Annotated in this window: 99 protein-coding genes, 1 tRNA gene, 1 other RNA gene and 1 pseudogene (1 of these 102 running past the window's edge); 51 read left to right on the top strand and 51 right to left on the bottom strand. The window is 71.1% G+C overall.

What is annotated here, in order from left to right; genetic code table 11:
• The 3 genes from urtB to ADL15_RS00500 form a co-directional block, all read right to left on the bottom strand.
• Positions 1-739, bottom strand: the 5' portion of a protein-coding gene (gene urtB / locus ADL15_RS00510; RefSeq protein ID WP_067683802.1) for an urea ABC transporter permease subunit UrtB. 149 nt of this gene lie to the left of the window's left edge; 739 of the gene's 888 nt are visible here — the first part of the coding sequence; the start codon lies at positions 737-739; its stop codon lies beyond the left edge, outside the window.
• Positions 740-793: 54 nt separating this feature from the next.
• Positions 794-2,050, bottom strand: coding sequence for an urea ABC transporter substrate-binding protein (gene urtA / locus ADL15_RS00505; protein ID WP_067683799.1), 1,257 nt, complete (start codon positions 2,048-2,050; stop codon positions 794-796).
• A gap of 274 nt (positions 2,051-2,324) precedes the next feature.
• On the bottom strand, positions 2,325-3,377 hold the full coding sequence (locus ADL15_RS00500; protein WP_232343825.1) for a substrate-binding domain-containing protein: 1,053 nt from the start codon (positions 3,375-3,377) through the stop codon (positions 2,325-2,327).
• A 61-nt stretch (positions 3,378-3,438) separates the two neighbouring features.
• Between ADL15_RS00500 and ADL15_RS00495 the strand changes: the two genes are divergently transcribed.
• From ADL15_RS00495 to ADL15_RS00480, 4 genes are all read left to right on the top strand, one after another.
• Positions 3,439-3,867, top strand: a complete 429-nt coding sequence (locus tag ADL15_RS00495; RefSeq protein WP_067684183.1) for a MarR family winged helix-turn-helix transcriptional regulator — start codon at positions 3,439-3,441, stop codon at positions 3,865-3,867.
• Between the two features lie 117 nt (positions 3,868-3,984).
• Positions 3,985-6,471, top strand: a complete 2,487-nt coding sequence (locus tag ADL15_RS00490) for a rhamnogalacturonan lyase family protein (protein WP_067683793.1) — start codon at positions 3,985-3,987, stop codon at positions 6,469-6,471.
• A 42-nt stretch (positions 6,472-6,513) separates the two neighbouring features.
• The gene (locus tag ADL15_RS00485) at positions 6,514-7,713 is read left to right on the top strand and encodes an extracellular solute-binding protein (protein WP_067683790.1); all 1,200 of its coding nucleotides are present in this window, start codon (positions 6,514-6,516) and stop codon (positions 7,711-7,713) included.
• Positions 7,710-8,051: a hypothetical protein gene (locus ADL15_RS00480; protein ID WP_067683787.1), complete on the top strand. Its 342-nt coding sequence runs from the start codon at positions 7,710-7,712 to the stop codon at positions 8,049-8,051. The genes ADL15_RS00485 and ADL15_RS00480 overlap by 4 nt, the downstream gene beginning before the upstream one ends.
• Here ADL15_RS00480 and ADL15_RS00475 read toward each other — a convergent pair.
• Positions 8,048-8,908, bottom strand: coding sequence for a hypothetical protein (locus ADL15_RS00475; protein WP_067683784.1), 861 nt, complete (start codon positions 8,906-8,908; stop codon positions 8,048-8,050). The two genes, ADL15_RS00480 and ADL15_RS00475, sit on opposite strands and share 4 nt — an antisense overlap.
• A gap of 21 nt (positions 8,909-8,929) precedes the next feature.
• The gene (locus ADL15_RS00470; protein ID WP_067683781.1) at positions 8,930-9,370 is read right to left on the bottom strand and encodes a protein-tyrosine phosphatase family protein; all 441 of its coding nucleotides are present in this window, start codon (positions 9,368-9,370) and stop codon (positions 8,930-8,932) included.
• Positions 9,371-9,407: 37 nt separating this feature from the next.
• Between ADL15_RS00470 and ADL15_RS00465 the strand changes: the two genes are divergently transcribed.
• From ADL15_RS00465 to ADL15_RS00455, 3 genes are all read left to right on the top strand, one after another.
• Positions 9,408-10,625, top strand: a complete 1,218-nt coding sequence (locus ADL15_RS00465) for an MFS transporter (RefSeq protein ID WP_157441086.1) — start codon at positions 9,408-9,410, stop codon at positions 10,623-10,625.
• Positions 10,626-10,784: 159 nt separating this feature from the next.
• Complete coding sequence (gene argS, locus ADL15_RS00460) at positions 10,785-12,428, top strand: arginine--tRNA ligase (protein WP_067684180.1); 1,644 nt, start codon at positions 10,785-10,787, stop codon at positions 12,426-12,428.
• 120 nt (positions 12,429-12,548) lie between these two features.
• Positions 12,549-14,351: a bifunctional metallophosphatase/5'-nucleotidase gene (locus ADL15_RS00455; protein ID WP_067683775.1), complete on the top strand. Its 1,803-nt coding sequence runs from the start codon at positions 12,549-12,551 to the stop codon at positions 14,349-14,351.
• Between the two features lie 21 nt (positions 14,352-14,372).
• On the opposite strand, the gene ADL15_RS00450 is transcribed toward ADL15_RS00455, so the two are convergent.
• The 4 genes from ADL15_RS00450 to ADL15_RS00435 form a co-directional block, all read right to left on the bottom strand.
• Positions 14,373-15,017, bottom strand: a complete 645-nt coding sequence (locus ADL15_RS00450; protein WP_067683772.1) for a hypothetical protein — start codon at positions 15,015-15,017, stop codon at positions 14,373-14,375.
• An 83-nt stretch (positions 15,018-15,100) separates the two neighbouring features.
• Entirely contained in the window at positions 15,101-15,961 is an 861-nt protein-coding gene (locus ADL15_RS00445; RefSeq protein ID WP_067683769.1) for a MerR family transcriptional regulator, read from the bottom strand.
• A 50-nt stretch (positions 15,962-16,011) separates the two neighbouring features.
• A complete protein-coding gene (locus ADL15_RS00440) occupies positions 16,012-17,448 on the bottom strand; it encodes a protein kinase domain-containing protein (RefSeq protein WP_067684177.1) in 1,437 nt (478 codons plus the stop codon).
• A gap of 207 nt (positions 17,449-17,655) precedes the next feature.
• On the bottom strand, positions 17,656-18,183 hold the full coding sequence (locus ADL15_RS00435) for a hypothetical protein (RefSeq protein WP_067683766.1): 528 nt from the start codon (positions 18,181-18,183) through the stop codon (positions 17,656-17,658).
• A 294-nt stretch (positions 18,184-18,477) separates the two neighbouring features.
• Between ADL15_RS00435 and ADL15_RS00430 the strand changes: the two genes are divergently transcribed.
• Positions 18,478-18,828, top strand: coding sequence for an STAS domain-containing protein (locus ADL15_RS00430; RefSeq protein ID WP_067683762.1), 351 nt, complete (start codon positions 18,478-18,480; stop codon positions 18,826-18,828).
• Positions 18,829-18,862: 34 nt separating this feature from the next.
• Here ADL15_RS00430 and surE read toward each other — a convergent pair whose 3' ends face one another.
• The 4 genes from surE to ADL15_RS00410 form a co-directional block, all read right to left on the bottom strand.
• On the bottom strand, positions 18,863-19,729 hold the full coding sequence (gene surE, locus ADL15_RS00425; protein WP_067683759.1) for a 5'/3'-nucleotidase SurE: 867 nt from the start codon (positions 19,727-19,729) through the stop codon (positions 18,863-18,865).
• On the bottom strand, positions 19,726-20,670 hold the full coding sequence (locus ADL15_RS00420) for a PfkB family carbohydrate kinase (protein WP_232343824.1): 945 nt from the start codon (positions 20,668-20,670) through the stop codon (positions 19,726-19,728). Before ADL15_RS00420 ends, surE begins: the two co-directional genes overlap by 4 nt.
• Before the next feature lie 383 nt (positions 20,671-21,053).
• Complete coding sequence (locus tag ADL15_RS00415) at positions 21,054-23,177, bottom strand: HelD family protein (protein WP_067683756.1); 2,124 nt, start codon at positions 23,175-23,177, stop codon at positions 21,054-21,056.
• Between the two features lie 166 nt (positions 23,178-23,343).
• On the bottom strand, positions 23,344-24,294 hold the full coding sequence (locus ADL15_RS00410; protein WP_067683753.1) for an alpha/beta fold hydrolase: 951 nt from the start codon (positions 24,292-24,294) through the stop codon (positions 23,344-23,346).
• Positions 24,295-24,463: 169 nt separating this feature from the next.
• Here ADL15_RS00410 and ADL15_RS00405 point away from each other — a divergent pair, with 169 nt between their 5' ends.
• The gene (locus tag ADL15_RS00405) at positions 24,464-25,078 is read left to right on the top strand and encodes a carbonic anhydrase (protein WP_067683750.1); all 615 of its coding nucleotides are present in this window, start codon (positions 24,464-24,466) and stop codon (positions 25,076-25,078) included.
• A 71-nt stretch (positions 25,079-25,149) separates the two neighbouring features.
• Here the strand turns inward: ADL15_RS00405 and ADL15_RS00400 are convergent, their stop codons facing one another.
• Positions 25,150-25,476: a hypothetical protein gene (locus ADL15_RS00400; RefSeq protein WP_067683747.1), complete on the bottom strand. Its 327-nt coding sequence runs from the start codon at positions 25,474-25,476 to the stop codon at positions 25,150-25,152.
• A 243-nt stretch (positions 25,477-25,719) separates the two neighbouring features.
• Between ADL15_RS00400 and ADL15_RS00395 the strand changes: the two genes are divergently transcribed.
• Both ADL15_RS00395 and ADL15_RS00390 read left to right on the top strand, forming a co-directional pair.
• Positions 25,720-26,211 carry a DUF3145 domain-containing protein gene (locus ADL15_RS00395; protein ID WP_067683744.1) on the top strand — a complete coding sequence of 164 codons (492 nt, stop codon included), beginning with the start codon at positions 25,720-25,722 and terminating at the stop codon, positions 26,209-26,211.
• A 37-nt stretch (positions 26,212-26,248) separates the two neighbouring features.
• A complete protein-coding gene (locus ADL15_RS00390) occupies positions 26,249-27,994 on the top strand; it encodes a glycoside hydrolase family 3 protein (RefSeq protein WP_067683741.1) in 1,746 nt (581 codons plus the stop codon).
• An 85-nt stretch (positions 27,995-28,079) separates the two neighbouring features.
• On the opposite strand, the gene fabF is transcribed toward ADL15_RS00390, so the two are convergent.
• The 5 genes from fabF to ADL15_RS00365 form a co-directional block, all read right to left on the bottom strand.
• Positions 28,080-29,306, bottom strand: a complete 1,227-nt coding sequence (gene fabF, locus ADL15_RS00385; protein ID WP_067683738.1) for a beta-ketoacyl-ACP synthase II — start codon at positions 29,304-29,306, stop codon at positions 28,080-28,082.
• 1 nt (position 29,307) lies between these two features.
• On the bottom strand, positions 29,308-29,550 hold the full coding sequence (locus tag ADL15_RS00380) for an acyl carrier protein (protein ID WP_014441425.1): 243 nt from the start codon (positions 29,548-29,550) through the stop codon (positions 29,308-29,310).
• A gap of 65 nt (positions 29,551-29,615) precedes the next feature.
• Entirely contained in the window at positions 29,616-30,566 is a 951-nt protein-coding gene (locus ADL15_RS00375) for a beta-ketoacyl-ACP synthase III (RefSeq protein WP_067683735.1), read from the bottom strand.
• A gap of 43 nt (positions 30,567-30,609) precedes the next feature.
• Entirely contained in the window at positions 30,610-31,539 is a 930-nt protein-coding gene (locus tag ADL15_RS00370) for an ACP S-malonyltransferase (protein WP_067683732.1), read from the bottom strand.
• A gap of 154 nt (positions 31,540-31,693) precedes the next feature.
• Complete coding sequence (locus tag ADL15_RS00365; RefSeq protein WP_269748300.1) at positions 31,694-32,902, bottom strand: PucR family transcriptional regulator; 1,209 nt, start codon at positions 32,900-32,902, stop codon at positions 31,694-31,696.
• Positions 32,903-33,477: 575 nt separating this feature from the next.
• On the opposite strand from ADL15_RS00365, the gene ADL15_RS00355 reads away from it, so the two are divergent.
• On the top strand, positions 33,478-34,083 hold the full coding sequence (locus tag ADL15_RS00355) for a TetR/AcrR family transcriptional regulator (RefSeq protein ID WP_067683726.1): 606 nt from the start codon (positions 33,478-33,480) through the stop codon (positions 34,081-34,083).
• 60 nt (positions 34,084-34,143) lie between these two features.
• On the opposite strand, the gene ADL15_RS00350 is transcribed toward ADL15_RS00355, so the two are convergent.
• The gene (locus tag ADL15_RS00350) at positions 34,144-34,764 is read right to left on the bottom strand and encodes a hypothetical protein (protein WP_232343823.1); all 621 of its coding nucleotides are present in this window, start codon (positions 34,762-34,764) and stop codon (positions 34,144-34,146) included.
• Positions 34,765-35,159: 395 nt separating this feature from the next.
• Entirely contained in the window at positions 35,160-36,569 is a 1,410-nt protein-coding gene (gltX, locus tag ADL15_RS00345; protein ID WP_083970784.1) for a glutamate--tRNA ligase, read from the bottom strand.
• Between the two features lie 108 nt (positions 36,570-36,677).
• Between gltX and ADL15_RS00340 the strand changes: the two genes are divergently transcribed.
• Positions 36,678-37,211 (top strand): dihydrofolate reductase family protein, encoded by a 534-nt coding sequence (locus ADL15_RS00340; RefSeq protein ID WP_067683716.1) that lies wholly within the window; start codon positions 36,678-36,680, stop codon positions 37,209-37,211.
• A 6-nt stretch (positions 37,212-37,217) separates the two neighbouring features.
• On the opposite strand, the gene ADL15_RS00335 is transcribed toward ADL15_RS00340, so the two are convergent.
• From ADL15_RS00335 to ADL15_RS00325, 3 genes are all read right to left on the bottom strand, one after another.
• Positions 37,218-39,332: a methyl-accepting chemotaxis protein gene (locus tag ADL15_RS00335; protein ID WP_067683713.1), complete on the bottom strand. Its 2,115-nt coding sequence runs from the start codon at positions 39,330-39,332 to the stop codon at positions 37,218-37,220.
• 67 nt (positions 39,333-39,399) lie between these two features.
• Positions 39,400-42,138: a pyruvate dehydrogenase (acetyl-transferring), homodimeric type gene (gene aceE, locus ADL15_RS00330; protein WP_067683710.1), complete on the bottom strand. Its 2,739-nt coding sequence runs from the start codon at positions 42,136-42,138 to the stop codon at positions 39,400-39,402.
• A gap of 174 nt (positions 42,139-42,312) precedes the next feature.
• Positions 42,313-42,726, bottom strand: a complete 414-nt coding sequence (locus ADL15_RS00325) for a YjbQ family protein (protein WP_067683707.1) — start codon at positions 42,724-42,726, stop codon at positions 42,313-42,315.
• A 209-nt stretch (positions 42,727-42,935) separates the two neighbouring features.
• On the opposite strand from ADL15_RS00325, the gene ADL15_RS00320 reads away from it, so the two are divergent.
• From ADL15_RS00320 to ADL15_RS00300, 5 genes are all read left to right on the top strand, one after another.
• On the top strand, positions 42,936-45,164 hold the full coding sequence (locus ADL15_RS00320) for a transketolase C-terminal domain-containing protein (RefSeq protein WP_067684168.1): 2,229 nt from the start codon (positions 42,936-42,938) through the stop codon (positions 45,162-45,164).
• Positions 45,165-45,262: 98 nt separating this feature from the next.
• On the top strand, positions 45,263-45,694 hold the full coding sequence (locus ADL15_RS00315) for a DUF3052 domain-containing protein (protein WP_067683704.1): 432 nt from the start codon (positions 45,263-45,265) through the stop codon (positions 45,692-45,694).
• Positions 45,695-45,766: 72 nt separating this feature from the next.
• On the top strand, positions 45,767-46,231 hold the full coding sequence (locus tag ADL15_RS00310; protein ID WP_067683701.1) for a peroxiredoxin: 465 nt from the start codon (positions 45,767-45,769) through the stop codon (positions 46,229-46,231).
• Between the two features lie 70 nt (positions 46,232-46,301).
• A tRNA-Val gene (locus tag ADL15_RS00305) sits at positions 46,302-46,376 on the top strand.
• Between the two features lie 36 nt (positions 46,377-46,412).
• The gene (locus ADL15_RS00300) at positions 46,413-47,144 is read left to right on the top strand and encodes a hypothetical protein (protein ID WP_157441072.1); all 732 of its coding nucleotides are present in this window, start codon (positions 46,413-46,415) and stop codon (positions 47,142-47,144) included.
• 142 nt (positions 47,145-47,286) lie between these two features.
• Here the strand turns inward: ADL15_RS00300 and ADL15_RS00295 are convergent, their stop codons facing one another.
• Together ADL15_RS00295 and ADL15_RS00290 are read right to left on the bottom strand one after the other, a co-directional pair.
• On the bottom strand, positions 47,287-47,793 hold the full coding sequence (locus ADL15_RS00295) for a hypothetical protein (protein WP_067683695.1): 507 nt from the start codon (positions 47,791-47,793) through the stop codon (positions 47,287-47,289).
• A 58-nt stretch (positions 47,794-47,851) separates the two neighbouring features.
• Positions 47,852-48,388: a DUF402 domain-containing protein gene (locus ADL15_RS00290; RefSeq protein WP_067683692.1), complete on the bottom strand. Its 537-nt coding sequence runs from the start codon at positions 48,386-48,388 to the stop codon at positions 47,852-47,854.
• 213 nt (positions 48,389-48,601) lie between these two features.
• On the opposite strand from ADL15_RS00290, the gene ADL15_RS00285 reads away from it, so the two are divergent.
• Complete coding sequence (locus ADL15_RS00285) at positions 48,602-49,441, top strand: hypothetical protein (RefSeq protein ID WP_067683689.1); 840 nt, start codon at positions 48,602-48,604, stop codon at positions 49,439-49,441.
• Between the two features lie 135 nt (positions 49,442-49,576).
• Here the strand turns inward: ADL15_RS00285 and ADL15_RS00280 are convergent, their stop codons facing one another.
• Positions 49,577-50,230 carry a bifunctional DNA primase/polymerase gene (locus ADL15_RS00280; protein ID WP_067683686.1) on the bottom strand — a complete coding sequence of 218 codons (654 nt, stop codon included), beginning with the start codon at positions 50,228-50,230 and terminating at the stop codon, positions 49,577-49,579.
• A 245-nt stretch (positions 50,231-50,475) separates the two neighbouring features.
• On the opposite strand from ADL15_RS00280, the gene ADL15_RS00275 reads away from it, so the two are divergent.
• From ADL15_RS00275 to ADL15_RS00250, 6 genes are all read left to right on the top strand, one after another.
• Positions 50,476-51,702: a helix-turn-helix domain-containing protein gene (locus tag ADL15_RS00275; protein WP_067683683.1), complete on the top strand. Its 1,227-nt coding sequence runs from the start codon at positions 50,476-50,478 to the stop codon at positions 51,700-51,702.
• A 49-nt stretch (positions 51,703-51,751) separates the two neighbouring features.
• A complete protein-coding gene (locus ADL15_RS00270) occupies positions 51,752-52,336 on the top strand; it encodes a flavoprotein (RefSeq protein ID WP_083970782.1) in 585 nt (194 codons plus the stop codon).
• A 19-nt stretch (positions 52,337-52,355) separates the two neighbouring features.
• A complete protein-coding gene (locus ADL15_RS00265; RefSeq protein ID WP_083970781.1) occupies positions 52,356-53,207 on the top strand; it encodes a Nif3-like dinuclear metal center hexameric protein in 852 nt (283 codons plus the stop codon).
• The gene (locus ADL15_RS00260; protein ID WP_067683673.1) at positions 53,204-53,938 is read left to right on the top strand and encodes a zinc ribbon domain-containing protein; all 735 of its coding nucleotides are present in this window, start codon (positions 53,204-53,206) and stop codon (positions 53,936-53,938) included. The genes ADL15_RS00265 and ADL15_RS00260 overlap by 4 nt, the downstream gene beginning before the upstream one ends.
• The gene (locus ADL15_RS00255) at positions 53,935-55,044 is read left to right on the top strand and encodes a bifunctional RNase H/acid phosphatase (protein WP_067683670.1); all 1,110 of its coding nucleotides are present in this window, start codon (positions 53,935-53,937) and stop codon (positions 55,042-55,044) included. Before ADL15_RS00260 ends, ADL15_RS00255 begins: the two co-directional genes overlap by 4 nt.
• Positions 55,045-55,123: 79 nt before the next feature.
• A complete protein-coding gene (locus ADL15_RS00250) occupies positions 55,124-56,407 on the top strand; it encodes a glycoside hydrolase family 18 protein (RefSeq protein WP_067683668.1) in 1,284 nt (427 codons plus the stop codon).
• A gap of 29 nt (positions 56,408-56,436) precedes the next feature.
• Here the strand turns inward: ADL15_RS00250 and ADL15_RS00245 are convergent, their stop codons facing one another.
• Positions 56,437-57,975: a sugar transferase gene (locus ADL15_RS00245; protein ID WP_232343822.1), complete on the bottom strand. Its 1,539-nt coding sequence runs from the start codon at positions 57,973-57,975 to the stop codon at positions 56,437-56,439.
• 266 nt (positions 57,976-58,241) lie between these two features.
• Here ADL15_RS00245 and ADL15_RS00240 point away from each other — a divergent pair, with 266 nt between their 5' ends.
• Positions 58,242-59,333: an LCP family protein gene (locus tag ADL15_RS00240; protein WP_067683666.1), complete on the top strand. Its 1,092-nt coding sequence runs from the start codon at positions 58,242-58,244 to the stop codon at positions 59,331-59,333.
• Between the two features lie 3 nt (positions 59,334-59,336).
• On the opposite strand, the gene ADL15_RS00235 is transcribed toward ADL15_RS00240, so the two are convergent.
• The 7 genes from ADL15_RS00235 to ADL15_RS00205 form a co-directional block, all read right to left on the bottom strand.
• Positions 59,337-60,533 (bottom strand): hypothetical protein, encoded by a 1,197-nt coding sequence (locus tag ADL15_RS00235; RefSeq protein WP_067684162.1) that lies wholly within the window; start codon positions 60,531-60,533, stop codon positions 59,337-59,339.
• A gap of 5 nt (positions 60,534-60,538) precedes the next feature.
• Complete coding sequence (locus ADL15_RS00230; protein WP_067683663.1) at positions 60,539-62,020, bottom strand: hypothetical protein; 1,482 nt, start codon at positions 62,018-62,020, stop codon at positions 60,539-60,541.
• Complete coding sequence (locus ADL15_RS00225) at positions 62,017-63,177, bottom strand: glycosyltransferase (protein WP_067683660.1); 1,161 nt, start codon at positions 63,175-63,177, stop codon at positions 62,017-62,019. The genes ADL15_RS00230 and ADL15_RS00225 overlap by 4 nt, the downstream gene beginning before the upstream one ends.
• Before the next feature lie 12 nt (positions 63,178-63,189).
• The gene (locus ADL15_RS00220) at positions 63,190-64,275 is read right to left on the bottom strand and encodes a glycosyltransferase (protein ID WP_232343821.1); all 1,086 of its coding nucleotides are present in this window, start codon (positions 64,273-64,275) and stop codon (positions 63,190-63,192) included.
• Positions 64,272-65,414 carry a glycosyltransferase gene (locus tag ADL15_RS00215; RefSeq protein ID WP_067683653.1) on the bottom strand — a complete coding sequence of 381 codons (1,143 nt, stop codon included), beginning with the start codon at positions 65,412-65,414 and terminating at the stop codon, positions 64,272-64,274. The genes ADL15_RS00220 and ADL15_RS00215 overlap by 4 nt, the downstream gene beginning before the upstream one ends.
• 142 nt (positions 65,415-65,556) lie before the next feature.
• Positions 65,557-66,990: a glycoside hydrolase family 55 protein gene (locus tag ADL15_RS00210; RefSeq protein ID WP_232343820.1), complete on the bottom strand. Its 1,434-nt coding sequence runs from the start codon at positions 66,988-66,990 to the stop codon at positions 65,557-65,559.
• A 30-nt stretch (positions 66,991-67,020) separates the two neighbouring features.
• A complete protein-coding gene (locus tag ADL15_RS00205; protein WP_067683650.1) occupies positions 67,021-68,139 on the bottom strand; it encodes a hypothetical protein in 1,119 nt (372 codons plus the stop codon).
• Between the two features lie 122 nt (positions 68,140-68,261).
• On the opposite strand from ADL15_RS00205, the gene ADL15_RS00200 reads away from it, so the two are divergent.
• From ADL15_RS00200 to ADL15_RS00185, 4 genes are all read left to right on the top strand, one after another.
• Positions 68,262-70,034, top strand: coding sequence for a hypothetical protein (locus ADL15_RS00200; RefSeq protein ID WP_067683647.1), 1,773 nt, complete (start codon positions 68,262-68,264; stop codon positions 70,032-70,034).
• Positions 70,035-70,143: 109 nt separating this feature from the next.
• Complete coding sequence (locus ADL15_RS00195; RefSeq protein ID WP_067683644.1) at positions 70,144-70,380, top strand: DUF3311 domain-containing protein; 237 nt, start codon at positions 70,144-70,146, stop codon at positions 70,378-70,380.
• Complete coding sequence (gene mctP / locus ADL15_RS00190) at positions 70,377-72,023, top strand: monocarboxylate uptake permease MctP (RefSeq protein WP_067683641.1); 1,647 nt, start codon at positions 70,377-70,379, stop codon at positions 72,021-72,023. The genes ADL15_RS00195 and mctP overlap by 4 nt, the downstream gene beginning before the upstream one ends.
• 241 nt (positions 72,024-72,264) lie before the next feature.
• Entirely contained in the window at positions 72,265-72,990 is a 726-nt protein-coding gene (locus ADL15_RS00185; protein ID WP_394326898.1) for a DUF2637 domain-containing protein, read from the top strand.
• Positions 72,991-73,240: 250 nt separating this feature from the next.
• Here the strand turns inward: ADL15_RS00185 and rnpB are convergent.
• Both rnpB and ADL15_RS00175 read right to left on the bottom strand, forming a co-directional pair.
• An RNA gene (gene rnpB / locus ADL15_RS00180) (RNase P RNA component class A) lies at positions 73,241-73,646 on the bottom strand.
• A 308-nt stretch (positions 73,647-73,954) separates the two neighbouring features.
• Positions 73,955-74,386 carry a toll/interleukin-1 receptor domain-containing protein gene (locus tag ADL15_RS00175; protein WP_157441069.1) on the bottom strand — a complete coding sequence of 144 codons (432 nt, stop codon included), beginning with the start codon at positions 74,384-74,386 and terminating at the stop codon, positions 73,955-73,957.
• A 174-nt stretch (positions 74,387-74,560) separates the two neighbouring features.
• Between ADL15_RS00175 and ADL15_RS00170 the strand changes: the two genes are divergently transcribed.
• From ADL15_RS00170 to ADL15_RS00155, 4 genes are read left to right on the top strand one after another with little or no spacing between them, the layout of a single operon-like run.
• Positions 74,561-75,619 carry a type I glyceraldehyde-3-phosphate dehydrogenase gene (locus ADL15_RS00170; RefSeq protein ID WP_067683632.1) on the top strand — a complete coding sequence of 353 codons (1,059 nt, stop codon included), beginning with the start codon at positions 74,561-74,563 and terminating at the stop codon, positions 75,617-75,619.
• A 10-nt stretch (positions 75,620-75,629) separates the two neighbouring features.
• A complete protein-coding gene (locus ADL15_RS00165) occupies positions 75,630-76,517 on the top strand; it encodes a threonine/serine dehydratase (protein WP_067683629.1) in 888 nt (295 codons plus the stop codon).
• Between the two features lie 40 nt (positions 76,518-76,557).
• On the top strand, positions 76,558-77,715 hold the full coding sequence (locus tag ADL15_RS00160) for an ABC transporter permease (protein WP_067683626.1): 1,158 nt from the start codon (positions 76,558-76,560) through the stop codon (positions 77,713-77,715).
• A 3-nt stretch (positions 77,716-77,718) separates the two neighbouring features.
• Positions 77,719-78,330 carry a M15 family metallopeptidase gene (locus tag ADL15_RS00155; protein WP_067683624.1) on the top strand — a complete coding sequence of 204 codons (612 nt, stop codon included), beginning with the start codon at positions 77,719-77,721 and terminating at the stop codon, positions 78,328-78,330.
• Between the two features lie 213 nt (positions 78,331-78,543).
• Here ADL15_RS00155 and ADL15_RS00150 read toward each other — a convergent pair whose 3' ends face one another.
• Positions 78,544-79,335 (bottom strand): class I SAM-dependent methyltransferase, encoded by a 792-nt coding sequence (locus ADL15_RS00150; RefSeq protein WP_067683622.1) that lies wholly within the window; start codon positions 79,333-79,335, stop codon positions 78,544-78,546.
• 102 nt (positions 79,336-79,437) lie between these two features.
• Between ADL15_RS00150 and ADL15_RS00145 the strand changes: the two genes are divergently transcribed.
• Complete coding sequence (locus ADL15_RS00145; protein ID WP_067683619.1) at positions 79,438-80,466, top strand: aspartate-semialdehyde dehydrogenase; 1,029 nt, start codon at positions 79,438-79,440, stop codon at positions 80,464-80,466.
• Positions 80,467-80,642: 176 nt separating this feature from the next.
• Here ADL15_RS00145 and ADL15_RS52490 read toward each other — a convergent pair whose 3' ends face one another.
• Positions 80,643-82,784, bottom strand: a complete 2,142-nt coding sequence (locus ADL15_RS52490; RefSeq protein ID WP_157441068.1) for a hypothetical protein — start codon at positions 82,782-82,784, stop codon at positions 80,643-80,645.
• On the opposite strand from ADL15_RS52490, the gene ADL15_RS52485 reads away from it, so the two are divergent.
• Together ADL15_RS52485 and ADL15_RS00120 are read left to right on the top strand one after the other, a co-directional pair.
• Positions 82,732-86,871 (top strand): hypothetical protein, encoded by a 4,140-nt coding sequence (locus ADL15_RS52485; protein WP_157441067.1) that lies wholly within the window; start codon positions 82,732-82,734, stop codon positions 86,869-86,871. The genes ADL15_RS52490 and ADL15_RS52485 overlap by 53 nt on opposite strands.
• 121 nt (positions 86,872-86,992) lie before the next feature.
• Entirely contained in the window at positions 86,993-88,417 is a 1,425-nt protein-coding gene (locus ADL15_RS00120) for an RNB domain-containing ribonuclease (protein WP_067683605.1), read from the top strand.
• A gap of 130 nt (positions 88,418-88,547) precedes the next feature.
• On the opposite strand, the gene panB is transcribed toward ADL15_RS00120, so the two are convergent.
• Together panB and ADL15_RS00110 are read right to left on the bottom strand one after the other, a co-directional pair.
• Positions 88,548-89,378, bottom strand: a complete 831-nt coding sequence (panB, locus tag ADL15_RS00115) for a 3-methyl-2-oxobutanoate hydroxymethyltransferase (protein ID WP_067683602.1) — start codon at positions 89,376-89,378, stop codon at positions 88,548-88,550.
• Positions 89,379-89,524: 146 nt separating this feature from the next.
• Positions 89,525-91,300, bottom strand: coding sequence for an NAD+ synthase (locus tag ADL15_RS00110; protein WP_067683599.1), 1,776 nt, complete (start codon positions 91,298-91,300; stop codon positions 89,525-89,527).
• 112 nt (positions 91,301-91,412) lie between these two features.
• On the opposite strand from ADL15_RS00110, the gene glnA reads away from it, so the two are divergent.
• Positions 91,413-92,765, top strand: a complete 1,353-nt coding sequence (gene glnA / locus ADL15_RS00105; protein WP_067683596.1) for a type I glutamate--ammonia ligase — start codon at positions 91,413-91,415, stop codon at positions 92,763-92,765.
• A 169-nt stretch (positions 92,766-92,934) separates the two neighbouring features.
• On the opposite strand, the gene ADL15_RS00100 is transcribed toward glnA, so the two are convergent.
• The gene (locus ADL15_RS00100) at positions 92,935-93,498 is read right to left on the bottom strand and encodes a hypothetical protein (protein ID WP_067683593.1); all 564 of its coding nucleotides are present in this window, start codon (positions 93,496-93,498) and stop codon (positions 92,935-92,937) included.
• A gap of 23 nt (positions 93,499-93,521) precedes the next feature.
• Positions 93,522-94,133 carry an RNA polymerase sigma factor gene (locus ADL15_RS00095; protein ID WP_067683590.1) on the bottom strand — a complete coding sequence of 204 codons (612 nt, stop codon included), beginning with the start codon at positions 94,131-94,133 and terminating at the stop codon, positions 93,522-93,524.
• A gap of 118 nt (positions 94,134-94,251) precedes the next feature.
• Between ADL15_RS00095 and ADL15_RS00090 the strand changes: the two genes are divergently transcribed.
• A complete protein-coding gene (locus ADL15_RS00090; RefSeq protein WP_067683587.1) occupies positions 94,252-94,677 on the top strand; it encodes a DUF350 domain-containing protein in 426 nt (141 codons plus the stop codon).
• A 77-nt stretch (positions 94,678-94,754) separates the two neighbouring features.
• Here the strand turns inward: ADL15_RS00090 and ADL15_RS00085 are convergent, their stop codons facing one another.
• Positions 94,755-95,897, bottom strand: coding sequence for a low temperature requirement protein A (locus ADL15_RS00085; RefSeq protein WP_067683584.1), 1,143 nt, complete (start codon positions 95,895-95,897; stop codon positions 94,755-94,757).
• Positions 95,898-95,907: 10 nt separating this feature from the next.
• On the bottom strand, positions 95,908-96,249 hold the full coding sequence (locus ADL15_RS00080; protein ID WP_067683581.1) for a GatB/YqeY domain-containing protein: 342 nt from the start codon (positions 96,247-96,249) through the stop codon (positions 95,908-95,910).
• A 29-nt stretch (positions 96,250-96,278) separates the two neighbouring features.
• Between ADL15_RS00080 and ADL15_RS00075 the strand changes: the two genes are divergently transcribed.
• Both ADL15_RS00075 and ADL15_RS00070 read left to right on the top strand, forming a co-directional pair.
• Positions 96,279-96,974 carry a helix-turn-helix transcriptional regulator gene (locus ADL15_RS00075; RefSeq protein WP_067683578.1) on the top strand — a complete coding sequence of 232 codons (696 nt, stop codon included), beginning with the start codon at positions 96,279-96,281 and terminating at the stop codon, positions 96,972-96,974.
• A gap of 42 nt (positions 96,975-97,016) precedes the next feature.
• Entirely contained in the window at positions 97,017-97,460 is a 444-nt protein-coding gene (locus tag ADL15_RS00070; protein WP_067683576.1) for a GNAT family N-acetyltransferase, read from the top strand.
• A 43-nt stretch (positions 97,461-97,503) separates the two neighbouring features.
• Here ADL15_RS00070 and ADL15_RS00065 read toward each other — a convergent pair whose 3' ends face one another.
• Complete coding sequence (locus ADL15_RS00065; RefSeq protein WP_067683574.1) at positions 97,504-97,884, bottom strand: VOC family protein; 381 nt, start codon at positions 97,882-97,884, stop codon at positions 97,504-97,506.
• Between the two features lie 105 nt (positions 97,885-97,989).
• Here ADL15_RS00065 and ADL15_RS00060 point away from each other — a divergent pair, with 105 nt between their 5' ends.
• Together ADL15_RS00060 and ADL15_RS00055 are read left to right on the top strand one after the other, a co-directional pair.
• Positions 97,990-98,760: a type 1 glutamine amidotransferase gene (locus ADL15_RS00060; RefSeq protein ID WP_067683571.1), complete on the top strand. Its 771-nt coding sequence runs from the start codon at positions 97,990-97,992 to the stop codon at positions 98,758-98,760.
• A gap of 1 nt (position 98,761) precedes the next feature.
• Positions 98,762-101,752, top strand: a complete 2,991-nt coding sequence (locus ADL15_RS00055; protein ID WP_067683568.1) for a bifunctional [glutamine synthetase] adenylyltransferase/[glutamine synthetase]-adenylyl-L-tyrosine phosphorylase — start codon at positions 98,762-98,764, stop codon at positions 101,750-101,752.
• A 9-nt stretch (positions 101,753-101,761) separates the two neighbouring features.
• On the opposite strand, the gene ADL15_RS00050 is transcribed toward ADL15_RS00055, so the two are convergent.
• A complete protein-coding gene (locus ADL15_RS00050) occupies positions 101,762-102,190 on the bottom strand; it encodes a MarR family winged helix-turn-helix transcriptional regulator (RefSeq protein WP_067683565.1) in 429 nt (142 codons plus the stop codon).
• Between the two features lie 84 nt (positions 102,191-102,274).
• Between ADL15_RS00050 and ADL15_RS00045 the strand changes: the two genes are divergently transcribed.
• Positions 102,275-102,493, top strand: a complete 219-nt coding sequence (locus ADL15_RS00045; protein ID WP_067683561.1) for a hypothetical protein — start codon at positions 102,275-102,277, stop codon at positions 102,491-102,493.
• 4 nt (positions 102,494-102,497) lie between these two features.
• Here ADL15_RS00045 and ADL15_RS00040 read toward each other — a convergent pair whose 3' ends face one another.
• A complete protein-coding gene (locus ADL15_RS00040) occupies positions 102,498-104,174 on the bottom strand; it encodes a hypothetical protein (RefSeq protein WP_067683558.1) in 1,677 nt (558 codons plus the stop codon).
• Between the two features lie 58 nt (positions 104,175-104,232).
• On the opposite strand from ADL15_RS00040, the gene mptB reads away from it, so the two are divergent.
• From mptB to ADL15_RS00015, 5 genes are all read left to right on the top strand, one after another.
• On the top strand, positions 104,233-105,621 hold the full coding sequence (gene mptB / locus ADL15_RS00035) for a polyprenol phosphomannose-dependent alpha 1,6 mannosyltransferase MptB (protein WP_067683555.1): 1,389 nt from the start codon (positions 104,233-104,235) through the stop codon (positions 105,619-105,621).
• Positions 105,548-106,705, top strand: a complete 1,158-nt coding sequence (locus tag ADL15_RS00030; protein ID WP_067683552.1) for a glycosyltransferase 87 family protein — start codon at positions 105,548-105,550, stop codon at positions 106,703-106,705. The genes mptB and ADL15_RS00030 overlap by 74 nt, the downstream gene beginning before the upstream one ends.
• A 9-nt stretch (positions 106,706-106,714) precedes the next feature.
• Positions 106,715-108,841 (top strand): esterase-like activity of phytase family protein, encoded by a 2,127-nt coding sequence (locus tag ADL15_RS00025; protein WP_067683549.1) that lies wholly within the window; start codon positions 106,715-106,717, stop codon positions 108,839-108,841.
• Between the two features lie 137 nt (positions 108,842-108,978).
• On the top strand, positions 108,979-109,635 hold the full coding sequence (locus ADL15_RS53870; protein ID WP_067683546.1) for a YdcF family protein: 657 nt from the start codon (positions 108,979-108,981) through the stop codon (positions 109,633-109,635).
• Positions 109,636-109,829: 194 nt separating this feature from the next.
• A complete protein-coding gene (locus ADL15_RS00015; protein ID WP_067683543.1) occupies positions 109,830-110,333 on the top strand; it encodes a hypothetical protein in 504 nt (167 codons plus the stop codon).
• Between the two features lie 55 nt (positions 110,334-110,388).
• Here the strand turns inward: ADL15_RS00015 and ADL15_RS00010 are convergent, their stop codons facing one another.
• Positions 110,389-111,126: a hypothetical protein gene (locus tag ADL15_RS00010; protein WP_067683540.1), complete on the bottom strand. Its 738-nt coding sequence runs from the start codon at positions 111,124-111,126 to the stop codon at positions 110,389-110,391.
• A 673-nt stretch (positions 111,127-111,799) separates the two neighbouring features.
• Here ADL15_RS00010 and ADL15_RS52480 point away from each other — a divergent pair.
• Positions 111,800-112,036: a hypothetical protein gene (locus ADL15_RS52480; protein ID WP_157441065.1), complete on the top strand. Its 237-nt coding sequence runs from the start codon at positions 111,800-111,802 to the stop codon at positions 112,034-112,036.
• A 200-nt stretch (positions 112,037-112,236) separates the two neighbouring features.
• Here ADL15_RS52480 and ADL15_RS56955 read toward each other — a convergent pair whose 3' ends face one another.
• Together ADL15_RS56955 and ADL15_RS50845 are read right to left on the bottom strand one after the other, a co-directional pair.
• Entirely contained in the window at positions 112,237-113,124 is an 888-nt protein-coding gene (locus ADL15_RS56955; protein ID WP_083970778.1) for a nuclease-related domain-containing protein, read from the bottom strand.
• Between the two features lie 726 nt (positions 113,125-113,850).
• Entirely contained in the window at positions 113,851-114,630 is a 780-nt protein-coding gene (locus tag ADL15_RS50845; RefSeq protein ID WP_083970777.1) for a GntR family transcriptional regulator, read from the bottom strand.
• Between the two features lie 192 nt (positions 114,631-114,822).
• Between ADL15_RS50845 and ADL15_RS00005 the strand changes: the two are divergent.
• Positions 114,823-115,343: pseudogene (locus ADL15_RS00005) on the top strand (hypothetical protein); the annotation flags it as partial.

Here is a 115,343-nt window from a genome sequence, read left to right as displayed (position 1 = left end):
CGATCACGGTGCCCTTGAGCTGGCCGATGCCGCCGACCACGACCACCAGGAACGCGTTCACGATGATGTTGGTGCCCATCGTCGGGCCGATCGGGCCGATCAGGGTGAGCGCGACCCCGGCGATGCCGGCCAGGCCGGAGCCGATGAAGAAGGTCAGCCGGTCGACCCGGCCGGTGGCCAGCCCGGAGACGGCGGCCAGGTCGCGGTTCTGCATCACGGCGCGGATCCGCCGGCCGAGCGGGGTGGTCTTCAGCACGACGGTCACCGCGGCGACCGCGATCAGGGCCAGGGCCAGGATGAACACCCGGCTGCTGGAGATCGCCAGGTCGTCGGTGAGGTGGATGCTGCCGGTCAGGGCGGACGGCGCGCGGGTCTGCACGTTCGGCGCGCCGAACAGGTCCCGGGCCGCCTGCTGGAGCAGCAGCGAGACACCCCAGGTGACCAGCAGGGTGTCCAGCGGCCGCGCGTAGAGCCGGCGGATCAGCAGGACCTCGATCAGGACGCCCATCAGGCCGGCCACCACGAACGCCACCGGCAGGGCCACCAGCAGCGAGAACCCGGCCCCGCCGATCACCTTCTGGAGCATGTAGACGGTGTAGGCGCCGGCCATGATGAGTTCGCCGTGGGCCATGTTGATCACGTTCATCTGGCCGAAGGTCAGCGACAGGCCGAGCGCGATGAGCAGCAGCACCGCGCCGATGCTGATGCCGGTGAAGAGTTGGCTGAGGACGAGAGTCACGGTGAACCCCTTCCAGCGGGCCGCCCCGAACGGAGCGGCCCGCCGTCGCGCAGGTCAGGAGAGGCCGGTCGCCCAGCTGTAGCCCTTGAGGTAGGGGTCCGGCTTGATCGGCTCGCCGGAGTTCCAGACCTCCTTGATCAGGCCGTCGTCGCCGATCTTGCCGATCCGGGCGGTCTTGTAGATGTGCTGCGTCGGGCCGTCCACGGTGACCTTGCCCTCGGGGGCGTCGTAGGTGATCCCGCCGGCCGCCGCGGCCGCCTTGACCTTCTCGACGTCGAACGAGCCGGCCTTCTCGACCATGGCCTTCCACAGGTAGACCGAGGTGTACGCGGCCTCCATCGGGTCACTGGTCGGCTTGTCCGCGCCGTACTTCGCCTTGTAGGCCTTGACGAACTTCTCGTTCGCCGCGCCCTCGGTGGTCTGGTAGTAGTTCCACGCGGTCAGCTGGCCGGCCAGGTACTGCGTACCGATGCTCTTGACCTCTTCCTCGGCGATCGAGACGGAGACCACCGGCATCTTCTCGGCGGTCAGCCCGGCCGACTTGTACTCCTTGAAGAACGCCACGTTGCTGTCGCCGTTGAGGGTGTTGAAGATCGCCGACGCGCCGGCCGCCTTCACCTTGTTGGCGATCGTGGAGAACTCGGTGGAGCCCAGCGGGGCGTAGTCCTCGCCGAGCACCTTCATGCCGTTGGCCTCGGCGTACGCCTTGATGATCTTGTTGGCGGTGCGCGGGAAGACGTAGTCCGAGCCGACCAGGTAGAGCGAGGTCTTGCCCTGCGCCTTCAGGTAGTCCAGGCCCGGCACGATCTGCTGGTTGGTGGTGGCGCCGGTGTAGAAGATGTACGGCGACTGCTCCAGGCCCTCGTACTGCACCGGGTAGAACAGCAGGGACTTGTTCTTCTCGAAGACCGGCTTGACCGCCTTGCGGGAGGCCGAGGTCCAGCAGCCGAAGACGGCCGCGACCTTGTCCTGGCTGATCAGCTTCTGGGACTTCTCGGCGAAGGTCGGCCAGTCCGACGCGCCGTCCTCGCTGACCGGCTCGATCTGCTTGCCGAGCACGCCCCCACCGGTGTTGATCTCCTCGATCGCCAGTTTGAGCGAGTCCCGGACGGTCACCTCGCTGATCGCCATGGTGCCGGAGAGCGAGTTGAGCAGACCGACCTTGATGGACGATCCGGAGGTGTCGATGGTCGCGCCGGCCGCCGAGGCCGAGCTGCTGTCGTCGGTCTTGGCGCCACAGGCGGTGAGAGCCGCGAGGGCCGCCACCGTCGCGACAATGGTCGCCGAACGGCGACCGCGAATCCTGAACATGAATCCTCCAAGGCCCTTTGCGGGCCGGAAATTGCATTGACGTCGCTGGAAGTCATGCCGCCGGGGTGTCCGGTCGTGCGCCGCTCTGGCTGGCCGCGATGCCGCTCAGTGCAGTGTCAGTCTTAAATCTTTCGATTTCCGTGCCGTTTCCCGGAACTTAATACGCGGTTTCTACGGGAACGGGCCGGTAAATAAAAAAAGCCCACCACAGAATGGTAGGCAAAGGGAACTTAGTTCCCGCTGGAAGTAACCTTGCCGCCCCCGGGCGACCCTGTCAAGGCAGCTCGGTCAATACGTCGAAGTCGACACCGCGGGCCTCGGCCAGATAGATCCGCTGGTTCACGTGCCGGCTCCGCAGCCGGAGCAGACCACGGGGGCCCTCGTAGGACACCGACTCGGCGTTCGCCCCGATCGCCCGGACGTCCAGCTCGCCGGTCTGCTCGACGAGCGCGGCGAGCAGCAGCACACCCTCGTAACAGGACTCGCCGAGACTGCCCAGCGGCGGGGCCTCCGGTCCGAACCGGGCCGCGTACCGGCCGTGGAACTCCAGGTTCTCCGGCGTGATCATGTTGGCGAAGAACCCGGCCGTGCTGAACAGGTCGCGGGTCGCCGGCGCGCCGCTGGCCAGCAGCATGTTCTCGTCCATCAGGGTGCTCAGCCGCAGGCAGCGGCCGGGCAGCCCGGAGCGGGCGAACGCCCGGTTGAACCGGACCGCGTCCATCCCGACCAGCAGCATCAGCACCGCGTCGGCGGAGGAGAGCTCGATCCGGCGCAGCGCCTCGGAGAAGTCGTCGGTGGCCAGCGGTACGTAGCTCTCGCCGACGATGTGCAGGCCGTTCGCGGCGGCGTAGCGGTGCGCGGCCCGGGCGGTGCGGCGGGGCCAGACGTAGTCGTTGCCGATCACGTACCAGCGGCGGGCGGTGCGCTCGCGGGCCAGCAGCCGCATCGCCGGGAACAGCTGCACGTCCGGGGTCTCGCTGGTCATGAAGACGCCCTCGGTGCGCTCGCCGCCCTCGTAGAGCGCGGTGTAGACGTACGGCACCCGGCCGGCGATCCGCGGCGCCACGGCCTGCCGGACCGAGGAGATGTGCCAGCCGGTCACGCCCTGCACCAGGCCCGCGTGCACCAGCGCGGCGACCTCGGCGGCCACCGCCTGCGGCGCGGCGCCGCCGTCCACCGGGATCAGGCGCAATTCCCGGCCGAGCACCCCGCCGGAACGGTTGACCTCCTCGGCGGCGAGCTGCGCGCAGAGCTCGGCGCTCGGCCCGAAGATGCCGGCCGGCCCGCGCAGCGGCACCACGAGAGCCACATCGAACGACCGGGACATGACCCTCATCGTCCTGGAAGCCGGACTGGATCTGAAGCACGGATTGGGTAACATCCCGACGATGCGGGGACCCACGGATCTTTTGTACCTGCTGACCCGGGCCGAGCGGCTGCTCGCCCGCCGGCTGTCCGCCATCCTCGACGCGGAGGACTGCTCGCTCGACGCGTGGCGGGTGATCGCGCTGCTCGCCGACGGCAAGGGCCGGTTCATGACCGAGCTCTCCGAGCGGGCCTTCCTGCCGCCGGGCAGCCTGACCCGGCTGGTCGACCACCTGGTCGAGGACAATCTGGTCTACCGTCGCGGCGACGACCTGGACCGGCGGCGGATCAAGGTGCATCTGACCGCCCGCGGCCGGCGTCTCTTCCAGCGGGTGGACGAGCGGATCCGGGCCGAGCTGACCGACGTGCCGCTCGGCGACAGCCTCGGCGCGCTGGTGGAGGCGCTGGAGTGTAGTCCGGGTCATACTCTTGCAGCGCGGCAAAGCCGCTAGCAGCCTGAACGGCACTGTTAACACGCATACCTTTAAATGTGCGCAAACGTCGATACACACTGATCTCCTACGGTCCGCCGCACGTCGATCTCCGGCGTACCGGATCTTGGAGTAACGATGAGACGTGCCCTCCTGGCGGCCGGGGCCGGCCTGGCCCTGACCGCAGGCCTGTTCGCCCCGCCGGCCTATGCCGGCGGTCGGCCGACCGGAACTGATCAGCCGAAACGCATTGTCGAGTCGCTCGACCGGGGCCTGGTCGCGGTCCCCGCTGAGAAGGGCGGGACGTTCCTGAGCTGGCGCCTGCTCGGCACCGAGTACGGCTCCGACATCGCCTTCGACGTCTACAAGGGATCACGGCGGCTCAACCAGCGGCCGATCACCAGGTCGACCACCTACACCGACAAGTCCCGGGGCGCGGGCGCCTACACCGTCCGGGCCGTGGTGCACGGCCGGGAGCAGGCGACGAGCCCGGCCGCGGTCACGCCCGGCGACATCCCGCTCGCCGACGCGCCCGGCTACTACGTGCAGCACGCCTGGCCGGGTGACCTGGACGGGGACGGTCGCTACGAGATCGTGGTGTCCCGGCTCTCCACCGACCTCGACAAGCCGAACTACCTCGAGGCGTACACCCTCGCGGGCGCGCAGCTGTGGCGGGTCGACCTGGGGCCGGCGTCCTGGACCCGGGCCGGTGGCACCGCCGCCAACGACCCGCCGCTCGCCGCGATCAGCGGGTACGGCGACGTCGCGGGTTACCGCAACGACGACAACGTGACCGTTTATGACCTGGACAGCGACGGTCGCGCCGAGGTCGTCGTCAAGACCGCCAACGGCACGACCTTCGCCGACGGCGCCACGGTCACCACGGGCAACCCGCTCGACCAGTTCGTCTCGGTGATCGACGGGTACTCCGGCGTCGAGCGCGAGCGCGTCCCGGTCGCCGTCGACTTCCTCGCCGACGGCCCGTCCGGCGGCCAGTACGGCGTCGGCTACCTGGACGGCGTGCACCCCAGCCTGATCACCAAGCAGGTCACCCGGATCGGCGCCAAGCGCGGCGACTTCCGGGTCCTCTTCGCGGCCTGGGACTTCGACGGCCGGGACCTGACCCGGCGCTGGACGTTCGTCCGGGGCGTCGACCAGGGCACCAGCTTCCACCAGCTGCGCGTGGTCGACGTCGACCAGGACGGCCGGGACGAGATCGCCGACGGCAACTACGTGGTCAACAGCGACGGCACGTTCCGCTACGTGGTGCCGGAGTCCGTGCACGGCGACCGCTTCCACATCGGTGACCTCGACCCGAACCGTCCCGGCCTGGAGGGTTACGCCATCCAGCAGACCGAGGGCGGCGTCTTCACCACCTTCCCCTGGTACTACTACGACGCGTCGACCGGTCAGCGGCTGATCACCGGCTCGCACCCGGACGTCCCGCAGGACGCCACCCTCTGGGACATCCCGCGCGGCACCACGGCGGACATCGACCCGACCCACCCCGGCTACGAGTTCTGGGCCGCGACCGCGAACGCCGACCTGCCCGGCGCCGGCGTCTGGAACGTCGACGGCACCAAGGTCTCGACCGCCACGCCGAGCGTGAACTTCCGCATCTGGTGGGACGGCGACACCGGCTCCGAGCTGCTGGACAAGACGTACGTCGAGAAGTGGGACTGGACGAAGCAGCAGAGCAACAAGATCTTCGAGCCGGCCGGTGTCGTCTCGTCCTGGCGCAACGCGGTCCCGTTCTACGGCGACATCCTCGGCGACTGGCGCGAGGAGTACCTGGCCGAGACGAGTGACCACACCGCGCTGCGGGTCTTCACCACGAACGTACCGACCAGCACCCGGCTCTACACGCTGGCGCACGACCCGGCCTACCGTCTGGGCTGGACGGTCCGCGGCTACCTGCAGTCCACGCTGACCGATTTCTACCTCGGGTTCGGCGGCCAGGCCCCGGCCCGGCCCAGGATCAAGACGACGGCGCAGGCGGGGAACGCCTGGCAGGTCGTCGCGCAGGACGATTTCCGCGGAGACACCGGCAAGTGGCAGGCCGAACTGCAGACCGGCGGGACCGTGGCCGCTGGCGACGGCGTGCTGGACATCGACGTCCCCGGCGGTGCGAGCGTCTGGTTCAAGCAGGAGCTCGAGGGCCCCTACGAGATCGAGTACACCGCCACCCCGGTCCAGAACGGTGGCCCGAACGACCACGTCACCGACCTGAACTCGTTCTGGAGCGCGCGCGACTCCCGCTCGCCGGACGACGTCTTCGCCACCGAGCGGCACGGCGCGCTCGCCGAGTACGACTACCTGAGGACCTACTACGTCGGGCAGGGCGCGAACCTCAACACCACCACCCGGTTCCGCCGCTACGTGGGTGAGGCCGGCAACCGCCCGCTGATCTACGACTACACGTCGCCGCTGATCCGGGCGAACGTGCCGATCCACGTACGGATCTCGGTGCTCGGCGACCGGATCCGCTACTACAGCGACGACCAGCTGATCTTCGACTGGACCGACCCGGACCCGTACGACAGCGGCTGGTTCGCGTTCCGCACCGTCGCCAGCCACTTCCACATCCAGGACTTCACCGTCTGGAAACCGCCCACGGTGGCGTGACGATGCGTCCACCCCGGGCGCACATCGAGTAACGTGAATCACATGCCGGACCTGTATTCGCGGCGCTCGTTCATCGCCGGGGTGATCACCGCCGGAATGCTCTCCACGGCCACCGGTTATCTCCTGACGCGGCGTACCCCGGTGACCCTCACCCTGGTCACCGGGGGCGACGCGACCGGCGGGCGGAGCCTGCTGATCAACCTGTGGAACCGGTTCAACCCGGACGTCCGGCTCGACGTGCTGACGGTCAACAGCTCCACCCGGGACCAGTACGACAAGTTCGCCGGCACCCGGGCCGACATCTACAACCTCGACGTCATCCACATCCCGCGGTTCGCGGCCCGGGGCCGGATCGCGCCGATCGACCCGCCGGACGGCATCACCCTGCTCGCGCCGGTGCAGCGGGTCAGCCAGGTCGAGGAGGGTTCGGCCCGGCTCTGGGCGGTCCCGCTCAACACCGACGTCGGCATGCTCTACCGCCGGATCACCGACAAGCGGGCCGCGGACGCCGAGCCGGAGATCGGCCGGCTGGTCGCCGACCGCACGCAGGTGCGGCAGCTCGCCGCCCAGCTGGCGACGGAGGGTTCGACCACCGACGAAGCGTTCGTGATCAACGTCCTGGAGCAGGCCCTGGCACAGGACCGGACGATCCTCGACGAGCGGGGCGTGGTCTCGACGAGCCTCGGCCAGTGGCAGCGGGCCCTCGCGCCGCTCGCCGGCGCGCTGCGCGACAACCGGATCGTGGCGGTGGCCGGCGAGGAGAAGACCAACGCGGCGTTCCAGGAGCGGAACCTGCGCTACATGCGGAACTGGCCGGTCTGGTTCCCGGCGATCGACCGCGAGGAGCGGGACAAGAAGCCCGGCACCGCGGCGATCCGGCTGGGCCGGCTCCCGATCGGGGTGCTGGGCGGCCAGGGTCTCGCGGTGGCCGAGGACACCGGGTACCGCGACGAGGCCGAGGCGGTGATCCACTTCCTGACCGGGATGCCGGCGCAGAAACTGCTGGCCACCTACGGGTTCGCGCCGACCGCGTCGGAGGCCTACAACGACCCCGAGGTGAAGGCCGCGATGCCGCACCTGGAGATCGTCCGGTCCGCGGTGGAGGACGCCCACCCGCGTCCGATGAGCGCCGGGTACGCGGACTTCGCCCAGGTGTTCCGCCAGCACACCTACGACTACCTCTACCGCGGTGTGCAGCTCACCGACGGTTTCGTCGAGGGGATGCAGGGAGCGTTGCGATGAGCGAGGAGACCGGTCTGCAGGCCTGGCTCGTCCCGGTCTTCGTGACCGCGGCGATCATCCTGGTCGAGGCCGCCGTCTGGCTGGTGACCAGCCGCCGCCGTCCGGCCCGCCCGGCCGGGAACCTGGCCGACCGGCGTGCGCAGACCATGGCGCTCGGCCTGCTGGTGCTGCTCGCCCTCGCGGTCGCCGGGATGGCCAGCCTGGGTCCGAACCTCGCCGATCAGCTGGCCAGCGTCGTGGCCGCGCTGCTCGGCGGCGTCTCGGCGTTCCTGACCTACCTGTCCTACAAGTCCACCCAGACCGCCCGCAAGGAGAACGGCGGCGACAAGGCCGATTAGCCGGCCCGGCGCAGGCGCACCACGAGGGCGCGGGCCCAGGCGGCCGTCCCGGCGATGACCAGGGCCGGGAACAGCACGTACGGCTCCCAGAGCGCTCCCGGCGGGTCCGGCGGGACCACCACGGCCGGGGCGAACAGCTCGCCGGTCACCGCGAGCGTCGGCAGGGCCAGCAGCGCCGACCCGATCCACGCCGACCGGCGCCACGGCCGGCGGCCGGACTGCCGGGCGGTGACCTTCAGCGCGGCCCAGCCGCCCAGCAGCAGGCCGAGCCCCCAGCCGAGCAGGGCCAGCGGCCGGACCAGGGCCGGTTCCGGGTGCCAGAAGACGATGCCGCTCTCCGCCACCCAGTGATCGTCCTGGTAGAAGCCCAGATCGTCGTGGTAGACGGCGATCTCCACGTCGTCGCGGCGGGCGGTCACGTAGGCCTCCGCTGCCACGCCGGCCAGGTCCCAGCGCCCGGAGTCCGGCAGGATCTGCCAGCCGGTGCGCTCCAGGGTGGCCCGGACCTCGGCGACGTCCGGCACGTCGACCGGCAGCAGCACCGAGCCGCCGGCGTACTCGTCGTCGCCGAGGAAGGCGCCGAGGAGCAGGGGCGCGTCGCCCGAGGAGTCCGAGCCGAAGATCGTGTCCCATCGTTCGATCCCGCCGACCCGGGCGCCGGGCAGCACCTCGCCGGCGATCGCGACCGCCCGCTGGTCGCTCGGCAGTGGACCGGCGTCCCGCCAGCCCAGCCACGCGCCGCACCCGGCCAGCACCGCCGCGACGGTGAGCGCCACCACGGCCACCGCGCACCAGCGCAGGATCCGGTGCCCGGCACGGTGCCCGGTGTGCTGCACATCGGTGGCGAGAATCGACATCCGCGAACCCTAGAACACCGGTCAGAGCGTGTGGAAGCGGTCGACGAAGCGCCGCTGCCACGGCGTCTCCACGGCACGGTGGTGGTAGTGCCCACGCACGAACCCGACCGCCTCGGCCGCCGGCAGCCCGTCCAGCACGGCCAGGCAGGCCAGCGCGGTTCCGGTCCGGCCCCGGCCGCCCCAGCAGGCGATCTCGACCCGCTCACGGTCCGCGCGGGTCCAGGCTTCGATCAACACCGCTTTCGCGTACGCAGGGTCAGCCGGCAGCCAGAAGTCCCGCCAGCGCACCCAGCGCGTCTCCCACCCGACCTCGGGCGGTTCCGCGCCGAGCAGGTACACGCCGAAGCGCGGCGGGTGCCCGGACGGCATCGCCGCACGCAGCCCGCGGCCCCGGACCAGTCGCCCGGACGGCAGTCGCAGCACCCCGGCCGCTCCCGGCTCCCAGCCGGCAAATTGGCTCACGCCGAGAAATGTTATTCCGTAAGGTGCGGTCCTGATGATCGCTCCTTTGGTCCGTACCGTGCTGCCCGCTCGTCTCGGTGTGGATTTCCGCTGGCTGGTGGGCTCGTCCTGGGCGACGAACCTCGGCGACGGCATCTCCGCGGCGGCCGGTCCGCTGCTCGTCGCCTCGCTCACCGACGACCCGTTCCGGATCTCGCTGGCCGCCCTGCTCTCCTGGGCCCCGCCGCTGGTCTGCGGCCTGTACGCCGGGGTGCTCTCGGACCGGCACGACCGCCGCCGGATCCTGCTGCTGGCCAACGCGGTCCGGGTGCTGGTGCTGCTCGCCCTGATCGGCACCCTGGCCGCCGGCCGGCTCTCGGTGGAGCTCGCCCTGCTCGGGCTGGGGCTGCTCAGCACGGCCGAGGTGTTCGCCGACAACACCACCGGCACGCTCGCGCCGATGCTCGTCGACCGGGCCGATCTGCCGCTGGCCAACGCCCGGCTGTCGGCCGGGTTCATCACGCTGAACCAGCTGGCCGGTCCGCCGCTGGGCGCCGCGCTGTTCGCCGCCGGCCGGGCCTGGCCGTTGGCCGGCGAGGTGCTGCTGCTGGTGGCCGGCACGCTGCTGGTCTCCCGGGTCCGCCTGCCGGCGCACGGCCGGCCCGCGACGGCCGGGGTGCGCCGGGACGTGGCCGAGGGGGTCCGCTGGGTGGTGCGCCACCCAGCGGTCCGGACCCTCTGCCTGATCGTGCTGATCTTCAATCTGGCGTTCGGGGCGTCCTGGTCGGTGCTGGTGCTCTACGTGAGCGAGCGGCTCGGGCTGGGCTCGATCGGTTTCGGCCTGGTCACCACGGTGATGGCGGCCGGCGGGATCCTCGCCACCGGCGCGTACGGCTGGCTCACCGCCCGGGTCAGCCTGGGCAACCTGATGCGGATCGGCCTGTTCATCGAGACCGGCACTCACGCGGTGCTCGGGTTCACCGCCTCGCCGTGGGTGGCGCTGCCGACCTTCTTCCTGTTCGGGGTGCACGAGTTCGTCTGGCGGACCACGGCGACCACGGTCCGGCAGCGGTCGGTGCCGGTGCACCTGCAGGGCCGGGTCGGCGCGGTGAGCGTCATCTGCATCTACGGCGGGCTGGTGGTCGGCGCGGCGGCCGGCGGCGTGCTGGCCTCGCGGTACGGCGTGGCCGCCCCGTTCCAGGTGGCGTTCGTCTGCGCGGCGATCTTCCTGGCCGTGCTGTGGCCGCAGATGAAGCACATCGCCCACGACGACTGAGCCGCTATAGTCGCGGCATGCACAGCACCTTCAGCGAGCGACGCCGGCGACTTCACGGCCGCCGCTGAACTGTGCTCTCCGCCGGCGGGTCGATCCCGCCGGTTGCTGACGTGTCACTCCGGTCGACCCGCTTCGTTCGTACGATGAATGGGGTTGATCGTGAATTTTGAATCTCTCCTGTCGGATCGGCTCGCGCCCGCGCTGGAAGCGGTCGCCGGCCATCCGGTCGATCCGGCGGTGCGGGCGTCGCCGCACGCCGACTTCCAGTCCGGTGCGCCGCTGGCCCTGGCCCGGGAGCTGGGCCGGGCGCCCCGGGAGATCGCCGCCGAGGTGGCCGCGCGTGCCGACCTGGCCGGGCTCGCCGAGATCACCGTCTCCGGTCCGGGGTTCCTGAACCTGACGATCGGCGACGACCTGCTCGCCGAGAGTTTGCGGCTGACCGGTGCTGATCAGCGGCTCGGTGTGCCCGCGACTGCCGCGCCGGAGCGGATCGTGATCGACTACTCCGGGCCGAACGTGGCCAAGGAGATGCACGTCGGGCACCTGCGCTCGACGATCATCGGGGACGCGCTGGCCCGGACGCTGGAGTGGCTGGGCCACGACGTGGTCCGGGTGAATCACCTGGGCGACTGGGGGACCCCGTTCGGGATGCTCGTCGAGCACCTGGTCGACCTGGGCGGCTCGGGTGATCACTCGATCCGGGATCTGACCGCGTTCTATCAGGACGCCCGGGCCAAGTTCGACACCGACGACGACTTCCGGACCCGGGCCCGGCTGCGGGTGGTGGCGCTGCAGTCCGGCGATCCGCTCTCCCGGGACCTGTGGCAGCGGCTGGTGGCCCAGTCCGAACGCTACTTCCTGGACGTCTACCAGCGGCTCGGCGTCACCCTCGGCCCGGACGACTTCGCCGGCGAGAGCCGCTATCAGGACGACCTTCCGGTGCTGGTGGCCGAGCTGCTGGCGCAGGGTCTGCTGACCGAGAGTGACGGCGCGCTGTGCGCGTTCCCGGACGGGTTCACCGGGCGGGACGGCGACGCGCTGCCGCTGATCGTGCGCAAGGCCGACGGCGGTTTCGGGTACGCCGCGACCGACCTGGCCGCGATCCGGCACCGGGTCGGCACGCTCGGCGCGGACCGGCTGCTCTACGTGGTCGGCGCACCGCAGCGCACCCACTTCGAGATGGTCTTCGCGGTGGCCCGGAAGGCCGGCTGGCTGCCCGGCGGGGTGACCGCCGAGCACCTCGGGTTCGGCTCGATCCTGGGCGCGGACGGCAAGATGCTGAAGACCCGGGCCGGCGACACGATCAAGCTGGCCGAGCTGCTGGACGAGGCGGTGGCCCGGGCGACCGCGCCGGCCATCGGGATCGGCGCGATCAAATATGCCGATCTCTCCGGTGACCGGCGGGGCGACTACGTCTTCGACTGGGACCGGATGCTGGCCAGCACCGGCAACACCGGTCCCTACCTGCAGTACGCCTACGCCCGGATCCGGTCGCTGTTCCGCAAGGCCGGCACCGGGCCGGGACCGGTCACGGTGACCGAACCGGCCGAGCGGGCCCTGGCCCTGACCCTGCTCGGTTTCGAGCCGGCGCTCCGGGCCGCCGCCGGGCAGGCCGAGCCGCACCGGCTGGCCGGATACCTGCACGACCTGGCCGTGGCCTTCTCGGTCTTCTACGAGCGGTGCCCGGTGCTGCGGGCCGCCGACGACGTGCGGGCCAGCCGGCTGGGGCTGGCCGAGCTGACCGCCCGCACCCTCCACACTGGAATGTTTCTGCTGGGTATCGAGACGCTCGAGGAGATTTGAGGAAAGTTGATCACCGCGCAACCTTCCGTTGATCGACCGATGACCTGATCCACCGTTAGGGTGCTTCTTTCGGCGCGCCCACGAGGCGCGCCGCTTGAACTCCCCTGCGAAAGGCTCGCAATGACGCTTCCCAACGGCGTATCGCGGCGTGGCGTGCTGGCGGTCTCGGCCGCCGCCGCTGCGGCACCGCTCGCCTTCCCCGGCTCGGCGCAGGCTGGCGGCAAGGGCGCCCCGAAGCCCCCGAAGACCCCCGAGACGTTCCAGCTGACCGTGCTGGGCACCTCGGACACGCACGGCAACGTGTACAACTGGGACTACTACAAGGACGCCGAGTACGACGACTCCGCGCACAACGACGTCGGTGTCGCCAAGCTGGCCGCGCTCGTGAACAAGCTGCGCGCCGAGGCGACCGGCGCCACGCTGGTGCTCGACGCCGGTGACACGATCCAGGGCACCCCGCTGGCGACCTACTACGCCAAGCAGGAGCCGATCACCGAGACCGGCGCGAAGCACCCGATGGCCAAGGCCATGAACGTGCTGCACTACGACGCGATCACGCTGGGCAACCACGAGTTCAACTACGGCCTGCCGCTGCTGAACCTGTGGATCCGGCAGCTCGGCTTCCCGGCCCTGGCCGCCAACGCGGTCAGCGCGAAGACCGGCAAGCCGGCGTTCACGCCGTACATCATCAAGAAGGTCTCGCTCGGCAAGCACGCGCCCACCCTGCGCGTCGGCATCCTGGGCCTGACCAACCCGGGCGTGGCGATCTGGGACAAGGGCAACGTCGAGGGCAAGCTCAGCTTCCTCGACATGGTGGCGACCGCCGCCAAGTGGGTGCCGATCATGCGGCGCAACGGCGCCGACGTCGTGATCATCTCGGCGCACGGTGGCGACAGTGGCACCTCCAGCTACGGCACCGAGCTGCCGAACGAGAACCCGTCCGCGCTGATCGCCGAGCAGGTCCCGGGGATCGACGCGATCCTGTTCGGGCACGCGCACAACGAGGTCGCGCAGCGCTTCGTCACGAACACCAAGACCGGCACGCAGGTGCTGCTCTCCGAGCCGTCGAAGTTCGGCCAGCGGCTCACCAAGATGGACTTCACGCTGGTGCGCGAGCACGGCTGCTGGAAGATCACCACGAAGGCGTCGGCCACGCTGAACACCAACACCGTCGAGGCCGACCCGAAGGTGCTGGCCGCGGTGAAGGGCCAGCACGAGAAGACCGTGGCGTACATCAACCAGGTCGTCGCGGCGTCGACCGCGGAGCTGTCCGCGGCCACCTCGCGGTACGAGGACACCCCGATCCTCGACTACATCAACAAGGTGCAGACCGACACGGTGGTGGCCGCGCTGGCCGGCACCGCGTACGCGGCTCTGCCGGTCCTCTCGATCGCCGCGCCGTTCAGCCGGACCGCGGTGTTCCCGAAGGGCGACGTCAAGATCAAGGACGTCGCGGGGCTGTACATCTACGACAACACCCTGGAAGCCGTCGTGCTGACCGGCGCCGAGGTGCGTGCCTACCTGGAGTACTCGGCGAAGTACTTCAACACGTACGCGGTCGGTGCCGTCGTCGACCCGGCGACCATCAACGTGAGCACGGTGCCGGACTACAACTACGACACCCTCTCCGGCGTCGAGTACGACATCGACATCAGCAAGCCGGTCGGCAGCCGGATCACCAAGCTGCAGCTCAACGGCGTCGACGTGGCCGCCGACGCGCAGTTCGTGATCGCGGTGAACAACTACCGGCGGTCCGGTGGCGGCGCGTTCCCGGGCATCGTGAAGACCCAGGTCTACAACGAGCAGAAGGAGATCCGTCAGCTCCTGATCGACTGGGCGCAGGCCAAGGGCAAGATCGACCCGGCCGACTTCTTCGTGAAGAACTGGCAGCTGGTCCGCGAGGGTGTGCCGGTCACGTTCTGACCAGCACTCACCGGCCGGCCGCTACTTGGTCGTCTCCCAGCTGCCGCGGGCGTCCGCCTCGATGGTCATCAAGGCGGACCGCCCGTCGGTCAGCAGGAACGTGCAGTCGTAACGGCGCAGCCCGTCCGCGCCACGGTCACCGACCGGCACACACGCGCCGGTCTTGACCGTGGTGCCGACGGCGGCCTCCACCCGGCCGTCGCCGAACACCTTCTCCTGCACCGCGTCGGTGGCCTTGTCCTCGACCTGGGTCCGGTGCAGCGGCAGCACCACGTCGACCGCGAGCGCCGTCCAGAACGCCCCGCCGGCCACCGCCGTCACCACGAACGCCACCCAGTACGGCGCGCGACGCCGGCCGTACGCCCGGGCCTTCCGCGACCGCTGCATTGCCGAGACCACGCCCAGCAGGCTGAACAGGAACGTCCAGGCCACCACCGGCCGCCAGGACGGGGCGTCCGGGCGGGCCGAGCCGGTCATCTCGTGCGGGAAGCGGACCAGCAACTGGCCGTGCTTGTTGCTGGGCGAGCCGTACGGCGGGACCACACCGCCGAACGGCAGCGGCTCCAGTTCCTCCGTCGCCGCCGCCTCGGCCGTGTCGATCCACGGCGGAGAGACCGGGTACGGCAGCGGCTCGTGCGGGGTCTGCGGGGTCTGAACGGTCGTCATCGGTGCGGCCCTTCCGGTAGCGGCCCGGGTGCAGTCTCCGTGCCACCCGCGATCATCGGCCGCTACCGGGCCCAGTTGAGGATTCAGCTCTTCTCGGTTGCATTTCCGGTGCCGTCCAGCGGCACCTGCATCTCGGTGAGCCACTTGTCGAGCTCGCCGTCCGGGCAGTGCAGGTACACCTCACGGGCAAAACCGGGCGGTACCGGCCGGAGCCCGTTGTCCTCGATCCAGGTGGCGATCCGCTCGCCGGTGCGGAACGCCTCCGACATCGGGCCCTCGTGCACTGAGGTGGCCGCGTCGATCGGCGGCAGCACCACCACGTCGAACCCGGCCGTGCCGACCTCGGCGTCACCGATCGGGAACGCCGCGTGCGCGGTGATCGTCTCGTCGCCGGGCCCGGTCGGCGCGGGCCGGTAGTACGCCAGCGACGAACCGGTGATCGCGACCCCGGCCTGCTCCAGCAGCTCCGCCAGGCGGGGGAAGAGCGGCGACAGGTTCTCGGTGATCGACGTGGGGTGGTCGTACCCCAGGGCGGTGGTGGACAGCTCCGCCACCCGCAGTGCCGGGATCCGCTTGAAGAGGACATCTCCGGTGTTCATGTGACCCTCCGTCTCGATCATGCGGAGACGCGCGTCGACCAGGGCCAGGCGGGCGTTGTCCCGCTCCACCTGCTCGGCCAGCTCGGCCCGCCGCAGTCGCAGCATCCCGCGCAGCTCACCGGTGTCGACCTTCTCCTCGATCATCACCTGCACCTGTTGCAGGCTGAAGCCGAGGTCCTTGAGGGCGAGGATCCGGTTGAGCCGCCGCAGCTGCTCCGCCGTGTAGTAGCGGTAGCCGCTGTGCGGGTCGACGTGGGCGGGGCGGAGCAGGCCGATGGCGTCGTAGTGGCGCAGCATGCGCACCGACACCCGGCTCAGACCGGCGAAGTCTCCGATACTCAACATGGTCGGTCCACCGTCCCGTCTGACACGGTGTGAGGGTCAACCCCGGGCTGTTACTGATCGGCAGCGGGGTCCGTCGTGGGTGTCGTGGGCGGGTCCGTCGTGGGATCCGGCTCCGGGTCCTTGGTGGGCGGCGTCGTGCTGGTGTCGGGGGTCGGCGACGACGACGGGGTGTCGCTCGGGGTCGGCGACGCGGAGGCCGACGCGCTCGGGGACGGCGACTTGCTCGGCTTGCGGGACGACGACGGTTTGCGCGAGGGGGTGTTGTCGTCGTCGCCGTTCGAGATCGGCGACTCGCTGAACTGGTCGGTCGCCTCCGGCGCGGGTGTCGTGGTGGTCACCACGGCGGGCGGGTTCTTCTTGTCGCCCGTGCCGGCCTCGACCGGGTCCTTGTCGTTGGACATCGCGAAGGCCACGCCGAGGCCGCCGGCCAGCACGAACAGCGCGATCACCGCGACCATCAGGCTGCGCTGCACCCGCGGCGCGGCGACCGGCTCGGGCGCGCGCATCGGCGGGGGAGCGGGCGACATCCGCGGGCGGGGCACCGGCTGGGTCATCGGGGCCGGGCTGATCGAGGCCGCGCTGATCGAGGCAGGCACGGTCGGTGCGCCGCTGGTCGGTGCGATCAGCGCGGTGCCGGTCAGCCGCTTCCAGTCCTGCGGGGTGCCGACCGCGGCATACGCCGCCTCGGCGAACTCGGCCGCAGTGGGGAACCGGTCGGCCGGCTGCTTGGCCATCGCCCGGATGATCAGCTCGCGCACCGCGAGCGGGACGTGGTCGGGCAGCGGGTCGGGCTCGTCCTCCAGGTGACGCAGCGCGACCTGGAGCGCGTTGTCCCCGTCGAACGGGGGCTGGCCGGCGATGCAGTGGTAGGCCACCGCGCCCAGCGCGTAGACGTCGGTGCCGGGGGTCAGATTGCCCTTGGCGACCTGCTCGGGCGCCATGTAGAGCGCGGTGCCGACGATCGAGTTCAGGCCGGTCATGCTGGTCAGCGCGTTGGAGCGGGCGACACCGAAGTCGACCAGGATCACCGCGCCGGTCGGCTTCACGATCAGGTTGCCGGGCTTCACGTCGCGGTGCACGATGCCGGCGTCGTGCGCGGCGTGCAGCGCGTCGGCCGCCTGCGCCACGATCGACATCGTCTCAGCGACCGGGATCGGGCCCTGCTTGACCCGGTTGGACAGCGGTTCGCCCTCGACGAACGCCATCACCAGATAGGCGACCTTCTCCGGGCCGCCGGAGTCGCCGGCCTCGGCGTAGTCGTAGACCTCGACCACGTTCGGGTGCCGGAACGCGGCCATCATCCGGGCCTCGCCATAGAACCGGGCGGCGAACTCGGGGTCGTCGAGCATCGCCGTGCGCAGCACCTTTACCGCTACGACACGACCCAGCACCACGTCGGTGCCACGCCACACGTCACCCATGCCACCGGTGGCGATCCGGTCGTCCAACCGGTAGCGGTTGTCCAGGAGATGTCCCGCACTGAGCACCAGGTGGACCTTTTCTGATCGGGCGGCCCCGAAGGCCGCGGTAACGAACTGATCGAGGGCAATGCCGGTCAACTGTACAGAGCCGGGCCGATCAACGGGAGATCAGCGGAGGTGCCCTTCGTCCCGTCGTGGACCGGCTCGGACATGCGAACAAGGGTATGGCGGCCCGGCCAGGCCGCCATACCCTTGTTCGGTCTCGTTGCGCCGCTACTGCTGCTTCTCCTCGTACGTGGGGGTGACCACGACAGCCGTTTCGGCCAGTTCCAGCTCTTCGTTCTCGGCCTGCCGCTCCAGCGCCGCGCGGGCGGTGGACGCGGCGACCCAGCCGGCCGCCAGCCCGAGCAGGCCGACCCCGGCGATCAGGCCCCACGGGCGGCCCGGCTTGTGGCCGGCCAGCGCGCCGGCCGCGGCGTTGGCCCGTGCCCAGGCCTCGTCGGCGGCGCCACCGGCCCGGCTGGCGAGCTCGTGGCTCTTCTTGTTGGCCTTGCCGGCCAGCTTGTGGCTCTTCTTGTCGACCCGGGTGGCCAGCTTGCGGCTGCGCCGGTTGGTCTTGTCCGCCAGGGTGCTGGTCCGGTCCGCCAGCGCACGGGTGCCCCGGCCGGCCCGGTCGGCAGCGTCTGCGGCCTGCTTGCCGGCGTCCCTGGCAGTCTCACCGGCGGCCGCCATGGCGGCTGACAGGTGATCCCACGCCTGGGCGGCGGTCCGTTCGGCCCGGCTCTTCCTCGTCGTGAACATCGTCGGTTACCCTCCTGCGCTCGCCCTTCACCGGGGTTCGTGCCCCGACAAGGGCGTCGGCAAACGTCCGGTATGGACGGCATCACATTTCCAAAACGATTTGACGTCCCGCAGTACTGTTGACCTCGCTCACACGGGCCACTCAGGTGTCTAACAGGTTCGGGGCCTAACCTTTCGGTCAGTTTCACCGAACCTTCCGTGGGTTGGTCCATCCGTCCTGCTCCAGGACGGTCTGACTGACCCGCGTCAAAGAGGAACAACGCCCGGCTCCCCGGGCGGGTGGAGGGAAGAGGCGTGACGCTGTCGATAATGACGTCGACGCTGGCTGACGGTGCTGTCGAGGTCTCGCCACGCGGCGAGATCGACGTCGAGAACGCGTACGAGATCCGTGAGGCCGTCGCGGCCCAGCTCGCCGAGGGCGCCCCGGCGCGCATCGAGCTCAACATGCAGCACGTGACCTTCATCGACTCCGTGGGGATCAGCGCACTCGTGGCGGCGTTCCAGCTCGCCGGGGTGAGCGGTGTCAAGGTGGTCGTGACCCAGCCGAGCCGGTTCGCTCACAAACAGCTCTGGGTGACCGGGCTGCTCGGCCTGTTCGGCAACCCTCAACCCCATCAGGACGACGCGGCGCTCTCCGGCGCCTGACGTCCGCGACTTCCGTGCGAGCCCGGCGTGCTGCTCAGTACGCCGGGCTCTGCACGTGCACGGCCTCTACGTTGATCCGGATGTCCGGATCCTCCATCGGTGCCCGGATCGCTGTGACCACCGCGAAGTTGTCGGCCAGGGCGGCCAGGTCGGTGCCCGGGTCGAGCTCCTCCTCGGCGGCCTGGACGGCGGTGCGGACATAACCGTCACCCGCCTCGGCGATGCTCATCTGCACCTGACCGAAACGGGCCAGCCCGGCCTGCTTGAGCCCCCGGATCCCGTCCACGTGCAGATCCGGCACGTTCAGGTTGAAGACCGTGCCGGGCGGGGTGTGCAGCAGCGAGGGGAGCAGGCGGACCGCCAGCTCGGCGGCGCTGGCCCAGTGATGCTGCTCGTCGTCGGCCGCGTGCAGGGCGGCGATGGCGGCGCCCCCGCTGGCCGCGGTGGCCGCCGCCGGGGTGAGCACGTCCAGCGACACGGCCAGGCCGCGCAGACCGGCGTGCGAGGCGGTCAGGGTGGCGCCGACGGTGCCCGAGTGGACCACCGCGGCGCCCGCGTTGGCACCCCGGTTGATCCCGGAGACCACCAGGTCCGGCGCCGGGCCGAAGGCCTCCCGCAGGGCGAGCAGCACGATGTACGCCGGGGAGGCGGCCACTCCGTACGCCGGGATCTGCTTGGCGCCGGCCAGCTCGCGCACCTCTGAGACGATTTTGCCGTCCTGCACCACCGCGGTCATCGAGGCGCTGCTGCCGCTCGACTCGCTCAGCGGCGCGGCGACCACCACGTCGTACTCGGCGTGTGCCAGCGCCCGGGCCAGCCAGCGGATGCCGGGCGCCTCGATGCCGTCGTCGTTGGTGATCAGGATCCGGAGGTGGCGATGGTTACCCGAATTCGCTGTCATGATGCCTTCTTGATCGGGGTCAGCCGGACTCGTTCGGTGAGCACCCGGACGGCGTCGACGTGCCCGGTGCCGAGGCCGTGGCGGGTGACGTTGAGGGCGCCCGCGGCGGCGCCGGTGCGCACCGCGTCGGTCATCGAGCCGCCGTTCGCCAGGGTGGCGGCGACGCCGGCGGTCATCGAGTCGCCGGCGCCACGGTGCTCGGCTGCGGTCAGCTTGGGCAGCGTGACGGTGTAGATCTCGTCGTCGATCAGGGCCAGGGCGCCCTCCCCGGCACGCGAGACCAGGACCGCGTCAGCGCCGTCGGTGTTCAGCTTGACCAGCGCGTTCATCAGCTCACGGGTGGAGCCGTCGGCGGCCGCGCCATCCTTGATCAGCTCTTCGTGGCTGATCTTGACGACCGTGCAGCCGGCCTCCATCACGGCGGCGAGGTACCGCCCGCACAGGTCGGCGATCACCCGGCAGCCGTTCGCCTTCAGGTCGGCGGAGAGCCGGCCGTAGACCTCCGGCTTGATCACCGAGGGGTGCGCCGGGCCGCTCAGGATCGCGATGCCGGCGGTCAGGCCCTCGGCCAGGGTGAGGTTGTAGAGCTCGTCCAGCTCGTGCCGGGAGAGCGGGGTGCCGGGGCGCTCGGCGATCTCCTCGCGGGTGCCGCTGCGGCGGTCGTGCACGTACCACCCGCTGCCGTGCTCGCGGTTCACCAGACGGAGTGTCACCCCGGGCAGGTCCGACATCAGCGGGACCAGCACCCGGCCGACCTCGCCCCCGGCGGCCGTGCAGAGCGTCACCTTGGCGCCCAGCGACGTGATCATGCGGGTCTGCCAGATGCCCTGGCCACCCGGATGCACATGCAGTTCGGGTTCGTCGTGGTGTTGTTCGATGGTCACCGTCAGCTGTGGGGCCGGCGCGAAGACCATGACCCGGCCGTCACTCATGATTCGCATTCTGATCGGTTCCCGCAGCCGCCGTGGCGGTTCGCAGAAAGAACAGAAGCGACGTTCTACAACTCGAGCCTCCCGGGGCTCACCACGCCGGCCACGGGGCCGGTGGGTGGCGCGGGACTGGTGTCGCACGCGCGCCGGCATGGCTCGATCGTGCGCCCTCGATGTGATGATCGCCAGACGAGGGGCGAGGTTCCCGGCTGGTGCTCAGGGGTGCCTCCGGGCCCCGGAGGCACCCCTGAGCACCAGCCGGCGTCTGACGGCGCGCGGCGGCCCGGAGCGGTCCCGGCCTCGCGCCGGTCCCCGCGTCGCGTCCCGCTGGTCCCCGCGTCGGGTCGTGCCGGTCCCGGTCCCGGTCCCGGGCGGGGCCGGGACCGGGGAGCGGGCTACGGGTGCCAGTCGGGGTTGGTGCCGACCGTGGTGAGGCGCTGGGTAGCGCGGGAGAGGGCGACGTAGAGCGTGCGGACCCCGGACTTGTCGACCGCGATCTGGCCCGGCTCGACCAGCACCACCGCGTCGTACTCCATGCCCTTGGCCTCCAGCGCGGTGACCACGTGGACACGTTCCGGCAGGCCGGTGACCCACGCGGCCATCTCGTCCCGGCGGGACACCGGGGCGATCACGCCGATCGTCCCGTCCACGTCGGCCAGCTGCTTCTCGGCCAGCTCGCGGACCGTGGCCGGCAGCGCGCCGGCCGTGGTCACCACGTCGACCGGGTCGACGCCGGTGGAGCGCACCGCCGAGGGCAGCGGCAGGTCCGGCAGGATCGCCCGGATCACCGAGGCGGCCACCGCGAAGATCTCCGACGAGTTCCGGTAGTTCGTGGTCAGCGAGTAGCTGTTGCGCTGGCGGGTGCCGAGAGCCTTCTCCCGGGACCGGTCCAGCTCGTCCGGGTCGCCGGACCAGGCGGTCTGCGCCGGGTCGCCGACGATCGTCCAGGACGCGTACGCCCCCCGCCGGCCGATCATCCGCCACTGCATCGGCGAGACGTCCTGCGACTCGTCGACCACCACGTGCGCGTAGTCGCGGTAGTCCTCCTCGCGCTCGACCTGCTGCGCGCGGGCCGCGGCCTGCCGGTCGGCGAACGTGCTGACCTCCTGGACGCCGTCCCGGACGTGGAACGGGTTGCGGGACTTCTTCTGCGCCTTCCGGGGGCGGCCCATCAGCTCGTCCAGCTCGTCGAGCAGCGCCACGTCGGAGATCGTCGGGCCGTGCTCGGCGAGGGCGTCGAAGGAGCCCTGCAGGGTCTCGATCTCGTCGCGGGAGAGCACGCCGTTCGCGTACGCCCGGAGCCGTTTCGGATCGGCCAGCCAGCGCAGTACCCGCAGCGGGGTGAACCGCGGCCACCACGCCTTCAGGAACTCCCGGAAGTCGGTGCGGTCGGCCAGCTCCGACTCGAACTCGCGCTTCTCCGGCAGCCCGCTCAGCTTCGCGTCCCGGGCCTGCGCCCAGAGCGCGTCGAAGACCCGGTCGAAGCCGGTGCCGCGGACCTCGTTGCGGCGCGCGCCACGCTGCAGCACCTTGCGCCGGATCTGCTCCAGCGCCTGGGCGTCCAGCCGGAGCAGGGCGCCCCGGTAGAGCAGGCGCAGCTCGGTCGGCGCGCCCGGCACGGCGTCGTGCGAGGCCCGCTCCAGCACCCGGCGGATCCGCAGCGAGCCCTTGATCGCGGCCACCTCGGTGGAGTCCACCCGGGTCGCGTCCCAGCCCGGCACCAGCGAGCCCAGCGAGCGCAGCGTCGCGGTCTCCTCGCCGAGCGAGGGCAGCACGGTGGCGATGTAGTTGACGAACACCCCGGACGGGCCGACCACCAGGATGCCGCCGCCGGCGAACCGGCTGCGGTCGGAGTAGAGCAGGTACGCCGCGCGGTGCAGGGCGACAGCGGTCTTGCCGGTGCCCGGGCCGCCGGTCACGATCGTCACCCCGCCGGCGGGGGAGCGGATCGCCTCGTCCTGCTCGCGCTGGATGGTGGCGACGATGTCGCGCATCCCGGTGCCGGTCGCCTTGGCCAGGCTGGCCAGCAGCGCGCCGTCGCCGACCACGGTCATCCCGGGCGGCGCGGCATCCGGGTCGAGCAGGTCGTCCTCGATGCCGGTGACCCGCTCACGGGTGGACTGGATCATCCGGCGCCGGATCACGCCCAGCGGTTCGGCCGGGGTGGCCTGGTAGAACGCCGCGGCGGCCGGCGCCCGCCAGTCGACGACCAGCGGTCGTGAGGCGTCGTCGCGGATACCCATCCGGCCGACGTAGTGGGTGGCTCCGGTCAGCAGGTCGAGGCGGCCGAAGACCAGGCCCTCGTGCTCGGTGTCCAGGGTCTGCCGCCGGCGGGCCGCGTGGTACACCATCGCGTCGCGCTCGACCAGCGCGCCGAACGTGCCCACGCCGGCCTGGCGGTAGCCCTCTTTCTCGGCTCGGGATGCGTCCTGGCGCAGCTCGGCGAGCCGGGTGTAGACCCGGTCGACGTGCTGCTGCTCGATCGCGATCTCCTGCTGCAGGACGGTGGCGTCGCTCAAGTCGGTCGTTCTCCCTTTCATGCGCACCGCCAGCGCTCGCGCGAAGGGGGCAATCGAACTTACTCCCGCCCCGCAATCCGCGACCAAGCGGCCCCTGGCCGGCCCTGGCGCTCACCGCATCGTTCGAACCTCTCACAAACGAGCGGGAGTGTGCGGATGTTCCGGCTCAGGCGGCCCGGCGTCGCAGTGGAACGCTCGTCGCCCGCAGATTCTTCCGAGTGGCGCAGTTCACCCGGCGGACCACGGTGAGTAGCGCCTCGGTGACCTCCTCCGGGCGTTCCAGCGGCAGCATGTGGCCCGCGCCGGGGCAGACGGTCAGCTGGGCGTGCGGCAGCGCGGCCGCGATCGACTCGGCGCAGGCCGGCGGGGTGAGACGGTCCCGGTCGCCGACCAGCACGGCGGCCGGCACGGCGGCGAAGGCCGCCAGGGTGGCCAGCCGCTGCTGCGAGCCGATCGAGGCGCGGAACCCGCCGATCGACTGCAGCGGGGCCCGGCCGACGCTGCGCAGGGCCAGGCCCAGGTCGTCGGAGGCGCACCGGTCCCCGAAGAGCAGCCAACGCATCACGGGCGCCAGGACGGGCAGCACGGCCCGATGCGGTCGCCAGGCACCGGACCGGGCCAACAGGCCCGCTCCGAGCGTCTCACCGGCCCGCAGCAGGGTCGCCAGGTGGTCCGGTAGGCCGTACCGGGTGTGGGTGTGTCCCTCGGCGGTGGTGGAGACCAGGACCAGCCCGGCCACCCGGTCGGTGAACTCGGCGAGATGGCGGTGGGCGTACTCCATGATCGTCATGCCGCCCATCGAGTGGCCGACGAGCACCACGGGGCCGGTCGGGGCCAGCCGGCGCAGCACCTCGGCCAAGTCGTCGCCGAGCTGGTCCAGGGTGGCGCCGTGGCGGCCGGTGGCCGACGAGCGGCCGTGCCCGCGGGTGTCGTAGGCGATCACCCGGGGTGTGCGGCGGCCCATCCCGCTGAGCGCGTCCACCTGATGCCGCCAGGTCCGGCGGTCCAGGCACCAGCCGTGCAGCAGCACCACGGTGACCGGGGCGTCGGCCGGGCCGGTGATCTCGGCGTGCAGGCGTACTCCGTCGGCCAGGGTGATCTCGGTCCGCTCGGACATGGGCACCTCCGCGTCATCCACGCCCCCGCGTGTACCCACGGGTAATAAGCATCACGCGTGATCGGGACGATTGCCACTGGCGCTCCGGACAGGTCCTGTCGCCCTTTAGTGACCGTGAGCTGCCTCGCAATTACTTTCGCTTGGCGTCCGGACAGCGAGAATCATCGGCATGACAGCCATTCGCGCTGCCCAGGCCATCACGCCCGGCACAGCTCTGGGCATGCTCACCACGGGCAACAAGCGTTTCGTCTACGGCAAGCCGCACTACGGGCACAACGTCACCCAGGCCGCGGCGACGGCCGGTGGCCAGCAGCCGCACTCGGTCGTGCTGGGGTGCATCGACTCCCGGGTGCCGCTCGAGGCGATCTTCGACCAGTCGTTCGGCTCGATCTGCGTGGCCCGCTCCGGCGCGCACGTGCTGGACCGGTCGATGGTCGGCTCGGTGGAGTTCGCGGTGTCGTCGCTCGGCGTCTCGCTGGCCCTGGTGGTGGGGCACAAGCGGTGCGGCGCGGTGACCGCCACGGTCGACGCGGTGCGCTCCGGCGAGATGCCGGGCGGTGACGTCGGATACCTGGTGGAGGAGATCTCCCCGGCGGTGGACGGGCTGGATCTGGACGATCCGTCGGCGACCGAGCAGGCGATCCGGGCGCACGTGATCCGTACCGTGGAGCGGTTGCGCCGCAGCGACGGCCTGGCGCCGGCGATCGCGGCGGGCCGGATCGACGTGGTCGGCGCGATCTACGACCTGGACACCGGCTGGGTGGAGTTCCTGGAAAACGCTTGATCTTCATCAACCGCGAAAAGGCACCTCCCGGTACGAGACCGGAAGGTGCCTTTTTCCGTGCGTGGGGCTGCTCAGCCCTCGAAGACGCCGGCGTCGACGAGACGCTTCTCGGCGCCGTCCCAGCCGTGCTCCGGGTTGGTGCTGTGCAGGGCCTGCAGTTCGGCGCGGACCTTGGCGCCGTGCCCGGCGGCGGCCAGCACGCGGATCTCCTCGACGAACGCGTCCGAGGTGGTCTGCAGGTGCGTGGTCTTGCCGTTGGTCAGGTTGCGCACGTACGCGAAGCGGCCGTTGGCGAGCGGGATGAGGTACTTGTACTCACCGAGCACGCTGAGGGCGCCACCGGTGCTCTGGCCGGCGCGGACTGATGCGCGGGCGGTCTTCGAGGTGTTGCTCGCCACGGCGGTACTCCTTGGAGGTATTGCATGAGCAGAGAAAAGGCCGTGGCAACGATACACGACGGGCGGTGAACCGTGCCGTCGGAGCAGGTACACGCGTTGGACTCGGTGTGCCACTACGGCTGGTCCCACAGTCGATGTTGCGGATTCTCTGGCGCACCATCCGTAGCAACCGGCATCATGGGACACGATCAACCGCGGTCGAGGTCGTAGGGGAAGACGCACCTCGGTCTCCGGGAGGTCACCGTGCCAACGTGTGGCGTCGTATACGTCCACTCAACCCCGCTCGCCGTGTGCCAACACGTCGAATGGGCGATAGCGCGCGTCCTGACCGCGCCGGTCAATCTGCAATGGACCGTGCAGCCGGTCGATCCGAGCATGCGCCGAGCCGAGTGCAGCTGGACCGGGCGGGCGGGAACGGGCGCCGAGCTGGCTGCTGCCCTACGGCAGTGGTCCATGATCCGTTTTGAGGTGACCGAGGAACCGAGTCCCGGGCTCGACGGCGAGCGGTTCATGCACGTGCCCGGCCGTGGGTTGTTCCACGGCACGATGGGCGCGTCCGGCGACATCCAGGTCGGCGAGGACCGGCTACGCGCCATCATGGCGCAGGCCAGGGCTCCCGAGGCGCTGGCGCACGCCCTGGAGAAGGCGCTCGGCACGGCGTGGGACGCCGAGCTGGAGCCGTACCGGTACGCCGGCGACGGCGCACCGGTCACGCTGCTCACTCGTGTCGGGTAGGGGGATCGCGTGGCGGGAGTTTCCGCGACCTGATTCGATGACGGGCGTGAAAAAAGTGTCCCGTGTCGCCTTTGTCGCTCCGCTCCTCCTCGTCCTAGGAGCGTGCGGGGACGACGCCACGCCGCAGGGCGCTCCACCGAGTGCCGGCCCGGCCTCCGCGTCGGTGCCCGCGCCCGCGCCGGAGTCCGCGTCCGCCGCCGCGCCACCGGCCGACCCGGCCGCGCGGGCGGCGGAGACCGTCGCCCGGCTCAGCGACGAGGACCTGGCCGGTCAGGTGCTGATCCCGTACGCCTACGGGGGCTCGGCCACCCAGGTGGACGCCGGCGCGATCGCCGGCAACCGGTCGCTCGCGGGCGTGGACACCCCGGCCCAGATGATCGCCAAGTACCGGCTGGGCGGCCTGATCCTGGTCTCCTTCACCCAGCAGGACCCGACCGGCAAGACCAACCCGACGTCGAACGTGGAGGACCCTAAACAGGTCCGGGCGCTCACCGCCGGCCTGCAGGAGGCGGCACGGCAGCTGCCCGCCGCCGCGCCGCTGATGATCGGTACCGACCAGGAGTACGGCATCGTGACCCGGATCACCGACGGCGTCACGCTGCTGCCGTCGGCGATCGCGGTCGGCGCCGCTGCCCAGCCGGTGCTGACCGAGGCGGCCTGGCACGCGGCCGGCCGGGAGCTGGCCGCGATGGGCATCACCGTCGACTTCGCGCCGGTCGCCGACACCCTCGGGGTGGCCGGCAGCTCGGTGATCGGGTCCCGGTCGTACGGCACCGACGCCAAGGCCAACGCCGGCCAGGTCGGCGCGGCTGTCCGGGGCCTGCAGGCGGCCGGGGTCTCGGCCGCCCTGAAGCACTTCCCCGGGCACGGGCACACCACCGGTGACAGCCACGAGGAGCTGCCCGCGATCAAGCAGAGCCTGGCCGCCTGGAAGGCGCAGGACCTGCCGCCGTTCCAGTCCGGGGTGCAGGCCGGCGCGGGCGTGGTGATGTCCGGCCACCTGGACCTGCAGGCGGTGGACAAGGGCACGGCGGCCACGTTCTCCCACAAGATCATGACGGACGTGCTGCGCGGCCAGCTCAAGTTCACCGGGGTGGCGATCACCGACGCGATGAACATGGCGCCGGCCAAGAAGTGGCCGGCCGGTGAGGCCGCGGTCCGGGCCCTGAACGCGGGCAACGACATGCTGCTGATGCCGCCGGACATCGGCGCGGCCCGGGACGGCATCCTGGCCGGGCTGAAGAGCGGCAGCCTGAAGCGGGAGCGGCTGGTCGAGGCGGTCACCCGGATCCTGACCCTGAAGTTCCGCACCGCGGCCACCCCGCAGCCGGAGCTGTCGGTGGTCGGCTCGGCGGAGAACCAGCAGGCCGTCGCGGCGCTGGACGCCGCCTCGATCACGGTGCTCCGCGGGCGCTGCTCCGGTCCGCTGGTCACCGGGCCGGTCACGGTGACCGCCCCGTCGTCGCGCGGGCTGGCCCGGGCCACGCTGGTCAAGGCGCTGCAGGACGCCGGGGTGGCGGTGCAGGCGGCGGGCGGCGCGGAGATCCGGCTGGTCGGGTACGGCGACAAACCCGTCGACCTGTCCCCGGACGCCGCGGTGACCGTGATGATGGACCTGCCGGGGCTGCTGGCCTACGCGAAGTCGCCGACGCTGCTGGCGACGTACTCGTCGAGCAAGCTGTCGCTGACCGCGCTGGCGGCGGTGATCGCCGGCAAGGCCACCGCGCCGGGCAAGTCACCGATCGCGGTCGCCGGGCTGCCCCGGAGCGCCTGCGCCAAGTGAGCCGGGCCGTGTGAGTCGTGCCACATGAAGAGAGCCGCTCCCCGGCCGGGGAGCGGCTCTCTTCATGTGCGCGTGCGCGTGCCCGTCAGGGACGGGTGAAGATCAGCGCCACGTTGTGTCCGCCGAAGCCGAACGAGTTGTTCAGCGCCGCCGGGATGTCCAGCTGACGGGCCTTGTGCGCGGCCACGTCGAGGTCCAGGCGGTCGTCCGGGTCGTCCAGGTTGATGGTGGGGGGAACCACGCTGTCGCGGATCGCCAGGATGGTGGCGATCGACTCCAGCGCGCCGGCGGCACCGAGCAGGTGACCGGTCATCGACTTGGTCGAGGTGATCACCGAGTGGTCACCGATGGCGGCCCGGATGCCCTTGATCTCGCCCATGTCGCCGGCCGGGGTCGAGGTCGCGTGGGCGTTCACGTGCTTGATGTCGGCACCGGTCAGACCGGCGTCGCGCAGTGCCATCCGCATGGCGCGGATACCGCCCGCACAATCCGGATCCGGCTGGACGATGTCGTAGCCGTCCGAGGTCACGCCGGCGCCGGCGAGCCGGGCGTACACCCGGGCCCCACGGGCCGCCGCGTGGTCGGCGCGCTCCAGGATGATCGCCCCGGAACCCTCACCGAGGACGAAACCGTCCCGGTTCTTGTCCCACGGCCGGGACGCCCGCTCCGGGTCGTCGTTGCGCGTCGACATGGCGCGCATCGAGGCGAAACCGGCGATCGGCAGCGGGTGGATGACGGCCTCGGTGCTGCCGGCCACCACCACGTCGGCCCGGCCGAGCCGGATCAGGTCCAGACCCAGGGCGATCGCCTCGGCGCCGGTGGCGCACGCGCTGGCCATCGCCCGGACACCGGCCTTGGCACCGAACTCCAGGCCCACGTACGCGGCCGGGCCGTTCGGCATCAGCATCGGCACGGTGTGCGGGCTGACCCGCCGCGGACCGGACTGCTCCAGGATGTCGTCCTGATCGAGCAGCGTGATCGCGCCACCGATGCCGCTGCCGAAGCTGACCGCGAGACGCTCCGGGTCGACCCCGGCGCTCTCCAGCCCGGCGTCCGCCCAGGCCTGCTTCGCGGCGATGATGGCCATCGCCTCGCTGCGGTCCAGACGGCGCATCCGCACCCGTTCGATGATCTCGGACGGGTCGACCGCGACGCGGGCGCCGATACGTACGGGGAGCTGCGCGGCCCACTCCTCGGTGAGCGAACCCACCCCGGAGCGGCCGGCGAGCATGGCGTCCCAGGTGGACGCGACGTCCCCGCCCAGCGGGGTCGTCGCGCCGAGCCCGGTGACGACGACGTCGACAGTGCTCATGTCAGTGGTTCGCCTCGATGTAGGTGACCGCGTCACCGACGGTCTTCAGGTTCTGCACCTCGTTGTCCGGGATCTTGACGCCGAACTTCTCCTCGGCGGCCACCACGACCTCGACCATCGACAGCGAGTCGACGTCCAGGTCGTCGGTGAAGGACTTGCCCTCGGCGACGTCGTCCGGGTTCACCCCGGCGACCTCCTCGAGGATCTCGGCGAGGCCAGAGGTGATCTCTTCGCGAGTAGCCATGTTGTTTGTTTTTCCTCTCGAAACTGACGGGTAGAACGATGGAACAGAAGACGGACGGGTCGCCGCTACGGGCAGCGGACGACCTGGCCGGCGTAGGTGAGGCCACCGCCGAAGCCGAACAGCAGCACCGGCGCCCCGGAGGGCACCTCGCGCCGCTCGACCAGCTTGGACAGGGCCAGCGGCACGCTCGCCGCGGAGGTGTTGCCGGACTCGACCAGGTCCTTCGCGATGATCACGTCGGGGCCGAGGCCCAGCCGCTTCACGATGCCGTCGATGATCCGGGTGTTCGCCTGGTGCGGCACGAACGCGGCCAGCTCGGACGGCTCGATACCGGCCCGCTTGCAGGCCTCGAGCGCGAACGGGGCGAGCGCGGTGGTCGCCCAGCGGAAGACCGACTGGCCGTCCTGCTTGATGTACGGGTGCCAGCCCTCGATCCGCAGCACGTCGCCCCGCTCCGGCGCCGAGCCCCAGAGCACCGGGCCGACGCCGGCCTGCTCGCCGTCGGGCACCGCGGAGACCACTGCGGCGCCCGCGCCGTCACCGAAGAGCACCGCGGTGGTGCGGTCCGACCAGTCGGTGATGTCGGAGAGCTTCTCCGCGCCGATCACCAGGGCGTGGCGGCTGGCGCCGGCCCGGATCGCGTGGTCGGCGCTGCCGAGCGCGTAGGAGAAGCCGGAGCAGGCGGTGTTCAGGTCGTACGCGGCCGGCGCGGCGATGCCGAGCTTGCTGGCGACCCGGGTGGCGACGTTCGGGCAGCGGTCGATCGACGAGCAGGTCGCGACGACCACCAGGTCGATGTCGGCGGCCGTCAGTCCGGAGGTGGCGAGCGCCTTCTCGGCCGCGTAGGTGGCCATGTCGGCGACCGACTCACCGTCGGCGACGCGCCGCTCGGCGATGCCCACCCGGCTGCGGATCCACTCGTCGTTGGTGTCCAGATTCCGGGTCAGGTCTTCGTTGGTGACAACGCGCGAGGGCTGGTAGTGGCCCATCGCGACGATGCGGGAACCCGCGGTCATGCTGTTCCTCCTTGGGTCGCGACGGGGGTCGCGACGGCGCGCGTCAGAGCTGGGTCGTGCTGTGCCGGGCGATCAGATCGCGCGCGGCGGGCAGGTCGTCCGGGGTGTTCAGGGTGACGATCTCGGGTGCGCCGTCGCCCTTCAACTCCCGCTTGAGCAGGCCGGCCAGGGTGCCGGCCGGCGGCAGCTCGACGACCCCGGTGACACCGAGGTCCTTGAGTGTGCGCATGCACAGGTCCCACCGGACCGGCGCGGTGACCTGGCGGACCAGGCGGCCCACCATGGCCCGTCCGTCGGTCACCGCGGTCCCGTCCAGGTTCGACAACAGGATCCGGGCCGGGTCGGTCACGGCCACCCGCTCGGCAACCGCGGCCAGCGCGGTCTCGGCGGGCGCCATGAACGGCGTGTGGAACGCGCCGGCCACCGCCAGGGCGATCACCCGGGCCTTGGCCGGCGGTGCGGCCGCGAACTCGGCCAGCGCGCCGAGCGCACCGGCCGCGACGATCTGGCCCGCGCCGTTGCGGTTGGCCGCGTACAGCCCGTGCTTCTCGATGACGGCGACCACCTCGTCCGGGTCACCGCCGAGCACGGCGGACATCCCGGTCGGCTCGAGCGCGCAGGCCGCGGCCATCTCCCGGCCGCGGACCCCGGCCAGCGTGATGGCGTCCTCGGCGGTCAGCACCCCGGCCGCGGCGGCGGCGCCCAGCTCACCCACGCTGTGGCCGGCGATCACACCGGCCGCGTCGAGTGGCAGCTGCTCGGCGGCGAGCAGGGCGGCGGCGACCAGCAGCGGCTGGGTCCGGGCGGTGTCCTTGATCTCCTCGGCTCCGGCGACGGTGCCGAGGTGCACGAGATCGACCCCGGCGAGCGCGGACCACGCGGTGAGGCGGGCCTGGGCGCCGGGGAGTTCGAGCCAAGGGGTGAGGAAGCCGGGCTTCTGGGAACCCTGGCCGGGGGAGAGAACGGCGAGCACGTCTTCGACTCTTCCGGATCGGGGGGTGTTCTGCGGGTGCTGGCCCCAACCAAACCCTACGACGAGCCTTGTAGGAACCCTACAAAACAGGGGGGAACTTGTCCGGGTTGCGCACTATTTCGGGGTCTGGTCGTTAGTTCCGGACTGCTGTGATTCAGGTCGCAGGATCGAGTCTGCCGATACTCAGCGCCATCCGCAGGGCGAAGGCGTCCCGCCCGTCCAGCGGGGTCATCCCGGTGACCTCGGCCACCCGCCGCAGCCGGTAGCGGACGGTGTTCGGGTGCACGTAGAGCTCGCGGGCCGCACTCTCCAGGACCCCGCCGGCCGCGAAGAACGCGTCGAGGGTCTCCAGTAGCCCGCTGCCCGCCCGGGCCAGCGCGGCGTACACGTCGTTGCGGAGTTTGCGGCGGGCGTCCAGGTCGCCGGCCAGGGCCCGTTCCGGCAGCAGGTCGTCCGCCGCGACCGGGGTGGGCGCGCCCGGCCAGGCCGGCGCGGCGCGGAAGCCGGCCAGTGCGGCCCGGGCCGACTCGGTGGCCTGCTCCAGGGTCGGCACGGACGGACCGACCACGATCGGCCCGTCGCCGAAGCTCGAGCTCAGCGCGGCCGCGGCGGCCACCGGGTCGGTCGCGCCGCCGACCACCGCGACCAGCCGGTCGCCGTGCACCCCGCCGATCACCTCGAGCCGGGCCCGGCGGGCGGCCCGGTAGACCGCGTGCAGCACGGCGGTGATGTCGCCGCCGGGGGAGCGGCCCACCACCACCACGACCGGCGGGGAGTCCACCCAGCCCAGCGCGGCCGCCCGGCTGGCCAGCACGTCCGAGGAGTCGCCGCGCAGCAGGGCGTCGACCAGCAGCGCCTGCAGCCGGGCGTCCCAGGCGCCGCGGGACTCGGCAGCCCGCGCGTAGACCCGGGCGGCGGAGAACGCGATCTCCCGGGAGAACCGCAGGATGGCCTGCAGCAGCAGGTCGCCCTCGCCCTTCGCGGCGAAGCCGGGCACCTCGGCCTCGGCCACGTCGATGGTCACCTTGATCAACTGCACGGTCTGGGTCAGCGTGATCGCCCGGGCCAGGGCGCGGGGCGCGGCCGCGAACACCTCGTCGGAGATCTCCTGGGTGCTGGCTGCCACGGTGGCGCCGGACCGCAGCCACTCCACGAGTGATCGGACACCGGCCTGTGCGACGAGCATCACCCAGGACCGCTGATCGGCCGGAAGTGCCCGGAACCACGGCAGCGTTTCGTCCATCCGGGCCACCGCGGAGCTCGCAAGCGCGCCGGCGTGCTTCTCGATCCGGCGCAACGTCGCAGGTTGAAGCGGGTTTGCCGGGGCCTCCGGCGAGGATTCGAGGATTCGGCTGTCCGCCACGCGCCCAGAGTGACACGCCGTCTTCGGCGGCTGCCAGCCGTGTCTGCTTTAGGACGTTTTATAACATTTGTGACATGTAGCGGTGCGCCCTCGCCACGATTCCGGTCGGTGACCTGGCATCGTGTCGGACTAGTGCGGCCCGCCCGGCCTTCAACCCGGGCCCGGGCGTGCCGATGAAGAGACGGTGCCGAACAACCGATCGACAGCCGAACCCGCGGATCGAGGAGGCGAGATGATGGACCGGGACGATGTGACACGTACCGAGATCGATGCCGTCCTTGAGGACCTGCCATCGGCGTCCGAAGAAGAACCGATCGTCGTGTCGGAGGAGCCGGGCCGTGTCGGCTGCCGTACCGAGCTGCGCGGCTGGGCCGGTGCTCACCTGCACGGTGCGGTGCGCCCGCGCCGCCGGGCCGCCGGTCGTGGCCGCCCTCCGGGCCGCTGGTGCTGACCGGCGCTCCGCGCGATTTTCTGGTACGACGGGAAAGCCCACGCACACCTCGAACGGGTGAGTGGGAGGGGCGCCCCGGGCGCGTTTCGCGAGCCGGGGCGGTCCGAGTGACCACGGTGAACGGGTGGACGACAAGAGACGGCTGATCCTGGACCAGGCGCTCGCCCTCGTGGACGAGCGCGGTCTGGCCGCCATGTCGATGCGGGCGGTCGCCGAGCGGGTCGGGCTCACCTCGATGGCGCTGTATCCGTACGTCGGAGGCAAGGACGCCTTGCTCGACGGTCTGGTGGATCTGCTGCACCTGGAGTTGGGCACCGCGGTCGGTGACGATCTCGCGGACATCGAGTGGCCGGAGCGTCTGCGGGCCCTGGGCCGCGCGGTCCGGGCGCTCGCGCACGCCCATCCCAGCGCGTTCCCGCTGCTGCTGAACCGTTCCGCGGCGGCGGCCTCGGCCTCCTGGGTGACCGCCGCCCTGCGCGGCATCCTGCACGACGCCGGGGTGGGTGACCGCGACGTGCCGCGGCTGGCCCGGATGATCTGTGCCTTCCTGCTCGGCTACACCACCGGTGAGGTCACCGGTGGCCTGCCGGTCGTGCGGTCACCCGGCGGGGGTGAGCCGGTCGGCGAGCCGTGGGAGCGCGACGGCGATCCGGCGGCCGGTCAGGCCGAGTTCGACGCCGACCTCGAGGACCTGGTGGGCCTGGTCGGGCGGACGGTGCGCGCCCGGTGAGACGCCGACCGCCCCGGTCCCGGCGAGGCCGGTCACGGGGCGGTGCGGTGGTGCGGAGTCTCAGACCCGGCGACGGATCAGGAACGCCATGCCGGCCAGGCCGGTCAGGATGACCAGCAGGACCGCGCCGTTCAGCAGGATCAGTCGGCGCATCTGGCCGAACAGCTCGGGCACCCCGGTGGCCGGGTCGAGCTGGTCGGCGCTCAGGTTCTCGCCGACACCGCCGCCGATGCCGCCGTTGACCACGTCCGGCTTCGCCTTCAGCGGCACGCCGGACAGGCGCAGCGACTCGGACATCGAGAGCCGGCCGTAGAACCAGCCGTCCACCTTCTTGCTGCCCGGCCGGTGTGCCCGCGGACCGCCGACGGCCAGCGGATACAGCTCGTACGTCTGGTTGACGGTCTCTTTGACCAGCAGCTTCACGGTGTACTTCGGGCCCAGCTTGGCGGCCTTCGGTGTCGTGGTCTGCGGTGTCGCCGAGGCCAGCCAGCCGACCTCGTCCATCAGCATCCGGAACAGTTTCGGATCCTCGGACTGCAGGACGGTGATGCCCTCGGCCGCCACGTTCTGCCCGGTGATCTGGACCGTGGTCGGCTGCGGTTTCGGCTTCGGCTTGACCGTCGGCCTCGTCGCCGACGCCGTGCCGATGCCGGTCTGCCCGGCGGGCGTGGCATGTGCCACCGCCGGAGTCGTGCCGAGTGCCAAAACCGCCGCGATCGCGCATGCGCCGGCCGCCGTAGACACCCGTTTCATAGCTCGTCGAACCACCATCCGACCTCCCCCGCCCGTGGATGACATGGTTGCGTGAACCGCTGCTCGTGCCCGGCGACGACCGGGACACGGCGGCGCCTCCAGCCTTCCCGAGCACCGGCCCGGCCGCATCTCGCAGCAGGGTGAATTGGAGCCATGTGGGGGGACGTGCGCGGAGGGCGACAGCCGCCGTTGATCAGCGGCCGAATATTAACGTGTCCCCGCAATCCGTGGGGGCGGCGGCCACCCATGTAGCGGACGGTCTCACCGCATTCGACGACCTGCTATGGCGGCAGGCCGTCGAATGCGGTAAAAGGGGTCGTACGTTACGAAAGGCGTGCGCGGGCCGCGGCGATCCGGGCCAGCGTGCGGTCCCGGCCGAGCACCTCGATCGACTCGAAGAGCGGCAGGCCGATCGTCCGGCCGGTGACCGCGACGCGGACCGGCGCCTGGGTCTTGCCCAGCTTCAGCCCGCGCGCCTCGCCGACCTGCTCGAGCGCGGCCTTGAGCGCGTCGGCGCTCCACTCGGTGAGCTCGCCGAAGGCGGCCGCGGCGCCGTCCAGGATGTCGGCCGCGCCCTCCTTCATCGCCTTCGCCCAGGACGCGTCGTCCTTGACCGGCTCGTCGAGGAAGAAGAAGTCGACGTACTCCACGATCTCGGAGAGCACCGCGATCCGGGTCTGTGCCAGCGGGGCGATCGTGGCGAAGACCTCGGAGTCGAACTTCTCCGGGTCCCACGGCGGGGTCGCGATGGTCTCGGTCCCGGACAGCCACGGCGCGCAGACCTGGGTGAACTCCGTCGAGGAGAGCGCCCGGATGTACTCGCCGTTGAACGCGCGCAGCTTCTTCACGTCGAAGAACGCCGGTGCGTGGTTCACCTCTTCGATCTTGTACTCCGCCTCGACCACCGACCACGGGACGATCTCCCGGTCGCCGGTGGGCGCCCAGCCGAGCAGCATCAGGTAGTTGCGCATCGCAGCGGCGAGATAACCCTCGTCCCGGTACGACTCGAGGGCGACCTTGTCGCGCCGCTTCGACAGCTTCTGCCGCTTCTCGTTCACGATCACCGGGACGTGGCCCCAGACCGGCGGGGTGACGCCGAGCGCCTCCCAGAGCAGCTGCTGCTTCGGCGTGTTCGGCAGGTGCTCCTCGGCGCGGATCACGTGGGTGATCCCCATGCTCATGTCGTCGACCACGTTGGCCAGCAGGAACACCGCCGAGCCGTCACTGCGGGCGATGACGAAGTCCTCGAGCAGCTTGTTCTCGAAGGTGGGCTTGCCGCGGACCAGGTCGACGACCACCGTCTCGCCCTCGTCCGGCGTGCGGAAGCGCAGCGCGCGTCCCTCGCCCGGGCCGAGTGCGCGCTCGCGGCAGAAGCCGTCGTAGCCGATGTGCGTGTTGCCGGTGCGGGCGATCACGTCCTCGCGCTTGCAGTCGCAGTGGTAGGCGCGGCCTTCGCCGTACAGCCGGGTGGCGGCGGCGGTGTGGTCGGCGGCGTAGGACGACTGGAAGTGCGGTCCCTCGTACGTCCCGCGTTCGATGCCGATCCAGTCCAGGGCCGAGATGATGCCCTCGGTCCACTCGGGCCGGTTGCGGGCCGCGTCGGTGTCCTCGATCCGGAGCACGAAGACACCCCCGTGCTGCTGGGCGTAGATCCAGTTCTGCAGCGCCGAGCGGGCGCCGCCGACGTGGAACATGCCGGTGGGTGAGGGTGCGAAACGTACGCGAACAGTCACGCCCCCAGCCTACCGAGGTCCGCGATGGGTATTTGACATGGCGGGGCGAAGGGGCATACTTTACCAACCAGTTAATTAACGCATCGGTTAAATAAGGAGCTGACGGGTATGGGCAAGGTTGTCGCGGTGGAATATGTGACCCTCGATGGCGTCTTCGAGGAGCCGTCCTGGAGCGGGCCGTACTTCAACGAGGAGCTCAGCGGCTGGCAGGCGGAGAACCTGCGCGAGGCCGGCGCGCTGCTGCTCGGCCGGCGCACCTACGAGGGCTTCAAGGCCGCCTGGCCGCAGATGGAGGCGGAGACCGGTGACTTCGGGGCGAAGATGAACGCGATGCCCAAGCACGTGGCGACCACCACGCTGAGCACCCCGGAGTGGAACGCGAGTTTCCTGGCGGGCGAGCCGGCCGAGGCGGTGGCCAAGCTGAAGACCGAGCCGGGGAACCTGCTGATCAACGGCAGCGCCACCCTGGTCAACTACCTGACCCGGCACAACCTGATCGACGAGTACCGGATCATGATCTTCCCGGTGGTGCAGGGCGAGGGCCGCAAGCTCTGGGACGACGGCACCAAGATCGCGCTGTCGCTGACCGGTTCCTGGAAGACCGCGACCGGCGTCCAGGTCGTCACGTACGTCCCGGCCTGAGCCCGGTCAGACCGTGAACCGGCCGACCAGCCCGGTCAGCCGCTGCGCGGTGGCGTGCAGCTCGTCCGCGGCCCGGTGCGCGACCGTCACCGACTCCCGGGTGCCGTCCACCGCGCCGCTGACCGAGCCGATCCCGTCCGCGATCTCCCGGCTCCCGCCGGCCGCCTCGGCGATGTTGCGGGCCATCTCGGCGGTCGTCGCGGCCTGCTCCTCGACCGCCGCGGCGATCGCCGTCTGATAGTCGTTGACCTGGGCGATCCGGGCCGCGATCGCGTCGATCGAGCTGACCGCGCGGGCGGTGTCGGTCTCGATCGCGGCGACCCGGGCGGTGACGTCCTCGGTCGCCCGGGCGGTCTCCTGGGCCAGCTCCTTGACCTCGCCGGCGACCACCGCGAAGCCCTTGCCGGTCTCGCCGGCCCGGGCCGCCTCGATCGTCGCGTTCAGCGCCAGCAGGTTGGTCTGCTCGGCGATGGTGGCGATCAGCCGGACCACGTCGGTGATCTTCGTGGTGGACTCCCGCAGCTCGGCGACCACGCCGGCCGCCGCCGAGGTCAGACCCACGCCGTCCCGCCCGGCCTGGGCGGCCTCCTGCGCGTTGTGCGAGATCTCGCTGATCGACGTGCCCATCTCCTCCGCGCCGGCGGCCACCGTCTGCACCACGTGCGACACGGTGGTGGCCGAGTCGGTCACCTGCCCGGCCCGGGCGGCCGCGGTCTCGGCGGCCGAGGAGAGCTCGGCGCCGGTGCCGGCGACCCGCTCGGCGGTGCCGGCCACCTCGGCCGAGGCGCTCGTCACCTCGGACATCACGGTGCGCAGCTCGGCGGCCGCGGTGTTCAGCGCGCGAGCCGCCTGCCCGATCTCGTCACCGCCCCGGTCCGGCACGGCCACCGTGAGATCCCGGCCGGCGAGCCGGGTCAGCGCGCCGGTCAGCCCGGTCAGCCGGCCGGAGATCCGGTGCGCCTGCAGGTACGCGGCGGCCGCACCGAGCAGCGCCAGCAGCACCGCCGCGATCATGAACGCGGTGAGCATGGTGCGCCGCCCGTCCTGCACCGCGGTGACCGCGCCGGCGCCGTCCGCGTCGTACCCGCCGACCGCGATGGCCCACTGGTACGGCTGGTAGTACGCCACCGTCGTGGTGGTGTTCCCGGCCGCCGCGCCGCCCGCGCCGGGCAGCCGGTAGGTGGTCCGCCAGGTGGCCCCTCCGGTCAGCTCCGGCGCCTTGCCGACGATCTCCGCGACGTACGTCGTACCGGCCGCGTCGGTGGCGCTGAGGTCGCCGGCCGGGTCCTTGAGGCTGGACGCGACCACCCGGCCCCGGTCGGCGGCCGCCGTGCTGAACACGGTGACCCAGCCGTTCTCCCGGACCTGCGCGGCGGCGATCGCCTCGGTCAGGTTGGCCAGCGCCTCGGTCTGCGGCACCCCGACGAAGAGCGCGCCGATCACCTTCCCGGTGGCGTCCTTGATCGGGTCGTACGCGGCGATGTACGGCGTGTCCACCACCAGCGCCACCCCGCGGTACGGCTTGCCCGCCCCGATCGCCGCCGCCACCGCGTTCGGCTTCCCGTCCGCGCCGGTCGCCGGGATGTACGTGCCGATCGCCCGGTTCCCGGTCTTCGCCTTGACCGTGGTGGCCACCCGCAGCAGGTCACCGGCGGCGTTCATCCGCTGGAACACGGTGACCGCCCCGCCGACCAGGTTCCCGGTGTCGTCGACGAACGCGGTGGCCCGCTGCGGGTCGGTGTTCTGCCCGAGCCAGTCGCCGTCCACCGTGACCCGGGGCAGCGACACGGTCCGCTTGGCCTGACTGACCTGGTTCGTCACCGCCCAGGTGACGCGCCGGCCGGACACCCGTAACCCGCCGTGCATGCTGAGCAGCCCGTCGGCGCTGTGCATGCCCAGGTTCACCCCGCGCTGCACCTCGTCGCCGACCGAGGAGACCAGGGTGCTCACGTCCCGGGTGGCCCGGCCCAGCTCGGCGTCGTTCTGCCGGACCACCGCCCGTTCGGTGCTGCTCGCGAACCGGCCGCTCTGCCACGCGCCGACGAGCACCAGGACCAGAGCGGTGCCGAGCACGCTGCCGAGTCCGAGGATCAGAAGTTTGTGACTGATACGCAGGCCCACACCGGCATTCTCGGACAAAAAGACGGGGCCCGTCGCGAAAAGCGACGGGCCCCGGTAAATCAGGCGATCAGCTGTCGCCGCCGGTCTCGCCGACCGGCGCCGCAGTGACGTCGTCGATCGCGTACTTCTTGGCGGCCTCGCCCGGCACGTGCATCGGGATCTTGCCGCGCAACGCGAGCTCGCGCAGCGTGGCGACGGTGACCGACTCGGCGTCCACGTGGAAGTGGCGGCGCAGCGCGTGCCGGGTGTCGCTCATGCCGAACCCGTCGGTGCCCAGCGAGGTGTAGCCGTTCGGCACCCAGCGCGCGATCAGGTCGGGCACTGCCCGCATCCAGTCGCTGACCGCCACCGACGGTCCCTCGGTGCCTTCCAGCTTCTGCTGGATGTACGGCTTGCGCGGCTGGTCGCTCGGGTGGAGCAGGTTGTGCTCCTCCGCCTCGATGGCGTCGCGGCGCAGCTCGCTCCACGAGGTGACCGACCACACGTCGGCGCTCACGCCCCAGTCCTGTGCGAGCAGGTCCTGCGCCTTGAGTGCCCAGCGCATGCCGGTGCCGGACGCCAGCAGCTGCGCCTTCGGCCCCGTCGTGGCCGGGGCCTCGGCGTACCGGTAGATGCCCTTGAGCAGGCCCTCCACGTCCACGTTCTCGGGCTCGGCGGGCTGCAGCGCCGGCTCGTTGTAGATCGTGAGGTAGTAGAAGATGTTCTCCTGATGCTCGCCGTACATGCGGTGCAGGCCGTTCTCCATGATGTACGCGATCTCGAACGCGAACGCCGGGTCGTACGCCACCACGGCCGGGTTCGTCGCCGCGATCAGCAGCGAGTGCCCGTCCTCGTGCTGCAGGCCCTCACCGTTGAGCGTGGTGCGCCCGGCGGTGGCGCCGAGCAGGAAGCCGCGGGTCATCTGGTCGGCGGCCGCCCAGAGCTCGTCGGCGGTCCGCTGGAACCCGAACATCGAGTAGAAGATGTACAGCGGGATCATCGGCTCGTCGTGCGTCGCGTACGACGTGCCGGCCGCGATGAAGCTCGCGGTCGACCCGGCCTCGTTGATCCCCTCGTGCAGGATCTGGCCGTTCGTCGCCTCCTTGTAGGACAGGAAGAGCTCCCGGTCCACCGAGGTGTACGTCTGGCCGTGCGGCGAGTAGATCTTCTTGGTCGGGAAGAGCGAGTCCATGCCGAACGTGCGGGCCTCGTCCGGGATGATCGGCACCCACCGGGCGCCGAAGTCCTTGTCCCGCATCAGGTCCTTGAGCAGGCGGACGAACGCCATCGTGGTGGCGATCTTCTGCTTGCCGCTGCCCCGCTTGATGTCGCCGAAGACCTTCGACTCCGGGATCTTCAGCGACTTGGCCTTGGTGCGCCGGGACGGGATCGAGCCGCCCAGGTCACGCCGCCGCTCCATCATGTACTGGTACTCGTCGGACTTCTCGCCCGGGTGGAAGTACGGCGGGAGGTAGGGGTTCTCCTCCAGCTGCTTGTCGCTGATCTCCAGGTAGAGCCGGTCCCGGAAGCCCTTGAGGTCGGGCAGCGTCAGCTTCTTCATCTGGTGCGTGGCGTTGCGCGCCTCGAAGTGCGAGCCGAGCGTCCAGCCCTTGATGGTCTTGGCGAGGATCACCGTCGGCTGGCCGGTGTGCTCGGTCGCCGCCTTGTAGGCCGCGTAGAGCTTGCGGTAGTCGTGCCCGCCGCGCTTGAGGTTCCAGACCTCGTCGTCGGACATGCTCTCGACCAGCTTGCGGGTGCGCGGGTCCCGGCCGAAGAAGTGCTCCCGGACATATGCCCCGGACTCGCCCTTGTAGGTCTGGTAGTCACCGTCGGGCGTCGCGTTCATCAGGTTGACCAGCGCGCCGTCGGTGTCCGCGGCGAGCAGCGAGTCCCACTCGCGGCCCCAGACGACCTTGATGACGTTCCACCCGGCGCCGCGGAAGAAGGACTCCAGCTCCTGGATGACCTTGCCGTTGCCGCGGACCGGACCGTCCAGGCGCTGCAGGTTGCAGTTGACCACGAAGGTGAGGTTGTCCAGCTCCTCGCGGGCGGCCACGCCGATCGCGCCGAGCGACTCGACCTCGTCCATCTCGCCGTCGCCGAGGAACGCCCAGACGTGCTGCTGGCTGGTGTCCTTGATGCCGCGGTTCTGCAGGTAGCGGTTGTACCGCGCCTGGTAGATCGCGTTCATCGGGCCCAGGCCCATGCTGACCGTCGGGAATTCCCAGAAGTTCGGCATCAGCCGGGGGTGCGGGTACGACGGCAGGCCGCCGCCCGGGTGGCTCAGCTCCTGGCGGAAGCCGTCCAGCTGGTCGGTGCTGAGCCGGCCCTCGAGGTACGCCCGGGCGTACATGCCGGGGGAGGCGTGACCCTGGTAGAAGATCTGGTCGCCACCGCCCGGGTGGTCCTTGCCCTTGAAGAAGTGGTTCATGCCGACCTCGTAGAGGCTGGCACTGGACGCGTACGACGAGATGTGGCCTCCGACGCCGATCTCGGGACGCTGCGCGCGGTGCACCAGCATGGCGGCGTTCCATCGGACGTACGCCCGGATCCGCCGCTCGACGAACTCGTCGCCCGGGAACCACGGCTCGCGCTCCGGCGGGATGGTGTTGATGTAATCCGTGGACGTCAGTGGCGGAACGCCCACCTGTCGTTCGCGAGCGCGCTCCAGTAGGCGCAACATCACGTAACGGGCTCGTTTGGCGCCGCGTTCATCGATGACTCCGTCGAGGGACTCGATCCATTCGTTTGTTTCCGAAGGGTCGATGTCCGGAAGCTGGCTCGGCAGGCCATCGCTGATCACCGGGCGCTTGCGCTCCGTGGCCACAGGCAATCCTCTTGGTGTGAGTGTCGGAACCGGTGCGATCAAGGTGGCGTATCGCCCGGAGGTCTCCATCCTGCCTCTTAACGGTGGGCGTCGTCACGCCTAACGGTCGGCGTAGCGATCCGCGACACATGTACTGATCAGTAACTTTGCGCATTACCCGATTCGGGGCGGAAGTCACCCGGCCAGGAACGAGAAACGGACCTGGCGCACCGGGTTGTCGCCGTTCGGGTCGACCAGGCAGATGGACTGCCAGGTGCCGAGCGCGATCCGGCCGCCGAGCACCGGCAGGCTGGCATACGGCGGGATCCAGGCGGGCAGCACGTGATCACGGCCGTGCCCGTGCGAGCCGTGCCGGTGCCGCCAGGTGTCCTCGGCCGGCAGCAGCGCGTCGATCGCGGTCAGCAGGTCGTCGTCGGAGCCCGCGCCGGTCTCGATGATCGCCAGCCCGGCCGTCGCGTGCGGCACGAACACGTGCAGCAGGCCGTCCTTCTCGGACGCCACCGCGTCCAGGAACCGCTCGGCCTCCCGGGTCACGTCGACGACGACGGGGGCGTTCCCGGTCCGTACGGTGATCACTTCGGTACGCATCCGGCGAGCCTATGTGTACAGATCGAGCAGCAGGAACACGGTCGCGGCGAAGGTCAGCCAGGCAGCGCAGAGTGCCAGCCGGAGCGCCGCGCACCACATGATCATCCAGGTATCACACCACCGCGCCGGCCGGCCCCGCCTGAAGATCGAGATGCGTGATCGGAATCCGGCGGGTGGCAGCACTCGCCCGGGTCCGTAATGCTGGCCTGGTGACCACCCCGCAAAGCCTCGACGAGCGGTTCCGCGAAGCGGTCTCGGCCCTGCGACCACCGGAGCGCCCGCGGGCGCCCGGCGACCCGGTCCGGGACGGCGTGACACTGACCGGCGCCCGTGCCCTGGAACTGTTCGACGCTCAGCTCACCGCCCGCCACCTCGATCTCGCCGCGCGCTGGCTGCGCAGCTTCAACGAGGGTTTCCACACCGTCGCCTCGGCCGGTCACGAGGGCAACGCGGCGGTCGCCGCGGCGCTGCGCGGCGACGATCCGGCCCTGCCGCACGACCGGGCCGCGGCGTTCTACTGCGTCCGGGCGGCGTACCGCGCGGATCCGCCCGGCATCGATCCGGCCAAGCGGATGGAGGACGCCGCCCGGGACGTCCTGCGGGGCGTGGTGGCGTCGGTGCGGGACCCGATCAGCGGCGGTCGCGACAAGGTCTTCGGCAACGCCGAACTGCATCTGGTCCCGGTGGTCTCCGCGCCGGCGGGTCACCTGCCGCGCGCGGTCGGCCTGGCGTACGCCCTGGGCCGCTCACCCGACCCGCGCTGGCCCGCCGACGCCATCGTGACGGCCACCTTCGGCGACGACGGGGTCGACCGGCCCGGTGCGGCCTCGGCCCTGCACGCGGCCGGCTGGCACGACCGGGCCGGCCAGCCGATCCCGCTGCTGCTGGTCTGCGAGGACGACGCACCCGGCGGCCCCGCCCCGGACGGCTGGGTGGCGACGGTGCTGCGCGGGCGGCCCGGGGTGCGGTACTCCTACGCCGACGGCGGTGACCTGGCCGCCGTGTTCGACGCCGCGGCCGAGGCCGCCGAGTACGTCCGCCGCGAGCGCCGCCCCGCGGTGCTGCACCTCGGCACGGTGCTGCTGCTGGGCCGCCCCGGCGACCCGGAGCCCGGCGCCGACCTGGACCGCGACCCGCTGGTCGGCACGGCCCGGCTGCTGGTCGGGGCCGGCCTGCTCGGCCCGGACGACGTGATCACCCGGTACGACGAGGTCGGCTGGCAGGTCCGCAAGGCCGCCGAGGAGGTGCTCGGCGAGCCCAAGCTGGCCACCGTCGGCGAGATCGTCGCCTCCCTCGCGCCGCGCCGCCCGCTGCGGGTCGCGCACGCCATCGCCGACGCCGCCAGCCGGGCCACCGGCGCGGGCGGGGCGAACCGGGGCCGGGTCTTCGGCGGGCGGCTGCCCGAGCAGGCCGGGCCGATGACCCTGGCGCAGACCATCAACGCCACCCTCACCGACGCCCTGGCGGCCCGGCCGGGTCTGCTGGTCTTCGGGCCCGGCACCACCCGGGGCGGGCGCCACGGTGTCACCGCGGGGCTGCGCGAGCGGGGCGGCGAGCGGGTCTTCGACACCCCGCCGGACGCCACCAGCGTGATCGGGCTCGCCCTGGGCGCCGGGCTGGCCGGTCTGCTCCCGGTGCCCGAGTTGCCGGATCTGGCCGGTCTGCACAGCGGCGAGGACCAGATCCGGGCCGAGGCGGCCACCATGTCGTTCCTCTCCGCGGGCGCCTATCGCAACCCGCTGGTGCTGCGCGTCCCGACGCTGGCCGACCCGTACGGGCTCGGTGGTCACCTGGCCAACGACAACTCGGTCGCGGTGCTGCGGGACGTGCCCGGGCTGGTCGTCGCGGCGCCGTCGAGGGCCGAGGACGCCGCGCCGATGCTGCGCACCTGCCTGGCCGCCGCCGAGGTGGACGGGAGCGTCTGCGTGTTCCTGGAGCCCGCGTCGCTGTATCAGACGAGGGACCTCTATCAGCAAGGCGACAACGAGTGGCTGGCGCCCTATCCGGGCCCCGATCAGTGGGCCGGTGAGCACGCTCCGATCGGCCGGGCACGCATCTACACCCTGGGCACGGCGCAGGACCTCACCATCGTCACGTACGGTGGCGGGGTGCGGATGTCCCTGCGAGTGGCGGCCCGATTGGCCGCCGACGGCTACGGCACCCGGGTTGTCGATCTTCGGTGGCTGAACCCGCTGCCCGTCGCTGACCTGGTGCGCGAGTCTCTGGCGACCGGCCGGGTGCTGATCGTCGACGAGACCCGCCGCTCCGGCGGGGTCGGCGAGGGCGTGCTCGCGGCGCTCGTCGACGGGGCGTTCGTCGGATCCGCCCGCCGGGTGGCCGCGGCTGACGCTCCGGTTCCGTTGGGCCCGGCGGCACAGCACGTGCTGGTGGGAGAGGATGCCATCACTCAGGGTGCCCATGCTCTGCTGGCGCGGTAAATTGCCACACACCCGGTGCGCCACTTGCGCCCCGGCCCCGGAGTGTGTGGACTACCCCCAGGTTTTCAGTGGATTTTACGGCTAGGAGGATTTGGACAGTGAGCGCGACCGCGGGTCAGGCCGACGGCGTACGCAGCCTGGCGGACCGGTTCGGCTTCGAGCCGAGCATGGTGGTCATGGAGATGGGTTACGACGACGATGTCGACGAGGATCTCCGTGAAGCCCTGACCGAACGCGTTGGTGATCTGGTCGACGAGGACACCGATGAGGTCGTCGACGCGGTGCTGTTGTGGTACCGCGATGGCGATGGTGACCTGTTCGAGCTGCTCACCGACGCTCTTGGCCCTCTGGCCGACAATGGCGTGGTGTGGTTGCTGACGCCCAAGGCCGGCCGTGACGGACATGTCGAACCGAGTGAGGTGAGCGAGTCGGCGCCTACCGCCGGCCTGCAGCAGACCTCGACGGTGAATGCCGGCAAGGACTGGACCGGGGCACGGCTGGTCTCTCCGCGAGGCGCCAAGAAGAAGTAGCTCGCTGTCCGCCCGCCCAGGTCGGCGTCCCCTACCGGACGCCGACCTCATCGGCGCGGTTAGGCTGGGCAGATGCCGATCGAAGTGGGCCGGCCGGCGCCGGATTTCCTGCTCAAGGACCAGAACAACCAGGACGTGCGCCTTGCCGGCTTTCGCGGCCGCAAGGCGGTGTTGCTGGTGTTCTATCCGCTCGCGTTCAGCCGGCGTTGCCACGGCGAGCTGACCGAGATCCAGGAACACCTGCCGGAGTTTGCGAACGAGCACGTGCAGGTGCTCACGCTCAGCGTGGACTCGGTCTACAGCCACAAGGTCTGGGCGGAGCAGGAGAGCTTCACCTTCCCGCTGCTGGCTGATTTCTGGCCGCACGGCGAGGTGGCCCGGGCGTGGGGGGTCTTCAACGAGGAGACCGGCTTCGCCAACCGGGGCACGTTCCTGGTGGACCGGGACGGTGTGGTCAGGTTCGCCGAGATGACCGGCCCGGGCGAGTCCCGTGACCAGTCGGCTTGGCGGCAGGCCCTCACCGCCCTGACCGCCTGACGGCGCCCCGCGGCTCTTCCGGAAGCCGATCCGCGGCAGGGTAGGATGACCTCCGCGGCGCAGCCGTGCCGGGCGCGTAGCTCAGTGGGAGAGCACCCGCCTTACAAGCGGGGGGTCGTAGGTTCGAAACCTACCGCGCCCACCAGTGTGAGCAGGACCGGAGCGGTCACCGATCGGATCGGTGACCGCTCCGGTCTCATTTCTGGTCTCAGCTGTTCCGCCGGAACAGGATATGGGCGTGATGAGGACAGCGGGCCGAACCGACCAGTGGCTGAACACTGATCAGGACGTCGACAGCCGGGTTGCACGCGACACTGCCATCGCCCTGCGGGTCCGGAATCTCCGACGTAACGAATTCCGGCTCCGCGCTCGCCACGGCGATCGGCCGCTGGAGATCAGCGCGAACTATCTGCCCCTGCTAGAGCGAACGACCTGCTCGGATCGTGACGGCAGCGAGGCGGACATCATCTGCTGGAACGGCAGCCCCGGCGAGGTCTGGGTGTGGAAAGTCGCACACGACGACCCTTCGGGGCGCAGGCTGGGCGCTGCGGCCCTCGACAGGCACATCGACGCGGTCCGGGCCGACCCGCGGGCGGCCGGCAAACGGGTTGTCCACGGGCCGGCGAGTGCCTTCGTCCCGGCTACCGACGTCGGCCAGCAGATCGGATCGCCGCGCAATGCCGTCAAGGTCGACACCCTGGAAGCCGGTGTCGAGGTCTACCAGGTCCGCCGCTACCGGAGCCGGCTCGCTGTCCCGCGCGCCAACCGTGAGGTGCTGGAGGAAGCCATAGAACTCATGGAGGAGGTGGAGGACTGGGAACGCGACCATGAGCGGCGCCTGTGCGGCCTGCCCCATGTCCACCACCTACCCCTGGACTGGCCGGGTCGTCCTCCCCGGCCCATCCCGCGCTGACCGGGCCGGAGCCCAGGCCCGGGGCGTACATCAACACCACTGACATGCCCGCCTGCCGATCCTTCCTCTGCGGGCGTCTCGGCCGGGCCGGAGCGTGCCCTGGCCGGTGGGCCGGGTGCCGGGCCGGCCCACCGTCGCCGGGTCAGGTGGCCGTCGCCGGGCCGGGTGCCGCCGGATCGGGCGGGGCCGGGCGCCAGCGGCCGCCGGGTGGGATCTCGCCGAGGTGCTCCAGCCGGGACCGGATGCCGCCGGCGGTGCGGCCGAACTCGGCGGCGAGCTCGGCCTGGCCGGCGCCCTGCCGATAGCGCGAGCGGAGCCGCTCGTCGTCGGCCGGTGCCCAGCGGGCGCCCCGGTTGGGGGCCCGGCCCCGCTGGACCGGGACCCGGGCCGGGCCGGGGGCGGAGCGGCCGGTCATCGCGACCAGGCCGGCCAGGGTGGTGGTGAGCACCTCGGTGAGTGCGGCCAGGTCGTCGGGCGCGAGGATGCCGCTCATCTCGCTCACCACCTGGCCGTCGCCGTCGCTGCTCACGATGCAGAGGTCGAGCCGCTGGTCCTCGGCCGGGAAGACGGTGACCTGGTAGTCGGTCTCGCCCAGCAGGAGACGGCGATCGAGGGTGATCGGGGCGTCGCGGAGTGCTGTGTCGGTCATGGTGTGACGGTAGGGCTACCCTCTGACAATTTCCGGGGTGCGCCGGCCGGGCGGCCGGTCAGCGGAAGCGGCGCCACCGGCGTGCCGGTGCGGCGGCCCGGGCGAGCCATCCGCGGTAGTGCCCGGCGAACGGCTCGGCGCCGCCGGTCAGCGCCGCGTGCAGCTCGGCGGTCGCGGCGGTGGCCGCGGTCACCACGTCGTCCGGGTAGCCGAAGCGGACCCGGTGCTCGGCGAACTCGTCCTCGTCGTCGATCACCACCCGGCCGTCGCGCAGGCGGATCAGGTCGAGGTCCAGGTCGACCAGGGTGAACTCGCCCGGAGCGGTGCGCCGGGCCGGCGTGGTCACGTCGCAGTAGATCTCCGAGCGGCTCGGCGCGGCCGTGAACGTCGCCATCCACCAGCTGTCCCGCGGGACCAGCCGGACCGCGTCGGAGCGGGTCCACGAGATCCGGCGCAGGCCGTAGCTGTAGCGCACCGTGGTGCCGCGCGGGGTGCCGATCCAGGTGCCGAACTCGTCCTCGCCGAGCAGCCGCCCGGTGACCCGGCGGTGCGGCCGGCCGTCGTACTTGCGCAACACCAGATCGACCGTGTCCACGACCGCGACGATAGCCCGCCGTCCGGCAACCGGACGGATCCGGAACGCAACGGGGGTGCACCCGGGCGCGGCTCATGTCCGGGGGCCGGCCACCGATTGCTGTTGTTACCTGCGGGAACGACCGCGGTGGGCGGGTCCGGCCGGTTCCCCCCGGCGAGTCGGGCCCGCCCGGCGGCTGCGCATCGGGCACTTTGATCACGACGGAGGCCGGCGATGAGCGTGGACCTGCACATCGGCGCGGACACCGAGAAGGTCGTGATCTCGGCGACCCGGGTACGGACCCGGGCCGGACGGGCGCGCTCACGTCGTACCGGATCGATGGTCGAAGCCGTGCCCCGGCCGCCTGCCCTGCGCACCCGCGAGGTTCGCATCGCGCGGACCGCGCGCCTCGCCCTGCCGCTGTTGTTCGCCTCGGCCCTGCTGTCCGCCACCGGGCTCACCTGGTGGCTGCCGGCGACCGTGAGCGCGGCCCTGGTCGTCTGGTTCTGGCGGTGGCAGGCCCGCGCCGCACAGATCGCCGCGTTCGCGGCACCGCGCGACCCGGAGTCCCGGGTGCTGTGGACCGAGCCGGAGCGCGCGGCGTTCGAGCGGGCCGTCACGGTCTCGCACCGGGTGCGCCGGACCTGGCCCGCGCTCGGCGACATGATCGACCCGGGGCTCGCCGACCACGCGCTCACCCGGGCCCTCGACGAACTGGCCGGACTGCTGGCCCAGCGGCAGGAGCTGCGCCGGGTCCGGGCCGGCCTGGACGCGACCCGGGACGCCGACATCCCGGCGGACAGCCCGGCCCGGTTCGCCGCGGACGCGCAGTGGGAGCGGGCCGACGAGCTCTGGCGGGAGACCGGCGCGGCGGCCAACCGCATCCTGCGTGCGATCGACAGCGCGGCCCGGGCCGGTGAGAGCTTCATCCGGGAACAGCAGGTGGCCGCGACCGCCCGGCACGCCGAGCGGGCGCTCGCCCGGGTCAGCGGGGTGCCGGCCGCGGCGAGCGGGCCGGAGCTGGCCGACCGCACCGATGCCGTGATCGCCGCCTACCGCGAGCTGGCCGCCTGAATTTTCACTCATCTGTTCACTCGTGTGGGTGACTCGCACCACGTCGGGGTGTGGGATACCTTGTCGGGTGACATGTGTACCCGTGCCCACACCCGGCACCCGGCCGCCGACAGCGACACTGTGGCGGCCGGTGGGTCAGGCCGCCCGGCGCAGGCTGGACAGCTGACGGGGGATGACCGGCCTGCGGGGCGCCCGGGTGGCGCTCTCGGCGAGCATCTCCTGCACCCGTTCCGGGTCGGGCAGGATCCAGTCCACCGCCGACGGCGGGACCTCCCAGCGGACCGGTCCCTCCACCATCCGGCTCGGTGGCGCCGGGATCCACGAGTTCTGCGCGTGGTGCACCACGTCCATGCGCAGGTCCAGTTCGGACCGGAGCGGACTGCCGGGCCGGACCAGGAACATCCAGCGCCCGGCCGCGGTGACCGCGACCGGACCGGCATCGCCGGCGTGCCGGTCGACGGCCGGGCGGCCCAGCATCGCCGGCACCTCCAGCACGTCGAAGGTGTCGCCGGTGGTGAGCAGCACGTTGTGCGGCCGGCGCCGCCACCACCCGGCCACCCGGGTGGGATCGACGGTGGCCGACTCGGCGAGCGAGTCGACGGCCGGATGACAACCCGTGATCGGGCACCCGGGGCGTCCACAGTCGAACCGGCGACCGGTCAGATAGGAGCCGGGCGCCACTGCCCAGCCGTGTTCGGCGTAAGCCAGCGCGGCCCGGCGCAGGCGCACCCGGTCAAGTCGATCGAGAAGCGACGGTCGGACGAACGGCTGACGGTTGGTCCACTGCATAGCCCAATTCCTCCCGGATCCGGGTCTGCTGCCGTCGTGTCGGGCGTTCCAGCCGTATCCCAGCGAGACGAACGTCGTTGGGCCGATCAGATCCACCCTTTGCAAGTTGCATAAAAAACTACGAGCATCGGTGAGCAGGCGATCACACACGTTGTGCGATCTGTACATACGTGAGCGGTCCACACTGCAGATCACTGGATGACTCACCGGCGGGAATGAGTCGCCGGGTGAGTGGGGGAGGCACCGTGGACGAGCTGCCGATCGGCCGCCGCGTCGCCTACTGGCGGGGCAGGCGCAAGATGTCCCAGCAGGTCTTTGCGGACCGGCTGGGCAAGAGTAAGAGCTGGGTCGACAAGGTGGAGCGGGGGGTTCGCCGACTCGACAAGTTCTCCGTGGTCTACGACATCGCGGATGTGCTCCAGGTCGATGTCCAGCTGTTGCTGGGCAAAGAGGTGGAGCGCAAGCCGGAGACGCAGAACTGCATCGACCAGGTGGAGGTCGAGGAGATTCGTGCGGCTCTGGAGCGTTATGACCAGATGAGTGCGTTCTTCCAAGCTGTGCCGCAATCGCCACCGCTGGCAGAGATGCACAAAGCGGTCAGCCACGCCTGGCTGACGTACCAGCACGCGAAGTACGGCGTCCTGGCCCGGGCGCTGCCCAAGCTGCTGCGCGACGCCCAGGCGGCGGACAGCGCGCACGCCAACAGCGAACAGGCGTCGAAAGCCGCGCACCTGCTCGGGCAGGTCTACCAGATCGCCTCGTCGGCACTGCGGAAAGTGGGCGAGCACGAGCTCTCCTGGCTGGCCGCGGACCGATCGATCGCGGTCTCCCAACGGGCCGGCGACCAGTTGCTGGCCGGCCTGGCCAGCTATCGGGTGGGCAGCGCGCTGCTCGCGCTCGGCCGGGTCCGCCCGGCGCTGGAAGTCAACGTCAACATCGCCAACCGGCTCGCGCCGGGACCGGACCGGCCCGAGGCCGACCAGCTCTCGGTGTACGGGATGTTGCTGCTCAACGGCGCGATGGCGGCGTCCCGGATCGGGGACAGCGCGACCGTGCGCGACCTGCTGAGCGGCGCCGAGCAGGCGTCCCTGCAGCTCGGTGGCGACTTCAACCACTACTGGACCTGTTTCGGTCCGACGAACGTGAAGCTGCACCGCTGTGCCACCGCCGTCGAGCTCGGTGACGGCCGGACCGCGGTGGAGACCCACGAGAACATGGACTTGGCGGGCTTCAACGCCATGCTCCCGGAACGACGGGCGCACCACTTCCTGGACATCGCCCGCGGCTACACCCAGATCGGCGACGTGGAGAAGGCCGGCGAGATGCTGCTGGAGGGCGACCGGCTCGCCCCCTCGGAGATCCGCTGCCGCCCGCTCGCCGCGGAAGTCCTTTCCGACGTGCTACGGCGGACACGGGGCACGCCGCCGGCTCCGATCGCGGAGCTGGCCGAACAGATGGGAGTCGGCGTATGAGGGGAGCCGTTAGTCCGTTTCCGGACGGCGGGTGGGGGGTCCGCGGGTAATGATGGGCAACCCCTCACCCGGTGTGCTGTACGTCCTCGTGTGCGGATCGCCGATGGCCCGCGACGTCGGGCTCCTCGTCGGCATGGCCCAGCGTGACGGCTGGGAGGTCTGCGTGATCACGACACCGGACGGTCGCAAGTTCGTCGACGTGACGGCCTTGCAGGCGCAGACCGGACATCCGGTGCGTACGTACTACAAGAGTCCCGGCGACCCGGACGTGCTGCCACCGGCCGACGCGATGATCGTCGCACCGGCCACCGTCAACACGGTCAACAAGTGGGCCGCCGGGATCACCGACACGCTGGTGCTCGGACTGCTGGTGGAGGGGTACGGGTATGGCGTGCCGACCGCCGTCGTCCCGTACACCAACAAGGTCATGGCGCTGCACCCGGCGCTGCACGACAGCCTGGCCAAACTCCGCGACTGGGGTGTGCACGTGCTCTACGGCGAGGACGTGTGCCGGCTCGGTGGCCCCGGCCAGACCGACCGGTTCCGCGGCCAGTTCCCGTGGCGGCGTGCCCTCCAGGCGGTCAGCAGCCCGGTCACGGCGTCGAGCCGAGTCGAGCCGGGAGCGGTTTCCTAGCCGTATAGAGTTTGCGCTCGTGACGGAGCCTGCCGCTGTACCGACGGTTCGCCAGGTGGTTGATGCCTTGGACGGACGTTATCCGCGGAACTGGGCGGAATCCTGGGACCGGGTCGGTCTGGTGCTCGGCGAGTTCGAACACGCCGTCGCCCGGGTCCTCTGCGTCGTGGACTGTGTGCCGGAAACCGTCGACCAGGCTCTCGAGGTCGGCGCCGACCTGATCGTGGCGCATCACCCGTTGCTGCTCAAGCCGGTGTCCTCGATCGCCCCGGACACCTTCAAGGGGCGGATCGTGCACCGGCTGATCCGTGCCGAGGTGGCGCTGTTCACCGCGCACACCAATGCCGACGTCGCCAACCCGGGCGTCTCCGACGCGCTCGCTGCCCGGCTCGGCCTGACCGGGTTGCGCCCGCTGGCGCCGGCCGAGGGTGCGGCTGCCGGTGGTGGTCGTGGCGCGGGCCGGATCGGCGAGCTGGCCGAGCCGCTCACCCTGGCCGAGCTGACCGCTCTCGCGGCCGCGCGGTTGCCGGCCACGGCGGGCGGGGTGCGCGCCGCTGGGGATCCGGGGCGGGTGATCCGTACGATGGCGGTCTGCGGTGGCGCCGGCGACTCTTTCCTGACCGAAGCGGCCCGGGCCGGGGTCGACGCGTATCTTTGCGCGGACCTGCGGCATCACCCGGCCGGCGAGCATCTCGCGAACGACGGCCCGGCGCTGCTCGACGCCGCGCACTGGGCGACGGAGCGACCCTGGCTCGACGACGTGGCCGCCTGGCTGCGCGCGGAATTCCCCGTCGATGTGGTGGTGTCCGACCTGGACACGGATCCCTGGACCGTTCATACCGCCTCTGCGCATAAGGAGACCCACCCGTGAAGGCCGCCCCAGAAGCCCAGCGTCGCCTGCTCGACCTGCAGGCTGTCGACACCGCCCTGGCTCAGCTGGCGCACCGCCGCAAGAGCCTGCCCGAGCTCGCCGAGATCGAGGCGGCGTCCCGGGAGATCTCCGCGCTGGAGGACGAACGGGTCCGCGCCCAGGTCACCGTCGACGACCTGGACCGGGACATCTCCCGGTTCGAGAAGGACATCGAGCAGGTGCGGCTGCGCAAGGACAAGGACCAGAAGCGGCTCGACTCCGGCGCCGCGATGCGTGAGATCGACGGCCTGCAGCACGAGCTGGCCACGCTGAAGCGGCGGCAGTCCGAGCTGGAGGACGCCGAGCTGGAGCTGATGGAGCAGCGCGAGGCCGGTGTCGCCGGGCTGGCCGACGTGCAGGCCCGGATCGCCGCGGCGGTGCAGCGGCGCAACGACGCCGAGAAGCGGCGCGACAGCACGCTCGACGAGATCACCAAGGAGCAGGAGTTCAAGTCGGGGGCCCGCGGCCCGCTCGCCGGTGACCTGCCGGCCGACCTGGTCACCCTGTACGACAAGATCCGTGCCGACTCCGGGATGGGTGCCGCGCTGGTCTACGCCGGGCGCTGCGGCGCGTGCCGGATCGAGCTGTACGGCGCCGACCTGAACCGGGTGAAGACCGCACCGGCCGACGAGGTGGTGCGCTGTGAGGAGTGTCGCCGGATCATGGTGCGCACGTCGGAGTCCGGGCTGTGAGCGGTGACCTGCGGGTCGTCGTCGAGGCCGACGGTGGTTCCCGGGGCAACCCGGGCCCGTCCGGGTACGGCGCGGTGGTCAAGGACGCGGTGACCGGCGAGGTGCTGCTGGAGCGGTACGCCGCCCTCGGCACCGCCACCAACAACGTCGCGGAGTACTCCGGCCTGATCGCCGGTCTGCGCGCCGCCGCCGAGCTGAACGCCACCCGGGTCGACGTCCGGATGGACTCCAAGCTGGTGATCGAGCAGATGGCCGGCCGCTGGCAGATCAAGAACTCCGGGCTGCGTCCGCTCGCCGCCGAGGCGGCCGGTCTGGTCGCCAAGTTCGACGAGGTCACCTACGGCTGGATCCCGCGCGAGCGGAACAAGGACGCCGACGCCCTGGCCAACCGGGCGATGGACGAGGCGGCCGGCAAGACGACGCCGGAGCGGGTGGAGCGCGAGCTCACCGTCCCGAAGCCGCGGTCCTGGGCGCCGCCGTCGCTGGAGAACGCCACCCGCCTGATCCTGGTGCGGCACGGCGAGACCGCGATGACGTCGCAGGGCCGGTACTCGGGCCGTGGCGACGTGCCGCTCACCGACGCGGGCGAGGCGCAGGCGATGGCCGCCGGTGGGCGGGTGGCCGGGCTGTCCCGGGACGTCGGCGCGGTGCTGGCCTCGCCGCTGGTCCGGTGTGTGCGTACCGCCGAGCTGATCGCGGCCGAGACCGGTGGCCTGCCGGTGACGGTGATGGACGACCTGATCGAGTGCGACTTCGGGCTCTGGGAGGGCAAGACCTTCGCCGAGGTGCAGGAGGGCTGGCCGCGGGAGATGACGGCCTGGCTGGAGTCGACGAGTGTGGCGCCGCCGCAGGGTGAGTCGTTCCAGACGGTGGCCAAGCGGGTCCGTGGCGCGCTGGCGAAGATCATTGAGGCGTACCCGGGTCAGACCGTCGTGGTGGTCTCGCACGTCTCGCCGATCAAGCTGATCCTGCGGGACGCGCTGGCCGCCGGTGACGCGTTCCTGCACCGGTTGTTCCTGGACGCGGCCGGGGTGTCCACCATGGACGTCTGGCCGGACGGCAACATCGCGGTCCGCTCGGTCAACGAGACGGCCCATCTTCGATAGAAGTTGTTGACCCTCCAGGGTGAGACGTTTAGTTTCCTCGATTAGGAAACTTTCTTCACCGTTTCGCCCTGGAGGGCTCATGAACGGTTTCACCCGTCGTCTCATCGCCGTGACAGCGGCCGCCACGGCCGTCGTGGCCACGGCGCCGGTGCCGGCGCAGGCCCATAGCAGCTCGTACGTCAAGGTCGGCTACTTCACGCAGTGGGGCATCTACGGCCGCGACTTCCAGCTGGCCAAGGTGCAGAAGTCCGGTGCCGCCGCCCGGCTCACCCACCTCAACTACGCGTTCGGCCCGGTGACCGCGGACGGCGTCTGCGCCTCCGCCGACCCGTGGGCCGACTGGCAGACCCCGTTCTCCGACGCGAACAGCGTGGACGGTGCCGGTGACGTGGCCGGCCAGCCGATCGCCGGGAACCTCAACCAGCTCGCCGAGCTCAAGAAGAAGAACCCCAAGCTGCGGGTGCTGATCTCGCTGGGCGGCTGGAGCGGCTCGGCGTACTTCTCGGACGCGGCCCTGACCGACGCCTCCCGCAAGAAGCTCGTCTCGTCCTGCGTGGACCTCTGGGTCAAGGGCAACCTGACCGGTCTCCCCGACGGCGTGGGCGCCGGCATCTTCGACGGCATCGACCTGGACTGGGAGTGGCCCGGCTCGTCCGGCAACGACGGCAACGTCATCCGGCCCGAGGACAAGCAGAACTTCACCCTGCTGGCCGCGGAGTTCCGGGCCGAGCTGGACAAGCTCGGCAAGGCGAACCGCCGGCACTACGACCTGACCGCGTTCCTGCCGGCCGCGCTCGCGAAGATCGACGCCGGCTTCGAGGTCGCCAAGATCTTCAAGTATCTGGACTTCGGCACCCTGCAGGGCTACGACTACCACGGCACGTGGGAGGCGAAGACCAACCAGCAGTCCGCGCTGCGGGTGCCGGCCGGTGCGCCGGACAACCCGGACTTCTCGGTCGAGAACACGGTCAACGCCTGGCTCGCCGGTGGCGCGCCGAAGCGCAAGCTGGTGCTCGGCCTGCCGTACTACGGCCAGGGCTGGACCGGGGTGACCGGTAGCGGCAACGGGCTGTTCCAGCCGGCCGCCGGCCCGGCGCCGGGCGTCTTCGCCGCCGGCACCGAGGACTTCAAGACGCTCAAGCAGCTGCCGGCGCAGGGTTACACCGTGCACCGCGATCTGCGCAACGGTCACGCCTGGCTGTTCGACGGCAAGACCTTCTGGACGTACGACGACCCGGCCGTGCTGCTGCAGAAGACCCTCTACATCCGGTCCCGGGGCCTGGGTGGCGCGATGATGTGGTCGCTCGACGGTGACGACGACAAGGCCACCCTCACCAAGACGGTGTCGCTGGGCCTGATCTGAACCGCCCGGGGGACGCCGGCCGTCCGCGGTCAGCGTCCCCCGGCGCGCAGCACCTCGGCCATCGTCCGCAGCACCACCTTGACGTCCAGCCAGAGCGACCAGTTCTCGATGTAGTAGTTGTCGAACCGCGCCCGGTCGGAGATCGGGGTGTCCCCGCGCAGGCCGCTCACCTGGGCCAGCCCGGTCAGGCCGACCGGTACCCGGTGGCGCATCGCGTACTCCGGGTAGTCGTGCGAGAACCTGTCGACGAAGTACGGCCGCTCCGGCCGCGGGCCGACGATGCTCATGTCGCCGCGCAGCACGTTCCACAGCTGGGGCAGCTCGTCCAGCGAGGTGCGCCGCAGGATCCGCCCGATCGGGCCGACCCGCGGGTCGTGCTGGATGTTCCAGTTGGTCTGCGACTCCTGGTCGTCCACCGGGCGCATCGACCGGAACTTGAGCAGGTCGAACGGCGCGCCGTACCGCCCGATCCGCTGCTGGCGGAAGATGATCCCGGGGCCGCCCTCGAGGCGTACGGCCAGCGCGCAGAGCAGCATCACCGGGCTGAGCAGCAGCAGGGCCGCCGTCGCGACGAGCAGGTCGGAGGTCCGTTTCACCGCCCACTTCGGACCGTCGAGCGTCGGACGGCGCAGCCGCACCACCGGGATGGCGCCGATGTGGTCCGGCGCGCCGAGGCCCTGGGAGAACTCGCGCAGCCGGGGCACCATCCAGAGGTCGCAGTCCCGCAGCCCGGGGGAGAGCACGATGGTCAGCAGCCGGCTCTCCGGGCACTCCACGTCCGCGATGATCACCACGTCGCAGTCGGTCTGCTGGACCAGTTTCTCCAGGTCGTCGAGCTTGCCGACCAGGGGCATGCTCTCCCGGCGGTCGTGGCCGGTGCTGGCGACGTCGACGAAGCCGCCGAAGCGCAGGCCGTACTGCGGGTAGCGGCGCAGCAGCCGGGCCAGCTCGACGGCGACCGGGCCGCCGCCCACGATGATCGCGCTGTGCTCGACCCAGCGGCGGCGGCGGGCCATCAGCACCACCAGCCGGCTGGCCAGCCGGCCGGGCAGCAGCAGGACCGCGGAGATCGCGGTGAGCCGCAGGAAGCCGTCCACGTTGTCGATCGAGTCGTGCCGGATCGCGACGGCCATCGCCACCGCGGCGGCGCCGGTCAGCATCCGCAGGTACAGGCCGGGCAGCTCGTCCAGGACGCTGAGGTGGCGGCGGGCCCGGTACAGGCCGCCGACGGCGAACAGCCCGACGGTGACGGCCGCGGCCGAGACGGTGGCCTTCCAGTACTGCTGGCTCCAGGCGATCGGGGCGACCAGGGCCAGCACGTCGGCCGGCAGGGTGGTCATCCAGGCGCGCAGCGGCCGGGTCCGTTTCGCGGCGAGCGACGCCACGTACGGCAGCACCACGGTGGAACCGAGGTCGGTGGGCTCCTCGGTGCGCTGCGCCGGGATCCGGGTGCTGTGCCGGGACGGCGTCCACCAGCCGAACGCGCCGCCCTGATCCGGCTCGCCCGATTCCGTGGTGGTGGGCCCCGGTGGCTGGTGCCCCGGTAGCGCCGGACCGAAGTGCTGCATGGTTGAGGCCCCTGTGCGCCGAACACGGATCACTCCCGTGATTCGAGGCGGATCGTAAGGGTTTGGATCGGTCGATGCCACCCCGGCTCGGGGCATTTGCTGGCTATGTCGTGTTCAGTTCCGGGCTGACAGGGTGCCCGGCGGTGTGACCTTCGCCATTGATGGCGGGTGAAGTGTAGGCATTTGGGTAACGCCACCCGGCGATCACTGTGTACCGGTCACGCGGCGCCCCGTGCCGGGTTGCGAGGATCAGTACCATCTTCGCCATGCCGACCCGAGAGCCGATGTTCGACTCCGACGCCACTGTGATCACGGAGCCGACCGATGCCCCGGACCTGGGCGCGCCCGCGAAGCACAAGAGGCCGCGGAAGAAGTGGAAGATCGTACTGATCGTTCTGCTGGTGCCCGTGGTCCTGGCGAGCATCGGTCTGCTCGGCGGGGTCTGGTACCTCAAATCGGTCGAGGGTGACGTGGTCCGGGTGGACGCGTTCGCCCAGGTGCCGGAGGCCACCCGCCCGCAGAAGGAGGCGGCGGCCGGTGAGGCCACGAACTTCCTGCTGCTCGGCAGCGACTCCCGCGACCCGGAGAACGACGGCGGCTCGCGCAGCGACACGATGATCGTGATGCACATCAACAAGGAGCGGTCCGCCGCCCAGCTGATCTCGATCCCGCGCGACACCTGGGTGCACATCCCCAAGTCGGCGGACGGTCAGCACGGCAACACCAACGCCAAGATCAATGCGGCGTTCGCCTGGGGCGGGGTGCCGCTGATGGTCCAGACCGTCGAGGAGTACACCAGCGTCCGGATCGACCACGTCGCACTGGTGGACTTCTCCGGCTTCAAGGAGATCGTCGACGCGCTCGGTGGCGTCGACATCGACGTGGAGACCGCGTTCACCTCGACCCACTCGCTGAACGCCAACAGCATCCGCAAGTTCGAGAAGGGCCCGCAGACGATGGACGGTGCCGCGGCGCTGGACTACGCCCGCGAGCGGTACTCGTTCAAGGACGGCGACTTCGCCCGGATCCGGCACCAGCAGCAGGTCATCAAGGCGATCCTGAACAAGGCGGTCTCCGGTGGGGTGGCCACCAACCCGAGCCGGCTCAACGCGTTCCTGAAGGCGACCACCAACACGGTGAGCGTCGACAAGGACATGAACCTGGTGACCATGGCGATGGACCTGCGGCACCTGCGCAGCGAGAACCTGGCGTTCTTCACCAGCCCCACCAAGGGCACCGGCACGATCGGCGACCAGAGCGTGGTGCTGGCCGACAAGGCGAAGGCGAAGGCGCTGTTCGCCGCGGTCCGCAAGGACGACACCGCGGCCCTCACGGCCATCGTCGCGCAGAACAAGTAGAGGTCAGGCGGCGGCGGGCAGCTGGTCCGCCGCCGGGACCGGCGTGCGCGGCGTCCGGGAGATCCGGTACGCGAACCACGCGACCACCAGCGCCTCGCTGATCAGCAGCGAGAGCAGCAGATCCGGCACCCGGTGCACCCAGGTCACCGACGCGGCCAGGGCACCGAGGGCGATCATCCGGGAGCCGACCCCGGAGACCAGGTACCGGCGGGGCGCCGCCCAGATCATGTGCCGTACCGACATCCAGGTCGCGAACATCAGCAGACCCTTGTACGCGCAGAACGTCGCGACCGTGATCAGGGCCAGGTCGCGCAGGTCCGTGGCGAGCAGCCCGCGCACCCACGGGCTGGCCGTCACCACCACCGACACCGCGACCCAGCCCGCGACGGTGAGCAGCCGGAGCGGGTTGACCAGGCGACTGCGCCGGCCGAGCACCACGTCCTCCCGGGTGGTGGCGGACAGCAGCACGTGGAACGGCCCGAACGCCAGCTCCAGCGCGCGCAGCACGACGACCGCGGCCGGCCCGGCCAGGGCGCCCGCGACCGACGGCAGCGCCACCGAGTAGGCCAGGTCGACCGAGGCCGTGACGAAGTAGGTGGCGCCGGCCCTGAGGCTCGCGACGTAGCCGGGGCGTACCGTGCCGGCCGCCACCCGGCGGTGCAGCAGCAACCAGGCCAGCACCGCGAGCTGTCCCGGCACCGACGCGACGTCCACCCGGATCCCGGCCAGGGCGAAGGCGCCGCCGCAGACCATGGTCCCGATCGCGACGAGCTGCGGGATGAGGTTGGCCCGGGACGTCGAGCGGGTGCGGGCCTGCGCCCAGAACATCGCCTCCAGCGGCAGCTGGAGCAGGACCGGGGTGAGCATCAGCAGCCGGTCGCCCCAGCTCGCCGCGGGCAGCGCGACCGTCGCGGAGACCCCGGCGATCACCGCGACCGGGATCAGGGTGGCCGCCGAGGCCCGCCGGGCCCAGGACTCCACGTCCCAGGTCGCGGGCAGCAGCCCGGCCGAGATCGGCCGGCCGATCAGCGACTCCATCAGCGTGAACGGCAACGCCAGCAGGATGCCCTGCAGGGCGACCAGCGGCAGGCGTGCGGTGTCCGTCCAGGAGGCGAGCAGGAACAGCACCACACTGGAGAGCCGGGACAACGCCTGCACCGACAGCTGAGAGTGCTGGAGCTTGGTCAGCAGGCGGATCATCGCCGTCACCTGCCGGATTCGGCCTGCTGCGCGGGTTGGTCCTGGTCCTGGTCCTGCCGGGGCCGGGGGATGACCGGTGTCACGACCGCGGCCACCTCCGCCTCGTCAGCGGCCGCCGCGGTCTTCGCGGTGTACGCCCAGAAGACCACCAAGCACATCATCGCGGCCGCGTACTCCCAGGTCTCGACCATGAGGCTGGCCAGCGCCAGCCCGGCGAGCAGCGCCAGGTGCACGGCGAGGTACGGCCGTCGCTCCGAGCCCCGGGAGAGCCGGAACAGCGCCCAGCCGACCAGCGCCACCACCGCGATCAGGATCGGGATGCCCAGCTGCAGCGAGATGCTGACGAAGTAGTTGTCGACGAAGACCAGGGTGGCGGAGCTGGACACCCGGGAGCCGGTGGCCGCGCCGACCCCGCCGACACCGAGGCCGTACCAGGGTGCGCCGGAGGCCAGCAGGTTGCCCCAGACCTGGAACCGCTCGAAGGTGCTGCTGGAACCGGTCGCGCCGATCGCGACGAAGCCCAGCGCCACCGCCACCATCGTGCCGAAGCCGATGAACCGGGCCCGCTTGCGCATCGCCGCGCCACCGCCACGGTTCAGCACCACGGCGCTGAGCAGGCCGCCGGCCAGCAGCAGCGCGCCGGTCCGGTTGGTGCTCAGCGCCAGGGCGACGGCTGCCGCGCCCGCGGCCACATGCCACAGCCGCCGGCGCGGACGCAGGTCGCGGACCAGCCACAGGGCGGCGTACCCGAGCAGGAACCCGCCGGCCAGCAGCCCGAGCTCCGCGTTGACCTCGGTGAGCCCGGGCGCGCGGAAGGTGTCACCGATCAGCCGGACCCCGCGCTCGGGCTCGAAGCCGAGCGCGACGAGTTCGGCCGGGCCGATGATGTACTCCACCACCGCGGCGACCGCGTTGGCGATCACCATCCCGGCCAGCACCGAGACCAGCAGGGTGATCTCCCGGACGGTCAGCGCGCCGACCAGGACGAACAGGATCAGCGGCAGGGTGGTGAGCCGGTCGCCGACCAGGGTCTGGGTGATCCCGTGGTCGGCGAAACCGATCAGGCTCCACACCCCGAGGACGACGATCACGACGGCGCCGGCCAGCAGCGCCCGGCCGCGCGGCGGGCGGCGCAGCAGGGTGACCGCGAGCAGCGAGCACGCGACGACCGCGGAGGACAGGCTGAGCGCGTAGTCCCGGCCGCCGAACGCGTGGCCGAACAACGCCTGCACGCCGGTCATCCACAGGCCCAGCGGCATGCAGAAGACCGCGGCCAGGTAGATCAGGCCGGGGAACGGACGGACCGCCACCACCAGCAGGAAGAGGGCGACCGGGGGCAGCGCGGGTGACGCGCCGGCGAGCAGGCAGACCGGGATGCCGGCCACCAGCACCGCCGCCACACCGATCAGGATCGCGCGCCGGGCACCCGGTCGCAGCTCACGCCACCACCGCAGAAGTGATGGTGCCTGGAGGAAGTCGACGATCACCGCACCACAGCTTCCGGCCTCGGGGACGCCGCCGCGAGATAGGCGGCGAGGACAGCGTCCACATGCTTGTCCCACGCCAGTCGTTCGCCGTCACCCAGCGCCGAGGCGGTGAGGGCGGCGTACTCGGCGTCGGGCAGGGACGCGGCCTGCTCGAGCCGGTGACGCAACTCGCCCGGCCCGTCGAAGAGCAGTCGTGACCCGGGGGACGCCATGACCGGCTCGGCGATCTTACTTGCCACGATGGGCCGGCCCGCGACCAGTGCCTCGGCGCAGACCAGACCGTACGTCTCCGGCCAGGTGCTCGGGAACAGCAGCCAGCCGGCCCGCCGGAACGCGGCCTGTTTGCCGGATTCGCCGAGGTAACCGAGGTAGTGGACGGAGGGGAACGCGGCGGCCGCGGCCTCGGCGTCGGCGCGCAGCGGGCCGTCCCCGCCGAGCAGCAGCGTGCCGTGCTCCCGCAGCGGGCTCGTCGTCCAGGACCGCAGCAGGTCGCCGACGCCTTTGTGCTCGGCGAGCGCGCCCAGGTAGAGGAAGGTGGCCCGGTCGCCCGGCGGCAGCGCGCGCCGTCCGGCCGGCACCGGCAGCGAGAGCAGCACGACGCGCTGGTCCAGGTCGCGGGTGGCCGGCACGTGCCGGAGCATCACGTCCCGGGTGCGTTCCGAGCCGTAGAGCAGCGTGACGTTGCGCAGGGCGCGGGCCACCCGGGCGGCGCGGACCGCGAGCAGCCGGTCGAGCGCCGGCGAGCGACCGATGTTGCCCAGCGCGTTGCCGGGGTCGGCGATCGCGAAGTCGTGCACGGTGTGCACGGTCGGGTACCGCTGCGCGATCCGGGCGATCGGCCGGATGCCCAGACCCTGCCAGTTGTGCACGTGCACTGCGTCCGGTGCGAATCCGGCCAGATCGCGCGGGTGCAGGCCGGTCGCGTCGGCCACGTCACCGAGGTGGACGAAGCCCTTGCGCAGCGGACCGGCCCGGTCGGCGAGCCGATCGGCCAGGCGGGTGCGGACCGCCTGGTCGGCCGGCTCGGCGTGCGGCGAGGGACGGCTGAAGACCTGGACCTGATGACCGCGTTCGATCAGAGCGCCGCTGAGGTCACGGACGTAGGTCTCGGCGCCACCGCGCACCGCGAACGAGGAGTGCACCATGGCGATCCGCATGTCCCCGCCGTCCTAGAGCCGGGCCGCGACGGCCGGCGCGCCGCCGCTGAGCAGGGCGTGCAGGTGTGCGGTGGCGGCACGCCAGGACCGGCCGCCCGGCTCGGCCGCGGTGACCGGCGGCCGGTCGGTCAGCTGCCGCAGCGCGTCGACCAGCGCCGCGCCGGACCAGGTCGTCATCCGGGCCGCCGCGCCGCCGGTGGCCTCCAGCAGCGCCGGGTCGGGGGAGATCACCGTCGGGGTGCCGAGCCGCAGCGCCTCGGCGGCGGGCAGGCCGTACCCCTCGAAGTGGCTGGGCATCACGAACGCGGCGGCGCCGGCCACGGTGGCCGCGTACTCGGCGTCGGAGAGACGATCGAGGAAGATCACCCGGTCGGCGGCCGGTGACGCGGCCGCCGCGCGCAGGAAGGCGTCCACCGGACGGCCGCCGGTGAGCACCACGAGGTGGTGGCCGGGCAGGTCGGCGAGTGCCTCGACGGCGAGTTCGACACCCTTGTGGGCGGCGTGCCCGGGCACCACGAGGTAGCGCCCGCCCCGGTCGTGCACGGCGGCCACCGGTCCGGGCAGGACACCCGGCGTCACGGCGAGGTCGCTGCCCGGGTGCCAGACCGTCGTTTTCTCGTACGGCACTCCGTAGAGCCCCAGCAGGTCGTGCCGGGTGCGCGCGCTCACGCAGAGCAGCCGCTCGGAGCGGCCGATCGCGGTGCTGTAGCTGAGTTTGCGGTACTGCCGTACGGATGCCGAAAGACCGTCGGGCCAGAGCCGGAACGCCAGGTCGTGCACGATCGTGGTGACCGGGAGCCGGCTGCCCCGCACGGCCAGCGACGGGCTCAGCGACAGCACCCGGGTCCCCGGCCCGGCGTCACCGCCGGTGACCTCGCGCAGCGTCCGGGTCGCCTCGGCGATCGTGCCGATCCGGCCGTCGCGCTGGGTGCCGGCCACGGTCACCTCGGCGGCGGTGTCCGCGGGCGGCTGCCAGCCCGCCGGGGCGGCCACGATCCGCATCCGCTCGCCGGCCGGCCAGCACCGCACCACCTCGGTGAGCACCCGGGTGATGCCGCCCGGGCCGACACCGCTCGCGTCGACGACGGTGCTCGTCACCAGGTGCCTCCGGCCAGGTCGTCGATCCAGTGGGTCATCCGCTCGGCGAACCGGTCGGACGAGAACGCGGCGGCGTGCGCCCGGATCGGCTCCGGTGACAGCTCGCCGGCCCGGTGGACCGCGTCCGCGTACCGGCCCGGGTCGAGGGAGTCGACCAGGAAACCGGTCACGCCGTCGCGGACCGTCTCCAACAGCCCGCCACGTGCCAGCCCGACGACCGGGGTGCCGCAGGCCTGCGCTTCGACCGGGATCATGCCAAAGTCCTCGTGCGCGGGGAAGAGCAGCGCACGGGCGCCCCAGTACAGCTCGCGCAGCCGCTCGCGGTCCGGTCGTACCTCGAAGGTGACCTCGACCCGGGCGGCGGCGGCGAGCCGCCGCAGCCGCTCCTCCTCCGGCCCGGAACCGGCCAGCACCAGCGGCAGGTTCGCGGCGTCGGCGATCGCGATGATCAGATCGAAGTTCTTGTACGGGATCCAGCGCCCGATCCCCAGCAGGTAGTCCCGGGACTGGTGCCGCTGGCTCTCCGGCGCGGCACCGAAGTAGTCCACGTCCACCGGCGGGTTGATCACCTCGGCGTCGCGTTTCCAGAACCGTTTGATCCGGCTCTGCACCTCGCGCGAGTTCGCCGCGTACGCGTGCACGTGCCGGCTCAGCCGCAGGTCGGCCTGCTGCAGCACCCGGCGCGGCACGGTGAGCAGCGGGTGCGAGCCGCGGCCGTCGAAGTCCGGGCTCCAGACGTAGCGGGCCGGGGAGTGGATGTAACTGAGGTGCCGGGTCCGTTTCGGATCACCGAGCTTGACGGTGTGCGCGAACGCGTGGCTGGACGAGACCACCACGTCGAACTTCTCGCTGGTCAGCGTCCGCCAGACCAGCGGCATGGCCGGCAGCGAGAGGGCCTTGCTCTGCTTGAGCGGGGTCCGGGCCAGCCAGGACTGCCGCAGGCGCAGCTCGTCGGCGGGCACCCCCTCGTCGGTCCAGAGCACCAGCCGCTGGGCCTGCGGCAGCAGGTCGGCGATGGCCAGGAAGACCGCCTCCGAGCCGCCGGTCGCACCGAACCACTCGTGCACCACGGCGACCCGGCGGCCGCCGAGCAGCGCCGGCTGGAGGGCGCCCCGGCCGGCGGAGCTGTTGACGGTCATGGTTCTCCCAGGTGCTCGGGTGGCGGATGCCGTTCTCGCGCAGGTACGTCACGCTCTGCCGGCTGGGGAAGTCGGCGGTGACGGAGTGAGCGATCCGCCGAGCGATCTTACGGTGCTGTCCACGGCCCGGCTGTCCCGTCGGTCACTCCGAGCCGAGCACCCGGACCGTGCCGTCGGGGAATTGCGCGCAGAGCTGGGTGCGGCCGCCGGCGACCCGGACGAAGACCCGTACCGAATCGGCCTGCGGCAGGCCGCGGACGGTCTGCGCCCGCATCTCGAACGCCGGGCTGACCACCAGGCTCTTGGCCGGATCGGTCAGGCCCTCGAGGATCTCGATCCGGCAGGTGCGGTTCGGTGTGCCGATCCACGGCTTGCCGGTGCCGGCCACGTACGCCCCGTCGGTGTGCACGCCCGGCTGGGTGAGCGAGGCGCGGACCGTCGATCTGTTGCCGAAGCCGTTGCCGAAGTCCACGGCCGCCGTCGCACAGTTCATGATCTTGGTGTCGATCACGCAGCCGGCCGGTTCGCCGTCGACGGGTCCCGGTACGAACTGGATGCCGATCTCACGGCGGTCGCCGGTGTGGTTGCCGCCGATCACGAAACCGCCCCACCAGCGGCAGTCGTTGCGGGAGATCCGTACGCCGATCCCGCCGTTGAAATCCGCGTAGCAGTTCACGCAGCCGATCGCGAGCGCGGCCAGGTCGAACGAGACGGGCTGCGCGATGCCCCAGCCGTGACAGTTCACCATCGACGTGGCGTGCGCCTCGCCGGCCAGCCGGAAGCCGATGCCCTCGTTCTCGAAGGCCAGGCAGTTGACGAACATCGAGTCGTGCGGCCCGTTGAAGTTGAATCCCGAGCCGCCGTTGTGGTGCGAGCGGACCGCGGTGAGCCGGGCCTCCATCTGGTGCGACAGTCCGGGCAGCCCGGCCGTGCCGCTCCACTCGCTGTAGACGCCGTCCTGCCGGCAGTTGAAGACGATCAGCTCGGACAGCTCGTACTGGCAGCCGTAGATCCGCAGACCGAAACCGCCGTCCGGGTTCTCGCCCTTGTTGCCGTCCAGGGCCAGGTCACGGATGCTGAAGCCGAGGATGCCGCCGGCGTCGTCGGTGCCGGAGAGCCGCGCGAAACCGTCCGACTCCAGGATCGCGCTGTTGGCGCCCGGGTGCAGCCGTAGCACCGTGGTGTCACCGCCGGCCCCGCGCAGGTGCACGTTCGACCCCAGCACCAGCCGCCGGGTGAGGTAGACCCCGGCCGGCAGGAAGACCAGGCCCGCACCGGCCGCGGCGGCGTCGAGCGCCTTCTGCAGCGCCCGGGTGTCGTCGGTCTTGCCGTCACCGGCCGCGCCGAACTGCCGGACGTCCAGAAAGGACGTCCCGGAGGTGTCCGCGGCCGACATGTACCGGCCGACCACCGCGCCGGTGACTCCCGCGCCGACGGCCACCGCGCCACCGCCGGTGAGCAGGGCTCGGCGCGACGGCGACGGCAGACCGCCAGCCATGGCGGGCAGCTGGTCGTCGCGCCAGCGCTGCCACCACATCCGGACGGTGTTGCCGATCGCGGTCGTCCATGGAGTCACGGCGGGAAGGCTAACCGACGCGAAGACGTCTCAGCTGTGACGCTGCCAGAGATCACGCAGCACGGCCCAGTTGCCGCCGAGGTCCGCCTCGCAGGACGCCTCGAGCATCAGGGCGGCCAGCTGGTCCTCGTCGCGCTCCCAGGACATGCCGCACAGCGCCACACCGCTCTGCTGCCGGAACGCGTACTCGACGATCTTGCCGGGTGCCTGGGTGACGCCGCCGTTGGTCCGCTGCGGATCCTGCACCCCCGGCGCGACCTCGTCGGCGTTGAGGTTCAACTGCAGACGGTACGACCGTGCCGCGTTCTTCTGCGCTGCCGCCTTGTAGACCACGAAGTGCACCCACGCGTCGCCGTACCGGCAGGTCACGTGCCGGCTCTCGTCGGGGCCGAGCGCCGGGGCGCCCTTCTCGGTGTTGGCGATGCAGTTGCCGAGCGAGGTGATCCACGGGCCGGCCAGCCCGGCCAGGTCGCCGCCGAGCTTCTCCCGGTTGGTCGCCGTCAGCCGGGCCTCGAACAGCGGCACCGACGGCGCCGGGTCGGAGGTCGGGTTGTCCGAACCGCCGCCGGAGTCCCCGGCGGAGCCGATGAAGTAGCCACCGGCGCCGAAGGCGATCGCGGCCACCAGGATGCCGCCGATCCAGCCGGCCAGCCAGCCACCCGACCTCGCCGGTTTCGCGGGCGGCGCCGGACGCAGCGGCGGCACCGGTGCCGGCGGGCTCGACTGCTGCTGCGCGGTGTTCCAGGAGTTCTCGGTGGACGTCTCGTTCCACGAGGCGATCGCGGGTGGAGCGCTGTTCGGCTCGGGGAAGGACTGCCACGGCGGTGCGCTGTGCGGCTCGGGCGAGTTCTGCCACTGCGGCGCGGGGGCCGGTGCGGGCGCCGTCTGCCAGGGCAGGGTCGGCGGGCCGGGCTGCGGCGGCTGCGGCGGTGCGACCGGGTCGGGCGAACTCTGCCACGGCGGGGCGCTGTTGGGCTGCTGCGGCGCGGTGGTCGGCAGGGGCGGCGTCTGCCACGGCAGGGTCGGCGGCCCGGGCTGCCGCGGCGCGGGCGGGCCGTCCCAGGCGGGCGCCTTCGGTTGCCGGTTCGCGGGGGCGGTTTCGCCGTTCGCGCCGGGTTCCGTCGGGGGGTGCGTCGCCTCTTCGTTCACGGCCCGCAGGGTAGCAGCAGCCGGTCAACCTGCGTGTCGCGCCGCCGATCTTCGCCACCGTATGATCCCGCGCATCGACGGGGGCGGCTGCGCACGCGCGCGGCCGCGACAGCAGGGAAGCGATGGATCAGGTGAGCGACCAGAGCGGTGTGGAACGGGTGCTGGAGCGGCCGTCCGCCGGACCGGCCGGAACCGGGGCGCCCGCGGGGCCGCGCTCCCGGCCGCGGGTGGTGCGCCTGCTCCGGCACGAGTGGTTCCTGGCCGCGGCCGGATCCGTGCTGCTCGCGGTGCTGATGACCTGGCCGCTGATGCGGGACCCGGCACACACCTTCGCCTCCGACTTCTGGGACCCGTCGCTGCAGGCCTGGCAACTGTCCTGGATGGGCTGGGCCCTGCTGCACAGCCCGGGGCAGTTCTGGGACACCAACGCGCACTTCGGCGAGAGCTGGTCGTTCGCCTACTCCGACACGCTGCTGGGCTACCTGCCGTTCGGCCTGATCGGCTCGGGCAGCGAGGCCGCCGTGCTGCGCTACAACCTGCTCTTCCTGCTGGCGTTCGCGGGCGCGTCGTTCGGCGCGTACGTCCTGGCCCGCCAGCTCGGCGCGAACCGGGCCGGCAGCCTGGTGGCCGGCCTGATCTTCGCCTACGCGCCGTGGCGGTACGCGCACATGTCGCACCTCAACATCCTGTCCATCGGCGGGATCGCGCTCAGCCTCGCGATGCTGGCCCGCGGGCACGGCTACTCGCTGCGGCACGGGTACCGCCCGGCGCAAGCCCGGCCGGCCTGGGCGCTCGGCGGGTGGCTGGTCGCCGCCTGGCAGATCACCCTCGGCTTCGGGCTGGGGCTTCCCTTCGGGTACGTCCTCGGCGCGCTCACCGCCGCGTCCGTGCTGTTCTGGCTGGTCAAGCGGCCGCCGTTCGGCAAGCGGCTGTTCCGCGCCGACCTGGCCGGCGTGCTGATCTTCCTGGCCGCGGTCGGCCTGATGGCGATCCCGTACCTGAGGATGCAGCAGGCCTACCCCGGCAGCGCGCGCACGCTCGCCGAGATCAATTCGTTCTCCGGCGACGTCCGGCAGTTCGTCACCGCGCCCGGCTTCGAGTGGCTGTGGGGCCGTGACAACCAGGAGCTGCGCGACGCGCTGATCCCGCAGGGCGGCGGCGAGGTGTGGAACCTGCCCGGGTTCTTCGCGATCGGCCTGGCCGGGCTGGGCCTGGTGGTCTCGGCGTGGTCGCGGCGGCACCGGGTGCTGATGCTGCTCGCGGCGTTCGCCTTCGCCTGGGTCGGGATGGGCATGCGCGCGCCGTGGAACTACGGCTACCAGATGCTGCACCACTGGCTGCCCGGCTGGGACGCGATCCGTACGCCGGGCCGGCTGATCCTCTGGGTGACCCTGCTGCTCGGCCTGCTCGCGGCCGGCCTGATCACCGCGCTCGCCGAGCAACTTACCGGCCGGGTGGCACGGCCGGTGCTGGCCGTGTTGCTGCTGCTCCCCGCCGGGCTGGTCGTTCTGGAAGGCGTGCAGATCACGCCGTTCCGCGACGTGCCGAAGGCGCCGGTGGCACTCGGCTCGCTGGCCCAGCCGGTGCTGGTGCTGCCCACCGACAAGCTCGCCGACCTGCTGGTCATGCTGTGGTCGACGGACGGCTTCCCGACCGTCGCGAACGGCTCCAGCGGGTACATCCCGCCCCGGCTCGAACAGCTGCGGGCCACCGTCGCGTCGTTCCCCGACGCGGCGAGCGTGCGATACCTGCGCGACCGCGGCATCCGTACGGTCGTGGTGCCCCGCCGGTCGTACTCGGATCCGGTCCCGCCGGCGACGTTCACCAAGCCGGTCGACGGTCTCGGGATCACCCGCGAGGAGCGCGGCGACGCTGTCGTCTTCGGCCTCGGCTGACCTGCCGTTCGGCGCACCGCCTCGCCCGTTCGGCGCACTTTGATCGCCAATGATCATCCTGTCTCGTTAGCGTGACGTAACCCATACACGCTGTAGAGGGAGGCGGATCATGGCGGAGCCGGAATCCCCGCATGCCGATACCAAGCCACGTACCGATAGCAGTCCCTGGAACTGGTTGCTGCTGGTGCCGATCGTGGTGCCGTTGCTGACCCCGCTCTTCAACCACGACGAGCCACGGCTCGCCGGTTTTCCGCTCTTCTACTGGCTGCAGTTCGCGTTCATCCTGCTCGGCGTCGTCACCACGACGCTGGTGTACCGGATGACGAGGGGCCGGGGCCGATCATGAGCGCGCATCTGACCGAGATCATCGTCTTCAGCGTCCTGTTCCTGCTGGTCAGCGGGATGGGCTTCGTGGCGGCCAAGTGGCGCGCCCCGACCGACATGGCGCACCTGGACGAGTGGGGGCTGGGCGGGCGCAGCTTCGGCGGCTGGATCACCTGGTTCCTGGTCGGCGGGGACCTGTACACGGCGTACACGTTCGTCGCCGTGCCCGCGCTGATCTTCGGGGCCGGGGCCGCCGGGTTCTTCGCCGTGCCGTACACGGTGGTGATCTACCCGCTGTTCTTCCTGATCCTGGTAAGGCTCTGGTCGGTGTCGCACCGGCACGGGTTCGTCACGCCTGCCGACTTCGTCCGCACCCGGTACGACTCGCCGACCCTGGCGCTGCTGATCGCGATCACCGGGATCGTGGCGACCATGCCGTACATCGCGTTGCAGCTGATCGGCATCGAGGCGGTGCTCAAGACGATGGGCGTGACCGGGGACAGCGCGATCGCCCGGCACCTGCCGATCATCATCGCGTTCGCGATCCTGGCGGCGTACACGTACCAGTCCGGGCTGCGGGCGCCGGCGCTGATCGCGTTCGTCAAGGACACCCTGATCTACATCGTGATCATCGTGGCGGTGATCTACCTGCCGTACAAGCTGGGCGGCTGGGGCGCGATCTTCGAGGCGGCGGACAAGAAGTTCCAGGCGTCACCGGCGCCCGGCGACGGGATCATCCTGAACGCCAACAACCAGGTGCAGTACTTCACCCTGGCGCTCGGCTCGGCGCTCGCGCTGTTCCTCTACCCGCACAGCATCACCGGGGTGCTGGCCAGCCGGAACCGGGACGTGATCAAGCGGAACATGTCGGCGCTGCCGGCGTACAGCTTCCTGCTCGGCCTGATCGCGCTGCTCGGCTACATGGCGATCGCGGCCGGGGTGAAGCCGCTGCCCGGCGCCAAGCCCGGCAGCGTGGACAGCAACACGGTGGTGCCGCTGCTGTTCGACCTGCATTTCCCGCCCTGGTTCGCCGGGGTGGCGTTCGCCGCCATCGGCATCGGTGCGCTGGTGCCCGCCGCGATCATGTCGATCGCCGCGGCCAACCTGTTCACCCGCAACATCTACAAGGAGTACCTGCGCAAGGACGCCACCCCGGCGCAGGAGGCCGGCGTCGCCAAGATCACCTCGCTGGTGGTCAAGATCGGGGCGGTCGCCTTCATCGTCTTCCTGGACCCGCAGTTCTCCATCGACCTGCAGCTGATCGGTGGCGTGATCATCCTGCAGACCGGTCCGTCGGTGATCCTCGGCCTGTACAGCCGCTGGCTGCACCGGGGCGCGCTGATCGCGGGCTGGGCGGCCGGGATGGGGCTGGCGTTCTGGATGCTCTGGCAGATCCCGAACGCGGCCACCGGGCGCAAGCACTTCGGCGGGTCGGCGTTCGCGCTGTCCGAGTTCGGCTTCGACACCCCGAAGACGATCTACGTGGGGTTCGTGGCGGTGCTGGTGAACCTGGCGGTGGCGGTGCTCGTGACGTTCCTGCTGCGGGCGCTCAAGACGCCGGAGGGGGTCGACGGCACCGCGAAGGACGACTACTTCGCCGACGAGGGTGACCCGCGGATCGCGCGGCGGCTGCCCGGCACGGTCGAAAAGGTGTCGTCCACCTGACCGATTCTGATCTGCTGCTTCACGCGCGCCGTGCCCCGTTCCCCGGGGTGCGGCGCGCTGTATTTCGGACCCGGCGGTCCCGTTCACGTCGTACGTACCCGGTTCGACCGACTCGCCGCAGGCGGCCGGTTTGCTCCGGTAGCGTCTGATCCCGGCGCCGCGTTTCGCCCTTTCCCGCGGGTGCCGCTTCACGCCAGGCCGTCCGCTCGAGGCCCGTCGCTCCGTGCCGAGGAGGTTCGCGTTGCCGGCGCAGATGACGCTGACGCAGCAGTTCGCCGCGGAATACGCCAAGGGCGCGGTGCCCGGGATGCTCAAGGCGATCCGGACCATCAAACGCGCCAACAACGGGATCCTGGCCGGCGCGCTCGCGGCCAGCTACCTGCACCAGGGGCACTATCTGGTGAGCCTGGGCGCCGGTCTGTTCGCGTGGATCGTGCCGGCCGTTTTTGATCTGGCCATGCTCTCCATGCTGACGATCAGTCAGACCGCCGGGATGGCCGCCGACGCCAAACGCGCCGCGCTCAAGGTCCTCGCCCTGGTGGTCACCATCTCGGCCGCGGTCAACTTCGCGGCGCCCGGCCCGATCGGCCTGCGGATCATCTTCGCGCTGGTGGTCGGCCTGGTCGCCGGCGTCGAGTGGGTCGCCGCCAAGATCCGTCCGGACTTCGCCGCGATCGAGGCCCGCGAGGTGGAGGCGACCGCTGACGTGCGCCCGGCCCGCCGCCTGGACCCGGAGGTGGCCCGGGCACGCGCGGCCAAGGCGGCGGCCACCCGTCGCGCCAATCAGGCGGCCAGGGCCGCCGAGGACACCGTCCGCACCAGGTCCGCCGATCCCACCAGGTCGCGGACGGTCAAGGCCGCGGAGAGAGCTCGGGTACGGGCTACCCAGGACGTCCTGGAGCAGGCCGAGCTGCAGAACTTCTTCGCCGCCCAGCCCTTGGCGCAACCGGACCGTTCCCGGGCGTGATCCCCAGCCGGTCCAGCGCCTCCTGCCGCACGTACCAGGCGGGGGAGCACCCGAAGGTCCCGTCCGGGTACTGCACGCGCGGCTGGCTGACCATCACCTCACCGGGCCGGAACGGATTCCAGTCGATGCCCCAGCTCCGCAGTCACATCGGCCAGGCGCTCTTGTAGTCGCGATACCGCTCGTCGCGCCGTCCCCACACCACGAGAACCCAGCCGGCCATATCCATGCCGGCAGATTACCGAAAGGGCGACGGACGAGTCGGCCTGTACGCCGGATTCTGTGGCCGGTGACTTGCGTCGCCGGTGGCGGCCATCCATCTCGGCCTGCCGTTGCCGACAGGCTCTTGCGGCCTACCCGCAGGATCGGGCGAGCAGCCCTCAAACCCTGCGCCGGCCACGACCTCGCGGCCGCGACCTTGCTTGGCCTTGCTCCGGGTGGGGTTTACCTAGCCGCCCCGGTCACCCGGGGCGCTGGTGAGCTCTTACCTCACCGTTTCACCCTTACCGCCGATGCTTCAGGCACCGGAGGCGGTCTGTTCTCTGTGGCACTGTCCCGCGGGTCACCCCGGGTTGCCGTTAACAACCACCCTGCTCTGCGGAGTCCGGACGTTCCTCGGCGATGCCGTGAGGCACCGACGCGACCGCCCAGCCGACTCGTCCGTCGCGCCGTAATACTACGTGCCCGGTGGCGCCGCCCCGCGAGGCAGTCCCGCCACCGGTCCGCAGCGCGCCTCCCGGCCCGGGCTGGCTCTCCGGGGTGTCTCGAGGGCACGGAGGCACCGCGGAGAGCCAGCCCGGGGGCCGGAAGCGCGGCGCGGTCGGGGGTGGCTGTGGAAGCCGGGGCGGCAACTGCGCGCGATCAGTCGCTGCGGCAGATGCGATTACCGGACCTGGTCCGAAAGTGGTCGCACGGCAAGATCGACGATCTCGATACCCATTTTCGGGGAAAAACAAACTGGCAACTCTCACGCCGTACGCGAAAAAGGGTTTTGCGGGCCGCCGACCGCGACCATCAAAACCTCCAGTGCCTCCTCTTCATCCAGCTCATGGACGCTTTTGCAGTTTGCGGCGCGCAGCGGCGCGGGCAACTCCGCGGCGTCGAGACGGATGACCACGAGTCCGGGCACGAGGGGCACTTCGGACCAGTCCGATGTAGAGGCCCGGTGTTCCGCGGAGACCAGAATGATCACCTGGTCCGATCCGGAAAGCGCATCCGCTATCCGTTGCACGAAGTCGACCCCGGCCGGGAGCATCTGCACGGCATGGCCTGCGGCCTGCAGGGATCTGTTGATCCACTGTGCCCACAGTGCGTCTGCCGTGGCATAGGAGAGAAGTACGGGCACGTCTCCAGCATGCCGGAACACTCTCCACATAGACCACCGGGCGTCGATGGTCATCACTCGGACGGTATGACATTGTCATCCGTTGACGTGCAAGTTGCACAACTCATAGTGTCGAAGCCGTAACGCCGGGTGGACCCTTGGGCAAAACGGGGGTGTCCTGGCGGTCAGGAACACAGACCGGCACCATCGTGGAACACACACAACAGCAACGGAGTCGAGGAGCGCTCGATGACTGTCGCGATCGGGATCAACGGACTCGGACGGATCGGGCGCAGTCTTACCCGCATCATTGCGTCGGTGCCGAACCCGGGCGTCCAGATCGCCGCGGTGAACGACATCGCGTCCACCGAGAAGCTGGCGTACGGCCTACGCCGCGACAGCATCCGGGGCGCGTTCCCCGGCACGGTGACCGCCCGCGGCGACTATCTCGTGGTCAACGACCACGCCATCCGTGCCTATCACCATGAGCGGCCGGAGCGGATCCCCTGGGCCGACCAGGGGGTGGATGTGGTGATCGAGGCCACCGGGCGGTTCCGGGCCGGCACCACGGCGCGGACCCACATCACCCACGGCGGCGCCCGCAAAGTGGTGATCAGCGCGTCGGCCGACGACCCGGACGCGTTCCTGATCTACGGGGCCAACCACCTCAGCTACGACCCGGACCTGCACGACGTGGTCTCGCCCGCCTCGTGCGGGGTGAACGCGCTGACCGTGATGGCCAAGGTGCTGCTGGACCGGTTCGGCCTGCATTCGGTGAACACCTCGGTGATGCTGGCGACCCAGGGCTGGCAGCGGGTGCAGGACTCGCTGATCGGCACGTCGCGGGAGGACCCACGCCTGGGCCGGGCCGCCGGGGAGAGCATCGTCCCGCACAACCACGTGGTCGGTGACCTGGTCCGGGTGGCGCTGCCGGAGATCGGCGAGATGCGCTACAGCTATTACTGCGTGCCCACCCCGGTCGGCTCGCTGGCCGAGCTGTCCGGGCAGACCGGGCGGCCGGTGACGGTCGAGGAGGTCAACCGGGTGATGGCCGAGGCGGCCGCCGGGCCGCTGCGGGGCATCCTGGCGTACGACCCGGACCCGACGGTCTCGATCGACGTCAAGAGCAACCCGGCGTCCTGCCTGTTCGACCCGTCCGGCACTCAGGTCACCGCGGACGGCGGGGTGAAGGTGCGCGGCTGGTTCGACAACGAGTGGGGGTTCTCGAACCGGTTACTCGATCTGACCAGGCTGATTGGCGAGCGCTTACCCGTACCGTCGAGTTCGGTGAGCTGGAGCGTCGCCTAGTTTTGACGTTGTGATCAACATTGCGGATGTGGAAGCCGCTGCCCGGCGGATCGACGGCCGGATCCGGCACACCCCGGTGGTGCAGGCCGGTCCGGACCTCTGGTTCAAGCTGGAGCACCTGCAGCACGCCGGCTCGTTCAAGACCCGCGGGATGATGAACAAGATCCTGAACAGCGACGTCCCGGCGGCCGGGATCGTGGTGGCGTCGGGTGGCAACGCGGGGCTGGCGGCGGCGTACGCGGCCCGCGAGCTGGGTGTGCCGGCCGAGGTGTTCGTGCCGGTCACCGCGCCCGAGGTGAAGGTGGCCAAGCTCAGGAAGCTGGGCGCCACGGTGGTGCAGGTCGGCAACGAGTACGCGGAGGCCTATGCGGCCGCGCGGGAGCGGACCGGCGCGCTGTATTGCCACGCGTACGACGACCCGGACATGGTCGCCGGAAACGGCACACTAGGTCTCGAAATCTCCGAAATCTCGGACACCGTGCTTGTCGCAGTGGGCGGTGGTGGCCTGATCGCCGGCGTGATCGCCGCGCTGCGCGACCGGGCGAAGATCGTCGCGGTCGAGCCGGTGACCTCGAACGCCCTGCACGCGGCGCTCCACGCGGGCGAACCCGTCGACGTCCCGGTCTCCGGCGTCGCCGCCGACTCGCTCGGCGCCCGCCGGGTCGGTGACATCGCCTTCGAGCTCGCCACCGACGCGAAGATCGAGTCGCTGCTCGTCGACGACGCCGCGATCGTCGACGCCCGCCGCCGGCTCTGGGACGACTACCGGATCGTGGTCGAGCACGGCACGGCCGCCGCGTACGCCGCGCTGACCTCCGGCGCGTACCGCCCGGCCCCGGGGGAGCGCGTGGTCACCCTGCTCTGCGGCGCCAACACCAACCCGGCCGATCTGGGCTGAAACCGCCCCGGGGGACGGTCTTCCCGGGCAGGCTCGGGGTGTGTCCGATCAGACCCAGCATCAGTCGGTACGGCAGTTCCGGCGCTTCGCCCTGGTGATCTGCGCGATCGGCGTGGTGATCCAGCTCGGGCTGACCGCGTACTACCTCGGGATGGGGCACAAGGCCACCGCGCATCACCTGCCGGTGGGCCTGGTGGCCAGCGCCGAGCAGCGCGCCGAGGTGGTCGGCCTGCTCGAGGCCGGCGGGCACTTCCGGTTCGGCGACTACGCCTCCGCGGACGCGCTGACCACCGCGATCAAGCGCCGCGAGGTGTACGGCGGTGTCGACGTGACCGGCACCCCGCACCTGTACGTGGCGAGCGCCGCCGGGCCGGCCGCCGCGAGTCTGCTGCGCGCCACGTACACCGCGGTGGTGCAGCAGCGGACCGCGGCGCAGGTGACCACCCTGGCGCAGACCACCGATCAGGTCGGGATCCGGACCGTCCAGTCGCTGATCACCCCGCCGCTGGTCACCGACGTGGTGCCGCTGCCCGCCGCCGACGTCAACGGGGTCTCGCTCGGCTTCCTCACCCAGGCGCTGTCGCTCGGCGGCACGATCGCCTCGATCGGGCTGGGCCGGCTGATCCCGCGGACCCGCCGGAGCTGGCGCCGCGGCGTCGCGCACTCGGCGACCCTCGTCGTCTACGCGATCGGCTCGGCCGTGGCGATCCTCTGGTCGATGAGCTGGTTCGGGGTCGGCAGCGGTGCCGACCGGTGGGAGATGCTCGGCATCTTCTCGCTGATCTCGCTGGCCGTGACCGGTTCGACGGCCGGAGCGGTGGCGCTGATCGGCCCGGCCGGCGCCGCGGTCGGCGCGTTCTACTTCACGATCGGCACGGTCATCTCCGGCGCCAGCATCCTGCCCGAGTTCCTGCCCACGTTCGGCCGGGTGCTCGGCGAGAACCTGCCCACCGGGGCCGGCGTGCAGGCGGTCCGGGAGAACCTGTACTTCCCGGACGCGCCGATCGGCCCGCACATCGCGGTGCTCGCGGCGTACGCGGTCATCGGTTGTGTCCTCGTCCTGATCACCAACGTGCTGCCGAACCGGAAGGACCGCACCTCCGAGGTCGATCTCGATCTGACCGTCCGGCTGGAGGGCGCGCCGGTCGAGGAAAATCGCGGAGCAACTCAGATTTCCGCGGGAGCGCCGAACCAGTAAGGCGTGGGAATCGAGGGAGTGAACGGACGCATCGCCGACATCCAGAGCCGGATCCTGGCCCTGCAGACCCAGCAGGCCGCCACCACGACCGCCGCGAAGATGGCGCCGCCCGGCAGCCCGCAGGCCGCCGGCTCCTCGTTCGCCAGCCACCTGAGCGGTGCGATCGCGGCGCAGAGCACGCCCGAGACGGGCAAGGCGTACAAGCTGAACGGCAAGGGCATCCCGGAGGACCTGGCCGCCTACGGCAACGGCAAGATCCCGCCGGAGGCGCTGCAGCAGGTCGGCGACGGCAAGCACAAGCTGTGGGCGCCGGCCGCCGAGAAGCTCACCCAGCTCCTCGACGACGCCGAACGGGACGGCGTGAAGATCGGCATCACCGACTCGTACCGCTCGTACCCCGAGCAGGTCGACATCGCCCGCCGCAAGGGCCTCTACTCGCAGGGCGGTCTGGCCGCCAAGCCCGGCACCAGCGAACACGGCTGGGGCATGGCCACCGACCTCGACCTCAACCCCGAGGCGCTGTCCTGGATGCGCAAGAACGGTGACCGCTACGGCTTCGTCGAGAACGTCAAGCGCGAGTCCTGGCACTGGGCTTTCCGCCCCAACATCCTTTAAAACCATATTTGGTACGAATAGGGAGCGCTCGTCCGCAGGCTACCAGCCACGTCCCGCCCGTGAGGCGAGCGCGAGGCCGCGGCCGATCCGGACCGAGGCGCGGCTCACGGCGGAGTCGGCTGGTTCTCAGGGGTGTCTCAACCTCGTTGAGACACCCCTGAGAACCAGCCAAGCCCCGCAACCTGGGCCGCGGCCGTGCCCGGCGCGTGGTGGTCAGGCGCGGCAGAGGATCTCGCCGTGCGGGATGGTGAACCAGCCGTCCGGGGAGGTGGCCCAGGTGCGCCAGCCGGCCGCGAGACGGTCCAGGTCGGCGGGGGTGGCGGCGCCGGACTGCACTGCGGTGGCGGCCATGTCGGACTTCAGGATGCGGTCCGCCCACATGGTGCCCCACCAGTCGCGGTCCGCGTCGTCGGCGTAACACCAGATCGAGGCGGTCGCGGTCACGTCGGTGAAGCCGGCCGCCCGGGCCCAGGACAGCAGGCGGCGGCCGGCGTCGGGTTCGCCGCCGTTGCCGCGGGCGACCCGCTGGTAGAGCGCCAGCCACTCGTCCAGTTCGGGGACCAGCGGGAACCAGGTGAAGCCGGCGTAGTCGCCGTCCCGGACCGCGACCAGGCCGCCGGGCCGGGTGACCCGGCGCATCTCGCGCAGGGCCGCGACCGGGTCGGCGACGTGCTGCAGCACCTGGTGGGCGTGCACCACGTCGAACGAGTCGTCCGGGAAGTCGAGGGCGTGCACGTCGCCGACCGCGAAGTCGACGTTCGTCAGGCCGCGCCGGGTGATCTCGGCCCGGGCCAGGTCGAGGGCCGCGTCGGTGCGTTCCAGGGCGGTGACCCGGGTGACCTGCGCCGCCAGGTCGGCGGTGATGGTGCCGGGGCCGCATCCGACGTCCAGCAGGGTGAATCCGGAGGAAAGACGTGGCAGCAGGTATGCCGCCGAATTCTCTGCGGTGCGCCAGCGGTGTGAGCGCAAGACCGACTCGTGGTGCCCGTGGGTATACGTCGCCATGCCCTCGAAGCTAGCCCCGTTGTCCTCGAATGTGGGACAACGATCCCATATTTTGAGCAACCTGATTTCTTGATGAGCAGTTCAGGCCGTATTTTGGTGGTCATGAGGATCGGCATCGTCGGCGCGACGGGTCAGGTCGGTGGCGTCATGCGCCGCATCCTGGCTGAGCGCAACTTCCCTGTTGACCAGCTTCGGCTCTTCGCCTCGGCCCGCAGCGCGGGTCGCACCATCGCCTGGGGTTCCGGCGAGGTGACCGTCGAGGACGCGGCGACCGCTGACTACCGCGGCCTGGACATCGTGCTCTTCTCGGCCGGCAAGGGCGGCTCGAAGGAGTACGCGCCGCGCGTCGCCGAGACCGGCGCCGTCGTCGTCGACAACTCGTCGGCCTGGCGGATGGACCCGGACGTCCCGCTCGTGGTCGCCGAGGTGAACCCGGACGCCGCCAAGGTGCGGCCGAAGGGCATCATCGCCAACCCGAACTGCACCACGATGGCCGCGATGCCGGTGCTCCGGCCGCTGCACGACGAGGCCGGGCTGGTCTCCTTCGTCGCCACCACGTACCAGGCGGTCGGCGGCTCCGGGCTGGCCGGCGCGGCCGAGCTCGACGAGCAGATCAAGAAGGTCGCCGACCGGGCGCTCGAGCTGGTCCACGACGGGTCCGCCGTGGAGTTCCCCGAGTCCAAGGTCTTCCCGCGGCCGATCGCGTTCAACGTGATCCCGCAGGCCGGCTCGTTCGTCGACGACGGCAGCGGCGAGACCGACGAGGAGCAGAAGCTCCGCAACGAGAGCCGGAAGATCCTCGACCTGCCCGGGTTGCTGGTCTCCGGCACCTGCGTGCGGGTGCCGGTGTTCACCGGGCACTCGATCCAGGTGAACGCGCGCTTCAGCCGGCCGATCTCCCCGGAGCGGGCCCGTGAGCTGCTGGGCTCGGCGCCCGGCGTGGAGCTGTCCGAGGTGCCCACCCCGCTGCAGGCCGCCGGCCGCGACCCGTCGTACGTGGGACGTTTCCGGGTCGACTCGACCGTGGACAACGGGCTGGCCTTCTTCATCTCGAACGACAACCTGCGCAAGGGTGCGGCGCTCAATGCCGTGCAGATCGCCGAGCTGATCGCCGCGGAGCGGAGCAGCTGACCCGTCCCGCCTGTTTCACCGCCCCGGTCGCCGTCCGCGACCGGGGCGGCTTCGTTTTTCGGCGCTCGATCCGCTGATCCCGGTCATAATCACGCTCGTTGAGGTCTCTGTGGTGTGAATGCTGCACCGAAGCCGGGCGAACGAGCCGAGTGACTCGTTCCGATGAGGTATGACGGTCAATTCACCCAGTTCCACATTGGAAATCCTGGGGCATTTTGCCCGAATCGGTAGCGCATGGTCGTTTTTAGTTGCAGAGTGATGGAATGAACGACAGTGGGCTCGCCGGCGCGGGCTACTTCTGGTGCCTCCGACACCACCGGGTCGAGATCGGCGACGACGTATGTCCCGCTCAGTATCGGCTCGGGCCGTTCACCACCGCTGACGAAGCGACGCGGGCCCTCGAGACAGTCGAGAAGCGCAATGCCGACTGGGATGCCGAGGACACCCGATGGACTGGGGAGAAAAGCTAGACCGTCATCTCGCCCGCTGGTCCGAACTTCGATTTCCCCGGTGCAGACGCGCCCGCAGTCATTCGCAAGGAGGAACACCTCGATGCCCGCTGCCAAAAAGGCCCCGACCAGATCCGCCGCCTCCGGCGCGGGTCCTAAAACCGTTTCTGGTACGCCGGAACGCGCGACCGCCGCAACCGGCTCCTCCCGCCGGACCCCGGCGGCGGGGCGGTCCGCAGTGGCGGGACGGAGCACGGCGGCCCGGAGCGTGGCTGGCACGTCCTCGTCGGCGAAGCCCACGGGCGGGCGGGCGAAAGCCCCGGTCGTGCCGGTGAAGCCCGCTGCTGCGTCGGCAAAGACCGGTGCCGGTGTCGGGTCAGCGAAGGCCGGTGCCGGGTCGGCGAAGGCCGGCGTCGGGTCGGCGAAGGCCGGTGCCGGGGTCAAGACAGGGAAATCCGTTGCCGGGGCCGGGATGGCCGCGGGCGGGGACAAGCGGGTGAGTGGACGGACGCCGGCGCCTCGGGCCGGCACGTCGATGACGGTAGCGGCGGGACGCGCCGCGAAGGTGGGGAGTGGAGTCGCGGTGGCGGCCAAGTCGAGGGTTTCTGCGGGTGTGACGGCACGGGTCGCCGGCAAAAAGGCCGAGGTGAAACCGGTTGCCTCCAGGGCGGCGGCCACCAAGGCGACCGCCACGAAGTCGCCGGCAGTGAAGTCTCCTGCAGCGAAGACTCCTGCGTCCAAGACCTCTGCGGTCACGTCGCCCGCGGTCAAGTCGCCTGCGGTGAAGTCGCCTGCGGTGAAGTCGCCTGCGGTGAAGACGGCTGCGGCGAAGACGGCAGGGACCAAGGTGGCGGCTGCCAAGTCGACAGCTGCCAAATCGGTCGTCGCGAAGTCGGCCGTGGCGAAGTCGGCCGCTGTGAAGCCGGTTGCGGGTGCCAAGCCGGTCGCCGCGAAGTCGGCTGCCGGGACCAAGGCAGTGGCCGCGAAGCCGGCTGCGGGGACCAAGGCTGCGGTCGCGAAGCCGAGCGCGGGGACCAGGACGGTGGCGGCGAAGACTGCTGCGGTGGGGAAGCCCGCCGTGGGTGCGGCGCGCGGCCGGGCCGCGGTTCCGGCGGCGAGGACCGAGGCGAACTCGGCGGGGAAGACTGCTGGGACGACGAAGTCTGCGCCGGTGGTGAAGTCTGCCAAGGTGGCGGGTAGCGCGAAGGCGGCGAGCGTGCCGGCGGCTCGGTCGGGCGGAGCGAAGGCACCCGGCGCGGCGAAGCGTGGAGCCTCGGCGGTGCCTAGGACCCGGACGGCAGCAACCGCGAAGCCTGCGGCAGCCAAGCCCGTGGCAGCGAAGCCCCCGGTCAAGCCCGTGGCAGCGAAGCCTGCGGCGGCGAAGCCCGCGGGGGCGAAGACTGCAGCGGCGAAAACCGCGGTCAAGGCTGCGGTGGTGAAGACGGCGACGGTCAAGACGACGGCGGCAACGGTCAAGCCTGCGACGGTCAAGACCGTGGCGAACAAGCCTGCGACGGTCAAGGCAGGGGCGGGCAAGACGGTGCCGGCGGCGCGAGCGGCGGGAACTGCGAAGTCTGCGGCAGGCAAGCCTGCGGTCAAGACGGCAGTGGCCAAGCCTGTGGGCAAGACGGTGCCGGCAGCGCGGACGGGGGCGACCGCGAAGACGGCGGCGGTCAAGACGGTGCCGGCGGCTCGGGCTGCGGGGGGTAAGAGCGTGGTGGCGCCGCGGTCGGCTGCCAAGGCGGTTTCGGCGGCGCGGAGTTCGGCGAAGGGCCGGACCGATGCCTCGGTGACCGAGCGGGTGCCGGACAAGGCCATGGCCAGGTCGGCATCGGCGAAGACTGCGGGAAGCCGGGCCGGGATCACCAAGCCGGCACCGGCGAAGACCGCCGGTGGTGCGACGGCGGCGGCGCGAGCAGCCAAGACGTCCACGAATGCCACGGCGGCGCGGGTCACCAAGACTCCGGCGAGCCGGGTCACCGCGGCGGATTCCCGGGTCGGCAAGAACGCCGCGAGCCGGGTGACCGCGGCGGACTCTCGTGCGGTCAAGGGTGCTGCCAGCCGGGTGACCGCGGCGGACTCTCGTGCGGTCAAGGGTGCTGCCAGCCGGGTGACCGCGAGTGGTGGCCGGGCCGGGCGGGCTTCGGCAACGGAGCCGCGGGCCACGAAGAACGGGTCAGCGGCCGGTGGCGCTCGTGGTGTGACCGGGCGGGCCGCGGCGGCCAAGGTGCCGTCCGCACGTTCCGGCGCGGCGCGGTCGGTGGTGGCTGCGGCCGCGACCGGGACCAAGAAGGCCGTGGTCACGGCCAGCACCGCGAAGGCCAGCGGCACCAAGGCGACCGCTACCAAGGTTGGCGGGGCCAAGGCGAGTGGTGCCAAGGTCAGCGCCACCAAGGCGAGTGCTGCCAAGACGAGTGCTGCCAAGACGAGTGCTGCCAAGGCGAGTGCTGCCAAGGCGAGTGTGGTCAAGGTCAGTGCCGCCAAGTCGGGGGCTGCCAAGGTCGGCGCCAACAAAGCCGGCGCTATTGCGAAAAATGCCGCCAAAGTAGGCGCTGGTAAGACGACTGCTGCTCAGAAGGCTGCGGGTAAGACGGCTGCCGCTAAGACGGTTGGCGGCAAGGCGAGCAACGCCGGCAAGAGCGGCACTGGTGCCGGGAAGAACGCTGTGCAGGTCAGGGTGCCGGCGGCGCGGGCTGGTGTCGTACGCAACGGGGTCCTGGCTCAGCGGGGGAAAGCGGACGCTGAGGTAGCGGCGAACCGCAAGGGCCGACGGGTCTCCGCGGCCAGCAGCAGCGTTCCGAACAAGACGCAGGTGACGGTTTCGACGGACTCCGGATATCGGGACTGGACCCGGGACGACGCGCCGTCGACCTCCGAGGACACGGAGATCTCGCCGAGCGAGCTGACCGACCGGCCGTTCCTGGGTGGGTGGTTCGCGCCGCCGCGGGACGGCTCGACGCCCGAGCGGGAATCCGAGCAGTGGGGTGCGGACCGTCCGGACCTGGAGGCGCTCGACACCCCGGAGCCGGACGCCGCGCCGGGCACCGACCTCTACGCGGCGCAGATGGAAGCGTTCGCGAAGAGCGCGCGGGCCCGGGGACAGCTGTTCCTCTCACCCGAAGAGGACGGGGCGGTCGAGGACGGCGGGGTTGTCCGGAGTACGCCGGTGCGGAAACGGGCCGGCACCGCCGCGGAACAGGTGAAGGAGACCCGGTCCGAGGCGGCCGCGGTGCGGGCCGCGCGGGCCGAGATGGCCGCGACCCGGGCCGCACAGGCCGGTACCGCCGCGGTGGGACAGATCGATCCGGACGAGCCGGAACCGCCGGTGGCCGCGCAGATCGCGGTCGGGCAGGTGGCGATGCCAGGTGCGCACCGGGCCGGCGGGCTGGTGGTGGTTCCGGATGCGGTGGAAGCCGGTACCGGGACGCTTGTCGCCTCTTCGGCGGCGCGGCACGCAGATGACCTCGGTGGCCTCGCCGGCCAGGACGCGGCCGGCGCGGAGTCTGCAGACAGTGCGGAGCCGACGGGCAGCGCGGAGCCGGCCGGCTTGGAGTCGGCAGCCGGTGCTGACCGGGCGGCCGGCGCGGTGCCGGTGAGTGGCGCGGCGCCGGTGCGGATGACACGGCGGGAAGCGGCGGCGCAGCGGGCTGCTGCCCGGGCGGCGGCCGGGCCTGCGGTGGGCCGGGCGGCGGTGACCGAACCGGACGATGACGACTCGCAGCCGGCGGCGGACTTCGCAGTGGGCTCTGCGGTCGAGGACACCCAGGCGTTGGCCCGGCCGGCGGGGAAGAAGGCGCCGGTCCGGGGCAAGGCGGTGGCCAAGAAGACCGGCGGGCGAGTGACCAGCGCTGCTCAGGCGGCAGGGAACGGGGCCGGCGGGGCGCGGGGCGCGGGGGCCAAGGCTGTTGCCGGGAAGGCTGGTTCCGCTCAGGGGGCGGCTGCCAAGAGGGCTGCGGTCAAGGCGGCGCCTGCCAAGGCGGCGGGGGTTAAGGCTGCTGGGGCTAAGGCGACGGCTGCTCCTGGCCGGGCGACGGCTTCTGGTCGGGCGACGGCTGCTTCTGGTCGGGCGGCGACTGAGGCGACCGGGGCCAAGGCGACGGCTGCCAAGGTGGCTGGGGTCAAGGCCGTGGGTGGCAAGGCGGCGCCGGTTGCCAAGTCTGCGGGTAGCAAGGCGACCGCGACCAAGGCGACCGGGACCAGGGCGACCGGGACCAGGGCGGCGGCAGTAAAGGCGACGGCTGCCAAGGCGACCGTGGGTGCTGCCAAGCGCGGCGTGGCCACGCCGGCCGCTGCTGAGGCGAAGGCGGCTGGGGCGGCCAAGGCCGTGGGCGGCCGGGTCGTGAAGTCGGCTGCGGCGAGCGCGCGGACCGGGGCCACCGCGGCCCGGGCGGGTGCGAAGGCTGCGCCGGCTACGGCCAAGGCCGCTTCCGGGCGGGCGACGGCGGCATCCGGGCGGTCGGTGGCGAAGGCAACGGGTGCCAAGGCGACCGCTCCTTCGCGCCGGAACGGTGCATCCGGGTCTGCCGCAGCGAAGGCTGCTCCGGGAGCCGGTTCGGCGGCGGCGAAGGCCACGACCGGTAGGTCCGCGGCAACCGCTACGAAGGTGACGGCGGCCAAGGCCACTGCTGCCAGGTCTGGCGGCGCAACCAAGGCAACCGCGGCGAAGTCGGCAGTCGCCAAGGCAGCCGGAACCAGGGCGGCGGCCGCGAAGGCGACCGGATCCAAGGCGACGGCTGCGAAGGCGACCGTGACCAAGGCGGCGGCTGCGAAGGCGGTTGGGACCAAGGCCACGGCTGCGAAGGCGGTCGGGACCAAGGCCACGGCAGCGAAAGCTGCGAGTACCCGAGCGACAGCGGCTAAGGCGACAACCGCCAAGGCGACGGGGTCCAAGGCCACGGCCGCCAAGGTGACGGCGGCCAAGGCGACAGCTACCAAGACAACAGCTACCAAGACGACCGGGACCAGGGCGACGGCGGCGAAGGCAACCGGAACCGGGTCGACGGCCGCGAAGGCGACAGCAGCTAAAGCGACTGCCTCCAAGGCGACGGCTGCGAAGGCAACTGGCACCAAGGCGACCGCCGCTAAGGCGACCGCCTCCAAGGCAGCGGCAGCTAAGGGGACTGGGTCTACAGCCACAGCAGCTAAATCGACAGCTGCGAAGGCGACTGGAACCAGGACGACGGCCGCGAAGGCGACCGCTACTAAAGCGACCGGCACTAAGGCGACTGCCTCCAAGGCGGCAGCAGCCAAGGCGACTGGTGCCAGGGCGACGGCGACTAAGGCGACCGGGACCAGGGCGGCGGCCACGAAGGCGGCTGCCGGCGCGGGGACCGGGAGTCGGGCCGGGGCCAAGGCGACGGCACCCAAGGCGACCGGGGGCAGGGCCACGGCCGCGACCAAGGCGGCACCCGCCAAGGCGACCGGCAGGAAGCCCGCGGTCAGCAAGGCCGTCGCCGCCCGGACCGCGACCGCTCAGGCCGAGGCCGCGGCTACCGAGGTTGCCGCGGCGAAGGCCGAGCAGGCGAAGGTGACGGCGAACCGGGCGGCAGTGTCAGCCCGGGCCGCCAAGACCGCCGCGGCCAAGGTTGCCAAGATCGCTGCCACGACCAGAGCCGCCGCGGTCAAGGCCGCCAAGGCCAACGGTGCCAAGGCGGCAAGCGCCAAGGCCAGCGGTGCCAAGGCGCCCGCCAACGGTGGCAAGGCGGCCGCCGCGAATGCGAACGGTGCCAAGGCGGCGGCCCCGGTCAAGAAGGCGGCCAACAAGCCGGCGGCCGCGGCCACCGGCCGGGCCACCGGGAATGCGGCCAAGACCAGCAAGGTCAGCCGCACGTCCGGTGCCAACGACGGCGCCACGGGCGGGGCAGTTCGTGGCTCCCGGAACGGAGCCAAGGCCACCTCGGCGTCCCGCGCGAGCGCCATCCGCAAACCGCCGGGCGCGGTCCGCCGCTCGAGGTAGGCACGAAGCAAGGCACTGAGCACGGCACGGACAGCGGCGGGCCGCCCGGGAACGGGTGGTCCGCCGCTGTCGTGCGGGGCGGTGGGTGAGGAACGTGGGAACGGGCTGGTAGGAATGGGCGGTGCCGATCAAAAGGGTTTGGGCTCCGCAGATCGATTTCTCGGTGTTGCGCCGGGAACTGGGGTTGCCGGGTGAGTTCTCGGCCGAGGTGACGGCCGAGGCGGAGCGCGCCGCGCGGGAGATGCCGGAGGGCGTCGACCGTACGGATGTGCCGTTCGTGACGATCGATCCGGCCGGGTCGCAGGACCTGGACCAGGCGATGCATCTGAGCCGCCGGGAGGGCGGCGGGTACCGGGTGCGGTACGCGATCGCGGACGTGGCGTCGTTCGTCCGCCCCGGTGGCGCCGTCGAGGCCGAGAGCTGGGTGCGCGGGCAGACCGTCTACCTGCCGGACGGGCGGATCCCGCTGCATCCGCCGGTGCTCAGCGAGGGCGCGGTGAGCCTGTTCCCGGATGTGGAACGGGCGGCCGTCCTGTGGAGCATCGACCTGGACGCGGACGGTACGACCACCGCGGTGAGCCTCGAACGCGCCCGGGTCCGCAGCCGCGCCAAGCTGGACTACCCGAGCGTGCAGCGGGAGTTGGACGGCGGGAGCCCGTCCGAGCTGGTGACGCTGCTCGCCGAGATCGGGACGCTGCTGGCCCGGCGCGCGGCCGAGCGGGGCGCGGTGAACCTGCCGCTGCCCGCGCAGGAGGTGGAGCGGGACGGCGACGGCTGGCGGCTGGTGCTGAGCGCGCCACTGCCGGTCGAGGAGCACAACGCGCAGATCTCGCTGCTCACCGGGATGGCCGCGGCGCGGATCATGCTGGACGGCGGGGTCGGGATGCTGCGGACCATGCCGGGGCCGAAGCCGGAGGCGATCGAGGGCCTGCGGGTCGCGGCGGAGTCGCTCGGGGTGAGCTGGCCGGCCGGTGCGACCGTCGGCGCGGTGGTGGCGTCGGTGGATCCGGGCAGCCCGCGCGGGGCGGCGTTCCTGGATCAGGCGGCGGAGCTGTTGCGCGGCGCTGCCTACACGGCGTTCGGCGGTACGGCCGGCCCGGTGCCGCAGGAGACCGGGCACGGCGGGGTGGGCGCGCCGTACGCACACGTCACGGCGCCGCTGCGGCGGCTCGCTGACCGGTACGTCGCGGAGACCTGCCTGGCCCTGCACGAGGGCCGCCCGGTGCCGGCCTGGGTGCTCGACGCGCTCCCGCGCCTGCCGAAGCAGATGTCCGCGACTGATCGGCTCGCCGGGGCGGCCGACCGGGGCGCGATCGATCTCGCCGAGGCGGTGCTGCTGCAGGACCGGGTGGGTGAGAGCTTCGACGTGGCGGTGCTGGACCGGCAGGAGGCGTCCGGGAAGCGGCCGGCGGGCGGCACCGTGGCGCTCGACGATCCGGCGGTGCGTGCCCGCTGCCTGGGCGATCTGCCGCTGGGCGGCCGTGTCCAGGCCCGCCTCACCACCGCCGACCCGGTCACCCGCACGGTCCGCTTCGAAACCCCCTGACCTCGGCTGGTGCTCAGGGGTGTCTCGAAAGGCTTGAGGCACCCCTGAGAGCCAGCCGAGGACGGCCGGGAGTCGCGTCGCGGCCGCTACCTACCGCGGTGTCGCGGAGCTCCGGGCGTACAAAATCGGTTTAGAACGTGTGCTCAGCGGCCGGGAACTCGCCGCCGCGCACCTCGTCGGCAAAACGTCGCGTCGCGTCCGAAAGGACGCCGGCGAGATCCGCGTAAGCCTTCACGAAGCGCGGCGTCTTGCCGGTCCGCAGTCCGGCCATGTCCTGCCAGACCAGCACCTGCGCGTCGGTGTCCGGTCCGGCGCCGATGCCCACCGTGGGGATCGCCAGCTCCTTGGTGATCTGCTTGGCCACCTCGCCCGGCACCATCTCCAGGACCACGGCGAACGCGCCCGCGTCGGCGACCGCGCGGGCGTCCGAGATCACCTCGGCGCCCTCGTTCTCCCGGCCCTGAACGCGGTAGCCGCCGATGGCGTGCTCGCGCTGCGGGGTGAAGCCGATGTGCGCCATCACCGGGATGCCGGCACCGGTGATCGCCTCGATCTGCGGGGCCATCCGGCGGCCGCCCTCCAGCTTGACCGCGTGACAGCCGCCCTCCTTCATGAAGCGGACGGCGGTGCGCAGTGCCTGGGTGGGGCCTTCCTCATAGCTGCCGAACGGCAGGTCACCGACGATCAGCGCGGTCGTGGTGGCCCGGACCACGGCACGCACCAGCGGCAGCAGCTCGTCGATGGTGATCGGGACGGTGGTCTCGTAGCCGAAGACGTTGTTCGCCGCCGAGTCGCCGACCAGCAGGACCGGTACGCCGGACTGGTCGAAGATCGACGCGGTGTACTGGTCGTACGAGGTCAGCATGGGCCAGCGGTCGCCGCGGACCTTGGCGTTGATCAGGTCACGGGTGCGGACCCGGCGGGTTGCCGGCCCTCCGTACAAGGTCGGAATCTCCGACATTTCGCACTCTCCTCCCTCGAGGCCGCCTGGTGCGGTCCCCGGGTGTCGGAAGAATCGTCGCACCAGGTCGGCCGTCAGGTGAGGGGTCAGTGGAAGGCGTCACACCCATCCAACCGCCCCGCCCACCACCCCAGAGCGGAAAAAGATCAATTCCCTTCACGGAACCGGTTGGTGATGGGGAGGCGACGATCACGCCCGAACGCCTTCCCGGAGATCTTGGTGCCCGGCGCGGACTGCCGCCGCTTGTACTCGGCCAGGTCGACCATCCGCAGCACCCGGTCGACGAGCGCCGGGTCGTTGCCGGCCGCGATCAGCTCGGCCCGGCCCAGGTCGTGGTCCACATACCCCTTGATGATCGGGTCGAGCACCTCGTAGTCGGGCAACGAGTCGGAGTCCTTCTGATCCGGCCGCAGCTCGGCGCTCGGCGGCTTGGTGATCGAGTTCTCCGGGATCGGCGGGTCGCCCTGGGTGTTCCGCCAGCGGGCGAGCTGCCAGACCATGGTCTTCGGCACGTCCTTGAGCGGGTTGTAACCGCCGACCGAGTCGCCGTAGAGCGTCGAATAGCCGACCGCGAGCTCACTCTTGTTGCCGGTGGTGAGCACCAGGTGCCCGTCCTGGTTGGAGAGCGCCATCAGGATCACCCCGCGCACCCGGGCCTGCAGATTCTCCACGGCCAGGCCGGAGAGCGACATGTTCGCCAGGAACGCGTCGACCATCGGCTGGATCGGCTCGACGCGGTAGGTCAGGCCGGTGCGCTTGGCCATGTCGGCGGCGTCGTCCTTGGAGTGCTCGGAGGAATAGCCGCTGGGCAGCGAGACGCCGGTGACCCGCTCCGGGCCGAGCGCGTCGACCGCGATCGCGGCGACCACGGCCGAGTCGATGCCACCGGAGAGGCCGAGCACGACCGAGCGGAAGCCGTTCTTGTCCACGTAGTCGCGCAGGCCCATCACCAGCGCCGCCCAGACCTCCGCCTCGTCGGCGATGCGCTCGGTGACGCCACCCTCGCGGCGGTCCTCGTTCGCGGTGAGAGCGAAGTCCAGGACGATCTGATCGATCGCCATGTCGTCCGGGATCTCCTGCTCGACCTGCGGCTTCGCCGCATCGGTCGCCAGTTCGGCGTTCGGCGCGGCGTCCGCGAGGGGCAGATCCAGATCGTGTACGAGCAACTCCTCGGTGAACTGTCCCGCCCGGGCGAGCAGCTCACCGTCCGCCGCCACGATGATCGAGTCGCCGTCGAAGACGAGCTCGTCCTGCCCGCCGATCATGTTCACGTAGGCGACCGCGGCACCCGCCTCGGCGGCCCGCCGGCGCACCAGCGGGAGCCGGACGTCGTCCTTGTTCAGCTCGTACGGTGAGGCGTTGATGTTGACGACCAGCCCGACACCGGCCCGGCGTGCCGCGGTGAACGGGCCACCGGCCTGCCAGATGTCCTCGCAGACGGTGAGCGCGACGTCCACCCCGCCGAGGCGCACCACGGTCAGCGAGTCGCCCGGCTCGAAATGCCGGTCCTCGTCGAAGACGCCGTAATTCGGCAGATGGTGCTTGAAATAGGTGGCGGCCACCTCGCCGCGGTGCAGCAGCGCGGACGCGTCCCGCCGGCCGTTGCCGGGCGCGGCCTCCGAGCTGATCGCGGCCGGGCCGTCGGCGTCGACGTAACCCACCACCACGGCCAGCTCGCCCAGGCCGTCGGCGGCCAGGTCAGCGGCGAGTGCCCGCAGCGCGCGCTGGGACGCGTCGACGAACGAGTTGCGGAAGACCAGATCCTCGATCGGGTACCCGGTGAGCATCATCTCCGGGAAGGCCACCAGGTGGGCGCCGGAGTCCGCGGCGGCCCGGGACCAGCGCCGGATCACGGCCGCGTTGCCGGGAATGTCACCGACTGTCGAGTTCACCTGAGCGAGGGCGATGCGCAGCGTGGGCATGCGTCTTATTGTTCCCCAATGCCGCGGTTTCAGTTCCGGACCCGGGCCGACGTCACAGGCTCTGGTCAGCGTAGTCTCGGCTCGATAGGTCAACATCGGGACAGGGGTTGAAGTGGACCGACAGCAGGAATTCGTGCTCCGTACGCTCGAGGAGCGCGACATCCGTTTTGTCCGGCTCTGGTTCACCGATGTGCTGGGCACGTTGAAGAGCGTGTCGGTGGCTCCGGCCGAGCTCGAGTCGGCGTTCGAAGAGGGCATCGGGATCGACGGCTCGGCGATCGAGGGCTTCGCCCGGGTCTACGAGTCGGACATGGTCGCCATGCCGGACCCGACCACGTTCCAGGTCTTCCCGTTCGAGGGCGGCGGCAGCGGCGAGAGCGCCCGGATGTTCTGCGACATCCTGCTCCCGGACGGCAGCGCCGCCTGGGCCGACCCGCGTCACGTGCTGCGCCGCTCGCTGGCCAAGGCCGCCGAGAAGGGCTTCACCTTCTACACCCATCCCGAGGTCGAGTTCTTCCTGATCCAGGACGGCGACAACGACGGCTCGGTGCCGGTCCCGGTCGACACCGGCGGCTATTTCGACCACACCACCCACTCGGTGGCCCGCGACTTCCGCCGTCAGGCCGTGCTGGCCCTGGAGCGGATCGGCATCTCGGTCGAGTTCAGCCACCACGAGGTCGCCCCCGGCCAGCAGGAGATCGACCTGCGGTACGCGGACGCGCTGACCACGGCGGACAACATCATGACGTTCCGGCACGTGGTCAAGGAGGTGGCGCTCTCCCAGGGTGTGAAGGCCACCTTCATGCCGAAGCCATACACCGACCAGCCGGGCTCCGGCATGCACACCCACCTGTCGCTGTTCGAGGGTGAGCGCAACGCGTTCTACGACAGCGAGGACCCGCAGAAGCTGTCCAAGACGGCGCGGGCGTTCATCGCCGGCCTGCTGGTGCACGCGCGGGAGATCACCGCGGTCACCAACCAGTGGGTCAACTCGTACAAGCGGCTCTTCCCGCTGCAGCTGCCCGACCGGATCACCGAGTCGCCGGCGTTCGTCAGCTGGGGCCACCTGAACCGGTCCGCCCTGGTCCGGGTCCCGGCGTTCGGCAAGCCGAACTCGGCGCGGGTCGAGGTGCGGTCGATCGACTCGGCCGCCAACCCCTACCTGGCGTTCGCGGTCATGCTCGGCGCCGGCCTCAAGGGCATCGAGGAGGGCTACGAGCTCCCCCCGGGCGCCGAGGACGACGTGTGGGGCCTGTCCCCGGCCGAGCGCAAGGCCGCCGGTTACGAGGCGCTGCCGGAGAACCTGTCCGAGGCGATCGACGTGATGGCCGGCTCCGAGCTGGTCGCCGAGGTGCTCGGCGAGCACGTCTTCGACTTCTTCCTGCGCAACAAGCGGGCCGAGTGGGAGCAGTTCCGGCGCGAGGTCACGCCGTACGAGCGGCAGCGGTACCTCGGCGCGCTCTGATCCACCGGCAGAACGGCTAGACCAGGCGGCGGCGGTCCTCGGACCGCCGCCGCCTGACTGGTTCAGCCGCCCCGCGCTGGGGAGGGGGCGTCCCCAGAGCGGCTGACCTCTGTGGCGGCACCCGCCGGACCGGACGCTCCCGGATCCGGCCCGGCGGGTGCCGGCTTGTTCACCCGTGTTGCCGGGCTGTCCTCGGGGTCCCGCTGGGCCCCGGTGCACTCGTTCCGCAGCGGTTCCCGGACCGGTGCTTCCGGTGCTGCGTCCGGCGGTCACGATCGCGGTCCCGGAGCTCCTGGCAGGGGTAACCGGTCTTCCGGGGCTGGGCCAGCTGGGTCCGGGCCGGCTGAGTCGACTGGGCCGACTGGGCCGGCTGTGGGCGTGTGGTGTGCGACGGCGTGGCGGAGTGCCCACTGCTCACCGCGTGTGACGGTGTGCCGGGGCGGACCGGGCCGGGCAGCGCACCGGTGTTCGCCGCGAGCGCGACACCGCCGACCGTGGCACTGGTCGCGAAGACCACGGCGGCCATCTTCACGGTCAGGAGTTTCGTCAGGAACGCCCGTCGCCGCCGGGGCACCGGGCCCGGTGACTGAGCGGCGGCCCGGAACGCGGCCATCGCCGCGGCCTCACCGGCCAGCTCACCGGCCGTGGCCGGGGCCGTGGCCGCGGCCAGCAGCCCGGACACCGGGTGCCCGGGAGCGCCGCGCAGCAGGTTCTCCGCGGTTCTCCGGTCCATCGCGCTCCGTCCCTCCTGGCTGGTCAATTCATCTCTCTCAGCGCCGCGCCGTGGATCCGTGTCACCGGTTTGGTGGTCGCCGGTGCTGTCTCCGGCGTGCCGAGTCGCTGGGCCAGCAGCTTCAGGCCCCGGTAGGCCGCGGTGCGGACCGCGCCGGCCCGCTTGCCGACGATCGAGCCGGTGGTCCGGGCGTCCAGACCGACCACCACCCGCAGCATCACCGCCTCGGCCAGGTCCGCCGGGAGGGTGGCGATCAGGGCGATCGCGGCGCCGGTGGAGAGCGACTCGATGGCCCGGTCCGCGGTGTCGTCGTCGGCGTGCAGTTCGGTGAGCTGCTCGGCTGTCCCGCCGGAGACCGGGCGGCGGCGCTGCGCGCGGAGCAGGTCCATCGCCCGGTGCCGGGCGATCGTCGCGGTCCAGCCGCGGAAACCGTCCCAGCTGCCGGAGAAGGTGCGCAGGTCCCGGGCGATCTGCAGCCAGGCCTCGGAGGCGACGTCCTCGGCGTCGTCGCCGACCAGCACACACAGGTAGCGCAGCAGCGCCGGCTGCTGCAGGCGATAGAGCCGCCGGAACGCGTCCTCGTCGCCCTGCTGCGCGGCGCGCACCACGGCGTCGAGGTCCTCCGGTGCCACCATCAGTTGACCTCCGTCCGCCCTGGCAGACAGCCGGGCCCTATTGCTTCAGCGCCGGGGCACGAACTTTTGTCACAGCGGGGTACGGTCTGGTTCGACGTCACGCGACAAGGGAGAGGCCGTGCTGCAAGATCTGCTGGAGGGCGCCGGGCGAAGCATCGTCTTCGGCCTGGTCGGGATCGGCCTGATGGCTGTCGGTTTCGTCCTGATCGACCTGCTCACACCGGGCAAACTGCGCGACCTGATCTGGGTCGACCGTAATCCGAACGCCGCTCTGCTGCTGGCCGCCAACCAGCTCGGCATCGCCGCCATCGTGTTCACCGCGATCTTCACGAGCTACGACTCGTTCGGCCAGGGTCTGGCCTCCACGGCCCTGTTCGGCCTGGTCGGCATCGTCATCATGGGGCTGGCGTTCCTGGTCCTGGACTGGATGACCCCGGGCAAGCTGGGCGAGGTCATCTGCACCGACGACTATCACGGTGGTGCGCTGGTCAGCGCCGCCTCGCACTTCGGCGCCGCGCTGATCGTCTGCGCCTGCATCGCTTAAAACCCTTTTCGGTACGACACGGTGAGGCCGCCCGCGGGTTCCGGGCGGCCTCACCGTGCCGTGGTGTCGTGCCCGGGTCAGGCGCTGCGGCCGAAGTCGCCGATGGCCTCGGCCGTGCCGACCCGGCGGACCCGGGGGAGGTCCTCGGCGATCGCACCCCCGGCCAGCAGCACGGCGATGGCGGCCAGCTGGGCCAGCGCCAGGACGTGCCCGAGCGGCACGGTCGCGAGGCACAGCGCGGCGACACCCAGCCGGTACGCCGCTCCCGGCAGCCCCACCAGGCGCAGGAAGACGGCGTGGCCGATCAGGTAGATCGCGACACCGCCGCCGAGCGCGAGGGCCTCGCCCCAGTGCAGTTCCTCGAAGGTGTGCCCGAGCGCCTTCTTGATCCCGACCGCGGTCACCACGATGCCGAGCAGCATCGGGATGTGCGCGTACCCCCAGGCGTTCAGGGCCAGCCGGCCGCGCCGGCCCGGATCGTCGACGGCGGCCAGCACGTGCTCGGAGCGCCGGTCACCGCCGGCGAAGTAGGCCCACCACAGGTAGTAGGCGACACAAAGGCCGAGGACCGCGGCAAGGATCGTGCCGCCGTCCAGGTCACCGCCCACGCCGACACCGATCGCGATGATCGACTCACCGATCGCGATGATCATGACGAGGCTGTGCCGTTCGACGAAGTGCCCGGCGGAGAGCGTGTGCATCTCGATCGGGTGCAGATATCCCGCCGAGACCTGGACCAGCGGTGCGGCCAGCCAGCACAGGTGCCGCCACGGCTCGGGCAGCAGCCCGCCGGCCAGCACCAGCAGCGCGGCCAGCAGGTTGAGCGGGCCGAGCGTCCGCATCAGCCGGACCGCCGCCGGGCCGGCCTGCAGGAACAGCACCGAGTGCGCGACGTTGACCACCAGGTACCCGACGCCGAACAGCCAGCCGTACGCGCCGAACGCGTCCGGGATGGCCAGCGCCATCACCAGGAACCCGGCCATCCCGGCCAGCAGCAGGGTGCGCCGGGTGGTGGTGGTCGGTGCGACCGCGTTGGTGAGCCAGGCATATCCCGAATACATCCACCAGACCACGAACAGGATCAGTACGACGTTCAGCAGGCCGCCGGCCGTCAGGTGGTGCGCCAACGTGTCGGCGAGCTGGGTCACCGTGAAGACGAAGACCAGATCGAAGAAGAGTTCCAGCGTGGACACCCGCACCGCGGGCGACTCCTGCGTCATGCCGGAGACCCTAGATGGTTCCCGGTGTCAGATGGGCCCCGAGCGCGTCCGCCTCGGCGCGCAGGCGGGTGGCTTCGGCGTCCCGGCCCAGCCGGTCGTACTCGGCCGCGGCGGTGAGCCGTTCGTCGACCTCGGCGCGGACGATCCGCTCGATCTCGGCGTCGTCCTGCGCCCGGCGCGGCACCTCGGTCACACCCAGCCCGGTGGCGGGCAGGCCGCTGCCGGTGTCCCGGGACGGCACCGCGGCCGCGTTCTCGATCGCGGCCAGCGCCGAGCGCAGCGCGGTCACCGTGACCCGGTCCTTGGCCTTCATCGCCGGCAACAGGGCGGCCTGGAGTCGGTCGCGCAACATTGTCGTACCCCCGCTCTAACGTTCGTGGCGTGAACCGTACCGACCGGCTCTACGCCCTCGTCGAGGAATTACGGGCGGTCGCGCCCCGGCCGCGCAGCGCCCGCTGGCTGGCGGCACGCTTCGAGGTGAGCGTGCGCACGGTGGAGCGGGACATCTCGGCCCTGCAGCAGTCCGGCACCCCGGTCTATGCCGAGCCCGGCCGTGCCGGTGGCTATTGCCTGGACAGAGCGCACACGTTGCCGCCGGTCAACCTCACGCCGGAGGAGGCGGTCGCGATGGCCCTGGCGCTGCGCAAGCTCGACGGGACGCCGTTCCGGCAGGCCGCGGCGAGCGCCCTGCGTAAGCTGGTGGCGGCGATGCGGGCCGACGACGCGGCCGCAGCCGAGGCCCTGGCCGGCCGGATCCACCTGGTCGGTGGCGCGGCGCCGGCCACCCTGCCCCGGCCGGCCGTCGGCGCGCTCGGGGTCGGCCGGGTCCTGCGGATCGGATATGCCGATCGGGCCGGCGTCGTCACCAGCCGCGACATCGAGCCACTGGGTTATGTCGGTGTCCGCGAGCAGTGGTATCTGATCGCCTGGTGCCGGCTGCGCGAGTCGGTGCGGATCTTCCGGGCCGACCGGATCACCACGATCACCCCGACCCGGGAGCTCGCGCCGCCGCGCACGTTCCCCGAGGAAGGCCTGGACATCCCGTCCGGCGTCCGGGAGCGGCTCACGCTCGTCTAGGTGCCGGCCTGCGACCTGGGGCCGGTTTGGCAAGATCGCCGGATGAGTTCCGAATCGATCCGCCTCGAACCGGTCACCGCCGGGAACTGGCGCGACTGCGCCGCCCTCACCGTCCACCCGGAGCAGAAGCCGTTCGTCACCGACGTGACGTACTACCTCTGCATGTGTTCCTACGGCGACACCTGGCAGCCCCTCGCCGCGGTGCGCGGCGAGGAGATCGTCGGTTTCGCCATCTGGGGCGTGGACGACGACGGCAGCCGCTGGATCGGCGGGCTGCTCGTCGACGCGAAACACCAGGGCCAGGGCATCGGCCGCGAGCTGGTCGGCCAGCTGCGCGACCGGCTGATCGCCGAGCCCGGCACGCCGAACGTGGCGCTCAGCTACCTGCCGGACAACGCCGTCGCCCGCAAGCTCTACCAGTCGATGGGCTTCGTCGAGACCGGCGAGATGGAGGACGACGAGATCGTCGCCCGCTGGACCCCGTAGAGCTCAGGGGCGGCCCGGCGGCCCATGGGCGGCCCGGCGGGGCTCAGGGGCGGCCCGGCGGGGTGAAGATCCCGAACAGGTTGCCGGCCGGGTCGGTCAGCCGGGCGAAGACCAGCCCGCTCGGCTCGGTCTGCGGCCCGACGAGCACCTTCCCGCCCCGCGCGGCGGCCTGCTCGCAGGCCGCCGCGACGTCGGCGACCACGATCAGGAAGATCGCCTGCTGCGGCGCCCGGCCGCCGGTGCCGTAGAAGCCGCCCAGCGGCGCGCCGCCGTCCGGTCCGGTGACGATCCGGTACGGTCGCCCGTCCGGCCCGGTCGAGTCGTCGTCGTCCGCGAACGTCCAGCCGAACAGGTCGCCGTAGAACTCCTCGGCCTGCTCCGGCCGGTCGGCGCCCACTTCGATCCAGCCGATCCCGTTGCTCATCTCGTCCTCCTGCGCTCGGAACGTACCTGCGGGAGGAACTCTCGTCGGCCACCACGACAACGTCCTGTCGGTGTTTGCCATCGGGTTAACCGCTAGCCTCGACACGTGAGCACAGCGCTTGTCATCCAGAACGACCCGACCGATGATCTCCGGCGACTCGGGGAGTGGCTGACCGAGGCCGGGCTGGAGCTCGCCGTGCTCCGCCCGTACGCGGGTGACGAACTGCCCGAGACCCTCGACGACTACCAGGCGCTGATCGTGCTCGGCGGCGACCAGAGCGCGTACCCGGACCTGGCCGGCACCCCCGGCGCACCGTGGTTCCCGGCGCTCGAGGGGCTGCTGCGCAAGGCGGTCCGGCACCGCGTGCCGACCCTCGGCGTCTGCCTCGGCGGTCAGCTGCTCGCGGCCGCGCACGGCGGTCTCGTCGAGCGCAGCACGTCCGGCCCGGAGATCGGCCCGGGACTCGTCGGCAAGCGCGACGCGGCCGACACCGACCCGCTGTTCAAACGGGTCCCGCTGCTGCCCGACGTGGTCCAGTGGCACCACGACGAGATCACCGAGCTGCCGCTGAGCGCGACCCTGCTGGCCGCCTCCAGCCGGTTCGCGCACCAGGCGTTCCGGATCGGCGACCGGGCCTGGGGCCTGCAGTTCCACATCGAGTGCGACGCCGAGATGGTGGCCGACTGGACCCGGGACGGCGCCGACGACCTGGCCGAGCTGGGCTACGACGCCGAGGCCGTGGTGCTGGCGGTCGCCGAGATCCTGCCGGACGTCGAGGAGGTCTGGCAGCCGTTCGCGGCCCGGTTCGCGGCGCTGGCCCAGGGCACCCTGCCGGACGCGGACGTGCCGAGGACCCTGCCGCTGCTGGGCCATTGAGATGACCAGGCCGACACGCCTGGCCCGGTACGGCTTCGCCGACAACGGCGCCAAGGCGGCCGACCTGCTCGGCGAGAACGGGCTGCGGCTCTGGGACGCCGGGCACGGCCCGGTCAGCGCCGACGCCGCCGAGCTGATCCACGCGCTGTCCCGGGCCGCCGACCCGAACCTGGCGCTGCGCCAGTTCCACCGGCTCGTCGACTCGGTCTCCCGGGCCGCCGAACGGGCCGGTGGCGCCCGCCCGACCGGGCCGGCCGGTGACATCGTCGCCAACGCGGCCACCGTGGAGCTGACCGAGGAGCTGTTCCGGGACCACGGGCTGCGGCGCCGGCTGGTCGCGGTGCTCGGCGCCTCGTCAACGCTCGGCGATCACCTGGTCGCCAACGAGCAGGAGTGGCGCACGCTGGCCACCACGAAGAGCGGGCTGCCACCCGATCCCGAGGGTCACCTCGAGCTGGACGCGCCGACCGTGCCGGCGCTGCGCCGGGCGTACCGGATCTCGCTCTTGCGGATCGCGGCCGCGGACCTGACCGGCGGCCGCGGCCTGGAGCCGACGATGGCCGCGCTCTCCCTGCTCGCCGACGAGACACTGGCCGCGGCGTACGCGATAGCGGTAGCGGGCCTGCCGGCCGGCACCCCGGAGCCGCGCCTCGCGGTGGTGGCGATGGGCAAGTGCGGCGGCAACGAGCTGAACTACATCTCCGACGTCGACGTGATCTTCGTGGCCGCCGGCGACGAGGATCTGCAGGCCGGGACGACGGTCGCGGTCCGGCTGATGGAGATCTGCGGGCAGGTGGCCTGGCCGGTCGACGCCGCGCTGCGTCCCGAGGGCAGCCGGGGCCCGCTGGTCCGCACCCTGGCCAGCCACCAGGCCTACTACCGCCGCTGGGCGCGCACCTGGGAGTTCCAGGCGCTGCTCAAGGCCCGGCCGGCAGCCGGTGACCAGGCCCTGGCGGACGAGTGGCTGGCCGATCTGGCCCCGCTGGTCTGGCACGCCGCCGAACGCCCCGAGGCGGTCGCCGACGTCCGCGACATGCGCCGCCGGATCATCGAGAACGTGCCGGCCAAGGAGCTCGACCGGGAGATCAAACGCGGGCCGGGCGGGCTGCGCGACATCGAGTTCGCGGTCCAGCTGCTGCAGCTGGTGCACGGCCGGGTGGACGAGACGCTGCGGCTGCCGGGCACGCTGCCCGCGCTGCGCGCCCTGGTCGCCGGCGGCTACGTGGGCCGGCAGGACGGCGAGACGCTGCTGCGCGGCTACCGGTTCCTGCGCGCCGTCGAACACCGGCTGCAACTGCAGAACCTCCGGCGTACGCACACCGTCCCGGACGACCCGGCCGGCGTGCGCTGGCTGGCCGCGGCGCTCGGCTACACCGCGCTGCCCGGCCGGGACGCGGTCGAGGCGTTCCGCTCGGACTGGGTCGGTCACGCCGCCAACGTCCGTCGGCTGCACGTCAAACTGCTCTACCAGCCGCTGCTGGAGGCGGTGGCCCGGGTCCCGGCCGAGGCACTGCGGATGACACCGGCCTCGGCCCGCAAACGGCTGGAGATCCTCGGGTTCGCCGACCCGGTCGCCGCGCTGCGCCACCTGGAGGCGCTGACCGGCGGCGTGACCCGCACCTCGGCGATCCAGCGCACCCTGCTGCCGATGCTGCTGCAGGACTTCGCCGACGCGCCGGAACCGGATCGTGGCCTGCTCAACTACCGGCACGTGTCGGACAAGCTGGGCAGCACGCCGTGGTACCTGCGGCTGCTGCGCGACGGCGGCCCGGTGGCCCGCCGGCTGGCCCGGGTGCTCAGCCTCTCCCGGTACGCCACCGACCTGCTCACCCGTGACCCGGAGGCGCTGCGGCTGCTCGCCGACGACGCCGAACTGCAGCCCCGGCCCCGGGCGAAGCTGCTCGACGGGTTCGTGGCGGCGGCCGTCCGGCACGCCGACGACCCGGTCAAGGCGATCGCCGCGGTTCGTGCGCAGCGCCGCCGTGAGCTGTTCCGGCTGGCCTGCGCCGACATCCTGAGCCACGGCGGCGACCTGGCCCCGGCCCAGCCGATCGACGTGCACGTGCTCGGCGCGGCGCTCTCCGACGTCACCGACGCCACCCTGAACGCCGCGTTGCACATCGCCCGGCAGGTCAAACCCGGCCCGCCCGGGCTGCGCTTCGCGATCATCGGGATGGGCCGGCTCGGCGGGTACGAGATGAGCTACCCCTCCGACGCCGACGTGCTCTTCGTCTACGCGGGCCCGGACGAGCAGTCCGGACCGGCCGCGCACGCGATCGCCGAGGAGCTGCGCCGGCTGCTCAACGCGCCGGCGCCGGACCCGGCGCTGGGCATCGACGCCGACCTGCGCCCGGAGGGCCGGCAAGGCCCGCTGGTCCGCAGCCTGCAGGCCTACCAGCAGTACTACGACCGGTGGTCGAAGGTCTGGGAGGCGCAGGCGCTGCTGCGGGCCCGGTACGTCTGCGGCGACGAGTCGCTGGGCCGCGAGTTCGAGAAGCTGGCCGACACGAAGCGGTACCCGACCGGCGGGCTGAGCCGTGAGCAGGTGATCGAGATCCGCCGGATCAAGGCCCGGGTGGAGACCGAGCGGATGCCCCGCGGCGCCGACCCGAACACGCACACCAAGCTGGGCCGCGGCGGCCTGGCCGACGTCGAGTGGGCGGTCCAGCTGCAGCAGCTGCGGTACGCGCACGAGCACCCCGAACTGCGGATGACCAGCACGCTGGAGGCCCTGGCCGCCCAGCGGGAGGCCGGCCTGGTCGACCCGGCGGACGCGGAGGAGATGACGGCCGGCTGGACCCTGGCCGCGCAGGTCCGCAACGCGCTGACCCTGGTCCGCGGCCGGCCCACCGATCAGCTGCCGCAGCACGGGGTGGAGCTGGCCGGCACGGTGCTGCTGCTCGGCGGGGGCGACCCGGGCGAGTTCGTGGACCGCTACCTGCGGATCACCCGCCGGTCGCGGGCCGCCATGCAGCGGGTGATGGAGGCTTGACCAGCCCGCTCAGGAAGCCGCCGCGATCACCTGGGTGAGCGACGCGTGCAGCCGCTGCAGGTCCTCGATCGGCATGCCGAGCTTGGCCACCACGGCCGGCGGGATCTTCAGCGCCTCGGCCCGCAGCGCCTGACCACTCTCGGTCAGCGTGATCGCCAGGCTGCGCTCGTCGGCCGGGTCCCGCTCGCGGCGCAGGTAGCCGATCGCCTCCAGCCGCTTGAGCAGTGGCGACAGCGTGCCCGGGTCGAGCTGGAGCAGCTCGCTGAGCCGCCGCACGGAGAGCGGTGAGTCACCCCACAGGGCGAGCATCACCAGGTACTGCGGATGGGTCAGGCCCATCGGCTCGAGCAGCGGGCGGTAGATCGCCACCACGCTGCGGGCCGCCACCGACAGGGCGAAACAGACCTGCCGTTCCAGTGCCAGCGGATCGTCAGTCACTTGCGGTTCTCCTCAGGTCACGAGCTACTCTACCAATAGTTGGTGTACAAACCATTGGCCTACAAACTGTCTGGGGAGAGCGTCGTGGCGAACTTTCAGGATCGATTCGCGCGCTGGTTCCACGAGACCTTCGACGACATGTGGTTCCGCTCGGTGATCGGGCCGGCCCAGGTCAAGGGGGCTGTTCAGGGCTGCGACGAGGGCGCCCGCGAGCAGTGGAAGCGCGACCTGGAGAACCGCAAGCGGATCACCCGCGAGCAGCGTGAGCTCAAGCGTGCCGCCCGCGAGGCCAGCCGCAGCTGAGCGCTCAGCTGGACAGTGTGTAGCGGCCCGGCCGTGCGGCCCGGACGATCGTCCAGTCGCCGTCCCGGATGACCTCGGCGCCGCCGGAAACGGTCAGCCAGCGGTACCAGCGGACCCGTAGCCGGACGTCGCCGGCGGCCGGGACGTCCAGGGTGATCGCGGCGGCGGTGTGCCGGACCAACGTCGCCGGGGCGGCCACGATCGGCTGGGCTTCGGCGACGGCGTACAGGCGCCAGTGCGCGTCGGTCCAGACCAATCTGAGGTACGGCAGGCCGGCCGTCACCAGCGCCGCCTCGGTCCGGCCCGGCCAGGACAGCCGGGCGTCCGGCACCGCGACGAACTGGACCGCCTGCTCGGCCAGCCAGGCCCGGTAGCTCTCCGCGGTGAGCGCCACGCCGGTGCCGGACGCGCCCGGGACCGTGGTGAAGAAGAGCGGATTGCGGTCGATGTCGGCCTGGCGCAGCCAGCCCCGGGCCAGCGGCACGTCGCCGAGCCGAGCCGCCTCCCAGTAGTCCCTGGTCGGCGGGATCTCCACCCGCCCGGTCAGGGTCTGCTGGGCGAGCCGGTCGGTCAGCGGCCGGAAGTAGCCCGGCGAAGCGGTCGGGTTTCCGATGTCGCGCAGGTCGTCGGCGAACACCGGCGGCTGCCACCAGGCCACCACCGCGACAACGACCGCCACCCCCGCCGCCCGTGGCAGGCGCGCGACACGGGGGAGGGCCGCGTAGCCGGCCAGCAGCGGCAGCGCGAACATCACCGCCAGCCGGGTCGCGTTCAACCCCACCGGCGTGTGGATCAGTGCGGCCGCCAGCACCCCGGCCGACGACAGCACCGCGCCGATCCGCACCGCCCGCACCGGCACCAGCGCGGCCACCACCAGCCCGGTCACCACCGCGTGCAGGGTGTCGGTCCGGCTGATGTTCATCCACCCGCCGTCCCCGAAGAGCAGCACGCTCAGCCCCATCGGCACCGCCGCCGGCACCGCGATCAGCAGCCCCCGCCCCAGCTGGCTGTCAGGGGTGCCTGCGACCCCGGGAAGCACCCCTGACAGCCAGCCGGGGGCCCGCAGCCGGCGCGCGGTCCCGGTTGCCGGCTGGTTCTCAGGGGTGCCTCGGGCGCCTCGAGGCACCCCTGAGGACCAGCCGTTGCTGAGCAGCAGGGCGGTGCCGGTCAGGCCCAGGAACAGGCCGACGACCGGGCTGGTGGCGGCGGCGAGGGCGGCGAGGAGGGCGGCGGCGACCGCCGCGGAGCGGCGCGGCCGGAAGGTCAGGGCGAGTAGCGCGGCCAGACCGACACAGATCCCGAGACCGTACGTGACCCGCCCGCTGACCAGGTTCCCGGCGAGCCCGACCACCCCGAGCAGCGCGGCGGCCCACGGCCTCAGTGCTCCGGTACGCCGGAACAGCACGGCCAGCAGCACCGACCCGGCCACCAGCGCGACCACCCCGGTGACCCGTACGCCGAGCAGCGCCATCACCGGCTGTGACACCAGGCTGTAGCCGAGCTGGTCGACACCCGCGTACCAGCGCAGGTCGATCGGCGTCCACCCGTGCGCGGCGAAGAACCCGGCCCGCCCGGCCTGCGCGGCCAGGTCGGAGCCCATCGCCGGGGCGGCCAGGTAGGCCCCGCCGAGGGCCGTCGACACCAGCGCGACGAACCACTCCAGCCGGTGCCGAGACCACATCCCGCCGACAGTACCGGGTGCCCCGTACGTTGCAGCACGTCACGGTAGGGTCGTCGCCATGCCCCGTCCGTTCCTCGTCCGCTACACGGGGCTTGTCGGAAGCACCCTGCTGGCCGGCGCCGCCTACCTCGGTGGCGCGCACCAGCCGTGGGAACCGACGATCACCCCGCGGACGATCTTCGCCGGGCAGAACGGCGTGCTGCTGCCGGTGCTCTGGCTGACCGGCATCGTGCTGCTGATCGGCGCCTGGCTGGCGGGCCGCCCGCCGACCGCCCGGTGGGCGTATGTCACCGCCGGGCTGTGGGCGCTGCCGCTGCTGCCGTTTCTGCCGCTGGGCAGCTACGACGCCTATTCGTACGCCTGCCAGGGGTGGCAGCAGGCGGCCGGGCTCAATCCGTACGCCGGTGGGGTTGATCTTCTGGGGTGTCCCTGGGCCGATGCCGTCGCGCCCACCTGGCGTGCCGCCCCCGCCCCGTACGGTCCGGTTTTCCTGGTCCTCGCCGCCCTGGCGGCGACCGTGGGCGGATCGCTCACCGGGACCATCGCCCTCCTGCGGTTGATCGCGGTGGCCGGCGTGGTGGCGATCGGCGCCTGCCTGCCGGTGCTGGCCCGCCGGGCCGGTGTGCCGCCGGCGCGCGCGGTCTGGCTCGTGCTGGCCTGCCCGCTGGTCCTGATCCACCTGGTGTCCGGCACGCACAATGACGCCGTGATGATGGCGCTGCTGGTCGGCGGCCTGGCGGTGGCGACGACCGGCCGGGCCTGGCCGGCCGGGATCCTGTTCGGGCTCGCGGTGGGTGTGAAGGCCACCGCGATCGTCGCGCTGCCGTTCGCCGTCTTCCTGATCCCGCGCTCGAAATGGCGGGCTGCCGCGGAGCTCACCGGGGGAGCGGTGGGCGCGCTGGCCGTCGTCTCGGTCGCGTCCGGCCTGGGCCTGGGCTGGATCACCGGGCTGACCGGCAGCGGCGTCTCGGTGCAGTGGACCGCGCCGCCGACCGCGATCGGGATGACCCTCGAGCTGGCCGGGGTGCCGCACGCCGTTGCGGTGACCCGGGTGCTCGGCATGATCGCCCTGGCCGGGGTGCTGCTCTGGCTGTTCCGGCGGGCCTGGCGCGGCGGCGACGCGCTGCTGCACGCCGGGCTGGCGCTGGCCGCGACGGTGCTTCTCGCCCCGGTCTTCCACCCCTGGTATGCGATCTGGCCCCTCGCCGTGCTGGCCGCGACCCTGCGCCCGCCGGCGAAAGCGCTGGCCGTCCCGTGCGCGGTCGCCGCCGCCCTCTGCCTTCCCGACGGATACAACCTGGCCCTCGCCACGAAGGCGCAGGGCGCCGTGGGCATGACCGTGCTCGCCGGTTTCCTAGTGTGGAAAGTGCTGCATGAAGCGAATCCTGACCCTGGTCGCCGCGGCGCTGGCGACGGTGGGGCTGGTCCTCACCTCCGAGCTCCGTAACAAGTTCTTCGACTCGAAGGTCTACTACGGAGCGGTGCAGTACTGGTTCCGCGACGGCGGCATGGTCTACGACTGGCTGCGGGTCGACACCCCGTACGGGTTCACCTATCCGCCGTTCGCCGGCCTGGTCATGTCGCCGATGTCGGTGCTGCCGTTCTGGCTGGTGGTGGTGCTCGCCTCGATCGGTCTGGTGCTCACCGTCGGGCTGCTGATCTGGTGGCTGGCCGAGCCGCTGCTGCGCCGCCCCGGCAAGCCGCTGTGGTTCACCTTCGGGATCGCGTTCTGCGTGGCGATGAGCTTCGAACCGGTCCGCGAGACGTTCAGCTTCGGCCAGGTGAACACGCTGCTGCTCACCGTGGTCGCGGCGGACATGCTGTTCGGCGTGGCCCGCGGCAAGTGGTGGGCCGGCGCCGGGATCGGGCTGGCCACCGCGATCAAGCTGACCCCGGGCGTGTTCATCCTCTACCTGCTGGTCACCCGGCGCTGGAAGGAGGCGGGCACCGCGATCGGTGCGGCCACCGGGGCGACCGTGCTGGCCGGGGCGCTCTTCCCGGACCAGTCCCGGGAGTTCTGGACGTCGGCACTGTGGGACACCAACCGGGTCGGGTCGCTCTGGTTCCTGTCCAACCAGTCCGAGCGGGGCATGATCGCCCGGCTGCCGTTCGACGTGCTCGAGTCGAAGATCTGGCTGGTCTGTGTGCTGGCGACGCTCGCCTACTGGGGGTGGCGGGTGTGGCGTACGCCGGACGACATCGTCGGCGGGCTGGCGCTGACCGGGGTGCTGGGCTGCCTGATCAGCCCGGTCACCTGGATCCACCACTGTGTCTGGCTGATCCCGGCGCTGATCCGGTGCTTCGGGACGCTGTGGACCGCGGCGGACCGGCGGCCGGCGTACCTGGCGATCGCCGCCTACCTGCTGATGACCTCGCACCTGACCTGGATCTGGGAGAACCGTCCCCGGCCGCCGCTGGAGCTGCTGGGCGGCAACATTTATGTCTGGTTCAGCCTGGCTCTGCTGATCTGGACACCTGTCGGCACCCCGAGTTCGGTTCCCGTCCATGAAAAGGAAAGAGTCTTAACGTAATCAGGGCGCATGCCTCTACGCCGTACCACCTCGGCGGTTGTCTCCGTCCTGGCTCTTGCCGCGGCCGGCAGTGTGCCCGCCGCGGCGGCCGCGCACGGCCGCTCCACCTCGTTCCACCGGCTCTCCACGTTCCCGGTCTATCTGAACTCGTCGATCGGTGACACCGCGGCGGCCGAGATCTCCACGGTCACCGAGGACGGCCGCACCGTCGTCTACACCGACAGCCCGGGTGAGCGGATCGGCTTCGTCGACATCACGAACCCGTCCCGGCCGCAGCCGCTGGGCACCCTCGCGATGGGTGGCGAGCCGACGTCGGTGGCGCACCTGGGCCGGCTGCTGCTGGCCGGGGTGAACACCAGCGCGTCGTTCACCGACCCGTCCGGCAAGCTGGTCGTGGTCGACGCGAAGACCCGCGCCGTGGTCCGCGAGCTGGACCTGGGCGGTCAGCCGGACTCGGTCGCCGTCGCGCCGAGCGGCCGGTACGTCGCGGTCGCCATCGAGAACGAGCGGGACGAGGACGTCGACGACGGCGCCATCCCGCAGGCGCCGGCCGGCTACCTCGCCGTGATCGACACCCGGACCTGGCAGGTCAGCAAGGTCGACCTCACCGGCCTGTCCGCGGTCGCGCCGACCGACCCGGAGCCGGAGTACGTCAGCGTCAACTCCCGCGACGAGGCCGTGGTCTCGCTGCAGGAGAACAACCACCTCGCGGTGGTGTCACTGCGCAGCGGCAAGGTCGTGAAGCACTTCAGCGCCGGCACGGTCACCGTCGACGGCGTCGACACCCTGGACGACGACAAGATCGAGCTCACCGGCTCGATCACCGCGAAGCGCGAGCCGGACGGCGTCACCTGGCTCACCGACGACCTGTTCGCCACCGCCAACGAGGGTGACTACGAGGGCGGCTCGCGCGGCTGGTCGATCTTCTCGGTCCGGGCCGGCCGGGCCGTCTGGGACGCCGGCAACACCCTCGAGTACATCGCCGTCGAGCACGGGCAGTATCCGGACAAGCGCTCGGACGCCAAGGGCATCGAGCCGGAGAACGTGACGTTCGCGACGATGGGCGGGGTGCCGTACGTCTTCGTCAACGCCGAGCGGGGCAACTTCACCGCCGTCTACGACGTGTCGAACCCGGTCAAGCCGCGCTTCACGCAGCTCCTGCCGACCACGAACGCCCCCGAGGGTGTCGTCGCGGTCCCGTCCCGGAACCTGCTCGTGGTCTCCTCCGAGGAGGAGGACCCGTCGATCGGCATCCGCGGCACGGTCCAGGTGTACGGGTTCGGTGTTCCGGCGAACCCGCAGCTCCACTCGGTGCGGGACATCCCGTTCGGGACGCTCTCCGCGCTCTCCGCGGTGCCCTTTTCTCCTCAGCGCTTGGTGGCAGTGACCGATTCGGCCTACTCGCCGACCCGGATCCTCGGCCTGAGCACCAGGGGAAAGATCGACTCTCAGCTGACCGTCACCAAGGACGGCGCCCCGGTCGGCTACGACGCCGAGGGCCTGGTCGCCCGCAAGGGCGACGGCTACTGGCTGGCCGTCGAGGGCACCGGTGCCGGCAAGAACCCGAACCTGCTGGTCCGGCTGAACGCCGCCGGCCAGGTCCGGGAGGAGATCCCGCTCTCCGCCGACGTCGCGGCCGCGGTGACCAGTAACGGTCTCGAGGGCGTCGCCGAGACCGGCACGTCGGTCTGGGTCGCGGTCCAGCGCACGATCAAGGGCGACCCGGCGAACACCGCCCGGATCGGCCGCTACGACACGGTCACCAAGACCTGGTCGTGGCTGCTCTACCCGCTGGACACCGCGCCGGTCGGCTGGACCGGGCTGTCCGAGCTGGTCGCGATCGACAAGAACACGTTCGCGGTGATCGAGCGGGACAACCAGCGCGGCACCCTGGCGTCGATCAAGAAGATCTACCGGTTCGACGTCCCGGCCACCTGGACCGGCACCCCGACGGTCACCAAGAAGCTGGTCAAGGACGCGCTGCCGGCACTCGGAGCGGACAACGGCTGGGTGCAGGACAAGCTCGAGGGCCTGGCCGTCGCCGGCAACGGGCGCACCTACGCGGTGACCGACAACGACGCGATCGACGACGCCACCGGCGAGACCGTCTTCCTGGACCTCGGCCGCCTGCTCTGACCGCCAGACCGCGCCTGCTCCGGACCGCAGCGCGCGTCCCGGCCGTCGGCTGGCTCTCAGGGGTGCCTCAGGGGTGTGGAGGCACCCCTGAGCACCAGCCAGGGTCCTGCCGCGATCTTGGTGGCAGACTGGGTGGAGTGGGATTCGAGGTGCTGCCCGGTACGCCCGGCCTGACCCTGGATCAGGTCGCGCACATCCTGGTCCCGGGCCGCGGCCGGGCCGCCGACGGGCTCGGGCTCACCCCGCTGGGCGCGGCCCGCGTCACGGTCGCCGCCGAGCTGCACCGTTCCGGGCTCGGTGGCGTGATCGTCTGTTCCGGCTACAAGTCGCCGATCGACGGCAAGGGCACGCCGTGGACCGCGCCGGATGCTCCGGGGGAGACGTTCCAGGGCATGCCCGAGGCCGACGCGATGCGAGACTCGCTGCTCGCTTCCGGGTTCAACCCCGATGTGGTACGCGTGGAGCGCCGGTCCGTCGACACCGTGACGAACCTGCTCCGCTGCGAGAACGAGGGGCACTTCGGTGACGACCGCCCGGTCGCGATCGTCTCCCAGCGGGCGCACCTCCGGCGCATCCTCGCCGTGATCGCCCCGCGGGCGCTGCGTCGTCCGTACCTCGGCGTGGTCGCGCCCGAGCCGCTCCCGCTGCCGGAGAGCCGGCTCGCCGCCCTGATCAGCCGCATGATCGTCACCGGCCTGCCACGTGACCCGGCTCGGGCGATCGCCAGCGCGCACCGCCGCAGTGAGCTGCTCTGGTCGTCGGCCCGGCTGCTGGGCAAGCGCACGTATCACTGAAACACGACGGGTTGGCCTGGCCGGTCGGTCAGCGGCGGAACATCGATCGGCGGGGCAGCCCCTCGGGCATCCAGTCATTTACGTCGAAATGCCGCTCCTGGATGGGTGAAACCCGGTTCCGGGGTGATGCGCAGACGGCCCGGGAGCCGAAGAATCGACGTACCGGATAAACAGTGAAACAAGGACGTGAACCAGTGAAAAAGCTTCAAAATGGTGCAGCGCGCTTCCTGGCCGCCGCGGTCGCCTCCGTTGCGGCGTCCGGCCTGCTGGCCGCCGCCGGCGCTGCCCCGGCAGTCGCCGCCGCGGCGAGCTGCTGGCGTGCCTCCGAGCAGCACACCGTGAAGAAGCTGACCGTCAAGGTCCTCGACAGTGGATTCACCTACCGCTGGTGCGCGCAGGGCGGCAAGGTCACCGGTTTCGTGATCGAGAACTGGCACAGCGTGGTCCGCAACTCGGCCTGGGCCTCCGACGCCCGCGGCGACATCCAGCCCACGATGCGTCTCGGCCAGGACCGCCTGCACATCTACGCCGACTTCAGTGCCAAGTCCACCGTGGCCGGAAAGATCACCGTCGCCCGCAAGTTCGCCGGCGCGAAGGCCAAGGCCAACGTGAGCTGGACCCCGGGCCGCTTCGGCGACCACTACGAAATCAACCTCTGGCCCAACGGCACCCTGACCGGCGATTCCTGGAAGAGCTGACCGGACCCGAGACGGCGGTCCGGTCCGGGCCGCCGTCCATCGCGCCGGGGCCCGGCTAGCTCGGCGGTGCGAAGTAGGCCTTGAGGCTGTCGCAGCCCTTCCGGGCGTCCCCCTGGGCCGGCAGGGTTGCCGCCGCGCCGCCCTCGATCGTCGTGGTGCCGAGCGGAGTGACCTTCCGGGCCTGCTGCGGCTGGCCGTCGGGTGGCTGGTTCCAGGAGATGCAGACCACGCCGGCCGAGACCGTGCCGCTGTTCGGGTTGGTCAGGACGACCGCGTCGAACGGCTCGTACTTCTCCCGGGGCTGCCCCTGGTCGTCGATCGGCTGGGGCTCCACCGGGTCGGGTGCCTCCGGGAAGTCCACGGTGGTCAGGTCGCCGACGGTCACCCGGACATCGGTTACCTTCGCGGTGTCGGCGCCGGCGAAGGAGAGCACGTCGTACGACGTCTCCCGGGCGGCCAGCACCAGTCCGGCCCGGTCCGCCCCGTACGCCGTGGTGACGGTGACCCCGGGCAGCGCCACTCCGGCCTCGTCCACCGCCGTGATCTTCAGCGTCGGTACGAGAGCCGACCGCCCGGCGTTGGTGATCTCCAGCATCTGGTCCATGTACCCGGACGGCCCGATGCGGTGGAACGCGAACGACAGCTGATCCGCCCGCGCGGTGTCGCTCCCGCCGGAGGAGCAGCCGGCGGCGGCGGTCAGGGTCAGCAGGAGCGCGGCAGCCCCGCGGGCGCCGCGCCGGAGCCGGCGCGACGAGGCCGGGCCGAACGAGGCCGGGTCGACAGTGGAGATCACGCGCGGAGTATGCCAGTCCAGACCGCACATGATCTTGCATATATCGAGGCGGCGGCCACGCTCAGCCGAAGCCGAGCATGACCGCCGCCTCAACAAGCGACGCCCAGGGTCAGACGTTGTAGTACATCTCGAACCAATCATGGGGGAGAGGTGACCTGGGCGAACGTGCTCGATCGGGGTCGTGACCTGCCCCGATGGCTGTCATTGACTCTCATCGTTTTGTGGTGCTTTTGGGGCTGGGTTGTGCCCTGGTTGTGCCTGATGATCTTTCGTATTGTCCGGGCCACGATCAATGCAAGCCGGGTGACCCGCCTGCCGTGGGTGGCATCCCGTCGCGCAGGCACCGCCCTGCCGGGCCGCGTCTGCCCGGTCCAGGTGGAGCGCCCCGCCGGACGAACGACCTGGACCGGGCAGACGCGGTCTGGTCGCCTTCGGTGCGCGGTGGTTTGCCGGCCGGGCCGGACATCCCGGAGCCGCCCGGGTCCAGGGCGGGCAGCCCTGGCCGCCGGAGGCGTTTCCCGGGTGCAGGGCCGGGAGGTCCTGCCCGCCGGAGGCGTGGTTTCGCTAGGTTTGTGGGTTGCTCGAATGTCAGTGAACTGAGCGCAAGACCGCCAGCGACTCGCTTGACTGAAGCTGAGTGCGGCACGCGGCCGTGCTCCGTCGGGAGGTAGAGATGGGCAAAAAAGAGCCGCACGCGGAGATACCGCAAATACCGCCCCATGCCGGGCCGGTAATCCAGCAGTTGGAAACACTCAGGATTGCGGTTGGCAACGAATCTGAGTTCGATGATCTATACCAGATGATTGGTGAGCTAGAAGCGCGTATTCACGAGTTGTCCGCAGCGCGCAAGCGCGATCTCCTAGCCGACCTCGCCGATCTTCCTCCGCGTACGTCTCGCTCCACCTCGTAGGTTTACAGCTGCTGAAGCCCTCGACCAGTCTCAGAGCCGGACCGATCGGGGGTTTCGGCGTGTCCATCTCTCGCCGCTCGAAGCAGCGCCGGCTCGCGCCGGGAGCGAAGCGGCAAGGCGCGAACGGCCGGACGCGATGCCGTGCGCGGGCCGGAGGCCCGCCTTGAAGATGTATAGAAAGTTCTCACGGGGGCCGCTGGCTACTGCTGCCACGTAGTCGAGCGTCGGGCGACCTCGAAGATCTGTTGTACCTCGTCGCCCGAGAAGTGTTCTGGCAGCGCCAGTAGCCACTCTGCCAACCTTTTGGCGGGAAGGACAGTGACGCCTCGGGGCTGGCCTCGGGTGACGACCGGAGCGGCAACCACGGAAATTACGGGTATGACTGGAACCGGCCGCGAGGCGGCCGCAGTCAGTAGGTGCTGAGCCCGGTGGGCTTCATCTTGGGCAACCTCGGCGTACCTGGTGCGATGCGACCCAACCATGATCGCTGTTCGAGTCGCTGTGACGAGTCCTTCGTGGCGTTTGCTGTTGATAGCAAAAACGCCTGGGGTTCCAATTAAGAGATGGTCGATGTCTCGTCCTCGATCGCCAAGCGGGACGCTGTGAAGTATGTGCCACGTGGCTGCGGTGCGTAGGCCAAAGGATCCTGGGTTGGTGAGGCCGCGCAGCCGACGCGCAGTCTCCACCTCTCCTTTCGCACCCACTCGCCAGGCACGTTCCGGGTTCCGCCGGCTGAATAGTCGATCGATGAGGCTCTGCACGGGCTGTGCCTGCCGGTAGGCCGCAGCTACCTCAGCTGGCGACTGGCCGGGCTGGTTGGCCGCCAGATCAGTCCATGGTTGTGCCAGCGAGTCCTGGCCCGGCGAGTCCTCGTCCTTGTGCTGCCGCTGGGGCGTTGGCGGACTGTCGGCCGGGGCTTCCTGCACCCAGGGTCGAACCGCTGCGTGGAACTCGTCTTCCCTACCTGGAGGCACCTCGTGAACTTCGCCGGTCTTGAGGTCGAGAAACCCGAGACGGGTGCCGTCGTCTGCTGTTACGTACACCCGGTCATGTCCGTACCGACGCCAGGGCTGCGCGGTTGCAGGCATCCGTCAACTCCTACCGTGTGGCCAGAACATCACGGTAGTCGATATGCAGAGGCCATGCTATCTAGCTGTCACCGTTCAGATACTCCGGGTTAAGTGGTGCATAGGACGTGGCGACCCGTGTCCTGAGCGCTCAGTCATCATTGAGCCCGCGCGGTAGAAATGGCCTTCGCTGTAGCGCTGCCATTCCACATCAGTCAACTGTAGTCAGTTCGGGACCGAGTCCGAGGGTAACACCAGCGCGACGCTCGAACAGTACTCCTGATGGGACGTCGGGGGTGAGAACGGTTCGAACGAGGTGGAAATCGTGGTCCAAGTAATATTTGTGGAGCTGTGGATTGTTTGTCCACGCGTCGAGCCTGAGCCAGCACGCGCCTGCCTCTGCCGCTCTAATGCTGGCCCAGTCCAAAATCTTTGATCCAAGGTGCGGTATGTGGACTACTCGACTAACTACCAGGCGATGCAAGTAATGCGCAGCCTGAGGCTGATCATCCGGCAGCCACAGCTTAGGATCCGCGAAGCTATCCACCGTGACGGTGGCGACAGCACGGCAGCTTGGTTCCGCTACTAACCAACACGTTCGTGCAGCAATTGCCGATTCAATCCCTGGGATTTTGATCGGGTACTGCCACTGGTCTTGACCCTGCCTCTGTAGCCAGGCTGCCGCCTGAGTCCACAAGGCCGCTACCTGGTCTACCTCGTCCGGCTTGGCTCTCCGGATAGTCAGAGTCACGCCTGATCGCCGCGAGGTGCGGGAACCGGGCGTCCGTCATCATCAATCGGATGGATCCGCTCGTACATGATTACATGACGATCACCAGGCAGGATGAATATATCGCACCTTACGGGTTCTTCCCGAGCGGTAAAGCCTGTCACGACATGCATTGCAACCGGTGTTCCTGGGTCAAGCCCGAGGCGGTTTATTTCTTCGGGTGTCGGCATCCGTACGAAAAATTCATCAATTGCATACCGTTCCCGATAGCCTCGTTCTGCCAGAACGTAGTTACTGCCACCTGGAATATCTGCTGGATCCATAATCTCTGTATCGCGTACCAGGTCATATGGATAGTAGGTGTCGTTGATGTGGAAAGGTTCTCCGTCAAGCGATATTACGCGTTTTCGTACAGCTACTCGCGCTTCTAGGGGAATTCCCAGCCGCTCTGCGACCAGGCTGTCGGCCCGGACGACGACTACCTCAATATCCATTGATGGATTTCGGCCATGACGCGAAAAGGCGGCGGTAAACCGGTCCATCGTTGGACTTGTGGTCGCTTCCCAGCCGTCTTGAGGCCGGTAGACCATTTGCTTTCGGTCGCGGACGGTGGCACCTCGGCCCTGCTGGCTCACGACCAAGCCCTCATTGATGAGCTGGGCGACGGCTTGGCGGGTTGTCATCCGTGCAACGCCGTACTGCCGCGATAGCTCTTCCTGAGTCGGCAGCTGCGAGCCAGGGGGGTACAAACCCGCTTGAATTTTCTCCCGAAGATCGCCAGCGATCTTGCGGTACATCGGTAGGCCCGCGCTCACTGTCTTGTTCTACAGCGCCCGTCAAGATTTGTCTAGCCAACCACGCGGTTACCCCTTGACTTCACTCGGCTACGGATGCATCGTTTATTTGGCTATACAAGCTAGACGTGATGGTCAAATTGGAGGTGGCGACTCGTGGCTAGAGGACTGTTCAATGCGGCTCCGGTTGGGGCGGTGACGCTGGTAGAGACGCCGGTGTCGCAGTGGTACGTGAAGCGGGCGCGTCTGGCGTTCCTGTGCGTCAGCCTGGGTCTATGGGCCGCGTCGACTGCGGTGCTGTCGGCTTTCCGCCCGCTGCTGTTGGCGATGCTGCTGGGTCTGGTTGCGGGTTTCGTGGTCGGCCTGGTGGTGGCGCTGCTGGTTCGTGCGTGGCCGGTGCTGCGGGTGTTGTGGTGGTGGTCGCTGGAGATCACGGTCGCGGTGTTTGTGGTGGCGGTCCTGTCGGTGCTGCTGCGGGTGATGCCGTGGTGGCTCGCGTTGAGCGTGATGGTGCTGCTGGTTCTCGGCTTGGTGGTGGTCGGTCCGACGCGTCGGTTTGTGTGGGCGTGGTCGTGGTGTGTGGTGGATCGTCACCGGCTGCGGCTGTGCTTCGCCGCGATCGTGCGGGCTTCGGCCGGCGGTTCTTCGTCGCGGCCGTTGCAGCTTCCGCTGATGTTGTGGGCGCGTCCGACTCCTGCTGGTGAGCGGGTGTGGAT

It is taken from the genome of Actinoplanes awajinensis subsp. mycoplanecinus (assembly GCF_001509495.1).
In the GTDB taxonomy this organism is placed as follows: domain Bacteria; phylum Actinomycetota; class Actinomycetes; order Mycobacteriales; family Micromonosporaceae; genus Actinoplanes; species Actinoplanes palleronii.
This window is presented reverse-complemented; position numbering and strand designations above follow the sequence as displayed.

What these genes read in the sequence shown, in the direction of transcription:
- urtA (WP_067683799.1), bottom strand. Translation starts at nt 2,050, where the DNA reads ATGTTCAGGATTCGCGGTCGCCGTTCGGCGACCATTGTCGCGACGGTG.
- ADL15_RS00500 (WP_232343825.1), bottom strand. Translation starts at nt 3,377, where the DNA reads ATGTCCCGGTCGTTCGATGTGGCTCTCGTGGTGCCGCTGCGCGGGCCG.
- ADL15_RS00495 (WP_067684183.1), top strand. Translation starts at nt 3,439, where the DNA reads ATGCGGGGACCCACGGATCTTTTGTACCTGCTGACCCGGGCCGAGCGG.
- ADL15_RS00490 (WP_067683793.1), top strand. Translation starts at nt 3,985, where the DNA reads ATGAGACGTGCCCTCCTGGCGGCCGGGGCCGGCCTGGCCCTGACCGCA.
- ADL15_RS00485 (WP_067683790.1), top strand. Translation starts at nt 6,514, where the DNA reads ATGCCGGACCTGTATTCGCGGCGCTCGTTCATCGCCGGGGTGATCACC.
- ADL15_RS00480 (WP_067683787.1), top strand. Translation starts at nt 7,710, where the DNA reads ATGAGCGAGGAGACCGGTCTGCAGGCCTGGCTCGTCCCGGTCTTCGTG.
- ADL15_RS00475 (WP_067683784.1), bottom strand. Translation starts at nt 8,908, where the DNA reads ATGTCGATTCTCGCCACCGATGTGCAGCACACCGGGCACCGTGCCGGG.
- ADL15_RS00455 (WP_067683775.1), top strand. Translation starts at nt 12,549, where the DNA reads ATGACGCTTCCCAACGGCGTATCGCGGCGTGGCGTGCTGGCGGTCTCG.
- ADL15_RS00450 (WP_067683772.1), bottom strand. Translation starts at nt 15,017, where the DNA reads ATGACGACCGTTCAGACCCCGCAGACCCCGCACGAGCCGCTGCCGTAC.
- ADL15_RS00445 (WP_067683769.1), bottom strand. Translation starts at nt 15,961, where the DNA reads ATGTTGAGTATCGGAGACTTCGCCGGTCTGAGCCGGGTGTCGGTGCGC.
- ADL15_RS00435 (WP_067683766.1), bottom strand. Translation starts at nt 18,183, where the DNA reads ATGTTCACGACGAGGAAGAGCCGGGCCGAACGGACCGCCGCCCAGGCG.
- surE (WP_067683759.1), bottom strand. Translation starts at nt 19,729, where the DNA reads ATGACAGCGAATTCGGGTAACCATCGCCACCTCCGGATCCTGATCACC.
- ADL15_RS00420 (WP_232343824.1), bottom strand. Translation starts at nt 20,670, where the DNA reads ATGCGAATCATGAGTGACGGCCGGGTCATGGTCTTCGCGCCGGCCCCA.
- ADL15_RS00410 (WP_067683753.1), bottom strand. Translation starts at nt 24,294, where the DNA reads ATGTCCGAGCGGACCGAGATCACCCTGGCCGACGGAGTACGCCTGCAC.
- ADL15_RS00405 (WP_067683750.1), top strand. Translation starts at nt 24,464, where the DNA reads ATGACAGCCATTCGCGCTGCCCAGGCCATCACGCCCGGCACAGCTCTG.
- ADL15_RS00390 (WP_067683741.1), top strand. Translation starts at nt 26,249, where the DNA reads ATGACGGGCGTGAAAAAAGTGTCCCGTGTCGCCTTTGTCGCTCCGCTC.
- fabF (WP_067683738.1), bottom strand. Translation starts at nt 29,306, where the DNA reads ATGAGCACTGTCGACGTCGTCGTCACCGGGCTCGGCGCGACGACCCCG.
- ADL15_RS00380 (WP_014441425.1), bottom strand. Translation starts at nt 29,550, where the DNA reads ATGGCTACTCGCGAAGAGATCACCTCTGGCCTCGCCGAGATCCTCGAG.
- ADL15_RS00375 (WP_067683735.1), bottom strand. Translation starts at nt 30,566, where the DNA reads ATGACCGCGGGTTCCCGCATCGTCGCGATGGGCCACTACCAGCCCTCG.
- ADL15_RS00340 (WP_067683716.1), top strand. Translation starts at nt 36,678, where the DNA reads ATGGGCAAGGTTGTCGCGGTGGAATATGTGACCCTCGATGGCGTCTTC.
- ADL15_RS00325 (WP_067683707.1), bottom strand. Translation starts at nt 42,726, where the DNA reads ATGCGTACCGAAGTGATCACCGTACGGACCGGGAACGCCCCCGTCGTC.
- ADL15_RS00310 (WP_067683701.1), top strand. Translation starts at nt 45,767, where the DNA reads ATGCCGATCGAAGTGGGCCGGCCGGCGCCGGATTTCCTGCTCAAGGAC.
- ADL15_RS00295 (WP_067683695.1), bottom strand. Translation starts at nt 47,793, where the DNA reads ATGACCGACACAGCACTCCGCGACGCCCCGATCACCCTCGATCGCCGT.
- ADL15_RS00285 (WP_067683689.1), top strand. Translation starts at nt 48,602, where the DNA reads ATGAGCGTGGACCTGCACATCGGCGCGGACACCGAGAAGGTCGTGATC.
- ADL15_RS00280 (WP_067683686.1), bottom strand. Translation starts at nt 50,230, where the DNA reads ATGCAGTGGACCAACCGTCAGCCGTTCGTCCGACCGTCGCTTCTCGAT.
- ADL15_RS00270 (WP_083970782.1), top strand. Translation starts at nt 51,752, where the DNA reads ATGATGGGCAACCCCTCACCCGGTGTGCTGTACGTCCTCGTGTGCGGA.
- ADL15_RS00250 (WP_067683668.1), top strand. Translation starts at nt 55,124, where the DNA reads ATGAACGGTTTCACCCGTCGTCTCATCGCCGTGACAGCGGCCGCCACG.
- ADL15_RS00245 (WP_232343822.1), bottom strand. Translation starts at nt 57,975, where the DNA reads ATGCAGCACTTCGGTCCGGCGCTACCGGGGCACCAGCCACCGGGGCCC.
- ADL15_RS00240 (WP_067683666.1), top strand. Translation starts at nt 58,242, where the DNA reads ATGCCGACCCGAGAGCCGATGTTCGACTCCGACGCCACTGTGATCACG.
- ADL15_RS00235 (WP_067684162.1), bottom strand. Translation starts at nt 60,533, where the DNA reads ATGATCCGCCTGCTGACCAAGCTCCAGCACTCTCAGCTGTCGGTGCAG.
- ADL15_RS00225 (WP_067683660.1), bottom strand. Translation starts at nt 63,177, where the DNA reads ATGCGGATCGCCATGGTGCACTCCTCGTTCGCGGTGCGCGGTGGCGCC.
- ADL15_RS00215 (WP_067683653.1), bottom strand. Translation starts at nt 65,414, where the DNA reads ATGACCGTCAACAGCTCCGCCGGCCGGGGCGCCCTCCAGCCGGCGCTG.
- ADL15_RS00200 (WP_067683647.1), top strand. Translation starts at nt 68,262, where the DNA reads ATGGATCAGGTGAGCGACCAGAGCGGTGTGGAACGGGTGCTGGAGCGG.
- ADL15_RS00195 (WP_067683644.1), top strand. Translation starts at nt 70,144, where the DNA reads ATGGCGGAGCCGGAATCCCCGCATGCCGATACCAAGCCACGTACCGAT.
- mctP (WP_067683641.1), top strand. Translation starts at nt 70,377, where the DNA reads ATGAGCGCGCATCTGACCGAGATCATCGTCTTCAGCGTCCTGTTCCTG.
- ADL15_RS00175 (WP_157441069.1), bottom strand. Translation starts at nt 74,386, where the DNA reads ATGACCATCGACGCCCGGTGGTCTATGTGGAGAGTGTTCCGGCATGCT.
- ADL15_RS00170 (WP_067683632.1), top strand. Translation starts at nt 74,561, where the DNA reads ATGACTGTCGCGATCGGGATCAACGGACTCGGACGGATCGGGCGCAGT.
- ADL15_RS00150 (WP_067683622.1), bottom strand. Translation starts at nt 79,335, where the DNA reads ATGGCGACGTATACCCACGGGCACCACGAGTCGGTCTTGCGCTCACAC.
- ADL15_RS00145 (WP_067683619.1), top strand. Translation starts at nt 79,438, where the DNA reads ATGAGGATCGGCATCGTCGGCGCGACGGGTCAGGTCGGTGGCGTCATG.
- ADL15_RS52485 (WP_157441067.1), top strand. Translation starts at nt 82,732, where the DNA reads ATGGCCAGGTCGGCATCGGCGAAGACTGCGGGAAGCCGGGCCGGGATC.
- panB (WP_067683602.1), bottom strand. Translation starts at nt 89,378, where the DNA reads ATGTCGGAGATTCCGACCTTGTACGGAGGGCCGGCAACCCGCCGGGTC.
- ADL15_RS00110 (WP_067683599.1), bottom strand. Translation starts at nt 91,300, where the DNA reads ATGCCCACGCTGCGCATCGCCCTCGCTCAGGTGAACTCGACAGTCGGT.
- ADL15_RS00100 (WP_067683593.1), bottom strand. Translation starts at nt 93,498, where the DNA reads ATGGACCGGAGAACCGCGGAGAACCTGCTGCGCGGCGCTCCCGGGCAC.
- ADL15_RS00095 (WP_067683590.1), bottom strand. Translation starts at nt 94,133, where the DNA reads ATGGTGGCACCGGAGGACCTCGACGCCGTGGTGCGCGCCGCGCAGCAG.
- ADL15_RS00085 (WP_067683584.1), bottom strand. Translation starts at nt 95,897, where the DNA reads ATGACGCAGGAGTCGCCCGCGGTGCGGGTGTCCACGCTGGAACTCTTC.
- ADL15_RS00080 (WP_067683581.1), bottom strand. Translation starts at nt 96,249, where the DNA reads ATGTTGCGCGACCGACTCCAGGCCGCCCTGTTGCCGGCGATGAAGGCC.
- ADL15_RS00070 (WP_067683576.1), top strand. Translation starts at nt 97,017, where the DNA reads ATGAGTTCCGAATCGATCCGCCTCGAACCGGTCACCGCCGGGAACTGG.
- ADL15_RS00065 (WP_067683574.1), bottom strand. Translation starts at nt 97,884, where the DNA reads ATGAGCAACGGGATCGGCTGGATCGAAGTGGGCGCCGACCGGCCGGAG.
- ADL15_RS00055 (WP_067683568.1), top strand. Translation starts at nt 98,762, where the DNA reads ATGACCAGGCCGACACGCCTGGCCCGGTACGGCTTCGCCGACAACGGC.
- ADL15_RS00040 (WP_067683558.1), bottom strand. Translation starts at nt 104,174, where the DNA reads ATGTGGTCTCGGCACCGGCTGGAGTGGTTCGTCGCGCTGGTGTCGACG.
- mptB (WP_067683555.1), top strand. Translation starts at nt 104,233, where the DNA reads ATGCCCCGTCCGTTCCTCGTCCGCTACACGGGGCTTGTCGGAAGCACC.
- ADL15_RS00030 (WP_067683552.1), top strand. Translation starts at nt 105,548, where the DNA reads ATGAAGCGAATCCTGACCCTGGTCGCCGCGGCGCTGGCGACGGTGGGG.
- ADL15_RS00025 (WP_067683549.1), top strand. Translation starts at nt 106,715, where the DNA reads ATGCCTCTACGCCGTACCACCTCGGCGGTTGTCTCCGTCCTGGCTCTT.
- ADL15_RS52480 (WP_157441065.1), top strand. Translation starts at nt 111,800, where the DNA reads ATGGGCAAAAAAGAGCCGCACGCGGAGATACCGCAAATACCGCCCCAT.
- ADL15_RS56955 (WP_083970778.1), bottom strand. Translation starts at nt 113,124, where the DNA reads ATGCCTGCAACCGCGCAGCCCTGGCGTCGGTACGGACATGACCGGGTG.
- ADL15_RS50845 (WP_083970777.1), bottom strand. Translation starts at nt 114,630, where the DNA reads ATGTACCGCAAGATCGCTGGCGATCTTCGGGAGAAAATTCAAGCGGGT.